Origin of the sequence: Nostoc sp. MS1 (genome assembly GCF_019976755.1) — a bacterium.
Lineage (GTDB): Bacteria > Cyanobacteriota > Cyanobacteriia > Cyanobacteriales > Nostocaceae > Trichormus.
In genome coordinates, this window is record NZ_AP023441.1 from 6,182,861 (window position 1) to 6,298,203 (window position 115,343).

At 39.4% G+C, this 115,343-nt stretch carries 107 protein-coding genes and 1 pseudogene (2 of these 108 running past the window's edge); 60 read left to right on the plus strand and 48 right to left on the minus strand.

Annotated features, from left to right (window positions below; genetic code table 11):
* Positions 1-1,523: the 5' portion of a serine/threonine protein kinase gene (locus tag NSMS1_RS26675; protein ID WP_224087660.1), read on the minus strand. It extends 82 nt beyond the left edge of the window; only the first 1,523 of its 1,605 coding nucleotides appear in the window; it begins with the start codon at positions 1,521-1,523; the stop codon falls past the left edge of the window.
* A 325-nt stretch (positions 1,524-1,848) separates the two neighbouring features.
* Here NSMS1_RS26675 and NSMS1_RS26680 point away from each other — a divergent pair, with 325 nt between their 5' ends.
* Complete coding sequence (locus NSMS1_RS26680; protein ID WP_224087661.1) at positions 1,849-2,589, plus strand: class I SAM-dependent methyltransferase; 741 nt, start codon at positions 1,849-1,851, stop codon at positions 2,587-2,589.
* Between the two features lie 112 nt (positions 2,590-2,701).
* Positions 2,702-3,709: a biotin synthase BioB gene (bioB, locus tag NSMS1_RS26685; protein ID WP_224087662.1), complete on the plus strand. Its 1,008-nt coding sequence runs from the start codon at positions 2,702-2,704 to the stop codon at positions 3,707-3,709.
* A 93-nt stretch (positions 3,710-3,802) separates the two neighbouring features.
* On the opposite strand, the gene petL is transcribed toward bioB, so the two are convergent.
* Entirely contained in the window at positions 3,803-3,898 is a 96-nt protein-coding gene (gene petL / locus NSMS1_RS26690) for a cytochrome b6-f complex subunit PetL (protein WP_010996086.1), read from the minus strand.
* A 162-nt stretch (positions 3,899-4,060) separates the two neighbouring features.
* Between petL and NSMS1_RS26695 the strand changes: the two genes are divergently transcribed.
* The 7 genes from NSMS1_RS26695 to NSMS1_RS26725 all read left to right on the plus strand — a co-directional run bounded on the left by NSMS1_RS26695 (position 4,061) and on the right by NSMS1_RS26725 (position 14,849).
* Complete coding sequence (locus NSMS1_RS26695; RefSeq protein WP_224095362.1) at positions 4,061-4,663, plus strand: Uma2 family endonuclease; 603 nt, start codon at positions 4,061-4,063, stop codon at positions 4,661-4,663.
* Positions 4,664-4,794: 131 nt separating this feature from the next.
* Positions 4,795-5,886 carry a 3-dehydroquinate synthase gene (gene aroB, locus NSMS1_RS26700; RefSeq protein ID WP_224087663.1) on the plus strand — a complete coding sequence of 364 codons (1,092 nt, stop codon included), beginning with the start codon at positions 4,795-4,797 and terminating at the stop codon, positions 5,884-5,886.
* A 782-nt stretch (positions 5,887-6,668) separates the two neighbouring features.
* Positions 6,669-7,427 (plus strand): peptidylprolyl isomerase, encoded by a 759-nt coding sequence (locus NSMS1_RS26705; RefSeq protein ID WP_224087664.1) that lies wholly within the window; start codon positions 6,669-6,671, stop codon positions 7,425-7,427.
* Positions 7,428-8,528: 1,101 nt separating this feature from the next.
* Positions 8,529-9,134 (plus strand): helix-turn-helix domain-containing protein, encoded by a 606-nt coding sequence (locus tag NSMS1_RS26710; protein WP_224087665.1) that lies wholly within the window; start codon positions 8,529-8,531, stop codon positions 9,132-9,134.
* A 105-nt stretch (positions 9,135-9,239) separates the two neighbouring features.
* Positions 9,240-12,260, plus strand: coding sequence for an ABC transporter transmembrane domain-containing protein (locus NSMS1_RS26715; protein WP_224087666.1), 3,021 nt, complete (start codon positions 9,240-9,242; stop codon positions 12,258-12,260).
* Between the two features lie 125 nt (positions 12,261-12,385).
* Positions 12,386-13,933 carry an HlyD family efflux transporter periplasmic adaptor subunit gene (locus NSMS1_RS26720; RefSeq protein WP_224087667.1) on the plus strand — a complete coding sequence of 516 codons (1,548 nt, stop codon included), beginning with the start codon at positions 12,386-12,388 and terminating at the stop codon, positions 13,931-13,933.
* Between the two features lie 175 nt (positions 13,934-14,108).
* Positions 14,109-14,849: a peptidylprolyl isomerase gene (locus tag NSMS1_RS26725; protein WP_224087668.1), complete on the plus strand. Its 741-nt coding sequence runs from the start codon at positions 14,109-14,111 to the stop codon at positions 14,847-14,849.
* A 41-nt stretch (positions 14,850-14,890) separates the two neighbouring features.
* On the opposite strand, the gene NSMS1_RS26730 is transcribed toward NSMS1_RS26725, so the two are convergent.
* The 10 genes from NSMS1_RS26730 to NSMS1_RS26775 all read right to left on the minus strand — a co-directional run bounded on the left by NSMS1_RS26730 (position 14,891) and on the right by NSMS1_RS26775 (position 22,394).
* Positions 14,891-15,175 carry a HetP family heterocyst commitment protein gene (locus NSMS1_RS26730; protein WP_224087669.1) on the minus strand — a complete coding sequence of 95 codons (285 nt, stop codon included), beginning with the start codon at positions 15,173-15,175 and terminating at the stop codon, positions 14,891-14,893.
* A 116-nt stretch (positions 15,176-15,291) separates the two neighbouring features.
* On the minus strand, positions 15,292-16,395 hold the full coding sequence (locus tag NSMS1_RS26735) for a T3SS effector HopA1 family protein (protein ID WP_224087670.1): 1,104 nt from the start codon (positions 16,393-16,395) through the stop codon (positions 15,292-15,294).
* Between the two features lie 161 nt (positions 16,396-16,556).
* Entirely contained in the window at positions 16,557-17,726 is a 1,170-nt protein-coding gene (locus NSMS1_RS26740; RefSeq protein ID WP_224087671.1) for an aminoglycoside phosphotransferase family protein, read from the minus strand.
* Between the two features lie 111 nt (positions 17,727-17,837).
* Positions 17,838-18,080, minus strand: coding sequence for a hypothetical protein (locus NSMS1_RS26745; protein ID WP_224087672.1), 243 nt, complete (start codon positions 18,078-18,080; stop codon positions 17,838-17,840).
* 127 nt (positions 18,081-18,207) lie between these two features.
* Entirely contained in the window at positions 18,208-18,456 is a 249-nt protein-coding gene (locus tag NSMS1_RS26750; RefSeq protein WP_224087673.1) for a hypothetical protein, read from the minus strand.
* 126 nt (positions 18,457-18,582) lie between these two features.
* On the minus strand, positions 18,583-18,831 hold the full coding sequence (locus tag NSMS1_RS26755) for a hypothetical protein (protein ID WP_224087673.1): 249 nt from the start codon (positions 18,829-18,831) through the stop codon (positions 18,583-18,585).
* A 125-nt stretch (positions 18,832-18,956) separates the two neighbouring features.
* Positions 18,957-19,217 (minus strand): hypothetical protein, encoded by a 261-nt coding sequence (locus NSMS1_RS26760; protein WP_224087674.1) that lies wholly within the window; start codon positions 19,215-19,217, stop codon positions 18,957-18,959.
* Positions 19,218-19,342: 125 nt separating this feature from the next.
* Positions 19,343-19,594, minus strand: a complete 252-nt coding sequence (locus tag NSMS1_RS26765; protein WP_224087675.1) for a hypothetical protein — start codon at positions 19,592-19,594, stop codon at positions 19,343-19,345.
* Between the two features lie 532 nt (positions 19,595-20,126).
* Positions 20,127-20,396, minus strand: a complete 270-nt coding sequence (locus tag NSMS1_RS26770) for a hypothetical protein (protein ID WP_224087676.1) — start codon at positions 20,394-20,396, stop codon at positions 20,127-20,129.
* A 303-nt stretch (positions 20,397-20,699) separates the two neighbouring features.
* Positions 20,700-22,394 (minus strand): DUF3352 domain-containing protein, encoded by a 1,695-nt coding sequence (locus NSMS1_RS26775; protein WP_224087677.1) that lies wholly within the window; start codon positions 22,392-22,394, stop codon positions 20,700-20,702.
* A 456-nt stretch (positions 22,395-22,850) separates the two neighbouring features.
* Here NSMS1_RS26775 and NSMS1_RS26780 point away from each other — a divergent pair, with 456 nt between their 5' ends.
* The gene (locus NSMS1_RS26780; RefSeq protein WP_224087678.1) at positions 22,851-23,156 is read left to right on the plus strand and encodes an RNA recognition motif domain-containing protein; all 306 of its coding nucleotides are present in this window, start codon (positions 22,851-22,853) and stop codon (positions 23,154-23,156) included.
* 332 nt (positions 23,157-23,488) lie between these two features.
* Positions 23,489-23,779 (plus strand): hypothetical protein, encoded by a 291-nt coding sequence (locus tag NSMS1_RS26785; RefSeq protein ID WP_224087679.1) that lies wholly within the window; start codon positions 23,489-23,491, stop codon positions 23,777-23,779.
* A 136-nt stretch (positions 23,780-23,915) separates the two neighbouring features.
* On the opposite strand, the gene trxA is transcribed toward NSMS1_RS26785, so the two are convergent.
* Positions 23,916-24,248 (minus strand): thioredoxin, encoded by a 333-nt coding sequence (gene trxA, locus NSMS1_RS26790; RefSeq protein WP_224087680.1) that lies wholly within the window; start codon positions 24,246-24,248, stop codon positions 23,916-23,918.
* A gap of 436 nt (positions 24,249-24,684) precedes the next feature.
* Complete coding sequence (infC, locus tag NSMS1_RS26795) at positions 24,685-25,179, minus strand: translation initiation factor IF-3 (RefSeq protein WP_224095363.1); 495 nt, start codon at positions 25,177-25,179, stop codon at positions 24,685-24,687.
* A gap of 237 nt (positions 25,180-25,416) precedes the next feature.
* On the opposite strand from infC, the gene NSMS1_RS26800 reads away from it, so the two are divergent.
* On the plus strand, positions 25,417-26,310 hold the full coding sequence (locus NSMS1_RS26800; RefSeq protein WP_224087681.1) for a UTP--glucose-1-phosphate uridylyltransferase: 894 nt from the start codon (positions 25,417-25,419) through the stop codon (positions 26,308-26,310).
* A 53-nt stretch (positions 26,311-26,363) separates the two neighbouring features.
* On the opposite strand, the gene NSMS1_RS26805 is transcribed toward NSMS1_RS26800, so the two are convergent.
* Both NSMS1_RS26805 and NSMS1_RS26810 read right to left on the minus strand, forming a co-directional pair.
* Complete coding sequence (locus tag NSMS1_RS26805; protein WP_224087682.1) at positions 26,364-27,380, minus strand: LD-carboxypeptidase; 1,017 nt, start codon at positions 27,378-27,380, stop codon at positions 26,364-26,366.
* Between the two features lie 99 nt (positions 27,381-27,479).
* Entirely contained in the window at positions 27,480-27,776 is a 297-nt protein-coding gene (locus NSMS1_RS26810) for a hypothetical protein (RefSeq protein ID WP_224087683.1), read from the minus strand.
* 102 nt (positions 27,777-27,878) lie between these two features.
* Here NSMS1_RS26810 and NSMS1_RS26815 point away from each other — a divergent pair, with 102 nt between their 5' ends.
* Positions 27,879-28,076 (plus strand): hypothetical protein, encoded by a 198-nt coding sequence (locus tag NSMS1_RS26815; RefSeq protein ID WP_224087684.1) that lies wholly within the window; start codon positions 27,879-27,881, stop codon positions 28,074-28,076.
* An 18-nt stretch (positions 28,077-28,094) separates the two neighbouring features.
* Here NSMS1_RS26815 and NSMS1_RS26820 read toward each other — a convergent pair whose 3' ends face one another.
* A complete protein-coding gene (locus NSMS1_RS26820; protein WP_224087685.1) occupies positions 28,095-28,988 on the minus strand; it encodes a LysR family transcriptional regulator in 894 nt (297 codons plus the stop codon).
* A 121-nt stretch (positions 28,989-29,109) separates the two neighbouring features.
* Here NSMS1_RS26820 and NSMS1_RS26825 point away from each other — a divergent pair, with 121 nt between their 5' ends.
* Both NSMS1_RS26825 and psb35 read left to right on the plus strand, forming a co-directional pair.
* On the plus strand, positions 29,110-29,388 hold the full coding sequence (locus NSMS1_RS26825) for a hypothetical protein (protein ID WP_224087686.1): 279 nt from the start codon (positions 29,110-29,112) through the stop codon (positions 29,386-29,388).
* A gap of 200 nt (positions 29,389-29,588) precedes the next feature.
* Positions 29,589-29,816, plus strand: a complete 228-nt coding sequence (gene psb35 / locus NSMS1_RS26830; protein ID WP_224087687.1) for a photosystem II assembly protein Psb35 — start codon at positions 29,589-29,591, stop codon at positions 29,814-29,816.
* Positions 29,817-29,959: 143 nt separating this feature from the next.
* On the opposite strand, the gene NSMS1_RS26835 is transcribed toward psb35, so the two are convergent.
* Positions 29,960-30,382 carry a TerB family tellurite resistance protein gene (locus tag NSMS1_RS26835; RefSeq protein WP_224087688.1) on the minus strand — a complete coding sequence of 141 codons (423 nt, stop codon included), beginning with the start codon at positions 30,380-30,382 and terminating at the stop codon, positions 29,960-29,962.
* A gap of 57 nt (positions 30,383-30,439) precedes the next feature.
* Positions 30,440-31,789: a 16S rRNA (cytosine(967)-C(5))-methyltransferase gene (locus NSMS1_RS26840; RefSeq protein WP_224087689.1), complete on the minus strand. Its 1,350-nt coding sequence runs from the start codon at positions 31,787-31,789 to the stop codon at positions 30,440-30,442.
* Positions 31,790-32,132: 343 nt separating this feature from the next.
* Between NSMS1_RS26840 and NSMS1_RS26845 the strand changes: the two genes are divergently transcribed.
* The gene (locus NSMS1_RS26845) at positions 32,133-32,927 is read left to right on the plus strand and encodes a class I SAM-dependent methyltransferase (RefSeq protein WP_224087690.1); all 795 of its coding nucleotides are present in this window, start codon (positions 32,133-32,135) and stop codon (positions 32,925-32,927) included.
* A gap of 135 nt (positions 32,928-33,062) precedes the next feature.
* On the opposite strand, the gene NSMS1_RS26850 is transcribed toward NSMS1_RS26845, so the two are convergent.
* The 4 genes from NSMS1_RS26850 to NSMS1_RS26865 form a co-directional block, all read right to left on the minus strand.
* The gene (locus tag NSMS1_RS26850; RefSeq protein ID WP_224095364.1) at positions 33,063-34,514 is read right to left on the minus strand and encodes a glycoside hydrolase 100 family protein; all 1,452 of its coding nucleotides are present in this window, start codon (positions 34,512-34,514) and stop codon (positions 33,063-33,065) included.
* Positions 34,515-35,193: 679 nt separating this feature from the next.
* Positions 35,194-36,248, minus strand: a protein-coding gene (locus NSMS1_RS26855) for an IS630 family transposase (protein ID WP_224085966.1) whose coding sequence is annotated in 2 segments (ribosomal slippage) — positions 35,194-35,853 and positions 35,856-36,248 — 1,053 coding nt in all. Because the reading frame shifts where the segments join, the coding sequence is not laid out codon by codon here.
* A gap of 278 nt (positions 36,249-36,526) precedes the next feature.
* A complete protein-coding gene (locus NSMS1_RS26860) occupies positions 36,527-37,891 on the minus strand; it encodes a DUF3370 domain-containing protein (RefSeq protein WP_224087691.1) in 1,365 nt (454 codons plus the stop codon).
* A 134-nt stretch (positions 37,892-38,025) separates the two neighbouring features.
* Positions 38,026-38,538 carry a peptidase C15 gene (locus tag NSMS1_RS26865; protein WP_224087692.1) on the minus strand — a complete coding sequence of 171 codons (513 nt, stop codon included), beginning with the start codon at positions 38,536-38,538 and terminating at the stop codon, positions 38,026-38,028.
* Positions 38,539-38,596: 58 nt separating this feature from the next.
* Between NSMS1_RS26865 and hisH the strand changes: the two genes are divergently transcribed.
* Together hisH and rsmD are read left to right on the plus strand one after the other, a co-directional pair.
* The gene (hisH, locus tag NSMS1_RS26870) at positions 38,597-39,232 is read left to right on the plus strand and encodes an imidazole glycerol phosphate synthase subunit HisH (protein ID WP_224087693.1); all 636 of its coding nucleotides are present in this window, start codon (positions 38,597-38,599) and stop codon (positions 39,230-39,232) included.
* 70 nt (positions 39,233-39,302) lie between these two features.
* On the plus strand, positions 39,303-39,854 hold the full coding sequence (gene rsmD, locus NSMS1_RS26875; protein ID WP_224087694.1) for a 16S rRNA (guanine(966)-N(2))-methyltransferase RsmD: 552 nt from the start codon (positions 39,303-39,305) through the stop codon (positions 39,852-39,854).
* Between the two features lie 106 nt (positions 39,855-39,960).
* On the opposite strand, the gene petG is transcribed toward rsmD, so the two are convergent.
* Entirely contained in the window at positions 39,961-40,074 is a 114-nt protein-coding gene (petG, locus tag NSMS1_RS26880; protein ID WP_067775600.1) for a cytochrome b6-f complex subunit V, read from the minus strand.
* 205 nt (positions 40,075-40,279) lie between these two features.
* Here petG and NSMS1_RS26885 point away from each other — a divergent pair, with 205 nt between their 5' ends.
* Entirely contained in the window at positions 40,280-40,654 is a 375-nt protein-coding gene (locus NSMS1_RS26885) for a c-type cytochrome (RefSeq protein ID WP_224087695.1), read from the plus strand.
* A 148-nt stretch (positions 40,655-40,802) separates the two neighbouring features.
* On the opposite strand, the gene NSMS1_RS26890 is transcribed toward NSMS1_RS26885, so the two are convergent.
* Positions 40,803-41,804 carry a tetratricopeptide repeat protein gene (locus NSMS1_RS26890; RefSeq protein ID WP_224087696.1) on the minus strand — a complete coding sequence of 334 codons (1,002 nt, stop codon included), beginning with the start codon at positions 41,802-41,804 and terminating at the stop codon, positions 40,803-40,805.
* 300 nt (positions 41,805-42,104) lie between these two features.
* On the opposite strand from NSMS1_RS26890, the gene NSMS1_RS26895 reads away from it, so the two are divergent.
* Both NSMS1_RS26895 and NSMS1_RS26900 read left to right on the plus strand, forming a co-directional pair.
* The gene (locus NSMS1_RS26895) at positions 42,105-42,827 is read left to right on the plus strand and encodes a peptidylprolyl isomerase (RefSeq protein ID WP_224095365.1); all 723 of its coding nucleotides are present in this window, start codon (positions 42,105-42,107) and stop codon (positions 42,825-42,827) included.
* Positions 42,828-42,883: 56 nt separating this feature from the next.
* Positions 42,884-43,504, plus strand: coding sequence for a Uma2 family endonuclease (locus NSMS1_RS26900; RefSeq protein ID WP_224087697.1), 621 nt, complete (start codon positions 42,884-42,886; stop codon positions 43,502-43,504).
* Positions 43,505-43,806: 302 nt separating this feature from the next.
* Here NSMS1_RS26900 and NSMS1_RS26905 read toward each other — a convergent pair whose 3' ends face one another.
* Positions 43,807-44,202 (minus strand): hypothetical protein, encoded by a 396-nt coding sequence (locus NSMS1_RS26905; protein ID WP_224087698.1) that lies wholly within the window; start codon positions 44,200-44,202, stop codon positions 43,807-43,809.
* A gap of 693 nt (positions 44,203-44,895) precedes the next feature.
* Between NSMS1_RS26905 and NSMS1_RS26910 the strand changes: the two genes are divergently transcribed.
* From NSMS1_RS26910 to NSMS1_RS26920, 3 genes and pseudogenes are all read left to right on the plus strand, one after another.
* The gene (locus NSMS1_RS26910) at positions 44,896-46,782 is read left to right on the plus strand and encodes an NACHT domain-containing protein (protein WP_224087699.1); all 1,887 of its coding nucleotides are present in this window, start codon (positions 44,896-44,898) and stop codon (positions 46,780-46,782) included.
* A gap of 109 nt (positions 46,783-46,891) precedes the next feature.
* A complete protein-coding gene (locus tag NSMS1_RS26915) occupies positions 46,892-48,394 on the plus strand; it encodes an IS5 family transposase (RefSeq protein ID WP_224085439.1) in 1,503 nt (500 codons plus the stop codon).
* Positions 48,395-48,455: 61 nt separating this feature from the next.
* Positions 48,456-48,722: pseudogene (locus NSMS1_RS26920) on the plus strand (NACHT C-terminal helical domain 2-containing protein); the annotation flags it as partial.
* 220 nt (positions 48,723-48,942) lie between these two features.
* Here the strand turns inward: NSMS1_RS26920 and NSMS1_RS26925 are convergent.
* A complete protein-coding gene (locus tag NSMS1_RS26925) occupies positions 48,943-50,667 on the minus strand; it encodes an ABC transporter ATP-binding protein (RefSeq protein WP_224087701.1) in 1,725 nt (574 codons plus the stop codon).
* Between the two features lie 124 nt (positions 50,668-50,791).
* Positions 50,792-51,115 (minus strand): YkvA family protein, encoded by a 324-nt coding sequence (locus tag NSMS1_RS26930; protein ID WP_224087702.1) that lies wholly within the window; start codon positions 51,113-51,115, stop codon positions 50,792-50,794.
* A 636-nt stretch (positions 51,116-51,751) separates the two neighbouring features.
* Between NSMS1_RS26930 and NSMS1_RS26935 the strand changes: the two genes are divergently transcribed.
* Positions 51,752-52,045, plus strand: coding sequence for a DUF2288 domain-containing protein (locus NSMS1_RS26935; RefSeq protein ID WP_224087703.1), 294 nt, complete (start codon positions 51,752-51,754; stop codon positions 52,043-52,045).
* A gap of 61 nt (positions 52,046-52,106) precedes the next feature.
* Here the strand turns inward: NSMS1_RS26935 and NSMS1_RS26940 are convergent, their stop codons facing one another.
* Positions 52,107-52,610, minus strand: coding sequence for a YdcF family protein (locus NSMS1_RS26940; protein ID WP_224095366.1), 504 nt, complete (start codon positions 52,608-52,610; stop codon positions 52,107-52,109).
* A gap of 981 nt (positions 52,611-53,591) precedes the next feature.
* On the opposite strand from NSMS1_RS26940, the gene NSMS1_RS26945 reads away from it, so the two are divergent.
* Both NSMS1_RS26945 and NSMS1_RS26950 read left to right on the plus strand, forming a co-directional pair.
* Complete coding sequence (locus NSMS1_RS26945) at positions 53,592-54,779, plus strand: TRC40/GET3/ArsA family transport-energizing ATPase (RefSeq protein WP_224087704.1); 1,188 nt, start codon at positions 53,592-53,594, stop codon at positions 54,777-54,779.
* A gap of 320 nt (positions 54,780-55,099) precedes the next feature.
* Positions 55,100-57,862 (plus strand): GAF domain-containing protein, encoded by a 2,763-nt coding sequence (locus NSMS1_RS26950; RefSeq protein WP_224087705.1) that lies wholly within the window; start codon positions 55,100-55,102, stop codon positions 57,860-57,862.
* 48 nt (positions 57,863-57,910) lie between these two features.
* On the opposite strand, the gene NSMS1_RS26955 is transcribed toward NSMS1_RS26950, so the two are convergent.
* Genes NSMS1_RS26955 through NSMS1_RS26970 form a run of 4 tightly spaced genes read right to left on the minus strand, consistent with a single transcriptional unit; the run spans position 57,911 to position 61,050 of the window.
* Entirely contained in the window at positions 57,911-59,527 is a 1,617-nt protein-coding gene (locus tag NSMS1_RS26955; RefSeq protein WP_224087706.1) for a CocE/NonD family hydrolase, read from the minus strand.
* 33 nt (positions 59,528-59,560) lie between these two features.
* On the minus strand, positions 59,561-60,340 hold the full coding sequence (locus NSMS1_RS26960) for a hypothetical protein (RefSeq protein WP_224087707.1): 780 nt from the start codon (positions 60,338-60,340) through the stop codon (positions 59,561-59,563).
* A 33-nt stretch (positions 60,341-60,373) separates the two neighbouring features.
* Positions 60,374-60,736 carry an aspartyl protease gene (locus tag NSMS1_RS26965; protein WP_224087708.1) on the minus strand — a complete coding sequence of 121 codons (363 nt, stop codon included), beginning with the start codon at positions 60,734-60,736 and terminating at the stop codon, positions 60,374-60,376.
* Positions 60,733-61,050, minus strand: a complete 318-nt coding sequence (locus tag NSMS1_RS26970; RefSeq protein ID WP_224087709.1) for a hypothetical protein — start codon at positions 61,048-61,050, stop codon at positions 60,733-60,735. The genes NSMS1_RS26965 and NSMS1_RS26970 overlap by 4 nt, the downstream gene beginning before the upstream one ends.
* A 237-nt stretch (positions 61,051-61,287) precedes the next feature.
* On the opposite strand from NSMS1_RS26970, the gene NSMS1_RS26975 reads away from it, so the two are divergent.
* From NSMS1_RS26975 to NSMS1_RS27010, 8 genes are all read left to right on the plus strand, one after another.
* On the plus strand, positions 61,288-63,501 hold the full coding sequence (locus tag NSMS1_RS26975; RefSeq protein ID WP_224087710.1) for a phosphoketolase: 2,214 nt from the start codon (positions 61,288-61,290) through the stop codon (positions 63,499-63,501).
* 98 nt (positions 63,502-63,599) lie between these two features.
* The gene (locus tag NSMS1_RS26980; RefSeq protein WP_224087711.1) at positions 63,600-65,942 is read left to right on the plus strand and encodes a dynamin family protein; all 2,343 of its coding nucleotides are present in this window, start codon (positions 63,600-63,602) and stop codon (positions 65,940-65,942) included.
* Positions 65,943-66,224: 282 nt separating this feature from the next.
* On the plus strand, positions 66,225-66,461 hold the full coding sequence (locus NSMS1_RS26985; protein ID WP_224087712.1) for a hypothetical protein: 237 nt from the start codon (positions 66,225-66,227) through the stop codon (positions 66,459-66,461).
* A complete protein-coding gene (locus NSMS1_RS26990; RefSeq protein WP_224087713.1) occupies positions 66,451-66,864 on the plus strand; it encodes a PIN domain-containing protein in 414 nt (137 codons plus the stop codon). The genes NSMS1_RS26985 and NSMS1_RS26990 overlap by 11 nt, the downstream gene beginning before the upstream one ends.
* 287 nt (positions 66,865-67,151) lie before the next feature.
* Positions 67,152-67,376 carry a hypothetical protein gene (locus NSMS1_RS26995; RefSeq protein WP_224087714.1) on the plus strand — a complete coding sequence of 75 codons (225 nt, stop codon included), beginning with the start codon at positions 67,152-67,154 and terminating at the stop codon, positions 67,374-67,376.
* 17 nt (positions 67,377-67,393) lie between these two features.
* Positions 67,394-67,597 carry a hypothetical protein gene (locus tag NSMS1_RS27000; protein WP_224087715.1) on the plus strand — a complete coding sequence of 68 codons (204 nt, stop codon included), beginning with the start codon at positions 67,394-67,396 and terminating at the stop codon, positions 67,595-67,597.
* 12 nt (positions 67,598-67,609) lie between these two features.
* On the plus strand, positions 67,610-68,152 hold the full coding sequence (locus NSMS1_RS27005; protein ID WP_224087716.1) for an HD domain-containing protein: 543 nt from the start codon (positions 67,610-67,612) through the stop codon (positions 68,150-68,152).
* 33 nt (positions 68,153-68,185) lie between these two features.
* On the plus strand, positions 68,186-68,734 hold the full coding sequence (locus NSMS1_RS27010) for a hypothetical protein (protein ID WP_224087717.1): 549 nt from the start codon (positions 68,186-68,188) through the stop codon (positions 68,732-68,734).
* Between the two features lie 23 nt (positions 68,735-68,757).
* Here the strand turns inward: NSMS1_RS27010 and NSMS1_RS27015 are convergent, their stop codons facing one another.
* Together NSMS1_RS27015 and NSMS1_RS27020 are read right to left on the minus strand one after the other, a co-directional pair.
* Positions 68,758-69,213, minus strand: a complete 456-nt coding sequence (locus NSMS1_RS27015; RefSeq protein ID WP_224087718.1) for a hypothetical protein — start codon at positions 69,211-69,213, stop codon at positions 68,758-68,760.
* A 12-nt stretch (positions 69,214-69,225) separates the two neighbouring features.
* Positions 69,226-69,807 (minus strand): Uma2 family endonuclease, encoded by a 582-nt coding sequence (locus tag NSMS1_RS27020; protein WP_224087719.1) that lies wholly within the window; start codon positions 69,805-69,807, stop codon positions 69,226-69,228.
* 68 nt (positions 69,808-69,875) lie between these two features.
* On the opposite strand from NSMS1_RS27020, the gene NSMS1_RS27025 reads away from it, so the two are divergent.
* Complete coding sequence (locus NSMS1_RS27025; RefSeq protein ID WP_224087720.1) at positions 69,876-72,899, plus strand: CHAT domain-containing protein; 3,024 nt, start codon at positions 69,876-69,878, stop codon at positions 72,897-72,899.
* A gap of 112 nt (positions 72,900-73,011) precedes the next feature.
* On the opposite strand, the gene NSMS1_RS27030 is transcribed toward NSMS1_RS27025, so the two are convergent.
* On the minus strand, positions 73,012-74,727 hold the full coding sequence (locus NSMS1_RS27030; RefSeq protein WP_224087721.1) for a fasciclin domain-containing protein: 1,716 nt from the start codon (positions 74,725-74,727) through the stop codon (positions 73,012-73,014).
* 735 nt (positions 74,728-75,462) lie between these two features.
* Here NSMS1_RS27030 and NSMS1_RS27035 point away from each other — a divergent pair.
* The 5 genes from NSMS1_RS27035 to NSMS1_RS27055 all read left to right on the plus strand — a co-directional run bounded on the left by NSMS1_RS27035 (position 75,463) and on the right by NSMS1_RS27055 (position 81,189).
* Positions 75,463-76,059 carry a LemA family protein gene (locus NSMS1_RS27035; protein ID WP_224087722.1) on the plus strand — a complete coding sequence of 199 codons (597 nt, stop codon included), beginning with the start codon at positions 75,463-75,465 and terminating at the stop codon, positions 76,057-76,059.
* Positions 76,060-76,112: 53 nt separating this feature from the next.
* Positions 76,113-78,005, plus strand: coding sequence for a M48 family metallopeptidase (locus NSMS1_RS27040; RefSeq protein WP_224087723.1), 1,893 nt, complete (start codon positions 76,113-76,115; stop codon positions 78,003-78,005).
* Positions 78,006-78,236: 231 nt separating this feature from the next.
* Complete coding sequence (locus tag NSMS1_RS27045) at positions 78,237-78,962, plus strand: hypothetical protein (protein WP_224087724.1); 726 nt, start codon at positions 78,237-78,239, stop codon at positions 78,960-78,962.
* 94 nt (positions 78,963-79,056) lie between these two features.
* The gene (locus NSMS1_RS27050; protein ID WP_224087725.1) at positions 79,057-79,824 is read left to right on the plus strand and encodes a DUF1350 family protein; all 768 of its coding nucleotides are present in this window, start codon (positions 79,057-79,059) and stop codon (positions 79,822-79,824) included.
* Positions 79,825-80,052: 228 nt separating this feature from the next.
* On the plus strand, positions 80,053-81,189 hold the full coding sequence (locus NSMS1_RS27055) for a PP2C family protein-serine/threonine phosphatase (RefSeq protein WP_224087726.1): 1,137 nt from the start codon (positions 80,053-80,055) through the stop codon (positions 81,187-81,189).
* Here NSMS1_RS27055 and NSMS1_RS27060 read toward each other — a convergent pair.
* The 5 genes from NSMS1_RS27060 to tyrS form a co-directional block, all read right to left on the minus strand.
* Positions 81,186-81,512 carry an STAS domain-containing protein gene (locus tag NSMS1_RS27060; protein ID WP_224087727.1) on the minus strand — a complete coding sequence of 109 codons (327 nt, stop codon included), beginning with the start codon at positions 81,510-81,512 and terminating at the stop codon, positions 81,186-81,188. The genes NSMS1_RS27055 and NSMS1_RS27060 overlap by 4 nt on opposite strands.
* A gap of 523 nt (positions 81,513-82,035) precedes the next feature.
* Entirely contained in the window at positions 82,036-82,959 is a 924-nt protein-coding gene (locus NSMS1_RS27065) for a bestrophin family protein (RefSeq protein WP_224087728.1), read from the minus strand.
* A gap of 305 nt (positions 82,960-83,264) precedes the next feature.
* Entirely contained in the window at positions 83,265-83,867 is a 603-nt protein-coding gene (locus NSMS1_RS27070) for a hypothetical protein (protein ID WP_317986551.1), read from the minus strand.
* Positions 83,868-83,941: 74 nt separating this feature from the next.
* Positions 83,942-84,658: an orotidine-5'-phosphate decarboxylase gene (gene pyrF / locus NSMS1_RS27075; RefSeq protein WP_224087730.1), complete on the minus strand. Its 717-nt coding sequence runs from the start codon at positions 84,656-84,658 to the stop codon at positions 83,942-83,944.
* A 98-nt stretch (positions 84,659-84,756) separates the two neighbouring features.
* On the minus strand, positions 84,757-85,971 hold the full coding sequence (gene tyrS / locus NSMS1_RS27080) for a tyrosine--tRNA ligase (protein ID WP_224087731.1): 1,215 nt from the start codon (positions 85,969-85,971) through the stop codon (positions 84,757-84,759).
* A gap of 153 nt (positions 85,972-86,124) precedes the next feature.
* Here tyrS and NSMS1_RS27085 point away from each other — a divergent pair, with 153 nt between their 5' ends.
* A complete protein-coding gene (locus NSMS1_RS27085; protein WP_224087732.1) occupies positions 86,125-88,047 on the plus strand; it encodes a transglycosylase domain-containing protein in 1,923 nt (640 codons plus the stop codon).
* 147 nt (positions 88,048-88,194) lie between these two features.
* Here NSMS1_RS27085 and NSMS1_RS27090 read toward each other — a convergent pair whose 3' ends face one another.
* Positions 88,195-88,518: a DUF1825 family protein gene (locus tag NSMS1_RS27090; protein ID WP_224087733.1), complete on the minus strand. Its 324-nt coding sequence runs from the start codon at positions 88,516-88,518 to the stop codon at positions 88,195-88,197.
* Between the two features lie 112 nt (positions 88,519-88,630).
* A complete protein-coding gene (locus NSMS1_RS27095; protein WP_224087734.1) occupies positions 88,631-89,593 on the minus strand; it encodes a J domain-containing protein in 963 nt (320 codons plus the stop codon).
* A 205-nt stretch (positions 89,594-89,798) separates the two neighbouring features.
* Between NSMS1_RS27095 and NSMS1_RS27100 the strand changes: the two genes are divergently transcribed.
* The 7 genes from NSMS1_RS27100 (at position 89,799) to NSMS1_RS27130 (ending at position 96,109) form a co-directional block, all read left to right on the plus strand.
* Positions 89,799-90,173, plus strand: a complete 375-nt coding sequence (locus NSMS1_RS27100) for an NINE protein (RefSeq protein ID WP_224087735.1) — start codon at positions 89,799-89,801, stop codon at positions 90,171-90,173.
* Between the two features lie 194 nt (positions 90,174-90,367).
* A complete protein-coding gene (locus NSMS1_RS27105; RefSeq protein ID WP_224087736.1) occupies positions 90,368-90,901 on the plus strand; it encodes a helix-hairpin-helix domain-containing protein in 534 nt (177 codons plus the stop codon).
* A gap of 80 nt (positions 90,902-90,981) precedes the next feature.
* Positions 90,982-91,596: a class I SAM-dependent methyltransferase gene (locus NSMS1_RS27110; RefSeq protein ID WP_224087737.1), complete on the plus strand. Its 615-nt coding sequence runs from the start codon at positions 90,982-90,984 to the stop codon at positions 91,594-91,596.
* Positions 91,597-91,713: 117 nt separating this feature from the next.
* Complete coding sequence (locus NSMS1_RS27115) at positions 91,714-91,905, plus strand: hypothetical protein (RefSeq protein ID WP_224087738.1); 192 nt, start codon at positions 91,714-91,716, stop codon at positions 91,903-91,905.
* A 290-nt stretch (positions 91,906-92,195) separates the two neighbouring features.
* Positions 92,196-92,900, plus strand: coding sequence for an SDR family oxidoreductase (locus NSMS1_RS27120; protein WP_224087739.1), 705 nt, complete (start codon positions 92,196-92,198; stop codon positions 92,898-92,900).
* A 115-nt stretch (positions 92,901-93,015) separates the two neighbouring features.
* Positions 93,016-94,047 carry a 4-hydroxyphenylpyruvate dioxygenase gene (hppD, locus tag NSMS1_RS27125; protein WP_224087740.1) on the plus strand — a complete coding sequence of 344 codons (1,032 nt, stop codon included), beginning with the start codon at positions 93,016-93,018 and terminating at the stop codon, positions 94,045-94,047.
* Between the two features lie 790 nt (positions 94,048-94,837).
* On the plus strand, positions 94,838-96,109 hold the full coding sequence (locus NSMS1_RS27130; RefSeq protein WP_224087741.1) for a glycosyltransferase family 4 protein: 1,272 nt from the start codon (positions 94,838-94,840) through the stop codon (positions 96,107-96,109).
* Positions 96,110-96,516: 407 nt separating this feature from the next.
* Here NSMS1_RS27130 and NSMS1_RS27135 read toward each other — a convergent pair whose 3' ends face one another.
* On the minus strand, positions 96,517-97,869 hold the full coding sequence (locus NSMS1_RS27135) for a sensor histidine kinase (RefSeq protein WP_224087742.1): 1,353 nt from the start codon (positions 97,867-97,869) through the stop codon (positions 96,517-96,519).
* 738 nt (positions 97,870-98,607) lie between these two features.
* Between NSMS1_RS27135 and NSMS1_RS27140 the strand changes: the two genes are divergently transcribed.
* The 4 genes from NSMS1_RS27140 (at position 98,608) to NSMS1_RS27155 (ending at position 104,088) form a co-directional block, all read left to right on the plus strand.
* Positions 98,608-99,657: a permease gene (locus tag NSMS1_RS27140; protein ID WP_224087743.1), complete on the plus strand. Its 1,050-nt coding sequence runs from the start codon at positions 98,608-98,610 to the stop codon at positions 99,655-99,657.
* Positions 99,658-99,736: 79 nt separating this feature from the next.
* Entirely contained in the window at positions 99,737-100,495 is a 759-nt protein-coding gene (locus NSMS1_RS27145; protein WP_224087744.1) for a TIGR03943 family putative permease subunit, read from the plus strand.
* A gap of 64 nt (positions 100,496-100,559) precedes the next feature.
* Entirely contained in the window at positions 100,560-102,047 is a 1,488-nt protein-coding gene (locus tag NSMS1_RS27150) for an Ig-like domain-containing protein (protein WP_224095367.1), read from the plus strand.
* Positions 102,048-102,537: 490 nt separating this feature from the next.
* Positions 102,538-104,088 (plus strand): hypothetical protein, encoded by a 1,551-nt coding sequence (locus NSMS1_RS27155; protein ID WP_224095368.1) that lies wholly within the window; start codon positions 102,538-102,540, stop codon positions 104,086-104,088.
* A 16-nt stretch (positions 104,089-104,104) separates the two neighbouring features.
* Here NSMS1_RS27155 and NSMS1_RS27160 read toward each other — a convergent pair whose 3' ends face one another.
* The gene (locus tag NSMS1_RS27160) at positions 104,105-105,055 is read right to left on the minus strand and encodes an ROK family protein (protein WP_224087745.1); all 951 of its coding nucleotides are present in this window, start codon (positions 105,053-105,055) and stop codon (positions 104,105-104,107) included.
* A 1,039-nt stretch (positions 105,056-106,094) separates the two neighbouring features.
* Between NSMS1_RS27160 and NSMS1_RS27165 the strand changes: the two genes are divergently transcribed.
* Both NSMS1_RS27165 and aspS read left to right on the plus strand, forming a co-directional pair.
* Positions 106,095-107,093 carry a sucrase ferredoxin gene (locus NSMS1_RS27165; protein WP_224087746.1) on the plus strand — a complete coding sequence of 333 codons (999 nt, stop codon included), beginning with the start codon at positions 106,095-106,097 and terminating at the stop codon, positions 107,091-107,093.
* A gap of 215 nt (positions 107,094-107,308) precedes the next feature.
* Entirely contained in the window at positions 107,309-109,096 is a 1,788-nt protein-coding gene (gene aspS / locus NSMS1_RS27170; RefSeq protein WP_224087747.1) for an aspartate--tRNA ligase, read from the plus strand.
* A gap of 38 nt (positions 109,097-109,134) precedes the next feature.
* On the opposite strand, the gene NSMS1_RS27175 is transcribed toward aspS, so the two are convergent.
* Entirely contained in the window at positions 109,135-109,329 is a 195-nt protein-coding gene (locus NSMS1_RS27175) for a hypothetical protein (RefSeq protein WP_224087748.1), read from the minus strand.
* A 199-nt stretch (positions 109,330-109,528) separates the two neighbouring features.
* On the opposite strand from NSMS1_RS27175, the gene NSMS1_RS27180 reads away from it, so the two are divergent.
* Complete coding sequence (locus NSMS1_RS27180; RefSeq protein ID WP_224087749.1) at positions 109,529-110,503, plus strand: aldo/keto reductase; 975 nt, start codon at positions 109,529-109,531, stop codon at positions 110,501-110,503.
* Positions 110,504-110,701: 198 nt separating this feature from the next.
* Here NSMS1_RS27180 and NSMS1_RS27185 read toward each other — a convergent pair whose 3' ends face one another.
* Positions 110,702-111,394 carry a DivIVA domain-containing protein gene (locus NSMS1_RS27185; RefSeq protein WP_224087750.1) on the minus strand — a complete coding sequence of 231 codons (693 nt, stop codon included), beginning with the start codon at positions 111,392-111,394 and terminating at the stop codon, positions 110,702-110,704.
* On the minus strand, positions 111,277-111,855 hold the full coding sequence (gene coaD, locus NSMS1_RS27190; RefSeq protein WP_224087751.1) for a pantetheine-phosphate adenylyltransferase: 579 nt from the start codon (positions 111,853-111,855) through the stop codon (positions 111,277-111,279). The genes NSMS1_RS27185 and coaD overlap by 118 nt, the downstream gene beginning before the upstream one ends.
* Positions 111,856-112,012: 157 nt before the next feature.
* Here coaD and lgt point away from each other — a divergent pair, with 157 nt between their 5' ends.
* The 4 genes from lgt to rlmN all read left to right on the plus strand — a co-directional run.
* Positions 112,013-112,879, plus strand: coding sequence for a prolipoprotein diacylglyceryl transferase (gene lgt, locus NSMS1_RS27195; protein WP_224087752.1), 867 nt, complete (start codon positions 112,013-112,015; stop codon positions 112,877-112,879).
* Positions 112,880-113,143: 264 nt separating this feature from the next.
* Complete coding sequence (gene cobM, locus NSMS1_RS27200) at positions 113,144-113,926, plus strand: precorrin-4 C(11)-methyltransferase (protein ID WP_224087753.1); 783 nt, start codon at positions 113,144-113,146, stop codon at positions 113,924-113,926.
* A gap of 43 nt (positions 113,927-113,969) precedes the next feature.
* Positions 113,970-114,323 carry a phenylpyruvate tautomerase MIF-related protein gene (locus NSMS1_RS27205; protein ID WP_224087754.1) on the plus strand — a complete coding sequence of 118 codons (354 nt, stop codon included), beginning with the start codon at positions 113,970-113,972 and terminating at the stop codon, positions 114,321-114,323.
* A 112-nt stretch (positions 114,324-114,435) separates the two neighbouring features.
* A protein-coding gene (gene rlmN / locus NSMS1_RS27210; RefSeq protein WP_224087755.1) for a 23S rRNA (adenine(2503)-C(2))-methyltransferase RlmN crosses the window boundary here: on the plus strand, positions 114,436-115,343 show its 5' portion. Its footprint extends 163 nt past the window's final position; 908 of the gene's 1,071 nt are visible here — the first part of the coding sequence; it begins with the start codon at positions 114,436-114,438; the stop codon falls past the right edge of the window.

A 115,343-nucleotide genomic window follows, 5' to 3' on the forward strand; every position in this document is an offset into this window, starting at 1 on the left:
GGTTTGACTTCCACAGTTGGCACTACTATAGAAGAATCGGAATTTCTTGGTTCTACAGGTTGCGTGGGTACAACTACGGAATTTGGTTGTAGCGGAATTTGAGGAGTAGTCGAATTTTGACTAGCAGTGGGTAGGGTAGTATTTTTGGTATTAGCAGGGTTTGCTTGACGAGATGAACGGTATTCTCGCAGTTTCTCTACTAGAGATGGTGTAGGTGCAATTTCAGGGCGCTGTGATTCTCTTGTATTGGGTTGTGGCGAGGATTCGGGAGAATTATTGTTAGTAGGTGTTTCGGTTTGTTGGTTAGTTAAGCTACGCCTGCGCCGTTTATAGGTGGAAACGGGTATGGTTTCCTCACTGAGAGAATTTTGAGAATTTTGTCCGGCGTTATCTTGCGCTTCATCAGAGTTAACGTTGGGTTTTTTGCCTACAGGAACCATTGGGCGTTGTTCAAACAAGGGTTTTGCTGTTGGTTGCTGCTGAGAGTGAGAAAATAGGCTAGTAAGACGAAATCCGGCTGTGGCTGCTACTAAAGCGATGCTGACACCGAGTAAGGCTTTAGGGATGCCATGCTTAGGTAAGGCAAAATTTTTCAGTGGTGATGGTTTGTTGACACTACTGGGTGTCTTAGCACCAGAAAACTTTTCTTGCAGATGCACAGATAAATCAATGGTTGGCACTGCATGAGTGGGTAATGAATGAATTGGGGTTATGCTGCTACCTGGGAGTAGTTGCAACCATTCGGCAACTGTTTGCGGACGAAAGCGTGATTCTACTGCCATACCGCGCATAACTGCTTGATTGACGGCTGCGCTGAGGTGGGGTTGGAGTTCGCGGGGGGCTGGCATTTGTTCGCGATCGCGCAATAATGCTGGTAAAGGAACTTGCCCTGTTAACAGTGCATATAATGTTGCGGCTAAACCATAGACATCTGTAGCAGGTGTGCGCTGTGCTTGAGTTAAGTATTGTTCTATGGGGGAATAGCCTTCAGAGACTAAACCTGTGTGTGTTTGCCGTACACTGCTATTAAATTCACGGGCAATGCCAAAATCAATTAGCACTACCTCCTGTGTACCTTGGCGAAGGATAATATTATCTGGTTTTATATCTCGATGTAGTAAGCCGTTGTTGTGTACTACCTGCAATGCTGCCCCAATTTGGCGGATGTAATGAATTGCAGTTTCTTCTGGTAAGGGTATGGCTGGTAAAACAAAAGCATCCCCCAAGGTTTCACCGGGGATATACTCCATTACCATGTAAGGTAGTCCATCCTCAACAAAAAAATCACTGACTCTGACAATATTAGGATGGATACAAGTAGCTAATCTTCTGGCTTCATCTTGGAATTGACGCTCAAATTTGGCAAAATCAGGGTGTTGGCGCAGCCGTTCGTTGATGGTTTTCATTACCACCTCATGTCCCAAGTAGTGATGAGTGGCTTTAAACGTAATGCCAAAGCCACCACGTCCTATTTCCTGCATGAGGGTGTATTTTCCACCCTGTAAAGTTTTGCCTGCTAACATAAGAAAGTCTTAATTCCTGACGGTGCAAATCAACAATTCCAAATTCAAAGCTGTTTTTTTATATGAGGGTTTAGTGCTAGCTGTATCATAGGCAGTTATCCCTGGAGTGTAAGTTTAAATTGCTCCCCATATATTGTAGGAAGTAATCAGATTTTTCTCACTTTTACCATTCAAAATGCACTGAGGTTAGCCCAAACAAGGATTGTTTGCAGAAAAATCTTACACCCTTCACATAAACGCTTTGTTGAATAAAACTTACCCTAATTAAAAATCTATCCAATTTTACTTTGTATTCACCTTAAATTTCAGGAGCCATGTAGCCCTAATGTCGCAAAAGCCATCTCCCAGCCATCTTTCTACTTCACAAAATCCTTACAAAAACAACACTAATAGTTCAGATAAATGGCAACAAAGGGTAGCACAGGTAGCATATCGCTTTAATCAACAGTATCAAAATCAATCTTCAGAGCTACCAGCAGAAGTACAGGAAATGCCGATTTATCTAGAGTGGGTTTCTGGCATATTGGCAGGAAAACTAGCTTCTCCTTTCTGGGAAATTGCCCGTCCGCAAAAGAATCAGCACTGTTTAGATATTGGTTGTGGTGTCAGCTTTTTGATTTATCCTTGGCGAGATTGGCAAGCGTTTTTCTATGGGCAAGAGGTGAGTAATTTCGCACGGGATACGCTTAATTCTCGTGGTTCGCAGTTGAACTCCAAGCTGTTCAAGGGGGTGGAGTTAGGCGCAGCGCATCAGCTAAACTACACACCATCTTATTTTGATTTAGCGATCGCTACCGGATTCGGTTGTTATTTTCCCTTAGAATATTGGACATTAGTTTTACAAGAAGTAAAACGGGTGTTAAAACCAGGGGGACATTTTGTCTTTGACATCCTCAACGCCGAACACCCACAAGCCGAAGATTGGGCAGTTTTAGAAACTTACTTGGGTGCAGAAGTGTTCCTAGAACCTATAGCCGAGTGGGAAAAAATAATTAACTCGGCTGGTGCTAAAGTGGTTGGACGACAACCAGGGGAGTTTTTTGATTTGTACAAGGTGCGGTTTTAAGATGGGTTGACAGTTGATAGTTGACAGTTGACAGTTGTTAGGTTGTTTCCACTGTTCATTGTCCACTCCCTACTCCCTACTCCCTAATATTAAAAGAAGGATACTATAACTAATGTCGGTGGGAAGATTACGCTACGATTGGCAAAATGCAGAGATTCGCGCCATATATGATACGCCGTTGCTAGAGTTGATTTATCAAGCTGCTAGTGTACATCGGCAGTTTCATAATCCTAAACAAATCCAAGTATGTAAGCTGATATCGATTAAAACTGGTGGGTGTCCAGAAGATTGTAGTTACTGCGCCCAGTCTTCCCGTTATCAGACTGAGGTGAAACCGCAAGCACTGCTAGATAAACAAACGGTGGTGGAAATTGCCCAAAACGCTAAACAAAAGGGTGTTAGCCGTGTTTGTATGGGTGCAGCTTGGCGGGAAGTGCGGGAAAATTCTCAGTTTGACCGCGTTTTGGAAATGGTCAAGGATGTTACAGACATGGGTTTGGAAGTATGCTGTACTTTGGGGATGCTGACGGCAGACCAAGCCAAGCGCCTAGAGGATGCTGGATTGTATGCTTATAACCATAATTTGGATACGTCATCTGATTATTACAGCACAATTATCACTACAAGAACTTATAGCGATCGCCTAAATACTATCGAAAATGTCCGGCAGACTAATGTTACTGTATGTTCTGGCGGTATTCTCGGTTTAGGTGAAAGCGTTGATGACCGTGTTTCAATGTTGCAAACATTGGCTAGTCTCAATCCTCATCCAGAGTCAGTACCAATTAATATATTGTCTCAGGTGGAAGGTACACCCTTGGAAAATCAGCCTGATGTACCTATCTGGGATGTAGTCAGAATGATTGCAACTGCACGTATAGTTATGCCTACTTCTGATGTGCGCTTAAGTGCAGGTAGAGCGAGGCTTTCTCAGGTGGAACAAGCCTTATGCTTTATGGCGGGGGCAAATTCCATCTTTTCTAGCGACGATAATAAGATGCTGACGGTAACGACTCCCTGTCCAGATTACGATGCTGACCAGGAAATGCTCAACTTGTTGGGTTTAGAAATGCGTCCTCCAGCCCAAAGACCAAACCTTGTGGGAGTTCGTAATTCGTAATTCGTAATTCGTAATTTGTAATAAAACTAGATCCCCGACTTCCTGAAGAAAATCGGGGATCTGGCTTTTTAAGAAGCGTTGAAGGTTACAAGACTACAGAATCTTGGCAGAACGCAGACCAAACAGCAAACCAGCAGCTATTCCGGTAAACAACGCCAAAAAGCCAATATACGCTACTATTGCTAACATTTATTTTTCTCCACAATACTTCACTATATCTATTGAATCATTTATTTTTAGTCATTGGTCATTGGTCATTGGTCATTAGTCCATAGTCAACAGTTAGGGTGAATGTTACTGTGGAACTAATTAAGAGACTAAATATTTTGGTTCTGGTTTCGAGACAGAATGATGAGTGAAGCTAATCTATTCCCTACTTTGGCAGTGAATATCCCGCCTACGCTAACGCTGATGGTATCTCATGAGCAGTTTGTAGAGTTAGCACTGGCTAACCGAGATTTACAATTGGAACGGACTGCTACGGGTGAGTTGATTGTTATGCCGCCAACGGGGAGTGATACAGGCTACAGAAATTCGGATATTAATGGACAATTGTGGTTTTGGAACCGTCAGGCTAAATTAGGCGTAGTTTTCGACTCTTCTAGTGGCTTTCATCTTCCTAACGGGAGCGATCGCTCTCCTGATGCAGCGTGGATAAGTCAAGAAAGATGGGATGCCCTCAGTATAGAACAGCAAGAGACTTTTGCCCCCATCTGTCCTGATTTTGTGCTGGAACTACGGTCTAAAAATGACTCGATAGAAAAGTTACGCGCCAAGATGAGAGAATACATAGAAAATGGCGCTCATTTAGGTTGGTTGATTGACCGTAAAAATCAACAAGTAGAAATTTATCGTACAGGTCAAGATGTGGAAGTATTGAATCGACTGACAACTTTGTCAGGAGAAGATGTTTTTACAGGGTTTGTCCTAGATTTAACTGAAGTCTGGAGTTAACCTCATATTTTCTAGCTGTTGACTAATGACTAATGACTAATGACTAATAACAAAAAAGATATAAAAATATATCCTCGCCTCGCCTTCCCAGAATGAGGTAGAATACAGCCCACGGCGCTGTTAGGGTTTGGGTGATGGCTTCTATTAATGTGAATTTACCAACGCAGTCTTATGAGATTGCGATCGCACCTGCAAGTTTAGATCAGATCGGTCAAAGCTTGGCAGAGTTAAAACTGGGCAAAAAAGTATTAGTTGTTTCTAATCCCACTATTTTTAAGCATTTTGGTAAAAATATTGTAGATTCTCTTGAATCGGCTGGTTTTCAAGTAGCTAGTTACTCCTTACCACCAGGGGAACGCTACAAAACTCTTAATTCCATTCAAAAACTCTACGATATTGCCTTAGAAAATCGTCTAGAACGTTCCTCCACAATGGTAGCTTTGGGGGGTGGGGTAATTGGTGATATGACTGGTTTTGCCGCCGCTACTTGGCTACGGGGAATTAATGTAGTGCAAGTACCCACTACACTCTTAGCGATGGTAGATTCGGCTATTGGTGGTAAAACTGGTGTCAATCATCCCAATGGCAAAAACTTGATTGGTGCGTTTCATCAACCGCGATTTGTGCTGATTGACCCCCAAGTATTAAAAACTCTACCTGTGCGGGAATTTCGGGCGGGAATGGCAGAGGTGATTAAGTACGGGGTAATTTGGGATGCTGAATTATTCAACCAGTTAGAACAAAGTAAACGTCTTGACCAACTCCGCTACATCAAACCGGAATTGGTAGATGCAATTTTAACCCGTTCCTGTCAAGCTAAGGCCGATGTTGTGGGTAAGGATGAGAAGGAAGGCGGACTACGGGCGATTTTGAATTATGGACACACCATTGGTCATGCGGTGGAAAGCTTGACTAACTATCGGCTACTCAAACATGGCGAAGCGGTAGGTATTGGCATGGTAGCAGCCGGGCAGATTGCTGTAAATTTAGGACTGTGGCAACAAGAAGAAGCAGACCGTCAAAATGCGTTAATTGAAAAAGCTGGTTTACCGACAAAGTTACCAGCCGGGTTAGATATTGAAGGGATTATTGAGACTTTGCAATGGGATAAAAAGGTTAAAGATGGGAAAGTGCGGTTTATCTTACCCACTCAAATTGGTGTAGTGACCGTTACAGATGAGGTGACATCAGATAACATTCGGCAAGTTTTACAACAGATGTAAATTAATCACTAAATTCTGCCAAAATGGCAAAATTTCCGTAATGGGATCTTATACATTAAAGATAGCTACTCAAAATTGAGATCATTGATAAATAAAACCATTCTCATGGAAATTATCAATGATAATCTGACTATGAAACCTCTGCTACTGAGTGCTATTGCTGAAGTACTCAGTGTTTGGGGAATTGCTTAAATCCTACAGCAAGACAAACAAGGTAACTATTACTAACGGTGCTTTTTTCGAGAAAGTTGAGCAAAAATTAAGTTTGGTATGCTGGCCCGTCCAAATTTTAACCTTTTATGCTCTATGTCGAGTGTTCATGTGGTGGTGAAATCGACTAGTAACTTTCTGTACTAGGAATGGTGTTGCTTGAACCAAACCAAAGGTAGTAAGAAAAAAGAATCGCTATTGTGGTTTAACTGTTGTTTTAGCTGGTAGAACTTATAGTTCTTACGTTTTTTAAAATTTAGTAATTTTCGTCTTTCCAGATGGGATTACTTCTGCTAGATAAATTTGCAATTTATACAGCAACTCTTAATTACGGCTGGATGCTAAATTAATTAGCATCCAGCTTTTTTATGTGTTAAGAAATTGATAGATCACGCTGGATGTTTGGAGATACAGCAGAAGGCAAGGGAATAGGGGATATGAGGAAGAAACCCACCCCTAACCCCTCCCAAGAGGGGAATAGCAAAGGAGAATAACTAATGACTATGGACTAATGACTAATGACTAATGACCAATGACTAATAACCTTTACTTGAAGCAACCTAATTATATAAATGAATGATTTAACAAAAGTATTTATTGCACCAGAGGAAATTGTCAACTTCCTCAAAAAAGAAATGAATTTAAAGGAAGTATATCAGAAGATTTTATTTCAAAGGGTGATTTGGCAGGTAGCCGAAGCAAGAGGAATCACGGTAACAACGGAAGAAATTGAGGCTGAAGCCAACCGTCAGCGTAGGGAAAAACATTTAGAGAAAGCCGCAGACACTGTGGCGTGGTTAGCAGATCAGTTAGTTTCCCCAGAAGATTGGGAAATGGGTATCCGCGATCGCTTATTATCTCAGAAGTTAGCTAATCTCTTGTTTGCTGAGAAAGTAGAAGCTTTTTTTGCTCAAAATCAACTGGAATTTGAACAAGTTAGTCTATATCAAATTATCGTCGATTCCCAGAAAATAGCCCAAGAAATATATTATCAAATTGAAGATGAAGAAATTAGTTTCTTTGAGGCTGCACACTTATATGACATTGACATTTATCGTAGGCAAAAATGTGGTTATGAAGGTAGACTTTATCGGTTTGACCTGCCTACAAATATAGCGTCAGTGATCTTTAGGTCATCACCAAAACAATTAATTGGGCCTCTTCAAAGTAGTCAAGGTTATCACTTATTTATGGTTGATAATTTCTTTACTGCTGAATTAACATCTGAAAGATATCAGGAAATACTCAATAATATGTTTCAACAATGGTTAGTTATGGAGGTAAATAATATACTTAGCTCATTAGTTCATCATCAGTTCCAAGAATCATGAGTTAAAATGCTGAAAATCTTTGATTATACTGAAGTTTAAAATATATTGTTACGCTTTTATACCTAATATTAAATTACCAGTAAAAGATGACATAACGTAAATATACGAATTAAATCTCATTGTAGAAAAATATTTAACTCAGTAAATATGCTACTATAAAAATATATCTTTACCTTTACTGTATCCAAAATAAAATATTCTTTTCATGCTACAGATAGATGGAAGAAGAGTAAATTTATTTCAAGAAATAAGCCAAATAAATAGAAATCTGAATTAATGTTTTTGATTGTTAACTAACTCAATGGAAGACAAGCTAGTTAATTTTGGTAAAAAAGTAATTTATTTTGAATAAATCATAAAGTTATTGTAAAGATTACGTAAAGTCGAAGATTTTCTTATAAAAACTATTGACTATAAGCTAGAAAATCTTTAAAAGAATAACAGTGGTGTAAAACACTAAATTGAGGAACTGTCTCTTTTCTACTAATTGGCTCCTTTAGTTATCAATACCTACACATCACCTCCGGTTAGTTATAGCAATTTTTGTCTAATTTGATGTAAATTATATGATTTACATCTACACCTAACTATATATTTTTGTATTTCCATGTATAACAGGTTTCAACCTCTTTTTTGTCTCCTAAAGCCTAATTTAAAAAATTAAGAGGTTTACCTCTGAACCTAAGTTGTAGAGTTCAGCAACATCCTAAAAATCAAAGTTAGTATTCAGCTTCAGTACCGACATAACTACCAGCATTACACCAAGCTTCAGCAAAGATATCAAGTTATTTAAGGAAAACTGCTAAATTTTGATGGAACCTACTTATAAAGAAGCATCCTACCTAGCCTTGAAAGGAGTGGTTGGGTAAAGACTGATTATCTGTATATCGACGAAATTGATTTTACAACTAATATCATGTTTATTTTGGCACTACTAATATGTGTGGGGTCTGGTAATAGCTTATAAGTAATAGAAAAACAACTACTTATTAGCCATTACCCATTATTTATCAAACTCACAATTAGTTAGTCGAACTTGATATAAAACACCAGTTGTAAGACAGAACTTGACCACAATTTGACATTAGACAGTAACTGGTAATGATTATGTCACATTCTTTTAACCAAGATACAGTTTCTGCCATTTATGAAAATCAAGAAAGCAAATTTTTAACACCTTTTCAACGCAAGGCTTTACTTAAACATTTACAAAATAATTTACAACCAGAATACCGCCGACGCATTGAGATTATGCTAATGGCAGATATAGGTAAATCTCAAACTCAAATCTGTGATCTATTAGGTTGTTCTCAAGAAATGGCGCGTTATTGGATAGGTATAGCAGAAGCAGGGTTAGCACATAAATGGAATGAACGACCAATAGGTAGACCGAAAATAGTTAATTCTCAATATCTGGAAAGATTGAGGGAATTAGTGAGTAATAGTCCTCGTGATTATGGCTATGCTTTTACTCACTGGACAGCGCAATGGTTAAGCAAGCATTTAGCAAATGAATTAGGAATTACAATTAGCGATCGTCACATCAATCGGTTGCTCAAACAAATGGGACTTTCTACTAAACGCAAAGCATCCCAACCAGAGGAAACTAACCTTATCCAAGATGGTGCAATTACAATCGGTGATTTAAAAACTACCTCTGAACCGAGTATTAACTGGTCATTTAGTTTGGTTGAAAATAGTAATTAATTCGTAATTAGTAATTATGAATGCCTTCATGGTTCAAAATTTCCTAAAAATTTTGAATATTGAATTTTGAATTTTGAATTTCCCAAAAGGGTTGGAGGTAGGGAAATGCCATCAGGGTTTTCCCAGCAATATCTGGCGCAACAACTCACCCAAATCTTGGGTGAGTCTTTATCAGCAAAGGAATTAGAAAAGTGCATCTCAGCTTTAGAAATTATTGAACCACCCATAGCTAAACAATTTTGGCAAGCTACAACAGCATTGGCTGGAATTTATATTGTGCTTGGGGGTAAAGTCAGGCTGCTAGATACCACTCATAACTTAATTACTACTCTCTCGGCTGGTGCATCTTTTGGGGAATTGACGCTGTTTCCTGACGCAGACTTTATTCCTTATGTCGCTAGAGCGTCGGTAAGCTTGAAGTTGGGTTATCTTCCCCAAGCAATTTTGCAAGAGTTAATGGATGAACATCCTAGTATTGGCAATAGCCTAAAAAAACACGCCGAAACTTGGGACTTGTTGGTGTTTTGTTGTCAAAACTCTTTAATACCATCAAATAGCTCTGTAGAAGTGATAATTAAAGCTTTAGCTTTATTTGAACGGCATATTTTAGGTTTTGGTTCACTTCCACCGGAATTACTTCAAAATACTAAGCTTTGGTTATTAGAACGGGGAGAAGTAGCAGATAATCATGGCCGCACATTCTCGGCGGGTCAAATTTCCCAATTCAGCAAGCAAGATTGGCGGGTAACGCAACCAGCAATCCTTTACATTCTCAAAAATGAGAATTGGCAAGTGGCGCAGGAATATTGGCCGGAGTTGGGGAGTGCGGAAGGTGCGTCTCAGTTACCTTTACCTACTCCGCGATCGCCAATTATTCAAGAACCAGAATCTCAGCCGCAACCGAAGCGGCGACGTGCTTATTTTCCTAGTCCTAATGTCACAGTTGGTCATTGGTGGGGACGACTGACTAAGCGTTATCCCATCTTTGAACAACAAAGTGCGGCTGATTGTGGCGCAGCTTGTTTGGTGATGGTTAGTCGCTATTGGGGTAAGCGTTTGAGTGTGAATCGATTGCGGGATTTAACTAATGTCAGTCACAGTGGTGCATCATTGAAGGGTTTGACAGCCGCCGCCGAAACCATTGGTTTTACTACCCGTCCAGTGAGAGCTAGCCTGGATAAATTGGCACAACAACCTTTACCAGCGATCGCCCATTGGGAGGGTAAGCACTACATTGTAGTTTTTGAAATTAACAAAAAACAGGTAATTGTTGGTGATCCGGCGATAGGACAACGGAATCTTAGTATTGCTGAGTTTAAAGCGGGTTGGACTGGTTATGCTTTGCTATTACAACCTACAACTCAACTACAAGAAACCGAGGAAGCTAGTGTCCCATTTTGGCAACTGTTTGATTTAGTTAAACCCCACACGCGCGTATTGTTGGAAGTATTCACAGCTTCGGTTTTGATTCAAGTATTTGGATTAATTACACCCCTATTCACTCAATTATTATTAGACCGGGTGATTGTCCAAGGAAGCACCCTCACATTAAATGCAGTGGGTTTGGGGTTGCTCATATTTGGTTTATTTCGAGTTGTACTCAATGGACTGAGACAATATTTACTAGACCATACAGCCAACCGCATCAGCATATCTTTATTGGTAGGTTTTATTAAACATACCTTCCGTTTACCTTTGTCCTTTTTTGAGTCGCGTTACGTTGGGGATATTGTTTCTCGCGTTCAAGAAAACCAGAAGATTCAACGCTTTTTAACTGGGGAAGCACTGTCAATAATTTTGGATTTGCTGACAGTATTTATTTATGTGGGGTTAATGTTTTGGTATAGTTGGGCGATGGCGTTGATGTGTTTGGCAATCATACCACCTTTTATGTTGTTGGCGCTCTTTGCTACACCATTTTTACGCCGCATTAGTCGAGAGGTTTTTGGTGCTACAGCTAACGAGAATAGTTATTTGATTCAATCTCTCTCTGGTATTCGCTCAATTCGCTCGATGGCAATTGAACAAACAGTACGTTGGCATTGGGAGGAATTGTTAAATAATGTTGTCAGAAAAACCTTTAGTGGGCAAATAATTAGTAACAAATTACAGATTTTCAGTTCTACTTTAGAAACTCTGGTAAACACAAGTTTGCTTTGGTACGGTGCATGGTTGGTAATTCAAAACCAACTAACTATAGGACAACTAGTCGCCTTTAATATGTTGTTGGGTAATATTATTCGCCCATTCCAAAGGCTAGTAGTTTTGTGGAATCAATTACAAGAGGTAGTTATTTCTACAGAACGAATTAACGATGTTTTAGAAGCAGAGCCAGAGGAGGATTTACAACACCAACATCGGCAATTTTTATCTAGATTAAACGGAAAAATTCGCTTTGAAAATGTGACATTCCGCTATCATCCAGAAAGCGATCGCAACATCTTAGAAAATCTCAGCTTTGAAATCAAACCAGAGCAAACAGTCGCCGTTGTTGGGCGCAGTGGTTCTGGCAAAACTACACTATTTAAACTAATTTTAGGTTTATATCCCCCGACAGATGGAAAAGTTTCTATTGATGGTCAAGATGTGACTAATATAGCCCTGCGATCGCTCCGTTCACAAATCGGCGTTGTTGACCAAGATACATTCTTATTTGGCGGCACAATCCGCGAAAATATTAGCATTGCTCATCCAGAAGCAACTTTAGAAGAAATTATCACCGCAGCCCGTTTAGCCGGGGCAGATGACTTTATTAAACAAATACCAATGGGCTACGAAACCCAAATTGGTGAAGGTGGAGGAATGTTATCCGGTGGACAAAGACAGCGTTTAGCGATCGCGCGTGCTTTGTTAGGAAACCCCCGCCTCCTGTTATTAGATGAAGCAACCAGCCACCTGGATGCCGAATCTGAACGCATAATTCAAAATAACCTCAAAACCATCCTCAAAGGACGCACCAGTATCATCATTGCCCACCGCCTGTCCACCGTGCGCCACGCAGACTTAATTCTAGTACTAGATAAAGGCTTATTAGTCGAAAGCGGCACTCACGAAGAATTAATTGCTAGAAGAGGTCATTACTTCTATCTCAATCAGCAGCAGTTGGGAGTGGGGAATAGGGAGTAGTGAGTGCTGAGTGCTGAGTGGGGAGTAGAGACTTCCGAGTTAAAAATTTTCCTCATCTTCCTCATCTCCCACATCTCCCACATCCCACTCCCCCGATATATCCCACACATTCCGTTCAACAATTTATGCCCAACCCATCTCTTAATTCGTCATCCGTACTTGTTCAATCACAGACGGAGCAGTTGGAACGTGGTCAAAATGCTCATGACCTTGTTGATGATCCGACACAGGCAGTAACGGAGATAAATGATTGGTTTTACGGCACAGAAGAGCTACTAGACGCTTTACCAAAGCGTTGGACGCGCTTGATGCTGTATTTACTCATCAGCTTTACAATCATCGTTTTACCTTGGGCGATGTTGAGTAAGGTTGATGAAACGGGAAGTGCAAGAGGGCGTTTGGAACCCCAAGGAGCGACTCAAAAGTTAGGTGTTGCTGTTACGAGTAGCGTCAAAACCGTCAATGTGAAAGAAGGTGCAACGGTAAAAGCTGGACAGGTGTTATTAGAATTAGATACTGATGTGCTGCAAACACAGGTAGAACAGGCACAGACAAGGCTAGAAGAACTAATAAATCGCCAAGGACAACAAGAACTACTGAAAAATCAGTTGATGTTGACGGTTAATATCCAACAGCAACAAAATCAAGCGCAAGAGTTAGAAAAGATGGCGCAAGTTAATCAGGCGCAGCAAAATTTTGATGCTAAACAAAGCACATATAACTTACAGAAGTTAGAACAAATGACTCTAGTTGAGCAGGCGAGACAGAATATCAGCTCCACCCAACTAGCAAAGCAATTAGCAAATAGTAGATTACAAAGAGATATCAAAGAAGTGATACGCTATCGCCGACTTTTACAACAAGGTGCGATCGCGCAAATTAAAGTTGTGGAATTAGAAAAGGTTGCGGAAGAAAGCCAACGCTCTCTATTGCAAGCTCATTCTGAATTTACTCAAGCTCAACTACGTCTACAAGCGCAAATTAGTCGTTATCAAACAACTCTCAATCAAACAGCCTCTGAGATTGAGCAAGCAAAACTCCGTCTCCAAGAGGAGCAGAATAGCTATCAAGCTATAGTACAATCAGGCAAATTAGCCTTGTTAAGAAGTCAAGAACAACTTAAAGACTTACAAAATCAACTCACTACCTTACAATCAGAAATTCTTCAAACTAAGAGCCAGATTAACGCTTTAAATATTCAAATCCAACAAAGAGTAGTGCGATCGCCTGTTGATGGAACTGTTTTTGAGTTACCTATCGACAAACCAGGCCCAGTAGTCGAGGCTGGACAAATAGTTGCTCAAATTGCGCCTAAAGATGCGGCATTAGTCCTTAGAGCCACAATGCCTAGCCAACACAGTGGTTTCTTGAAAGTAGGAATGCCTGTCAAAATTAAATTTGATGCCTATCCTTTCCAAGATTATGGAGTTTTGCAAGGTCGTGTTAGCTGGATTTCGCCTGATTCGAAAGTTCAAACTACAAGCCAAGGCAATCTAGAAACTTATGAAATGGATATTACCCTAGAGCATCCTTATATTCAAAATGGTAATAAACTCATTTCTCTAACTCCTGGTCAAGCAGCAACCGCCGAAGTAATTATCCGTCAACGCCGAGTTATTGACTTTATTCTAGACCCATTCAAGAAGTTACAAAAAGGTGGTTTAGAGCTTTAGATACGGAGTTAATCAAGAATTTTTAGCGTTCTCCTAAAGATATTTGTAGTAAGCATTTAAATGCTTACTACAATCTTACTTTTATTTCTAAAAAAATCTTCATTTGCAGGCATTTTAAATACTTAATTATCTATGAGAGCTTTAATTATAATAGTAAAAAAGGAGAAAAAGTATCATGGAAAAACATTTAAAATTTTCCAATCAAGACATTATTCGCTATCTCAAATTATCTTGCCAAGTGCCTAGTACACTAGAAGCGATAGCCACTCAAAAAATTATCGCTGAAGCAGCCGATCAATTAGGCATTGAACTCAGTGTAGAAGAACTGCAACAAGCAGCAGATAGTATGCGCTTTGCCAACGGCTTACTCAAAGCTGATGATACTTGGAATTGGCTAGATAAGCATTATCTAACGATAGATGATTTTGAGGAAATAGCTAAAATTAATTCGCTATATGTTAAATTAGCCGAGCATTTATTTGCAGACAAAGTAGAACCTTTTTTTTATGCCAACAAAATTGATTACACTGGGGCTGTAACTTATGAGGTGATAATAGATGATGAAGATTTAGCTTTAGAACTATTTTATGCTTTACAAGAAGGGGAAATTAGTTTCCAAGAAATTGCCCGTCAATATGTACAAAATCCAGAAATTCGACGTGCTGGAGGTTATCAAGGCATTCGCTATCGTCAAGATTTTCGCCCAGAAATAGCAGCCGCAGTATTTGCCGCATCACCGCCACAGCTTCTCAAACCAATAATTACTCCTAAAGGTGTACATATAATTAATGTTGAAGAAATCATCGAACCAGAACTAGACGAACAACGACGCATTCAAATTATTAAAATTTTTTTTAGTGGTTGGTTGGAACAAAAAATAGCTGAGATGGAAGTCGTGGCTGAAATTGCTCTGTAACTTTGTGTCTCTGTGGTTAAAAATTTAATCACAGAGATAAATCAATAATCTAAATCTATAAATTTAGTTTTAATAGCAACGAACTTTACACCAGTACTATTATTTTTAGTAGCTCTAATTATATTTGGTATATTATTGGTTTTAACTAAGCGTAAATAAGTACTATATGGTATATATGTTAAAGGGTTATGACCAACAGTATAAAGCATTAATACACAAGCCCAAGAATATTTTCCTGAAGATATAGCTTTTAGAATGACTTCCCATTCTTCAGTGAGTATTAGACAATCGGTAACTTGATTAGTGGGAATATTTTTTTGATTCATAAACGTAAGTTTAATAGTTTTTAATAAAAGCCTTTTTGCCCACCGGAAATAGCTCTCAAAACCTGTTTACCTAGTAATCAACCAGTCAAACCACTATCAATACATCTTCTGGAGTTTTAACAGTACAAAGATGTATAGATATCTTCTGATTCAGCATTGAGGTAGGGACGCTGCAAATCAATCTTGAGTGAAGAGAAATGTTGCAAAATCGCAGTTATTCTACCTGATGGTGTATCATCACCTTGCTGCCAAGCTTCTACTAAACCGTTAGCCACAATTTGGCAACGGTGCGTACCAAAACTTTCCTTTTCGATAAATCTATGGTTTGGTTCTTCAGCGATCGCTAACCCTGGTGCGATAGGCTTAGTAAATAAGGGTACTTGTGTTTGAAAGTGCGATCGATGTTCTGCATATATCATTTCTAAGACAGGATGGACTTTTTCGTAGTCATTTTTGTTAAAATAAAGTACGCCAGCATCATAGCGCCCATAATCAGACGGGTTATATAAAGCTTTAAAGGTAAAGGCGATAGGTATGGTGTTGAGATGGGTAGTCAAACTGTCCATCACTGTAACTGCGCCCTCTGGAGTTACATTAAAGTAGACACGTACCAATGTCTCATCCTGTGTTTGATATTGTTGGGATGCACCTGCATCAGCAACTGCCATATAAAAGCCATTTTGTACAAGGTTTTTAGGCAATTTAATCGGAATTAATTCACCCAACTTGACGGGTGCTTGTAGAGAATCACCTTCAACATACAATATTAATCCGTCTCGATAAACCGCTACAGCACCATCTGTCTCTTCTCTAACTACTTGCCAACCATTACTCCAGTAGCCTTGACCTCTGTTATTTTCGTGTAGGCGATCGTAAAAAGCTAAATCTACGCCCAAAAATGTGTTGTTTTCTAGATTTTGGTTGACCGCTAAAGTAGAGATATCTGCATCAGATGCAAGAGACTTTGTTAAAGAGCCATTGTAGTAAATCCCGTATAGAAAACTTCGTAACTGTTGACTCAAATACTTATTCTGTAAGTCTGAAGGTAATTTTTGAAACCTAGAAATTGAAGATTCAGGCAATTCTAAAGGTTTATATTTTGGATGCTTAATACAATAGTAAGACTGAATTTCAACATTATGAATGATGTCTTGCAAAGATATCTGCAATGACTCTGGAATATTAGACAATTGAACAGATAGCGAATCTATTAGTTGCATAGAGATTTGCCCATAAATGATCTGAACAGATGAGGAGGATGTAGCTTTAGCCTTCAATTCTCATAGAGTGGGTATGAAGAGGATGCAGTTTGCACTTTCCCTAGCTACGCAATACTACCGCACAGCTATCCCCCTTCTTTCTCCACTCCCCACTTTCTAAATTAAGCCAGAGATAAATTTGTAGGTAAGATTTCTGTCGCTGCTACACCAAAAATGCTTTGTATAGATGTTTCTGGACGACATAATAAACTTTTAGCGACTTGCAACATACAAATACCTGCATTCCCAAAAGTTTTTTCGTACTGAAGTTGAGCTTGAATAGCTGTAATGAGTGCCAAACCACAAAATTGCATAACTCGTGGTAAGAAATTGGGATAATGTTCTAGGATTTCCGGGAAATGAGTGAGATATGCAGTTACTAATTCTCTAATTGAAGGTTGGAGAACATATAAAGGGGTAGCTGCTAAACGTAATGACTCTTCAATGGCAATTGATTGACCAGTTACCATGCTGTACAGCCAGATTTGCAAGTAACTGGCGATGAGCGTCCCTAAATCATTCGCCGGATCTCCCCAGTTACCACGTTCCCAGTCGATGAAACGAACAATATTTTGATCGCTTGCTTCTTGCCAATCTAGAGACAGAAGAATATTGTTTAACTTCAGGTCATTGTGAGTGAGGCAACAAGGGTTCAAGCTATTGATTAATTGTGCGATCGCCTGACCTAAACTGTCGTAACGTTGATATAGGGCGAAAAATTTAATCCCATCAGCAGGAATTTTACCAAAAATTTCTGGAGTTAGCCTATCTAATCCACGATTCAAATTAGAAGAACGCTGACTAGATTCATCAGTATTCTGTTGAAAGAACTTTCCATACGCTTCATTGTTCATAGAAGCACGATGAACCAAAGCCAAAGTATTTCCTACAGCATTTGCAATTTTAATAGGAAAAAGGTTCAAGTTTTCTTTAACATAAAAATCCATTAAATCTCGATAATTATCAAGATAGTTGAAAATTATAATTGAGTCATCTGCATTAAAGTGTAAGACTTCTGAAAAATACGGACGAAGATAGCTAAGTTCTGGAAATGTTCTCAGAAAGTCATGAATGCGCCATTCTAGTAAAAATTCACCAGATGTTTTTCCTTGCGGGTTATGACGTTCTTGCTTGACCAGAAATTTTTTGTTCTCAGGTAAAGTGACCAATAAGTTAAAATTTTTAGCTGGTTTTAGCTCAATTTCGCTCAATACTTGCTCTGACTTAGTACACAAGTTTAGTGAAATTAGGTACTCAAACACATTTTGAGAATTTAAAATAAATGGTGGCATATTTTCCCATTAATTACTAAACAAACATTTTTTCTGTGCCAAAAATAATACAGTTTTAGCTAGATTAAGGCGTGAAAAACTTAATCTAGCTAAGTAAGCCATTAAAAATTACTAACCACCATGAGAGCTAAAGGACTTCACTAAGTGTCCAATCGCATCAATACCAAAAGTGATAGCTCCAAACTCAAAGCCTTTGATACCATACGCTAGAACGAAGTTGGTAGCCGAAGAATAACCATCATCACCACCATAAACAGAATTATCTATATTATTAAGTTCATGAAGAAAGCTTTCAGAATCTTGGAATAATTCAGAGCCAGTTGTCTGTAGTTCGGTCAGATTAATAGATGCCATAATTGACTCCTAAACCAATTGTTATTTTCATGAGGAATTGCAAGCGATTAAGCTATCATTTTACTCAATCGCTGATGCAATAATTTCAGTTGAGCTACTTACTTATGTCAGAGTAATTATTTCCAAATTAGCGGTAAGTACCATTGCTGCTAAAAGACTTAACTAGGTGTCCAATAGCATCAACACCAAAGGTGATAGCACCAAACTCAAAACCCTTCAAACCGAAGTCTAAAACTCCATTAGTAGCAGAAGAATAACTACCACCACCATGAACACCAGTAGCGTCTACATTGTTCAATTCATTGAGGAAGCTTTCAGAATCTTGGAATAATTCTGCGCCTGTATTTTGCAGTTCTTTAACAGCAATAAATGCCATGATTGACTCCTAAGTTGATTTTTGTTTTTTGAGAAATTGCAGGCGATTAAGCTATCATTTTGCTTAATCGCTAGTGCAATAATTTTAGTTGAGCTACTTACTTATGTCAGAGTAATTATTTCCAAATTAGCGGTAAGTACCATTGCTGCTAAAAGACTTAACTAGGTGTCCAATAGCATCAACACCAAAGGTGATAGCACCAAACTCAAAACCCTTCAAACCGAAGTCTAAAACTCCATTAGTAGCAGAAGAATAACTACCACCACCATGAACACCAGTAGCATCTACATTGTTCAATTCATTGAGGAAGCTTTCAGAATCTTGGAATAATTCTGCGCCTGTATTTTGCAGTTCTTTAACAGCAATAAATGCCATGATTGACTCCTAAGTTAATTTTTGTTTTTTGAGAAATTGCAGGCGATTAAGCTATCATTTTTCTTAATCGCCGATGCAGTCATTTCAGTTAAGCTACTTACTTATAAGCAACCAGATCGGAATTATTAGAACCGACGACCATAACCACCATTGCTGCTAAAAGACTTAACTAAGTGTCCAATAGCATCAACACCAAAGGTGATAGCACCAAACTCAAAACCCTTCAAACCGAAGTCTAAAACTCCATTGGTAGCGGAAGAATAACCATCGCCACCACCATGAACAGCAGTAGCATCTACATTGTTCAATTCACTGAGGAAGCTTTCAGAATCTTGGAATAATTCTGCGCCTGTATTTTGCAATTCTTTAACAGCAATAAATGCCATGATTGTCTCCTAAGTTAGTTTTTGTTTTTTGAGAAATTGCAGGCGATTAAGCTATCATTTTTCTTAATAGCTAATGCAATAATTTCAGTTAAGCTACTTACTTATAAGTAACCAGTTCGGAATTATTAGTACCAACCACCATTGCTGCTAAAAGACTTAACTAAGTGTCCAATAGCATCAACACCAAAGGTGATAGCACCAAACTCAAAACCCTTCAAACCGAAGTCTAAAACTCCATTGGTAGCGGAAGAATAACCATCGCCACCACCATGAACACCAGTAGTATCTACATTGTTCAATTCACTGAGAAAGCTTTCAGAATCTTGGAATAATTCTGCGCCTGAATTTTGCAGTTCTTTAACAGCAATAAATGCCATGATTGACTCCTAAATCAATTGTTATTTTCAATTGTTGTCTTGAGGCGATTAAGTTATTTATTGCTTAACCGTTGATTCAATTTTTATTTATTCTTTTTAGAAAAATCAAGCTTAAGAACTTGATTTAAAAGACATAAGTAGATAAAAAATGTCTAGATTGTATTTTCATGTTCACTAAATCCAGCCTAGATTTCTAAATATATAAATTGCCTTAGTAATAACAGATATAGCCATTCTTATTGAAATGAGACACACCTACGAGAGAGGTATACAGATGTGCGCTCCTAGAAGAATTAGTATTCATTTGTGGTTATTTTTCTGTACCTTACCTGTGCGGGAAGCTATATATAGCGGAATAAAGCTCAATACGGTAAAAAGGAATAAGTATTAAAGTAATACAAAATGTAATGCTCCTGATGAACATGGATAACTTTAAGTTCCTCATGTTCAAAAAAAACGTGTGCTTAACATCAATTTCAGTTAAGAACACACGAATTAGTGAATATTATGTTATGAGAAATAGAAAAGTAGCTCAAATTCCTAATCTGCTTCGTATATCTCGAAGTTGTACCTCTAGATTATCCATCAAACCACTAATACTTCCACTCATGCCGTTAAGTGAAAATCCTGAGTTTTCTGATGGCTTTTCCGTTGGTGTTTCTTTTGGTGAATCAGATAAATAGTCTGTACCAAACCTTCTTGGCATACCAGCATATACTCTCTTTATTTCCCAAGCAGTCAGTTCACTAATCTGCTTGCCTTCATCATCGGCTGAAAGGTCAGAGATTTTTATTCTTACCATTGGTTTGTCTCCTTAATTAAGCGATTTCAATTAGCAGCATTAATCAGAAAGAGGATTATTTTATAAGGATAAAATCCTCACTTATATTTTGAGACAGAATTTTATAAAATCAAGGTTTTATTCTTAATTTTTAGGACAAAAGTGAAGTATTTTTGTCTATAAAAACAGTAATTTACTGACCTTGTTTTAAGAAACTAACTACCGATTAAGCGGAAGAAGATAACAAATCAATAGGGGCTTACAATCGTAAGCCCCTAAGTGACAAGCAGTGTATTATGGAAATTATTTGATGGAAGATGATTTCTACTTTGCTGTGCTGGGTTTGAGAGCTAACAACATCTCAACTTGGCTTGATGATTTATCAGGGCTATTAGCAGTCATACTCAAACCACGAATGGAACTGAGGATAGCGATAGCTTCTGGGGGTATGGGTTGCTGAGATTGTTGAGCAAAACGATTAACTAAGGTCATGGTTCTATCCATATCGAGATAGAAGTAACCACCATTTGGTTTTTGTAAAGACCCAGCAATAGCTTTGAAGTTATCACTATTGTCTAAAGTTTGAGTTTTAGAGTTTGCCAAGGTTTCCGCAATCGGGCCGCCAACTGCTAAAAATAAAGTGTCGTCATCTAACCAACCGTGAGCTAATAAAGCTCCTTGTTGGGGAATTTGCCATTCAGTAACGTCTTTCCCACCGATTTTTCTGGTAGTGATGCTGATTTGTTGGGCTTTGGCGAGAGTATCTAGTTTAGTTAATGTGGCTTCTGCGGTTTTGCGATCGCTTGTATCAATTACCCAAGCACCACCAAAGCCTACACTAGCTAATATACCTTGGTTAGAGGGAATAGCACCAAAGGCAAATTCTTTATCCATCCACCCAAAAATATCTTTATCCAGGTCAATATTCACTAATTTTGTTTGAGCGCGAGCTTGTTCTAAAGCCTGCTTAAATTCTGGATAATCTTGTGATTGTTCGACAATGGTTGACCAACTACGACTAATCCCTTGTCCACTGATAAGAGCAAAAGTATCAGCCGGGAATTGTCCTAATATTGTTGATGGCGTGCTTTGATATTGAAATTTATTTAGTTGCGGGTCTAAATTAGCAACAGCTTTCAATCGTATCCCCGCATCATCAACACCCACAGCCGCCACCATTGATTTTACCTGTTCGAGTTGTTTCAAAGTCTGTGGATTGATCTGAGTTGCTTGGGGGTTTGCAGCCAGCAGTTGTTTCACCATTCCTGGATAATCAGGAATGTAGATTTGCGCTAGAGAATTTTTGACATCTGTACCCTTGCTGAGAATATTGCTGGCACCTTCTTTAGTTGCAAAAGATGCTTGACCTTTATAAGTATCTATAGCTCTTTCTACTGGTGCTTTTTCAGGAGAGAACACAATATAACTGTTATTTAAAACAGCACTGTATGTTGGCTGTCCAGATGCTGGTTTAGTTTCTGTAATTTTTTCGCCTTTATAGTCACTCTCTTGGGATTTGATCCCCTTTTGTGCTTTTAATTTATTACCAAAATTTAAAGCGCTGATTTTATCTTTAATCCCAACTACCATTAAAATTTGCGGTTCTGGCTGTGATGCGATCGGCGGAATTGTTCCAGGTGTAGTCGTATTAGATTGGGCAGGTTTGGTTGTATTGGGAGGTAACATAGCTACCATCACACCACCTACCCAAGGCTTAATATCTTTTTCATAAGAGATATCGCCCTCTTTCGAGATTTGCTTATTAAAATCTTCTAAATTTTTAGCAATTAACTTTTGAGCTTCAGGTGTACCAAATTGCTTTAACTTGTCCCAAGCTTGCGGGTCAGTGGTAATGTAGGTAGCCATTAATGCTGTGGAAGGCACTAGTTTAGCACTACCTAGAGCACCAGAGCTATCTCCAGCCGGCCCCCTCAAATACATATAGGCGGCTAAACTGCCGGCGACAACCACAGTTGCACCAACAACAGGAATGAGCAGTTTTGACTTAGATTCGGGCATTGTCTGTTCCTCGTTTGCTTAAATTGTCACCAAGAGTAGTAAAAACGTCACTGTAGACTTTTCGGAATTATTTCTAATTTCTACGCATTTTTAAGAGTTTTTATGTAAAAATCAGCAATTTGCTTACCAGTAAATAAAAATTTACTCCAAAAAAATACTTCAAAAGCAGGAAGACAGAATCCGCAAATGATACAAAAAATAGATCAGGGCAATTGTAAGTTATGCTAGTTAAGCAGTGTGCAAAAAAATAATCGCCGCTAACCTCTGCTTTCATAACTTTATGTAACGCTTTTTCTCAATTCCCCCTGATATCTAATTGCTATGCCATACTAGGAGGTGAGAGTTAATTCGGCGACCGCGTTTGTTTTTAGTATTGACGGGCTTTTTCCTTTTGGTATTTACAGACTTTTCTCCGAAACCTAAATCTCCACATACCTATGATTTCGGAGACAATCTATGTCAGTTTATGTAGGCAACCTTTCTTACGACGTTACAGAAGATAGCCTGAATGCTGTTTTTGCAGAATATGGTTCTGTAAAAAGAGTTCAGCTACCTACTGACCGTGAAACAGGACGGATGCGCGGCTTTGCTTTTGTAGAAATGGGTAGTGACGCTGAAGAAACAGCCGCTATTGAAGCACTTGATGGCGCTGAGTGGATGGGACGCGACCTCAAAGTTAATAAAGCTAAACCCAAAGAAGATAGAGGTTCTTTTGGTGGTGGTGGTAATCGAGGAAGCTATGGTGGACGTAACCGCTACTAAGCTTTATTAATTAATGCTTGAAGCTAATCTCTTAATTCAGCACATCTATTGTATTTAGAACTGGCTCAAGCATTTGTGCTTGAGCTTTTTTAATACAAAATTCGGATTAATTAGCGAGAAATTCAGCTTTTTAATCTAAAAGCTGTTTATTGATTAAATTTTTGACCTACGTAGCGCTGACAAATATTTTGCAATAACAAAATTTTATGAGTTGACAAGTACTGAAAAATTGGATATTACTATGTTTAAATTAAGGTAGTTAAAAGTGTAATACCTAGCCTTAACCACAAGATAATCTTTGCTCTCACAGCACGTTTTAACGTGTATAAATTATGGAAACCACTTCAAATACAATTCCAGAATTTGAAAAGTTATTTAGAGAAAAATTACATCTGAATAATTGTAAGCTTAAAAAGAAAAAGCAAGAAAATAATTACGAAATTATTACTCCAGCTAAAGATATCTTTTTAATGTATTGGTGTGAGTTTCCCGAAATCAAGCTGGTATATCAGCCAATAGGTGTTCGTACACAGCAAACTAAGGTCTATGAGCAGGCTATCCGCTCTCATATTAATTTCTGTATCAGTAATATCCAAGGCGACATGAAGCTTAATGTAAACTAGACAGCCTGCCCATAGTACTATTACTTTTCCAGAATAATCTGCAAGTATTTATTTAGCCTTGATCAGCAATACATGAAAACCTTAATCTACCTTGTGTATTGCTGATCAATTGCACTTACTAATTTATACAAACTAACTATAGTTCAACAAGCTTATCAACAGCAGTGCTGAACCGCTCATAAGGAGAAACGCCAACAATTGTTTCTACTAACTCACCATTTTTAAAAATTAATACGGCTGGAATACTACGAAGCCCAAATCTTTTAAATATTGGTTTGTTATTATCTACATCGACCTTAACAACTTTAACGCGGTCTTTATATTCATCAGCAAGCTGATCCATTAACGGACTGACAAGACGGCATGGGCCACACCAAGTAGCAGTAAAATCAACAACAAGAACTTTTTCTACGTCTAGAAGTGAATCAAATTCATTTTCCTGAATATAAGCAACTGTATCAGTAGACATTATCTATTTCCTGTATAAAAGTAAAATTTTAGTAAGTAAGTGGACACAATTATTTATAAGACGCATTTCGACACTTCTCTGCGAGACGCTCCGCGAACGACAAGCTCACTGACCACTACGCTCAATGCTCGTTAACCTTATGAGAAGAGGGTTGAGCGCAGTCGAAACCCGGCGCTATCAAGTTAAGTTTAATCTAGTCCTTCTACTGAACAATATAAATATTAATTTTGTTGAATAAGTTAGCTTTACTGCACAAACACTTTATCAACCGATACTTAAAAATTTTATCTCTACAAAGAGATTCTCATGAAATGAATAGTTATACTGTGTTATTTTCTGACTGATACAATTTAGTAAAGTAGGGATGTGAACTGCATCAATATCCATAAAATGTATTAGCGCTCTATGCTTCACCGCCTAGAGCGCTGAGAATACTTTACGCTGGCATAATTTGAACAATCAGTGAACGTTTATCTAGTGACTGGACTTTACCTACTTCACCTAAATCAGTCACAATCCGTTCTAGCATTTGTCCAGCCTGCTCTCGATATTGATTTTCTCGTCCTCGTAGACGAATAGCAAACTTAACTGAATCGCCTTTACTCAACCATTGAAGTGCTTGAGAAATGCGTAAATCATAATCAGCCGCACCGACGTTAGGACGGAATCGAACTTCTTTTACAGTTGGTCTAGCACTTTGACCTTGACGCTTCTTCTTCTGATACTGAAGCTTGCCATAGTTAACAATCTTCGCTACTGGAGTGTCTTTGCTTTGAGAGACTATAACTAGGTCAAGCTCTACGCTTTGGGCTAATTGTAGGGCTTCATGGGTGTCGATTAGACCACGATTGTTATTTTCATGATCAATCAAGAAGACCTGGGGGGACTTGATTTGTGAATTAATCAGCTGCTTTTGGACTACGATAATTATTTTCTCCTAATTTTCAATACTTGCTAGTGCAAGTATTACTAAGATAACACAGTACTATCTATTTGTTCATTGTAAATTTTTACTTCATTGTTGACATTGGTGAAATCAACTAAAAACAGACATGACGACTGTTTTTAAATCTACTTAGTTAAATCTATTGAAGTAGAAAAATTATCTGCAAGCATAACGGAAGTTTTACAATCGAAATATATTTTTACATAACATTCAAAATACTTTATGCAAATAAAAAAGGTGCGAAAAGCCGTTATTCCGGTTGCTGGGTTTGGTACGAGATTATTTCCAGCCACGAAGGTTGTAAAAAAGGCACTATTCCCCATTGTTGATAGAGATGGTAGAGCCAAACCTGTAATTTTAGCGATCGCAGAAGAAGCAATTAGCGCTGGCATTACAGAAATTGGTATTGTCGTACAGCCAGATGATTTAGCAGTTTTTGCGGAATTATTTAAGAATCCACCTACACCAGAACTTTGGCAAAAACTTTCACCACAGAATCAAGAATATAGCCAATACCTACAAGATTTGGGTAAGAAGGTTGTGTTATTAACTCAACCAGAACAAGAAGGTTATGGTCATGCCGTATATTGTGCTAAAGATTGGGTAGGCGATGAGCCATTTTTATTAATGTTAGGCGATCATGTTTATAAATCTGATATAGATAAATCTTGTGCGCGACAAATGGTAGAAATCTATGAGCAAGTAAATCAAAGTGTGGTTAGTTTAACTACCATGCCAGCCGCAATCATTAACAAAGCTGGATGTGTGGGGGGAATTTGGAAAGAGTTTAATTCTCTACTGAGAGTAACACAACTAGCTGAAAAGCCTAGTGTTGATTATGCACGACAGCATTTGCAGGTAGAAGGAATGTCAGAAGATGAGTTTTTATGTATTTTTGGTTTATATGTAATCACGCCGAAAATATTTGATTTTTTGGAAGAAAGCATAAATAATAATTTACGCTATCGTGGCGAGTTTCAAGTCACAACCTGTTTAGATAAATTATGCCAAGCAGAAGGCATGACTGGATATGTCGTTCAAGGCAAATGTTTTGATACAGGTTTACCAGATACCTATCGTCAAACCATAATTGATTTTATTGGTAATGAATATTAACTGATAATTACGAATTACGTTAGCGGAGCGGGGCGTTAGCCCATTACGAATTCTCAACTAACTACACCATCCAATAAGCGTATTGTCCCCGCCTCAGAGTCAATTTCCACATCTGCACCAATTGGCAAAATAAATTTATCTTGAATATGACCAATCATTGCACCATACCAAGCAGGTATTTTTAAGGGAATGATATGGTCTTGTAATACTTCCATTAAAGTTAGTGAGGAGTCCTCACTGGGTTGACAGTCAGTACATTGACCAAAAATAAAACCTGAAATTCTATTTAATATTCCAGCATTTTTTAACTGAGTCAACATCCTATCCACCCGATAAATATCCTCATTTACATCTTCTAAAAATAAAATCCTATTTTGCCAAACTGGTAGGTATGGCGAACCAAGCATTGCGGTTAAAACAGATAAGTTACCCCCTACTAATTTACCCTTGGCTTTTCCTGTTACTATTGTTTGCACTTTCCCCTCTGGGGAATTAGTATTTTTTAATGTTACAGCTTCTCCATTAAATAAAATGCGTTTGAGATAATCCAGCATAAAAGGTGTCCAGGTGGATGTAGCGACAGGCCCGTGAAAGGTCACAATTCGACTCCGGGCATTAATGGCTAATAGTAAAGAAGTAATATCGCTATAACCCATAAGAATTTTCGCATGGGAGCGAATTAAGGGGTAATTGAGCAAGGGTAAAATACGATTACAACCCCAGCCGCCACGCATAGCTAAAATTGCTTTAACGGAATCATCAGCAAACATATCATTAACATCTTGAGCGCGATCGCCATCTTTACCCGCTAAGTAACCATAACGGTCTAAAATATGTTTACCGAACTTCGCTTTTAACCCCAAGTTAGTCAGATATTGCTGGACTACTTCTATATATCGAGGTTCAAAAATTCCAGCCGGCGCAATTAATCCCACCGTATCCCCTACTTCTAAGCGCGGTGGTTTGATAATCATATTTGGTGACTCACCTTGAGCAGTAAGTAGAGGAATTTGGCTGGCTACAGTAGCTAAACCACAAGTTTTGAGAAATTGGCGACGCTTGAATGTCATTTTGAGAGTAGAGAGATGAGGAAGATGAGGGAGAGAGGGGAGAATAATTTAATTAGTTTTCAGTAATTTTGAATTTTGAATTTTGAATTTTTAATTGAATTATTCCCACGTAGAGACGTTGCGTAACACATCTGGAATTTCTCCTTGGGATAAGGGAAACTCTAATGTGGTTTCTCGATAGCCTAAATATCCCGACTCTGCAAAGGATAACAACATTCGCGTCAGTGCTACCCACACTTCTGGTTCATATTCCCAATCACGATAACGTGAGGCTCTACCAGCAATTGAACGTAGCGCCCAAAAATAAGAGTTTCTCACCACCGAACCACCCTTTTTAAACTCTGGTAAGTCCTCGTGATGCACAAATAGCACTTGGTTTTCAATTTTTGCTCTCATATGAGCAATTTTAAGCGATGGTGTTCCGCCGAGCGTAGCTGATCGCTAAATACAAGAAACCACCGCAGTATAATTTAACAAAAACTCCATCGCTCTTTTACCATGATTATTGAAATCCCCCATTCCCTTTACGAAGCATGGCAATTTGAAGTTAATTTTGATGAAGGTGAAACTGGGATAGATATAGTTGATTGTGGTGTAGCTTGGATTACTAACCACAATCCCGATGTTTTAAATACTCCTGAGCCTGTATATCTTCAAGTTGCCCAAACAGATATTTTGATTCCAGTTAAGGAATAGTATAATTTTCCAACTTAATTAATAACTGTATTTAGCTAATGTGTAAAAATCAAAATCTTTGAGCATTTCTAGAAACTTAAACACAGCCGGAATATGCAGAGATTGAGAAAGCATCGCTACACCCATAACTCTTTCTAATGGATTTGGTAAGCTATAAACTTGCACTCCAGAGGGAATTGGTACAGCCGCTAAACGAGGCAAAATTGCTGCTGTTAATCCTTGATTTACCATACTCACAATCGTAGAGTCTTCTTGAATATTACTGGTAGTGTTCAAAGAAGGCGCTAATTGTTTTAAGTGTTGATGTAGCGCTTTACCACAAGGTAGACAAGACAATATTACAGGTGAATATTTACTAATATTTTCCCATGTAATTTGTGAACTATTAATTTTAGCTTTTGGTGGCAGTAAAACAACATATTCATCACGCACCATTTCCCAAGTTGTAAATTCATCGCTTGAGGGCAAATATGTAATACCTATATCGGCGCGTCCTTCGCGTAAACAATTCTCGACTTCGACATAAGAAAGGCTTTCGATAATTGTGACAGCAACTTCGGGAAATTGGTCATGAAATTGAGCGATCGCTTTTGGTAATAGATGAGTCGCAACACTCCGAAAAGCTGCCACTCGCACATGACCACCATGTAAACCTTTATGCAGGTTAGCTTCTGACTGCATCATTTCTAGATGCTGCATTGCTTGACGAGCGTGCTGTAAAATGCGTTCTCCGGCTGGTGTCAATACCGCACCGTGACGACCTCTGGCAAATAAGGGTACACCTAATTCTTCTTCTAGAGTAGCGATCGCATGACTAATGGCTGGTTGTGTCAGTTGTAAATCTAAAGCTGCTTCACTAAAATTACCACGCTCTGCTACTGCAACTACAGCGCGAAGTTGGGAAATTTTCATAAGCAATTATTTTTCTCTTATCTATAAATCCTATTTATATAAACTATACACGCGATTATTTGATTACTAATTGAGACATTGTTAAAGTTTTATTTGTTAAGCAAATCACACAATTAATTTTATGCAAGATGATATTACTTGTCTAGAATCTCAGGGCAGAGAAACTTTAAATAGCACAAGATTTAGACATAATTACGGCTGGGAAATATTACATAAAATTTGGCAGAAATTAGTAAAAATAATCATATCAAATCCACAAGAAATTCAAGTTAAACAAAAAGTAGACCGTTATGGTAATCAATATTGGTACGCCTATGACCCCATAACAGGTAAATCTTTTGCTTCAGGTTCACAAGCCGATATAGCCATGTGGATAGAACAGGTTTATAGAAGTCATTAGTCATTAGTCCATAGTCCATAGTCCACAGTCAAAAAGCAGAAGAGACTAGGAAGAGGATTTTTCCCCCTGCCCCCCTGCCTCTTTCTCTCCCCCATCTTCCTTATGTAATACCCAATGTTTCAAACTGGGGGGGGATGTCAATGATACACTTGTTTTTATAATCTATTAAGAAGTGTTGCGTACATGAGGAAGGTATACTTATGCGTATATTAATGCAAGCCGCAGATGCAGTAGCTACAGGTGGGTATCAGTTCCCTACAGCTTTTACATTGGTGTATATAGTCGGTTTTATTGCGGCTGTAACAATTGGTTCCATTGCTTGGTATAACTCTAAACGTCCTGTAGGTTGGGAAAGCAAAGACCGTCCTGATTTTGTACCCAAGGTAGAAAAAGAAGAAACTCCGGGTCTGGGCGAACCGAAGTCTTAATTAGTCATTAGTGAGTCCAGTCCTGTAGGCGGGTCTCCCGCCGTAGGGAACTGGTGTTCGCCCTTGGCGTGCCGGAGGCATACCCGGAGGGTCATTAGTCAACAGCTAATTTTGGACTATGGACTATGGACTTTTGACTATAGTTAATTTTGAACTTCTACCCAACGGCGATAAAGCTGTTGGATTTGCTTCAATAGGACAGTATGGGCTGACTGGTTGGATTCATCGGGCTTGGCGATGTCCTGTACTTTAGTCAGGAGGTTGGCTTCGTCGATCGCTACATCCCCATCACTATAAATTAGACCACTAATGGCTTCGATCAGATTTTCGCAGTCTTCGAGACTGGGGCGATCGCCTAAGTATTCTTGGAGCCATGTGTAACATTCGTTAGGTTTGACGGCTACTAACTCATACAACCAAGGCTTAATCTCAGGATCGTTAGCCAAACCTTTTGCTTGAGCTATCTCGCGCAAGCATTGTCTTTCTTCTGGTTGGATTTTGCCATCAATCCAAGCAGCACCAATCAGAATTTTAACTAAATTTTTCACTTTGGAATCGGCTACCATCGCTGCCTCCTCTGGGAGATTCAGGCTTCTATCAAATCGTACTATCCCTGATAGTAATCATTCGGAAACGTTGGTTTTTCTTAAGCGCACCATGAAAAAGCCGTCCATGTCTTGATTGTGGGGCCAAACCTTCAACCAACCTTGGGGTGTAGTGTAGCAAGAATCAGGAGAATTAGGGCTTGGCGGCTCAATTTGCCAGTCAGTATTTTCAGTAAGGAATTGCGTAATTACATCTTCATTTTCTGCCGGGTGCAGTGTACAAGTGGCATAAACCAGCACACCACCTGCTTTGACGAATTTTGACGTATGTGCTAATAGTTCTTGTTGCAGCGTCGAAAGTTCTTGTACTGATTCTGGTGTTTGTCGCCAGCGTGCGTCTGCGTGGCGGTGTAGAGTTCCTAAGCCAGAACATGGAGCATCTAGTAAAACGCGGTCAGCAGCATTGTAAAATTGCTCTAAGTTGCGACTGTCGCCTGTGCAAATTTGAATTGAGTGTAAATTCAGACGTTGGGCATTCTCTTTCAGTTTACGCAAACGCGAAGCAGTGCGATCGCAAGCCCAAACTGTTCCCCTATCCTTAATTAACTCCGCAATGTGAGTCGTCTTCCCCCCTGGTGCAGCACAAGCATCAACTATCACCTCACCCGGTTGGGGGTCAAGCAAATGACCAACTAATTGAGCGCTAGCATCTTGGACAACCCACCAGCCATCCTTAAACCCTGGAAGTTGTTGAATTGAGCCAGTATTCCCTATTAATCGTAAAGCTTGGGGTAAATTAGGGATGGGCCTAGCCAAAATCCCCGCAGACTTTAACGCCGCCTCCACTTCCTCTATAGAAGTACGCAAAGGGTTGATTCTTAAATCAATCGTTGGTGTTTGGTTCATCCATTCACAGAGTTTTTCTGTCTCTACCAAACCCAACTGTTCCAACCAAACTTGTATAATCCAATCAGGGAAACTGTATAAAATTCCCAACCTTTCCACCGGATTTTCTGGTAACTTGAGCCAGTCTGGTGACGCTTCATCAGAACGAATATACTGCCGTAATAAACCATTAACAAAACCCGTCAGTCCAGCAAAACCGTTATCTTTTGCTAATTCCACAGTAGTATTTACAGCCGCCGAAGCAGGGATACGCTCTTGATAACGTAGTTGATATAAACCTAAATGTAGGATAGTGCGGAGTTCTGTTGGTTGCTGGTGAGATTTCTTTTTGGCGAGTTGGTCAATAATAAAATCAAGCGTGCGTTGTCTCCTGACACTACCATAAAGTAAGTCTGTTACTAGACGGCGATCGCTATCTGAGAGATTAGCTTTGTGCAACACTCTATCTAAAGCTACATCTGTATAAGCTCCTTTATGAACATCTCGTAGGGCAATAAAAGCAACTTGGCGGGAGTTTGTCATGATAAAAGGGTTCCGGGCGTAATCATGCTTAGATGTGGCGATAGCTTTGGATAAAATTAACCGCCGATAAACGCAGATAAACGCTGATAAGACAATTTTTGGTTTGGCGATCTACTATTCTAGCTTTGTCGCACCACTAAGCTATCGATTCAGATAACAAACCTGAGATTTATAATACTCTCTCAGACAAAATGCCAGCTTGTTCTCCAAATAAGGTTTGAGTTTAGACCCTATTCCTCAATTTCAGCAATTATTACTATTTTTAATAATTATTTATTGTTTAAAGATACTATTAATTTTATACTCATAATCATAGAAAAAATATTTATAATTCTTGTTATTTATGACATACAAACAGGAAGTCAGCAATTATTACAATGCTAGAACTAATTATGATAATGATGTCACCGTCAACCGCGCGGTCGCACTTTTTGACTATGCAACTCCATCTCCTGGGCAATGGGTTTTAGATGTAGCCACAGGAACAGGAAACGTTGCTATCAAAGCCGCTCAAAAAGTTGGCGCAAGTGGTTATGTGATTGGAATTGATATTGCAACCGAACTACTCAAGCTTGCTCAACAGAAAATTCGAGCCGAAAACTTATCTAATGTTGAGCTAATTGAAATCGATGTCGAAGCATATCAGCCTGAATCAAATAAATTCGACGCGATCTATTGTTCTTATGCAATCGTACTTTTTCCCAACATTCCTAAGATTCTCGAAAATTGGTATCATTTCCTCAAACCCGGTGGATTTATTGCATTTACCTGCTCGTCTGAAAATTCATATTTAGCATTGTCAATTGTAGAAGCCTGTGCAAAACATGGGATTACCCTCCCAAATATACACAAACCATTAGGAACACCAGAGCGGATTCAACATCTATTAACACAAACCAAATTTAGCCAAATTGAAATTCATCCTCGACAGATGGGAAATTATTTGAGCTTAGAAAAAGCTCAAAGCAGATGGAATGGTCAATTCTGGCTCCATATAGATAATCCGTTACGGAAATTAGACCCTCAAATAATTAGTCTGATTAAAGTCAGCTATGATGATGAAATCGCAGCACTCGAAACTGAGCAGGGTGTATGGCATGAAGAATTAATTTACTACGTTGTTGCTCGTAAAAAATAAGCAGCTAAATCGAATTTTCACAGCATTGGGGACTTCCAGAAAATAAATATAAATTCCATTATTTTGAAGCGCAACAAAAACCCCTTACAAGCGCAAGGGGAGAGAAATTAAAAATTAACTAATTTCAGAAAACTCTTACAAAGACACAGAAGCATCTACACTGCTAATTTCAAACTCACAAGCTCTAGAAACTAACTCTGACGGTAGCTTATCAAAAGTAACTAATGATAAATGAGAAGCATCTTTCATTAATTCACTAGCTAATAAGAAACCAGCAATTGTCCAGGTTTGATATTTTCTCGCTTGTTTACCAATTAGTCGCCCTTTCTTACCATCGTAGTATTCTGGCCACTCATCCTCTAAAAGCCTTCCTTGGGCGATTTCCAAGGCTTTACCCGCTAAATATGGTTTACCAGCTTTTACTGATGCTGCGGCTAACATCCACATTAAAACAGGCCAGCTACCCGCATTATGATAAGACCAAGGAATATTTTTAGGGTCACACCCAGTGACAATTCTATATTCTTCATGTTCCAAAGCTGGGTAGCAGATTTTCATGGGCATGTCTCCTACCAAGTCTTCCCATCTATCTTCGATAAGAGTCATAATGGCTTGGGATTGTTCTTCTGTGGCTAAGTCGGAAATAATCGCCATTAAATTACCTAGCGCAAAGAAACGGGTATCTAACTGCGAAGGCCCTACATTCCCCGCCATATAACCGCCTTTTTTCGGCAACCATTTATCTAATTCATAATAGGGAATTGAGTCTACATATATATTAAAAAGATTGACTGCTGTTTTACCGTATTCTTCACTCTTAAAGCGGTAAATTGCATTTAAGCGATTAATATCTATCCAATAATGTTGGCGAATATGAGCGCATAAAAGTGGTAGGCGGTTATCAATTGCTTCCACAACATCTTGATTCCCTTGGCAAATTAACATTTCACGGGCTGCACGTAAAGCCGCATAAAATAAAACTTGTAGTTCCAATGGATGACCATAAATTCCTAAACGGCGGTCAATCATACAAGCGCCATCTGGAACCAATAATGTGGGATACATATCAAAGCGATTTGCCAAACATATTTCCATAATTAGCCGAATACCTTTTTGAAATTCCGGCTGATAGGCTAAGGAAAAATCTTTGGTTGCGACTACATAGGCACGTAATAAAATAATCCACCACAGACAAGAATCAACTGGTGTAACTCGTGCGATCGCATGTTCGCCAAAATCCGCTTCTAAATATTCTTCACCATTATCTGTTACTACTTTAAAACTAGCGGGAATTAATCCCCGTCCAGGTTTATAAGCATCTAATTGCCTATCTTTCGGTTGTAATTTTAAAGTTTCTTCTAAAAAGTTCCGAACAATATCTGTTCTACCTTTAATTAAGAAAATAAGGGCTGATGAGACGAAATCTCTAACAAAACACTGGTCATAATTCAACGCTTCTACAGAAACATCAAAAGCTGCAACTGTCCCAACCGGACGACCCTTATAATATAAGATTGATTTTTCTAGCGCTTTCCATGCGGCTTCTTCTATAGTTTCATTTGCTAGTAATTCGTTTAGCTTCTGCATCGCCAGATTAACTCCAATGGGTTGTAAATTTTTGGTAGATGCGCTTGGTTGCATTATCTTTGCAAGTTAGCAAAAATAATGTTCTAAACAGCCTACATCAATTGAGATAACAGCCTACTAGAAAATTTTTAAGCTGTTGTTTCTTATAATGCTGAATGCACAATTAATTTGTTGGTAATCACTTATTACTTTGATAAGTTACAGCTATAACTGTAATTAATTACCCCAAGTTAACAAATGATTACTAGAAACAGTAGTTGAAAGATATATTTTTAACTTATCCGTTGTTCCGGTTTGATTTCTGGAACTCAGCTTTACCAAATAAAAATATATCCATGTGTCTATTTAAGGGTTATATGAAGTCTCGGCAACTCCTAAGTATCCTTAATTAGGATTTAGATTGAAAGAATAATTTTCCCCTTCAAATTAATAATTTATAACTTTTTGTGAAAATATGCAATATGAATATTTACAATTCACTAAAAGTCAATACTTCTGAAGGATTATATATTGTACACTAGCCAAAGATTAAATGCTGTTATTTAAAAGCCCAATCATCCGTAACCTAAGCACAGTAACATATTCAGCCGTAAATTAATCCAAAATAAAATTATATTAACTAGTAATATTTAAAACCTAAGTAAGTCGTGGAGAAAATTTATAAGTATGTAACAAAGAATTAAGCAGAAGAATAAGAGTTAAATTTTACACGTTGCGTACTGTAGTTTCCCTTTTCTCCTCTATTTTGAACTCCATCAATGACAGCATAGGCAAGGTCTAATTCATCCTCAAAACTTTGAGAAGCTAGTTCATTTTTTTTCAGGTGTTGCCACTCCAATTCAATTGGATTCATCTCTGAGCAATATTTAGGTAAAAAGAAGATGTACAAACCCATCTCTTCCCACTTTGTCCATAATTGCTGAACTTCTTTGCACCGATGTATCGGGCCGTTGTCCTGAACGATGACTCTGATACGACCTGCTTTTTGGGCTTCAAGTGCTTCAAGCTCCATCATTTGAATATAGGATTTGCGTGAAACGCCACCAATCACTAGACCGTACACAAAACTAATTAGGGGTTGAAGAAACCCAATAATACTTAACCTTCGACCCCGACGCTTACTCTGCTCCAGGCGTTTTTGCTGACCTCGGAAGTAGTAACTGTAACTGGGTTCACTCCAGGCACAAAACCCTGATTCATCCATATACTTTAAATCGATTTCTCCAGCAGCAGCAGATAATTCCAACATCTCTAAGTCTGCCTGTTTGATTTGCTGCAATACTTTGTCTTGCTTTCCTTTGTGGCTTTTTCTAGTTCGCTTCCAAATGACCCCCTTTTTTTGAGTACCTGCCTTAACCAGTCAGGACTCAATTTCACGGAGCGTTCTTGCTCTAATTTTTGGGCTAATTGAACACTATTATATGTACGTGGTTCTTGCTCCAAGCATTTTTCTAAGAACGCCATGTCAGCTTCTGCCCACCTTGATTTTCCTCCCCGCCCTGCTTTCTCCCACAGTCCTTCTAGACCTTGTTTTTCCCATCTATGCAAAACTTCTCTTACTGTTTGGGCAGTCCAGTCAAAGTGATCTGCTATCTTCTCTACGTACCAACCATGTGCGCTTAATCTGATCACTTCGGCTCGGTCTTTCACTTTCTGGGGTACATCTGCCGTTCTCAGGTTGAACAAAATTTTATCTTGCTTAGGAGTCAGAAATACCCTTAAACGGCTGCCCATATCCCTGTTACCTTGGTAGACACATTTATGTATTTACTTATCTTTACACACTTTGGTTTTTTCACCTTGTTCTACTTAGCATAAACTCAATAAGTAAATTCAAATAAGGGTGATACTACGTAAAATAGGGCAATAATTTGAGGTATATTTGCCAATATCTGCTAATTCATAGTGTTTGTTACAGATACTTGGCAATTAAATAGATATACTATTGTGCTTGTTCTAATGTTGAGGTTGACAGTTAACTGTTAACTGTCAACAGTCTACTGATGATTAAGTTAGGATTGACCCTTAGTTGCTATCGTTAATACTTGTGGTGGTGAAGCATCGGGTGGATAAAGAAAGTCTACCTCAACCAAACGGCGATCGCCTGTTTTCATATTTAATGTTGCTAATGCTTCCCCTGGTTGACCCCGCCTTTGGACTAAATGCACAAAGCGAGTTTGTTGCTGTCCTTGGTCATCCCTGTAACGAATGCGTACAGTTCCTCGGAAGAAGACTTGACGCGCTGGTGTAGTGAAAAAGCGCAGTCCTTGTTGTGTTAACCCGTTTTCCTTAATAGGAGTCTGCACAGATACACTCACAGTTTGGGGGTTGGGTGTATTGTTGTACAAAGGCAACTTTAAACTATATTGAATCGCGTAATTACCATGAGCGCGATAAGCCGTATCAGGATAACGCACCAACATAGGCGCACTCTGAATTTGACCAGTTCCTAAAGTACCACCATGTAAGGTGCTGAGAGCATAAGAATAAGCTTGTCCCGGCTGGGGAATAGTTAAATTCCTGGCTTTGGGGCTATCTACAACAAATGAGCGCCAATAGGAACCACGCGCCACCCCAGCCACACGACCATATATTCTCGGTTTACCAGTTTCTTCCAGAGGCGTAGGTGTTTTATCCCTTGGCCCAGACACATCACTATTATCTAGTAAATTTTCCCACTCCTCCAAAGTCGGCGCACGTTCGCTACCATCAGGGTTGGTACGGGCAAACATAGCTAAACTAGCTGCATAGACTGTACCATCACTCCGCAGCCGCGCCAAAGTTGAACGCCCATTTAAAGGAGGTGTCAATCCACGTACTGGTATAGGTTGATTCAACAGCATCCGACTTTCGCCGGGGGGAATGACAATTTGCGCCGGGAAAATATTTTGTCGTTGTCCTCTTAAGATATCAGACATAACGCGATCGCCAGGCCCAGAGAACACGTTGCCTAAATTATTCTCTACAAAAGATGGCAACTCAATAAACGGTGCATCCGGTTGACTTAAATAACTAGCCCCTTGCAAAACATTTACCGTTACTGGTCGGGATGTAGGGTTATTTAAAAGTATACCTATATATAGTGAGCGTAAATTATCTGTTGGTTCCGCCCTAGCAATGTGGTGAGCAAACACATCAAATCTCCCCTTAAAAGGGTAATTCAAATGTGCTGAGGGAACTTTTTTACCTGTTGGGGGAAAAGTAGAAAGTAAAATTCCTTCTTTTAAAACTAATTCTGGACTATTGCTATTAAATGTGGGTATTGAATCTAACTGTCCCGGTAAAGCCCGGACTTCTTGCGGTTGTACTACTTCTTCGGGTGGTGGTGCAGTAGGAGTTGATTGAGCAACTAGGAAGCTTAGTAACAATGGAAGCATATATGAAATAGGGAGTGGGGAGTGGGGAGTAGGGAGTAGGGGGAGATGAGGAAGCAGGGGAGAAAAAACTGTCAATTGTCAATTGTCAACTGTCAACTCCTCCACCCCTTCGCCTCGTTTCGACGCAAAATATTTTACAAAAGTGCCAAATTGTTAATAATTAATACGAAATCAGTGAGGATTTCCATCAAGTTATCTTGATTCAGCATGGGGACATGAACAAAAACACATTGACTTGATAGTTGCTTTTGTCCTAAGTAGTCGAGTACGGAATAATATAAACCTTCACAGACAAATTTACCGCAGTCGTCACTAATATCAGTTGCTCTTGCTCCTGTTAGTAATTTTTTTAAATCAATAGAGGTCTGTAAAAAAGTTTCTCCACAGCTTGCACCTATTTCTACACTCAATTTTTTACGGCTAGCTGCCATGCCACAACAAACAATGTAATCTGCTTGGTATTCCTCTATTTTTGCCATTACTTTTGTACTGGCAAGCCCGATATCAACGGGTAATAAGCGCAAGAATTGTAAATTATCAGGGAGTGATTCAAGTTTGCTGACTTCAAATAATAAATCATCAGAGGAATTTGACTTTTGATCTTCGAGCCAAGTTGCAAAAGAAGTTAATAGTATTCTTTTCTTCATGGAAAATATTATTTAGAATAGAAAAACCCTCCATAAATAATTTACAAGGAGAAGGTCAATGCCAGTTATTGCGGTAATCGATTACGAGATGGGAAATTTGCATTCGGTTTGCAAGGGATTAGAAAATGCAGGGGCGACTCCTATAATTACTCATTCTCATAAGGAATTAATTAAGGCCGATGCAGTGATATTGCCAGGAGTGGGAGCCTTTGACCCGGCAGTGCAGAGTTTGCGATCGCGTGATTTAGAACAACCAATTAAGGATACAATCGCATCTGGCAAACCCTTCTTAGGCATCTGTTTAGGGCTGCAAATTCTTTTTGAATCGAGTGCGGAAGGTAGTCAACCAGGACTAGGAATTATCAAAGGAAAAGTGAAGCGGTTTGTCTCTGAACCAGGAATTACAATTCCTCACATGGGATGGAATCAACTCGAATTAACCCAACCAAAAAGTATTTTATGGGAGCATTTGCCGCCCCAACCTTGGGTATATTTTGTCCATTCCTACTATGTTGACCCTAGTGAGCCTCAAGTCCGTGCTGCAACTGTTACCCACGGTACGCAAACGGTTACAGCCGCCATTGCGCAAGAAAACCTGATGGCAGTACAATTTCACCCAGAAAAATCTTCAAATATTGGGCTGCAAATTCTGTCTAATTTTGTCTCTCAAGTACGGGAAAAAATTGCTGCGTAATTATTAGTTGTCAATTGTCAGTTGTCACTTGTCAGTAGACTAATAACTAATGACCAATGACCAATGACTAATGACTCTTAGAATTTACGGGAATCGCCAAATTAAAACTTTACCAGGGCAAGAAACCCGACCCACAACTTCGCGGGTTAGGGAAGCTGTGTTTAATATTTGGCAAGGAGAAATAGAAGGCTGTCGCTGGCTAGATTTGTGTGCCGGTAATGGTTCAATGGGTGCAGAAGCATTGAGTCGGGGCGCTAGCTTGGTGGTAGGAATTGAGAAATCAAGCCGAGCCTGTGCAGTAATTCAAGAAAATTGGCAGCGCATCGCCCACAACGAACAAAAATGGCGAGTATTGCGTGGTGATGTTGTTGTGCAGTTAAAAAATTTATCAGGGCAGCAATTTGACAAGATATATTTTGACCCGCCCTATGCTAGTGGATTATATCAGCCAGTATTAGAAGCGATCGCTGATTATCAATTATTAGAGCCAAACGGGGAAATTGCGATCGAACACAACCCCCAAGGCTGGGTAGATATAGTAATTCCTACCTGGGAAATTTGCCGTCAAAAAGTCTACGGTAACACGGCGCTGACTTTTTATAGAACCGAGAAAACGGAGTAGGGGGAGTGGGGGGAGATAGGGAAGTAGGGGAAGTAGGGGAAGAATTTCTATCTACCTTGTCTCCCTCATCTCCCTCATCTCCCTCATCCCCCCCATCCCTCACTCATCAACCACCCAACTCATTGGGGCGCTTGTATTGCTTATAAGCGGCGTAAAATAGTCCAGCCAGGGTGACAGGTATTAGACCAAGAACAATGCCTGAAAGTAGTGGTTCAATCACTGGAAATCTCCTGTTACGATTATTCATTAATTATTTCCCGCCTTCAATTTTACCAAATTGCGGATGAATGCCGCTTCCCACAGGATTTTTAAGCAAAGTTTCCAGATAAAAAACTGTAGTTTATGCTTGCAGACATCATCAAGAACTTTTAAGCTATGTGTAGTAAATTAAAATTTAAGTAAACCTAGACTTTACAGCACACCTTTTGGATAACCAGATTACTAAACCTGAAATTCCGATTCAGCGTATCGCTTTAGTGGCGCTAGTGATACTGCTAGCAGTCCCTTTGGGCTTTTTTGGTGTTCAGTTGGTGAAAGCCTCTGACCCTTATGTTAAGAGTGTTCTTGCCATGAAAGGAGATCCAATTCAGGGACACGCTATCTTTCAAATCAATTGTGCTGGCTGTCACGGTTTAGAAGCAGATGGTCGAGTAGGCCCCAGCTTGCAAGCTGTGTCTAAGCGTAAGTCCAGGTATGGACTCATTCATCAAGTCATTAGTGGGGAAACCCCCCCAATGCCCAAATTTCAACCCAACACCAAGGAAATGGCAGACCTTTTAAGCTTTTTAGAGACTTTATAAGCCAGTAGAGTTGAGATACGCACAAACCTAGAACCCTGGTTTCTTGAAAAAACCAGGGTTCTTTACGTTTGGCTACAGCTATATATGCTGATGTTGTGGGATGAGTATCTTGTTCGCCCTTTTGGGCAGAATGCCTAGCCCACAAAGATTAAAATTTATTACGACGAATTAATGATTCTAATTCAGTTGTTTGAATGTCAATAAGTTTTATGTTCGGATGGTAAGGAGTATATTTTGCTAAAAGCTGAGATCGCTCTGTTTTTAAACTATCCATTTTTTCATACGCTGCATTTGATATTAAATTTTTTACTACACTTTTATCTACTTGCGGTTGTGTGGTTGCAAGTTGCTGATATAAATCCTCCAGTTGAGTATCAAAATATTGAATGTTTGGAGATGAAGGTATAAACCTAGCTAAATTTAATGCCCGTTCAACTTCTGTAGTCGCTATTGTACGTAAAATACTACCTGTTGTAACTTTAGGTATGGTAACGGCTACGCCCATACTTGATAGCTCTTTTCTAGTCTTGTCTAACATCTGCTGGTATCTGTCATCCATGTAACCAGTATCGAAAACTCCATCTACGTATTGCTGCAAGAGTTTTTCGGCTACTTTATAATCAGCGATCGCACTTTGTTTATTTCCCACATCCTTGTAAAGATTTGCTCTAAAAACGTATTCATCAGCATTAGGTCCACGATTATTGCCAATTAATTGAGTTAAATCAGAAATTGCTTTGGTTTTTTCACCCAACTTTTCATAAGCCCTAGCCCTGTTCCAATATGCAGCACTAGTAAGACCCAATCTACCTGTATTTTTCTGAATTACTTTGCTATAGTCTGCCACTGCTGCTTGATAATTTTCCATTGCAGCATAAGCATTTGCACGATGATAGTATGGTTCTTCAGCGTAGGGGTTGAGTTTAATTGCCTGGGTAAAAGTAGACACAGCAGCCGATACATCCTTTAGACAATCTTGTTGAAAGTGTCCCATAGCCAAGAAGTCGTTTACGGAATTAAGAGTTGCTGGCCTGGGCATTTGGCAATCAGGAGAAAGCTGGGAATCTGGTATTTGTGCGACTACTAGCGGTATTGAGTAACCTAGCAATAACAAAGCAGGCAATGTATAAAAAAACGAGGTGAATTTCATACTGTCAAAGTGTAGAAGATTGTTCTTAAGGTAGTCCAGTTCTGGATTTACATCTGTTATTTAGCCTTGATTAAACTAATTTAACTTGGACAGCATTTGATTTGCCACAACAGTAGACTGGCTATGTATTCTAGCTAGATACAAATGTATTAGTGCCAAATAAATACGTATAATTTTAGAGAAAACTTTACATAAATTGCGTATTCTTGCTATTAAAATTTTAAAGCTATAAAGAATGTTACTGCTATGCAGGATACTAACTCAGCATCTATCACTCCAGAGCGCCAAACTAAACAGGTAATGACTGACGTGCTGCAAATCGGCGATCGCACTATTCAAGCCAGTGAATTGATTCCCTTGCTGGCTAATTATCAACTACTGCCACAATTATTACGGGAATTAATTATTGATGAGGCGATCGCATTAGTTGAATGTCAATCTGAGGAATTAGCTCAAGCTAAACAGAGGTTTTACGCTGAAAAACAGCTAAACCAAGTAACCGACATTCAAGCATGGTTAGCGCAACAAGGTTTGACCATCGAACAATTAGACAACATTATTGCTCGGAGGATCAAGCTAGAAAAATACAAGCAAGCTACTTGGGGGCCGAAACTGGATTCTTATTTTTTTCAGTTGAAAGCAAAACTAGATAGAGTAATTTATTCCCTACTGCGGACTCAAGACCCAGGTTTAGCGCAAGAATTGTACTTCCGCCTGCAAGCAAAGGAACAGTCTTTTGCAGAGGTAGCGCAAAAATACTCCCAAGGCCCAGAAGCCCAAACTGGTGGTTTAGTCGGCCCTGTTGAACAGAGTTCACTACATCCGGCGATGGTACAGTTACTATCTAGCTGTCAACCAGGGCAAATTTCCCCACCTACTCGTATTGCTGAGTGGTTTGTGATTGTGCGTGTGGAGAAATTTATTCCCGCCCAGTTAGATGAACCAATGAAAGCAAGGCTGTTAAATGAGATGTTTGAAGGTTGGATGCAGGAACAGCAAAAGCAGGTTGTTATTAGTCAATAGTCATAGTCATTGGTTTAAAGTGGAGGAAATGAACCTTGCTCCAGTTGGTATGATTCATGAATACTGTAATTACACTTGAAAGAATCGAACTGCCTGCGGGTACTATTGTCAAGCTTTTGGGGAACTGGGAAGACTATCAGAGGATGGTTTTGCTGTTGGGCGATCGCACTATTCCCCGCATTAAATACCGACCTGGAGAAATTTGGTTGATGTCCCCACTACCAGAACATGGAAGGGATGCAAGCTTACTGGCGGACATCGCTAAGGTCTTACTGGACAGTTTAGGTCAGAAATACGACTCTTTTACCCCTATTACAATGAGCTTACCGGAGTATAGCGGCATTGAACCAGACTATTGCTTTTATATTGAAGATTGGCAGCAAGTCAAAGGTAAAAGTCGTATCGATTGGGTAAATGACCCTCCTCCCGATTTAGCAATTGAAATAGATATTACTAGCTATACCGATATTAATGATTATCTTCCGTATAAAGTGCCAGAGGTTTGGCTACTAAGAAATAAACAATTGTTGATTTATCGGTTACAGTCCGAAACTTATGTGCTGGGAGAAAGTAAATATTTTTCTAATATTGCAGGAATTGTACAGCAATGTTTTCAAATCGCCAGTGAACAAACCACAAGTGAAGCAATTAGATGGTTAAGGAATTTTTTGATGTAAAAATAAAATTAAGGTAGTGGTGTGTCAAAACTAAAATGTGCCAATAAATTTGAATAAAATTAACTACGGATAACCGGGATGGGATGTTGTTTGATTTGGAAATTCTTTAATCGGCGTTGCTAAATCAAAGATGATTTTACAAAATCATCAAAGTCATATTGCATTTATAGCAATTCCCAAGCAAATGAAATACACCCCACCCCAACCCTCCCCTTGCCAAGGGGAGGGTGCGCGACAGCGCGGGTGGGGTGATTTTGTATCTCACCAGAATGGGAAACGCCATATACAACGCCGTATCTTATTTATCTAGTCTGCAAATTTTTGTTAGGGGTTGCTTCTGCAAAAGATTTTAAGCGAGTAACGCTGCTTTTGCGAATGCGATCGCTCTTACGAACACCACCCGCCATTTCATACTCGCTGCTATCTTTGCCATATTTTACTGCTACTCCCAGCAGCATTGTTTCACATAAAGCACTCAAGCTTCTTTCTAGTTGTTCAATATCAGTCTTGGAAGCATCAATTACAGATATAGCAGTGTTATAATCATTTATTTTAATACGTAACTGTTCAATTTGTTGTGTAAAATTTTTTAAGTTGTTAGCATTGCCAAAATCTATATTTGGATCAATAGCTTTAAGTCCAGACAATCTTAACTGAGCTTTTTCTAAAATGCGAGATGAGCGCTTTTGACGAGGCATAACTTTAACCCTGTAGATTGTTACACTGTTAGCTTGTCTTAAAAAAGCTTAATTTTGGTTCAGAAATATTCGCAGTTAATTATGTTTTTTCTAATAAGATTTCTCCGAAAATCCAGTAATTATGCTGAATTTGGGCTTAACAGATAGTTGTCTTTATAATTGCTTTAATGTGGCAGGAAACAAGAGGCAGTAAAAATAAAATTACTGTAGGGTGTGTTAGGCGCTGGGTTGAATATGATGTTTCACGAAAATAATAACTTAAGCGCCTAACGCACCGTATTATTTAGTGGTGCGTTAGGCTAATACCTTAACAAGGATAGTAACTAATATCGTGATATTAATAAGTAACCTCAAGACGTTTTTTACAAATGTCGTGATTTTCTCTATAAAAAGCGCAATATTAATAAGTAACGTCAAGGCATTTTTTATAAATGTTATGAGTTTCTCTATGAATAACGTACTATTAATAAGTAAAATTAAGGCATTGGTCAAAAATATTTTGAATTGCTCTATAGATAATGTAGTTGTGCTAATGTCAGGTAATTCTACTCAGGCGATCGCTTAAAGCTACACCCTTATACTATCTATAGAGTTTGCGATCGCGTAGAGTAACACACCAATAAATTTATACGTTGGTAGAAAATATAAAATCAAATTTAAAGCTCAACTATACATAGTTTTATTTTAATTCCCATGACCGGACTAGAACCTTGGGCAATTTCTGTTGTTAGTGGTGTAGCTGCTCCTTTGATTCAGTCGCTTTTGACAGGTGGTAGTCAAATTATCAGCAAGGCTGGAAAAAGCCTCCAAGAAAGAGAAATTAAGAGTGAAGTTGATGCTGCTGCTAGAAGATATGAGGAGAAATATCAAGAACGACATGGGATTCTTAAAGTATTGGGAATGCGTCAACCTGTAACTTTGGAATCTGTCTATACAGCAGTGCAGTTTTTAAATGATGATGCAATTCAAAGTTTTGAATCTATCGAGAACTTAGAAAAGTTTTATCGAGAAGCTAAAAACCGTAGGTTTACATCTAAGGATGCGCCTAAGCAAGTAGGTATTAAAGTCGCTAACGAAAAGCAATATTTAATGGTACTTGGTGGCCCCGGTGCTGGCAAGTCTACATTTTTGCGAAAGATGGGGTTGGAAGCACTAAAAGGAAAAAGAGGAAGATTTGAACACAACTGTATTCCTGTATTTATTGAGTTAAAAAGATTTACATCTAGTGATATTGATATTGAAAAACTTGTTACAGATGAATTTAAAATCTGTGGATTTCCATCACCTGATGATTTTACAGCTAAAGCTTTAGAATCAGGTAAATTACTAATTTTATTAGATGGGTTGGATGAAGTACCAAGTAAAAATTTAATTGAAGCGATTGACAGAATAAAAGACTTTGTAGATAAGTACGATCGCAATCGCTTTATTGCTTCCTGCCGTACTGCTGCTCATCGTAGTGGCTTTCCTCGTTTTAGCGATGTGATTATGGCAGATTTTGATGATGATCAGATCCAGCAATTTATTTTAAACTGGTTTCAATCAGAAGCAGATAAGCAAGCCAAGACAGGCGATAAATGCTGGGAATTACTACAAAAATCAGAAAACTCTGCTGCTAAAGAGTTAGCACACACACCTTTATTGCTAACATTTTTGTGTTTAGTATACGACCGTTCCCAAAATTTTCCAGCTAATCGCAGTGTGCTTTATAAAAATGCCTTGCGGATATTGCTACAAGAATGGGCATCAGAGAAGCGAATTTTACAAGATGAAATATATCAAGGGCTGCACACAGAATTAGAAGAAATATTATTAGCAGAGATTGCTTATACAGGTTTTGAGTCTGACAAGCTGTTCTTTCCCCAGCGTGATATTGTTCAGCAAATCAAAACTTTTCTGGCAAGTAATTTGAATGCACCGCAACATTTAGATGGTGAAAAAGTGCTGAATACTATTGCTGTGCAGCAGGGAATTTTAGTAGAACGGGCAGAAGATATCTTTTCTTTTTCTCACCTAACACTACAAGAATATTTAACAGCACAATATATTGATGACCATCGCCTAGTTGAAAAATTAGTAACTCAACACCTAACAGACAAACGCTGGTCAGAAGTGTTTTTACTCGTCGCTGGTTTAATGCGTGGTGGTGCAGATGATTTGCTGTTGTTGATGGAAAAGGAAGCGCAGAAATATATTAACTCAGTCAAATTACGAGATTTATTAAACTGGGCAGAACAAATGACGGCTGGTTCACCAGGAGATTATAAGCCAGTTGGTAAACGTGCAGTAGCAATTGCGATCGCCCTCGCTAACGCCATCGCCCTCGCTAACGCCATCGCCATTGTTATCGCCAACGCCATCGTCAACACCAACGTTATCGCCAAAGTCATCGCCAACGCCATCGTCAACGCCTATACCATCGCCAACACCATTGCCATCGTCTACACCAACGCCAACGCCAACGCTAACGCTAACGCCATCGCCAACGCAATTAGCAATGCTATTAATTACACTGATGAAATTGAACAACTAAAAATTTTTAATAACATTAATCTTACGTTACTAAGTAGGGCTGGCTGAATAAGGGCGAAAGATAGCAGAATGAAGAGTTTCAGGGTCAGGAAAGAAAAATAAGGTGAAAAGAAAAAGGGTAAGATAAGTAAAAATCCTTGTAGCAAGTTGCGTTAAAATGTATCGAAGAGCGCAAAAGCAAGAAAAAGCAGCAGAAAACTTTGAACTACCCTTTGGGGGAAAACTAGCGTCAGATAACCGATGGGTAATCATGGCGAACATGATACCTTGGTCAAAATTTGAAGCAGAGTACGCAGAAATATTTTCAGCAAGAATGGGAGCGCCAGCCAAAACATTTAGAATGGCGTTGGGAGCATTAATAATTAAAGAAAAATTAGGAATAAGTGACAGAGAGACAGTAGAACAAATTCGGGAGAACCCGTATCTGCAATACTTTATAGGAATGTCAGCATATAGTAATGAATCTGCATTTGACCCGTCAATGCTAGTTCATTTTAGAGAAAGGATAGATATAGAATTAGTCAATAAAATCAATCAAGAAATAGTCAGGAAGATGTTAGAAAATAAACAGGAGGTAGAAGTAAGAGCAAAAAAGCCAGAGGTCGAGGATTCAAAAAGTAAGCCAGCCAATAGAGGAAAATTAATATTAGATGCTAGTTGTGCGCCAGCAGACATAAGTTATCCGACAGATTTAGGATTATTAAATCAAGCCAGAAAGCAAACAGAAACAATCATAGATACATTATATAAGTCCTTATTAGTAAGAAATATCAACAAACCAAGAACCTACAGAAACAAAGCAAGAAAGGATTATTTAGCAGTAGCCAAGAAAAGAAAACCAACAGTTAAAGAAAGAAGGAAAGCTATCAGAAAGCAACTGCAATATATCAACAGAAATTTAACTCATATTCAGCAGCTAATAAATTTAGGTGCGTCACTATTAAAACTGAGCAACAGTCAATATAAGATGTTGCTAGTAGTAGCAGAAGTTTATCGTCAACAGTTATGGTTATATGAAAATCAAAAAATTAGTATACAAGACCGCATTGTCAGTTTAAACCAACCACACATTCGTCCGATTATCCGAGGTAAAGCCGGGAGAACAGTAGAGTTTGGGGCTAAGTTTTCAGCTAGTTACTATGATGGCTATGTATTTTTAGACCATATTAGTTGGGACAACTTTAACGAATCAGGAGACTTAAAATCACAAGTAGAAGCATACAAAAACTACACCGGATATTATCCTGAATCAGTTCATGTTGATAAGATTTATCGGACGAGGGAGAATCGAGCTTGGTGTCAAGAAAGGGGAATTAGAATTAGTGGCCCACCACTAGGTAGACCCCCCCAAAATGTCAGCCCTGAAAAGAAGAAACAAGCCGCTTATGACGAAAGGATTCGTAATTGTATTGAGGGCAAGTTTGGACAAGGTAAACGAAGATTTAGCCTTGGTAGAGTTATGGCTAAACTTCCTCATACTTCTTTCACCGCTATTGCCATAACTTTTTTAGTTATGAATCTTTCTACTCTGCTATTACGGCTTTTTTGTGTATTTTTTTGCCTATTTTTCAAAACTGAGTCTTTTTTTACTTCTTCTATTATCGAAACTGATATTTCATTAAACCTTAAACAACAAAAACTTATCTTTTTTCTGGACTGACTACTTAATCAATTTTTCTCTTCCTTTGAAATGACTTTTTCAGCAAGCCCTAAGTACACAACTTAAAGCACTAACAACTCAAATTCCTGATGAACAACAGCCAAAGCAAGTAAAAGTTGTGTTTGCTCAACACCTGCAACAAACTTTACTTGATGCGTTTAACCTTACTCCAGACATAATCAACTTATCTTCTGAAGAACAACAGGCATTAGCAAATTATCTTTACGCAAATAATCTCATCATCAAATGCAAAGAAGCAGCCGTGCGGGTGTCTCCCCAAACCTGGGAAACAATTGAAGCGCGGATGTTGTTAGTTCAGGATATTTAAACGTTGTTTGAAAAGTATTATTGCTGACATCAAAATCTTAATGACCTAAGAGGTTGTTTGAAAAGGGATTAGCTGTGATTTTAACTACATTTTCACCCCCCTTAATCCCCCCTTGGCAAGGGGAGAAACTAGAAATTCAGTTCCCTCCCCTTTGCAAGGGGAGGGTTAGGGTGGGGTAAAAAAATCTTTGATACATCAATCATGACTTTCCAAACATCCTCTAAGAAAACTGTTGGGCATAAAACCTAGCATAACGATTCTCTAAGGCTAACAGTTCCTCATGAGTACCTGATTCAACTATTTGCCCTCGTTCTAAAACTAGAATCCGATCGCACCTCCTCACGGTACTTAAACGGTGAGCAATAATAAATACTGTGCGATTCACCATCAATCTTTCTAAAGCTTCCTGTACCAACGCCTCAGACTCAGAATCTAAGGCTGATGTCGCCTCATCTAGTATCAAAATTTGCGGGTTCAGCAACACCGCACGGGCGATCGCAATTCTTTGGCGTTGTCCACCAGATAAATTTACACCCCGTTCACCTACCCAAGTATCGTAACCCTCTGGCAGTTGGGTAATAAATTGATGGGCGTTAGCAATTTTCGCCGCCGCCACGACTGCTTCTAAATCAAATACTTCCTTCCCAAAGGCGATATTTTGAGCAACTGTACCGGAAAACATCACTGTTTCTTGGGGAACAATGCCAATTTGTTGTCGCAGACTTTCTAGCCTGACATCGCGGATATCCATGTCGTCAATCAAGATTTCTCCGGTTGAGGGGTCATAAAAACGGGGGAGGAGATTGACAAAGGTGGTTTTACCCGCACCTGAAGCACCAACAAGGGCGATCGCTTCCCCTGGAAATGCTAATAAACTAATATCTTTTAAGACGGCTTCCCCTGCTTTATAAGCAAATGTCACGCCCCGATATTCAACTTTTCCCTTAACCGCAGGTAAGCTAACTGCATTCGGTTTTTCCACAACCGTAGGCTGCATCACCATTAACTCAAAAATTCGGTCAACAGAAGCTTCCCCTTGCTTAAATTCATTGTAATTGTTCGTTACATGACCGATGGGATCAATTAATAACCCGGCTGCGGCTAAATAACTAAAAAATTCACCTACAGTTAAATTGTTTTGCTGAATTTGCCACGCTCCCACCATCAGCAAAGATAATGCACTCAACGCTTCCAAAAATCCCACAATCGGGATTTGTATTGCCTTGAGACGTTCGGTTGAGTATTTGGCTTGAAAACTCCGTTCTGCTTCCCGGCTAAATCTGGTAACTTCGTACTTTTCTGCCGCAAATGCCCGAATTAAACGAATCCCACTGAAAACTTCTGTGAGAATTGCCGATAAATCAGAAACACGATTTTGGCTTCTCAGGGAATATTTACGTAACCTTTCCCCAAACCAACCAATTAAAATCCCCATCAATGGGGCAACAACCACCGTTGCTAATGTGAGTTGCCAGTTGAGGTAAATCATGTAAATTGGGATGGCTACCAACTGCAACACACAGGGAATAAAATCATGAAATAACTTATTAACTACTTCGCCAATGCGGTCAATATCTTCTGTGAGGCGGTATGATAAATCACCTGCTTTGGCTGTTTCAAAGTAGCTTAAGTCTAACTTTTGCAGATGGGTATAAACTTGCTTGCGGAGATGAAAAGCCACCCGTAAAGCTGCTTTAGACATAAAAATATCTTGCACAGATTGAAAAACGCCCCGCACAAGAAACACTAAACCTAAGATTGCAGCTAACTGAGCGATCGCAACTACATTACCTTGTCCAAAAGGATTTGCTAACTTACCCGCAAAGTTAATTAAGGTTAATGTCGCCAGTACATATCCCAAAATGCCGACAAGTCCCTTAGTGATATTCTGCCACTGGGGTCTAATATAGGGCAGCAGTTGCCAGTAATTAGAACGAGTTTTCAAGCTGTCACATCCACAAAAATATATTCCTTTGTTAGACGCTACCAGCTTTTGTGTAGTTTCAGTCCATTAACAATACCCATTTTCTAGGACTACTGACTACTGACAACTGACTCCTAACAAAAAACTACTTGACAGACACAGCATCAACATCAACTGTTTTTTCACTCGCAGTAGTAGACTCTGCTGTGGTATTTGTAGTTGCGGTATCGGTATTAGATTCGCCCTTGCGTGCTTTCCAACCTTCAAGTACCAGCCCAGATACTTCAGTCACTAAAATTGACAACACTAAAAAGTCATCAATCTCACCCACAAAAGGAATAAAATCTGGAGCAATATCAATTGGGCTGACAACATAAAGTAACGTTGCCAAAATTACCCATATCCGATATTTGGGATTACGCAACAAGTTACGATACCAGTTATACAGTGATTGAATGGAAAAATTCATATTCTAACCCTCTATTTACCTATGATTCTGGCAAATTACCTTAGAAAATTCCGGTAGAAATAACCGTCCGAGTAAGTCTGGTAGACACCACTGAGACTTAGGACGAAATTAACCCTAATCACACTTCAATATATATTGAATTTAATATAATTCTGTCAGTCTATTGATATATTCAATTTTTTTACTTTTAACCAATAGATATATTTATTATGGGTGTATAAAGATTTGAAGTTTATTTATAAATACATATAACTTATGTTTGAGCAAATATCGTAAATAGTTTTATTATTAAATATAGATTTGTCAATATTCAGAATTATTCGCATAAAAATTGAAGCTATACTTAATGTTATAATATTGATTAAAATAAATCTTGTTTATAATATTCTGCGGTTGAAAAACAATAGAGATACTTGCTCAGTAAGCCACACAACCTCAATATAAGCTTAAATTATTAGCCAACTACAGAAGGTAAATATCTCAGACTTTTACTCATAATCAACCCATATGATATTAAATTACTTTAAAGGCACTGCCCGATGAGAAGATAAAATGTCAAGATAATATTCTATTTTTTGTTAGTTCTCTTATTCCACTTCATGTAGAATTAAAGGATAAGGTTAACATTAGAGAATCATGTCAGATTTAAGAGCAGAGTTATCAGAAACCATCGATGAGTCAGAGTGGGAATGGTTGATTCCTCATGTGAAAAGAGATGCTGTGATCGTGGTTTCTTTAGATTTAGATTTGCTAGATGTCGGAGAAGCGATCGCCAATGATAATATTCCCTCAGTCCAACGGTGGATTGATGAGCAATTGATTAGTAAACCTTCCGACCAGCAACTAGGACAATGGAACAATAATCAGCAAAAGAGATTTAACACGCTAATAATACAGCCCTATGTCCTAGTTCAAGAAATAGCAGCTTAATATAACCAAGAGCAGAGGAGCAGAGGAAAATAACTGTGGACTATGGACTATGGACTATGGACTAACGCCTGTACTTTTCATCCGCGCCTGTATAACCAGTAGCCACCCACAGCAAAGCCCTCACTCCATCACGAAAAGATTTTTCCATCGGTTCGGACGACTGCTGTGAAGGTACTGATATGGGTTTAAAGGTAATTCCTCGACTCCCTAAAACTATCTCGCCAATTACACAGGCGCGGCGCATATGGAAATCTGAGGTAATTAAATAAACACTTTTAATCCCACGAGATTGTAACTCATCTACCAATGTAGTAAAATTAGTTACAGTATCTACCGCTTCGTAGTCTAAATGTAAGCGCTTAGAATCAATGCCAGCTTTGGCAAACACCAGTCTAGTATATTTAGGTGGACTACCTCCAGAAATCCAAATCGGTAAATTTGGATGCCTACGGGCAAAGCTAGCAGTAAATTTTTCTCTTTCTAAATTTTTAGTGGAGCCACCTAAAACTATAACTGCTTGGGGTGAGGTGTCGTTATCTTTCGCTTCTTTGTATCCAAACCACATGAGTAGCGGTAAAACTAGCACCGCAAATGGAAATGATTTACCTCTAAACAATAAATTATTCTTCAAGGCTCTATAAGTTGAACTATAAGGACTAAATTTTCTCGGATATAAGCAAAATATCTATGTAGGTTAGCAGATTTTGGCAGAATCTACCCTAGCAGGAATACCTGATACTGATTGACATAATTTTTCTACACATGTAGCTATGATGATATGAAAATAATTACTGACTATTTGTCTAATCTAACTATCTTTTGGTGATGGAACTGGTGTGGTTTAAGTGGAAATTGGCATGTAGCAAATGCAAAATGTTATTGCTGTCATGCTTGGTAATAAAGAAGTAGAATAATTTATAATATATACTTATGGATAAACTTCTAAATACTTTTAATGCTTATATTTAATTAAGACTCCTATTTGAGAATTGCTTGTAATAAAGATAGTTAATTATATGTACCTTTAGCGTATGCTAGTCGGCCGATTAATCATAAGTTACTCCAGTCTAGTAGTCCTAAACTATTTAATAACTTATTCAATGAATTAAAACACTATCAGATAGTACAAATTTACTGATTGCTGTTCTACCACCCTTAGAAGTTATTTATAAAGTAAAAATAAAATTCTTGTAGGGTGTGTTAGGCGCAGACTTTGACTATAGGTTCTCATGAAAAATCTGATAAAAGCGCCTAACGCACCATCTGATCTAACGGTGCGTTAGGCTGAAGTCATAACGCATCCTACCGGCTACTGGCTAATCATTGTTTTACTACCTTTATATTCCTACACTCCAAAACTAACGTTTTTGGTACACAACGCCAAAAATTGACCAATTATAGAGATTTCCCTTTTGCCTGTTGCCCGTTTCCTGTTCCCTTTTAATTTCGTCAGTCCTGCTTTAGAAGCACTTATTCCTGGGAAACCGTCGATAATAGAAATAGCGTAAATAAATGTAAACAATTCTCAGGCAGGGCAGAATCATTCATGCGAGTAATTTTGATGACAGGGAAAGGCGGCGTAGGTAAAACCTCCGTGGCGGCTGCAACTGGACTTCGTTGTGCAGAGTTGGGCTATCGTACACTCGTCTTGAGTACAGACCCCGCACACTCATTAGCGGATAGTTTTGACATGGAACTAGGCCATGCACCTAAACAAATTCGTCCCAACCTGTGGGGTGCAGAACTAGATGCGCTGCAAGAACTAGAAGGAAACTGGGGTGCGGTGAAGCGCTACATTACCCAAGTTTTACAAGCTAGAGGTTTGGATGGAGTACAAGCAGAAGAATTAGCTATTCTCCCAGGAATGGATGAGATTTTTGGCTTGGTGAGAATGAAGCGCCACTATGATGAAGGCGAGTTTGATGTCTTAATTATCGATTCTGCTCCCACTGGTACTGCGTTGCGGCTGTTGAGTTTACCAGAAGTCGGCGGTTGGTATATGCGCCGTTTCTACAAGCCATTTCAAAACATCTCTGTCGCCTTGCGTCCATTAGTTGAACCTATCTTTAAACCAATTGCTGGTTTTTCCTTACCAGATAAAGAGGTGATGGATGCACCTTATGAGTTTTACGAACAAATTGAAGCTTTGGAGAAAGTATTAACTGATAATACACAAACTTCAGTGCGTTTGGTTACTAACCCTGAGAAGATGGTTATTAAAGAATCACTACGCGCCCACGCTTATTTAAGCTTATACAATGTAGCTACAGATTTAGTTGTGGCTAATCGTATTATTCCTCCTCAAGTGGAAGATCCATTTTTCCAACGTTGGAAACAAAATCAGGAAGAATACCGTCAAGAAATTCATGAGAATTTTCATCCATTACCTGTGAAAGAAGTACCACTATTTTCAGAAGAAATGTGTGGACTAGCAGCGCTAGAGCGTTTAAAAGACACTCTTTATAAAGATGAAGACCCAACTCAGGTATATTATAAAGAAACAACTGTAAGAGTTGTTCAGGAGCAGAATCAATACAGTTTGGAATTGTATTTACCTGGGATTCCTAAAAATCAAGTTCAACTGAATAAATCTGGAGATGAGTTAAACATTACTATTGGCAATCATCGCCGGAATCTTGTACTACCACAGGCTTTAGCAGCTTTAAAACCCACAGGCGCAAAGATGGAAGACGATTATTTAAAAATCCGCTTTTCTGATGGGGCGAAAGTTTAATGTTGTTGATTTATCAGCACCATTAAGAATTTATTTTTTGGTTATCTTCTTGATAAAGATGCGAGTAATATCGTGTCTTTTTTATTTTTTGTAATTAATTTTGATATAGTTACTCAATTCCAACTCAATTTTTACTTTACCTATATCTCGATAAATTGTAGTCAATTTTAAGTATAAAGATTTATAAAAAACCAGATATGTTTCTTCATGAGAATTTGACCGTAATTATACGGTAGACAATGTATTTCTTTAAAATTAAAAATATTTTTATATTTATTACAAAAACCATAATTATCCTCAATTTAATTTAAAGAAAAGCAATGTTATCTACCGCAAATGGAAATTCTCTAGTCAGCCTGAATCAAGAAAGCGTATTGCGTCGTATTACAAATCGCATTCGTCAATCTTTAGAGTTGGAGGATATCATCACAGCAACAACGGCTGAAGTACGCGCTTTATTGGGTACTGATAGAGTGATGATTTATAAATTTCATGCTGATGGAAGCGGTCAGGTAATTGCTGAATCAATTTATGAAAATCGTCTACCTTCACTACTGGGGTTGAATTTCCCGGCTGATGATATTCCCCCCCAGGCGCGGGAACTTTTTACTAAGTCCAAGGTACGTTCTGTAGTCAATGTAGATACACAACAGATTGGTCAAAGCCCTGTACGTGACTTAGAAACGGGAGAATTAATTACGGAAGAAATTCGTTACCGTCCTGTAGACCCTTGCCATGTGGAATACTTAACGGCGATGGGAGTGAAATCTTCTGTAGTTGCGCCTATTTTCCATGAAGATGCTCTTTGGGGGTTATTGGTATCCCATCACTCCCACAGCCGGACGGTTTCTGAAGATGAGTTGGAAGCTATGCAGATGATTGTAGACCAACTTGCGGTAGCGATCGCGCAAAGTCATCTCCTCACCCAAGCCCGTGCTAAAGCCCAACGAGAAGCCGTCATTAATCGTATTGCAACTTTACTCCACTCATTGCCAACGATAGTCTTACAACCAGCTTTAGAAGCAGCTGTTGCTGCTTTGGGTGGTGTTGGCGGTAGGCTTTGTTTAAAAAATCAAACTATTGACTTACAAAATGGTGATTATCACAGTTTAGGAGAATGCTTAATCCCAGGCAGTAAATGTATCCAGCTTTATGCCTGCGGACAACAACCTGTAATTTCCGAACCAACTATTTATCCACTGATTGAGCAGTATAGTGTCTGGCAAGAACACTACAAATCTCATCCTCATGAGGTGTGGGCAATTAATGATATTTATCAAACTCCCGCTTTACGAAGTCTGCAACCACTGTTTCAGCCGACAAAAATTCGTAGTCTTTTATTCATCCCTCTAGAATACCGTCAAAAGTTATTAGGCTACTTAACTATTTTTCGCAATGAGATAGATACAGAAACCCTTTGGGCGGGTCAATTTGACCCTGACAACAGGCAAGCTTTCCCACGTATATCATTTAATTTATGGCGTGATACTAAAAAGTCACAAGCTCAACAATGGACAGGCGAAGATATTGAACTAGCTAAAGAAATTGGTAAACACTTTGCCTCAGCTATTCAGCAGTATGAACTGTACCACCAAGTACAAGCTTTTAACGAAAATTTAGAAAAACAAGTTAAAAAACGCACCTTAGAATTACAAAATTCAACTGAACAACAACAAGCTGTATTTGGTGTTATTTCTAAAATTCGTGAATTGTTAGATACTAATAGTATTTTCCAAACAACTACCAAAGAAGTTTGCCAATTAATCAAAGCTGATAGAGTTTCTGTATATCGCTTTGATGCTGACTGGGGTGGCTCATTTGTTGGTGATTTTGAAGCTACCAGCCCTCACTGGTCAAATGAATCCAAAATAGGTATTAATTTAGTTTGGAATGATACTTACTTACAAGACACAGAGGGAGGACGTTATCGTTACAATGAAACATTTGCCGTAGATGACATTTATAAAATGGGGTTTACTCAGTGTCATCTAGATAATTTAGAACAGTATCAAATAACTGCTTTTGTCCTGGCTCCTATCTTTTTTGGGCAAAGACTTTGGGGTTTACTAACAACTTATCAACATACTGGCCCCCGTCAATGGAAAACTTCAGAAGTTAATTTCCTTACACAAATTGCTGCCCAATTAGGAGTAGCATTACAACAGGCTGAACTACTTAACCAAACACAGCAACAGGCCCAAAAGTTAACTCAAGCACTGCATAATTTACAACAAACCCAAACCCAACTCATTCAAACAGAAAAAATGTCTTCATTGGGTCAATTAGTTGCAGGTGTGGCTCACGAAATTAATAACCCTGTTAACTTTATTTATGGCAACCTCAGTCATGTGAGCGAATATGCTCAAGATTTACTCAAGATATTGGAAATGTATCAGCAAGAATTGCCTCATCCTAGTGTGGAAATTTTGGAGGAAATAGACACAATAGATTTAGAGTTTTTATCTGAAGATTTGCCGAAAACTCTGGCTTCTATGCAGGTAGGCGTGGAACGTATCCGCCAAATTGTCATGTCTTTACGGACTTTTTCTCGCCTTGATGAAGCAGAAATGAAAGCTGTAAATATTCATGAGGGTATTGATAGCACCTTGATGATTTTACAACATCGTTTGAAAGCTAAACCGGAAATGGCTGGGATTAAGCTAATTAAGGAATATGGTGATCTGCCTTTGGTGGAATGCTACGCTGGACAGATGAATCAGGTATTCATGAATGTTTTGAGTAACGCTCTTGATGCTTTAGAAGATTATCGTGAGTCAGAATTAAATAATCATCCTGGTCAAATCGTTATATCTACTACTCTTGGGCAAATCGAAGATAGGGTTAAAAGTGTAGTAATTCGGATTGCAGATAATGGGCCGGGTATACCAGAAGATGTGAGAGTGAGAATATGTGATCCATTTTTTACAACCAAGCCAGTTGGTAAAGGTACTGGTTTAGGCTTGTCTATTAGTTACAAAATTGTAGTAGATAAGCATGGTGGTGTTTTTAAATGCAGTTCTCAATTAGGCTCAGGTACAGAGTTTTGGATTGAAATTCCTATTCAGCAAGCGTTATTCAGTTGACAGTTGACAGTTGACAGTTGTTATTCTCCCACATCTCCCCCCACTTCCTCATCTCACTGGTAACAGAATACGGGAACCCTCGCCGCCACAGGTTACGGTGAGTGTGATTATCTGGGCGTTTAATAAATTATCACTGTGCAGAACTGGGCCATTGCCAGAGTTCATGGCGTAGGCTGGGTAACACGCTGCACTTAAACTTAGGCGTAAGGCGTTACCTTGAGGAATGCAGACACAAGTTGTTTGTAGTTGAATCTTTTTGGTGATGTTATTGGTTCCGTCTGGACAATGTAAGTAACCTTGCGTCACGTTAAGGACTCTGCCGTCTGGATGGACTTGTGAGAGGACTGCACACAAATCATAACTGGGTTGATCAGCAGTGCAGGAAATTTCTACTATCACATCACCTAGTAAATGTAAGTCTGCGGTTAGGGGTTCGCTTGTGTATGTGAGGACATCTGCACGGGCATCGATATGCGATCGCTCAAATACACCAGATGCGATCGCTGCATGACCGCCTACCGATGGCACTGGTCGCCAAGGGTCATGTACTAGAACGTCTTTGTGTTCTGTGGGCTGAGGATTTTGTGTCAGAGTTCCAGCATCTTCTCTAATACTGGCTAGTCCGGTGGTTGACAAGTAGTAAATTTTCTGGTTTGATATATTTATAATGGAAATATATTGCCACATATTACTTCCCATCTCAAATAAGTATAAAGGGTAATTATCAAACAAGCCTGTATCTATACCCTTGAGAAAGTAATCAAACCATCTGATTTGTATTTCATCTATAGGACTGGCGGCTTGATTGCCAAAGTCCACTTCACCGACTTTGCGACCCCAAGGTAAATGCGCCCAAGGCCCGACTATTAAATGTTGGGGTGTGGTGGCACGGGCTGCCATATCCTTATATAAATGCAGCGTACCGCTTAGGTAAGTATCGAACCAGCCGCCGATATGCAGCATGGGCAAGTCAACATTTTGGAAGTGGGTTTTGGGTGAGAGTTCTTGCCAGTATGCGTCCGGTTGGGGATGGGCTACCCAGTCGTGATAGAAAGATTCGGGGGCGAGTTGTTGGAGAATTTCGGGGTTATTTAGGGGAAGGTTACGGGATGCGGCGAATAATGCTTGATAGGTTTGTTTGTCTCCTCGTAATCTTGCGGTTTCTGTGGCTAGTTGAATTGCCCAAGCGAGGTTAGTTTGTAAACAAAATGCACCACCTTCATAAGCCCAGTCTGTATATAAATCATAACCAATCATCGCTGGGCATATGGTTTTGAGGGCTGGTGGTTTGGCAATAGCTGCATATAACTGAGTCATCCCTTGATAGGAAAATCCATACATTCCCAGCAGTCCATTGCTACCTGGAAGACTTGCAGCCCAGTTGACTGTATCTTCGCCATCGGCAATTTCATTGGTAAATAACTGAAATTCCCCGCCTGAAGTACCGCGTCCGCGTACATCTTGAATCACCACTATGTAACCGTGGGCAGCATACCAAGTAGGATGAGCATAGACAACAGTGGATGCGATCGCACGACCATAGGGTTGTCGCATCAATAATACTGGAAACTCCCCGGCTGCATCTGGGCGATAGATATCTGCATCCAACCGCACACCATCACGAGTGTACATTGATGCAATTTCCTTACCAAGAACTTGAAACATACCTCAACCGCATCACCAATTACCAATTACCAATTACTTCTTTTTCTTTTTCTTCTTCTTATCACTCACAGGTGGCGCAAAACCACGGGGTGGCGGTGGTGGGAGTTCTTGCGTGTAGTAACTTATGATGTCTTCTAACCGAAACTTTGTTTCAGGAACTTCTCCGGGCGCTTTCAATCCTAACTCTACCTGTGCCGTATTCCAATCACCGACAATGTAGGTGGGTACTCGATTAGCCGCAAATGCACTTTCTATAACTTGTGCAGACTCAACAGCTTTTAAATCAAGTAGTTCGCCAATTAAAAAAGCGTTAAGTTCCGGGTCATTATTGGCAAATTCTTCTAATCTTTTGGTCAAGACTGCCACACATTTATCACGTAAATCAGGATGTTTCTCAGCAATTTTCGTTAACGATGTAGCCGCATCAGCAAGTTGATAAGCATCATGAGACGTATCCTGAAGATATGCTTCTAGTGTAGGAATTGCTGCCGCCCCGATGGTACTATAGAACGCAAATAATTCACTAGGCATCCAATCATCATCAAGTTCATGAAATAGATTTACCAGAGGTTGAATTGCTGCTTCTGCACCCAGTTGATTCAACACCCGCACTGCATGAACTGGCCCCCAAGCTTCTACAGTATCGATATCACCGCTATTTAACTCTTTATCCGTCGCCAAGCGAATTAAGTCAGGAATATGGTCTGCACTGAAACCCAGTTCTTCTATATAATTGGGGATTGCTTTCATCTCGCTACAATCACCGTAGGTTAATAGCTTATCCACAGGAGATGGATATATAGACCCTGACATATTAATTATCTCCACCTTGTTTGGTTGTAACCATTATCCCAGCGTTAACAACTTAGAGGGCATATCTACTAATAATTTTTGATTCTTTAACCACTGACGACCGAGTAAAATTTCAGATAGTCCTTGTCCTACATGAACCGGAATATCAAAATCCTCTCCACCAATTCGCATCTCTCCCAAATAAATATCAAATTCTGCTTCACCTTGGGCTGTCAGCATTGTTTGCTGTTCTAGATAAGTCCAACCAAGTGCTGCTAAATCTTGATTATCAATAGCCAACCACCAAGAAAAACCTGTATCAAACACTGCATCAATCGGTATTTCTAATCCATCCGCAGTTATTAACTCTATCTCAAAAAGTAATTCATCCTCATCACCAAACTTTCCTAAAATCATATCCTACCGCAAGCCCCAGTTTCATTAATGCGGAAAACGTGCAGCTTGGCATTTGGGTATTTTTCCTGGGCTTGTTTTGCCACTGATAATACATCCTCATGCAGAAAATATTCTCCGCTTTCTGGCTCAACAGCAATAAACCAGTTGTAATGAGTTTTGATTAATTGTGGTTGTACTTGAGCAAATATTAGTTCGCACTGTTCTTTAAATGCTTCACGTCCAGCTTTCCATTGAGATTGTTGTGCTTGTGTCCACTGAATTTGTGGGAATATTCTCCCCCGACGTGCTTGATGAGTTGATTTAGTGTCAGTCATAGTTGCAGGTGCGGCTCTACATGATATTTTCTACTACTTCTCTTAATATACAAGGGTGCGTTAAAGCAGCACGTAACGCAGAGAATAATTATGGACTATGGACTAATTACTAATGACTATTTGAACTACTTATAACTTGCCTGTCCAAACCCTTATAAACTGATACAACGCTAAAGATGTAAAATTTTTGTTAAATTCAACGAGCATCAATAGTTTCCCCTTATCAGGTACTTCAGCATGACTGCAATCACACCCAAAGCTTCTTCTGCGCTTCCCGAATTTGCGGAAGGTATTCAATATTTTGGTGAGGCGCTGCCAGACTTTGAAACTTATGGTGCTACACCTGCGATAGAATCGGGCAAAGTAGCGATCGCATCTCCTACAGACCCAAAAGCAGTATATCAAACTCTACTCGCTGCCGATGCCTTGCGCTATTTAACATTACAAATCACTGGAAGTAAGGCTTCTGGACATCCAGGCGGGTTTGCCAGCCAAGCAGAAGCTTATGCGGCGTTGGTCATGCTGGGGTATAAGAATATTATTACCGAAGTCGGACACCACGCCCCTGGATTTTATAGTGCCATGTTCCTGGATCGATCGCTAGAGGATATGGGCATTTTAACTGTACAACAATTGCGCGATCGCTTCCGCGAAAAGCACGGGTTATTAGGACACCTTTCCGGTTACATCCCCGGTATTCTCGCCCCGGCTGGCCCCTTGGGACAAGGACAACACTTTGCAATGGCGGCGGCAAAGTTACATCCAGATAAATTATTCCCCTTCACCTTGGGCGACGGTGGACTCGGTGAACCCTACATCATCAGTGCAATGGCACATTTCCACACCGCATATCCCCAAGCCACCAACTTCCTACCCGTCCTCGTTTGGAATGGTTACAGCCAAGAACATCACAGTATGGTTTCCCTAAAAACCAACGAACAGATGACCGCATTTTGGCAAGGTAACGGTTTTGATGAGGTTGTATTAATCGATGCCAAGGAGTTTGATGACCAAAACCAACCAGGGGATTATGTAGATAGTACCGCCTTCTCCTTCCAAAAACGCCTGGAATTTACCCAAGCCGTCCTCGTCGCTGCCGATAAAGCCGCCCGTTCTGCTTTGGGTGGTAAACTGACAGTATTTATTATCAAACAACTCAAAGGCGCAGGCGTTCACGCCAAAGGTGCAAAATCTCACAACCTCTATGCCAAAGACACCTTAGACGCACCCCACATTGTCACCGCCTTACAAAGCCGTGCGTTATACCCGAAAGCTTGGCAAACTGTGAGAACCAACGCTGAACGCGCAGGCGGCGGCCCCGCAGCCAAAACAGTGGTGACAGAATTTGAATTACCATTACCAGAATTAGGTACATTACCCTTAGAAGAATATGCAGTCGGTGGGGAAGCCAAAGTTTCCACCACCGCAATGGGACGACTGGTGGGTGTAGTCGGACAAAAAGATCCAAACTTCCTCGTCACCAACGCCGACGGTAACGAAGCTTCCGGTATTGGGAACATCAACCAAGCCTTAAAAATCATCCACCCCACCACCGACGACTTATATAACCAAGCACCAAACGGACAAGTTTACGAACCCTTGAGTGAAGATGCTTGTGCAGGTTTAGCGGCTGGCTTATCCTTGATGGGTGCAAGAACCCTGTGGTGTTCCTATGAGTCCTTTGCTATCAACGGCTTACCAATATGGCAAACCGTCACCCAAGCAATGGCAGAATTACGCCGCCAGACACCCTCAACAATTACCCTCTTCACCGCCGGTGCATTAGAACAAGGGCGCAACGGTTGGACACACCAACGTCCAGAAATTGAAGCCTACTTTGCATCGATGATGCGGAACGGCAATGTATTTCCTGTATTCCCCCCCGATGCTAACAGTATTCAAGTCTGTTATGACTGGGCGTTAACTACAAAAAATAAGGGAATTGTCATCACTGCAAGTAAATCACCTTTACCAATTCGTACCACCTTTGAACAAACCCGCCAAGGTTTAGAAGAGGGTGCAATAGTATTACATGAAACTGCGGGTGAGAAGAAAGTTGTGTTTGCCGTAATTGGCGATATGACATTAATTCCTGTGTTTGAAGCAGCGAAATCTTTAGAAAGTCAAGTTGTAGGAGTGAAGATAGTTTCTATCATCAACCCCCGCCGTTTATATCGTCCCGGTGATGTGGCTTGGGATACTTGTTCACAACCCGATGGCGGTTTCATTGATGATGCTAAATTCGCCCAATTATTTGGCGGTGATGCGTTAATTGGTGTGACTGGTGGTGCTGCATCGATGTTAGAACCCATCATGTTGCGGAGTAACAGCCAGCGCGACACCTTCGCCTGGAAGCGTGGGGAAACTACAGCCAGTGCTGGCGAGTTGATGGCTTTCAATGGTTTGACTGCTGAGGCTTTGGCGAAGCGGGCTATTGAGTTAGTGGGTTAAAAAATTATCATACCCCATCTAGTTTTTTACTTAGGTGGGGTTATAACTGAGTGGTGAATATTCCAACTAGCAATTTTTACTACCAGTATTAAACCACCATGTCATCACAACAATTCCAATCCGCACACAGCAGTATTTATAATCTAGGTACACAACTTTTAAAGTACCTTCAGGAAATTCGCCAAGATCGACTTAGTGAAGGTGACGACACCAAAGGTTTGGAAGCTGTTGAGGCTGACATCAACACAGCATTAACCGCATTGAAAAAACAAAAATATCAGGTTGCAGTTATTGCAGCCATGAAAGCGGGAAAGAGTACCTTTCTTAATTCGATCATTGGTGTAGATGTTTTAGCTAGTGAAACCGCAGCTTGTACCATCTGCCGTACAGATGTACTTCATATTCCGGCTGATCAAGTTCCCAGATTGTTAGAATATCGAGCAGGAGAAAGAAAACCTGTTGTTATTGCCGAAGGGAATGAAGGAGAAATTCAGCAGAAATTTTTAGTTAGGACTCGTAAAATTAGAGAAACAGGCAACCCTGATAATACTATACGGTTTGAAATAGAACATCCAATTGAAGCAATTAGTGGACTGTCTTCGCTTGCGGGTTTTACCCTTGTTGACACACCTGGGCCAAATGAATGGGAATCAGCACAATTTAACACAGTAGCATTGAAGCAAACTGCCTTAGAAGCATTAAGAAATTGCAATGCAATTTTGTTTATTTTAAATTACGCTTCTTACAAAGATAATGCTGTTTCTGATTTATTTAAGGATGTAATTGAGAATCGGAAGGAGATTTTAGAATCTGAAAAAGGCAAGATTTACTTTATTCTCAACAAAGTTGATCAAAAAACTGAAAAAGATAGGGAAATTCAAGAGGTAATTCAAGACTTAAAACGTGAACTGTCTAATTTTGGTTTTCCTAATCCCATTATTTATCCTGCTAGTTCTAGACAAGGACTACTAGCTAAGTTAATTCAACAAGGTAAAGCAACTGAAAGTCAAATCAAAGATTTCAAAAAATTCTTTAGTGCTAGATATGCAACTGAAGATGAAGAAGGAAATCAAATTATACCAGCACCTCGTAAAATAGCCCCACAAGCTTTAATAGATAGTGGCATTCCTACTATTCAAGAAACAGTAATTGAAACCATTACTAAGAATGCAGGTTGGAATCTTTTGAGTGATTCCTTAGCAAAAATAGATAAAGCCGCTAAATCAATTGAAGATACTCTCAACACAAAAATTAGTGGCTGGGAAATGGATATTTTATCTTTAAAGCAAAAAATACAAGAATATAGAAAACGGTCTGATAATGCCAAAAAAAAAGTAAAAGACGTAAAAAATTCCGTAGATGAACAAAAACAAATACTTGTAAATGGTTTTAGCCAAGGAATTGATTTGTTTGCTTCAGGTACTAAAAAACAAATTCAATATCAGATTGACCTTATAGCGGAATCTCAGTCAGTAAAGTTTTCTACTATAAAAAAAGTAAAAGCTAATCCTTCACTATTAGCAACATCAGATAAAAATATTGATTGGGGAGATGCCATAGCTGATTTTGGTGGTAGTATTTTAGGCTTGTTTAGCAAAAGCTTAGAAAATATATTTAGGGTAGGTGTTAAAGGAGGCGCATCTTTAATTAAATCTCTTACAGAATCTGCACCTGAAGTATTTAATCCTTCTAATTCTTCTTATGTGGAAACTCTAAAACTTTCTGATCCGTATGTGATAAAAGCTAAGAATAAAAAAGATGCTCAGAATATTAACAAAACAATTAATGAATTTTGTAGTCCTCTAATTCAAAGTTTTTGGTTAGATACCCAAGACAGATTAGTTAGAGATGGTACTAATATTCGGAAACAATTAGCTTTGAAAATTCAAAACGATGTTCAAGAAATATCCAATGAGCTATCTGATTATTTGGATGAAGCATTACAAGTTGAATTAAATGTTAATCCAATTCAGTTTCCTAGTTTTGAATTTAAAGGCATTGATGCCAATATTAGAAAACAGCAAGAAATTTTTAAAAGGACAGAGCAGAAATTAGTAACAGAAAAGAATTGTTGCTCTAGTAAATCCTATTATGTCCCTCATGAATATGAAGATAAGCAAGATTTTTATGAAATAAATTTATACCAAACTGCACAGGTAATTAACTCAAAAATAGATGAACAGGTTGCTAGAAATAAAGAGTTGCTCCAAAGAGTTATCGAAAAACAAATTGCAGAAGACTTTAGAAGCGCAGAGAAACAGATCAGTGATTATATCAACAAATTTCAAGAAGATTTTGATAGTCTACTAAAAGAACGGGAAACGAAAGAAGCAGAATCAGAAACAATAATTAGTACCTTGAATTTACAAAAAAAGAAATTGAATGAATATTTACAGGAATTAAGATCAATTCGTCAATCTCTCAACACTTGGAAACCATAGTCACGAATCTGAGGTAGGTAGTTAAGTAGGGTGCGTTATGCTTAAACCTTAACGCACCTTTTTATATATCTATACACTTATTCTGATAAGTCTTTTAGGGTGGGTTAGTGAAAGTTTAACCCACCAAAGCCATAACCCTCGTGCAAATGGTGGGTTAGGCACAAAATCGGAAATCCTCATTTTGAGGATATAATCCTGTGCGCCTAACTCACCCTACTAGGTCTTGCATAATTTATAATAAAATAGCTATTCTCCTGAATTTAGAATTTAAAGTTATTCATAATGCTGCAAATCATCAAAGCAACCTGTACCAATGGTGAACTTGTTTTAAGTGAAAAACTCAGTTCCGAATTAGAAGGTAAAACACTACAAATTATGATTATTGAACCCAGCGAACCTAATCAAGCAATAGATTCTCAAGCATCAAAAATAGAACAGTTTTTAGAGCGAGTTAATAACTACTCATTCTCACTACCGGCAGATTACAAGTTTAATCGAGATGAAATTTATGACAGGTAAGATTTTTCTCGATAGTAATCTCTGGATTTATCTCTATGCTAAAAATGCGCCTGAAAAATCCCAAAAAGTTGCAGAAATAATCAAAAATAATCATTCACTACTGCTAGTTAGTACCCAGGTGTTAGGTGAGTTATTTCATGTTTTGACCAGGAAAAAATTTACATCTACAACAGAGACGATCGCAATTATATCAGATATAGTTAATACCTTTCCGATTCAGGCAATTAACACAACAGAAGTTATACAAGCATTAGAGATTCATGCTAGATATAACTACTCTTATTGGGATAGTTTAATTATAGCTACAGCGTTATTAAGTGAATGTTCCATCATTTACTCAGAAGATATGCAGCATAATCAGCTAATAGAGAATAAGGTAAGAATCATAAATCCATTTGTTTGATTTTATATTTCATAATCTCTCCCAAGCATCACCAGCATGAATATTAGAAATTAAGACTAAAAATATATCAAACTTTTGGGTTGAAGGTAAAGCTTTAGAATATTTAATATTACGCGCATTCCAACTTGAATGCGCAGAGGTAGCTTGGCCTTATACGGTAAAAGTTCAAGATAGAATAGTAGAACAAATTGACGGGGTGGTATATATAGACAGCCTAGCCTGCTTGATAGAATGCAAGGATACTTCTAAAGAGGTTAACATAGAAGCGATCGCCATTAATATAAATTATGGAAATAGATAACGAAGAACCTCAAAACTTAGATAATTCTGAAGTAGAAGAACAATTGATAGTTAGCGAAATCATAACACCATTTAAAGCACCACCCGCCACTCACCCACTAGACAATTTTATGGAAACCTATGGTGCTTGGGATGATGAACGTACAACAGACGAGATTATTAAAGATATTTATGATAACCGTACTAGCTCTAACTCTGAATATAGTTTATAACTTCTACTGTTGAAGATATGTCTGATAATTCTCCTTTTCAAAATCCTGAACAACTACAACAATGGCATCAGGGAATAAAAGATGCAAACCGCAATAATATATTCTGTCACTGTTGCACCTGCGGTTATGAGTGGATGGACTCAAAATTTGATGTTAGTTGTATTAAATGCAGTAGCGAAAATGTAGAGAGTATTTCATCTTGGCAGTTTCCTGATGATTAAGGATTTATATATATGCAGCAATGGTCGCAAGAAAATTACATCAAAGCTTATAAATTCGCTGCACAAGCACACCAAGGTCAAAAAATACCAGGGTCAGAAATACCTTATATTATGCACTTGAGTTTTGTCAGCATGGAAGTAATAGCAGCACTTAGCGCTGAACAAGTACAAGATGGAGATTTAGCAATTCAATGTGCAATTTTACATGACACTATTGAAGATACTGATACAAGTTTTGAAAATATAAAAACTGAGTTTGGTGAATTGGTTGCTAATGGTGTACTAGCTTTGACGAAAAATAGTTCTTTAGAGAAACATCTGCAAATGGCTGATAGCTTGCGTAGGATAAAGGAACAACCGAGAGAAATATGGATGGTAAAGTTAGCGGATAGAATTAGCAATTTACAAGCACCTCCACATTACTGGACTCAGGAAAAAATTATCCGCTATCGAGAGGAAGGTAGGGAAATTTATCAAGCTTTGCAGGATGCAAGTTCTTATTTAGGATCACGCTTGGCTAGTAAAATAGAAGATTACAAGGTGTTTGTTAAATAGTTGCGATCGCCTAAAATCCCCATTATCTTAAATATGAATGATCAAGCCGCCACACTAGGAGAACTACAAGCTCAAATTTATTGGTTACATGATGCTGAAAAGTTCACAGAATTAGCCTCAGCAGCAGCTACTATATATCTGCAACTTGGTTACACACAACAGCAGGCTGAAACAGCAGGAAATTTAATTAGTGAAGCTTATAAATTATCCGATGAAGCAGTTGTTTCTCAGAAATTAGGTGATTTTGATAAAGAATTGCAGTTTTACTATGAAGTTAAAGATAAATTGACCAAAGTAGAAATTGTACTTGGTTATCAAACGAGTATTGCCATATATCAAATGAAATGGTGGTTATATTTTCGTCACAAGAAGAAACTACAAATTATTATAAATTTATTTTTACAAAATTTTCAAGCGTTAGGGTTATTTCACTTATTCACTGCAATTAAATTAACCTACTTTATAATTGAAATAGTCAGAGTTCATAAATCGCGTGATTTAGAAACAACTAAACATAATGCTATAAAATACTGGACTGAATTATTGAGAATCAACCCTTCACAATACCCTTATCTTGGTTAACTTGTCTATTTTAATACTTTAGACTATCTTCCTGATCTCCAAGACTTGATTTTAGCCGTAATTGGTCTTTCAGGCGTGGACAAATTAACTCTGTATTGAGTTACTGGCACATAAGAACCATTACCATCACGTACGATGATGAAATAAGCTGTTTGATTCCGTGAGTCTTTGGTGATTTTCTCAATATAACCTGATTGTATTTGTTTTATATTTAATGGTTTTGGTTGCTTAAATCCTGGTCGAGAAATACAAACAATTGCAGAACCATCTATATACTGACCTGAATATAACCAGTAAGTTTGTCCTTTGGTTTGAAATTCTGATTTGTATGTAACTGTGAATCTATCAGATTCATTTAATTGCTGATTTTGCTTACATTTATCATCAATATATGTTTCTTGAGCTTGGCTGGAAGTGGCGGAAATAAAACCTAACATGAGGCTAATAATTAATCCAGTTACTATTGTAATTTTAGACATAATTATGATATTTTATGGGAGAGATTGTTCAAAAACGACATCTTCGTAAAGTTCTGCGATCGCACCTTCAAAATCGATACTATTTAGCCGAAATACTTTATCTTGTGCGGTGTAACTTTGTAAAATCCATAACCCGTTATCACCACGTTTAAAACATTCAACTCGCTGGCGTTTTGTATTGATTAGAACGTATTCTTCTAAGGTATCAATTGCCTGATAATCTGCAAATTTATCTCCTCTATCAAATGCTTCTGTAGAACTAGATAATACTTCCACAATCAAACGCGGAAATCTTTTATAAGTAGAAGTTTCCTGATCGCGTTGATCGCAAGTAACCATCACATCAGGATAGTAATATCGATTGAGTTCCTCAATCCTGGCTTTCATATCAGCAATGTAAACACGACAACCAGAACCGCGTACATGATTACGGAGAAGCGCAAACAGGTTTCCTGCAATAGTGACATGAGGATCACTAGCACCAGCCATTGCATAAATGTAGCCGTCGATGTACTCGTGTTTGACGGGACTGCTTTCTTCTAATTGGAGATATTCTTCAGGGGTGAGGTATGTTGGTTCTGGTGAGGCAATCATAGGCAATTTCAAACATTTTTAGTAACTACGATTATTATAGGAAGCGTCTTGTCACTATTAATACATATATGAGGCTTCCTATTATTCCTTTAACTCTAATTTTAACTTTAGCTTCTCCATCTCTAGCACAAGCACCAACGCCAACTGCTGAAGAACAGATAACTCAAGGTGTCATATTAAATAGTAATGGTGCATCGTTGATTTACAAGGATTTAGTTGGTGTAGGAGAACTACAAGCAGCGTTAGAACAATTCCAACAAGCATTAACAATATTTAAAAAATACGGTGCGAAAGCTGGAGAAGCTAACAGCCTTGTAAATATTGGCTATGTGTATTTTCGTAAAGGTGAGTATGGGAAAGCACTGGAATTTTTTCAATCTTCTTTAGATATTCGGAGGAATATAAAAGACCGTCAAAATGAATGGATACCCCTTTCCTATATTGGCGAAGTATATGTCAATTTGGGGCAATATCCCAAGGCACTGGAATATTATCAACCAGCTTTAGCTATTATCAAAGAGTTGAAAGCTGCTAACCCGAAAGATTCCAGTTATGCTACTAGCGAAGAAATTATGCTGGCTGATATTGGCGCAGTTTATTTTCGCATGGGACAGTATACGAAAGCCTTAGATTTTTATCAGCAAACTTTGGCGATGCAGAAAGTAAGTGATGATAAAATTGGTGTTATTCAAACTCTAAATAATATTGGCGTAGTTTACGTTAATTTAGGTAACTACACTCAAGCTTTAGATTCCTATCAACAAGCTTTAACTACTCTGCAAGAATGCTGCTCTAATTACACTGGTACTAAAGCGGCAATTCTCAATAATCTTGCCAGCACTAATTTTAGCTTGGGTCAATATAAAAAGTCCCTGGAGTTAGCGGAAGAATCAGCAAATATTTATAGCAAAATTAATAATGATGCCGAAAAAGCTACGAAACAGGAAATAAAACTGCTTTACGATTACCTTGGTCAAAACTCCCAAGCCTTACAACAAGTTGCTAGTCGTGCTAATGTGGGTGATGCTTTTGGTAAGGACTCGTTTCAGTTTCAAGGTAGAGCGTTGAATCTCAATAATATTGGTCAGATTTACTTGAGTCTGGGGAAATATGACCAAGCATTAAAACTATATCAACAAGCTCTCAATATATATAAAGAGAATAACTATAAACCAGGAATTGCTGTCACCTTAAATAATATTGCCCGTGTTAACGCTAATTTAGGTAAATATCCACAAGCCATTGAGTTAAATCAGCAAGCTTTAACTATTTATAAAGAAGTAGGCGATCGCACCGGGGAAGGTGTGACAATTAGTAATCTGGGACAAATCTACCAAAAGCAAAATCAGTATGACAAAGCCGGGGAATTATATCAGCAAGCTTTAGCTATGCACCGGGAGGTTAACGATAAAGTCAGTGAAGCCGCCACACTTAAACTTTTAGGCGATACCCTATCTGCACAAAATCAACCACAACTAGCAATTAATTTTTACAAGCAGTCAGTCAACTTAACCGAATCCATCCGCCAAAACTTACGCGCCATTCCCACAGATATACAACAATCCTACACTCAAACCGTAGCCGAAAGATACCGCCGCCTTGCAGACTTATTACTTAAACAAAATCGTCCAGCCGAAGCACAACAAGTTTTAGATTTACTCAAAATTCAAGAAGTTAATGACTTTATTGGCAAGCGTCGTAGTCAACCCCATACAGCCGTTGTTAATAGTGGACAAAGGGGAACTAATACAGAACCACAGCCTACCCAAACATTACCACTGCAACCCCAAGAACAGGAGATTTCCCAAAAGTATAGCGCCATTCAAGATAAAGCGATCGCCCTTGGGCAAGAACTCACCAAACTCCGCCAAATTACCCCAAGCACACGTACAGCTACCCAAGAAAAACGCATCGCTGAACTGGTGAAACTTGAACAAACAATTACGGCTGAGTTTAATAAATTCACCAAAACACCTGCTGTAGTCGCCTTAGTACAGCAGTTATCAGCAAATTCTGGACAAGAAAATCTCAGTTTACGACAACTCAATTCTATTCGAGATAACTTACGACAGTTAAATAAAAAAGCCGTTTTGTTATATCCCTTAGTTTTAGAAGACAGATTAGAGTTAGTTGTAGTGACTGCGGATGCACCACCAATTCATCGTTCAGTTCCAGTTAAACAAACAGAGTTATATCAAGTAATTAATGATTTTCGTCAAGCAATAGTCGTTCCTTATAAAGATAGTAAAGCGCCAGCGAATAAATTATATAACTGGTTGATTAAACCCATCGAAAATGACCTGAAACAAGCTAATGCTCAAGCAATTATTTACGCACCAGACAGCAAACTCAGATATTTACCACTAGCTGCATTATACGATGGTAAAAATTGGCTAGTGGAGCGTTATATTATCAATAATATTACTGCCGCCAGTTTAACGAAATTAAACAACAAACCTCTAACTTCGCTACCGACTTTAGCCGCAGCATTTACTAAAGGTGACTATAAAGTTGCAGTAGGTGAACGTCAAGAAATATTTAGTGGTTTGCCATTTGCCAAAACCGAAGTAGATAATTTAGCTAAGACAATCAAAGGCACAAAAATAGTCTTAGATAAAGATTTTAGCCCCCAAGTCACAGTACCGCAAATGAACGATTATAAAATCGTCCATCTGGCAACTCATGGAATGCTGGTAAGCGGTGATCCAGAAAATTCCTTTATACTATTTGGTAATGGCGATCGCGTCACCCTCAAAGATATAGAAAACTGGTCTTTACCCAATGTAGACCTAGTAGTGTTGAGTGCTTGCCAAACAGGTTTAGGTAATCAGTTAGGTAACGGTCAAGAAATCCTTGGTCTAGGATACCAGATACAATTGACCGGAGCAAAAGCTGCGATCGCCTCCTTATGGGCTGTATCTGATGGTGGCACACAAGCTTTAATGGATGAATTTTATAAAGAATTAAAAACTGGCAAATTAACCAAAGCTGAAGCATTACATACAGCACAACTCTCTTTGTTGAAAAATAATGGTCAATTTGCTCATCCCTATTATTGGGCATCGTTTATCTTAATTGGCAATGGTTTGTAATCATAATAAAATTCTTCCTACCACAAATAATGGTAGGAAGAATTAACAGAGTTGAGATAAGAAATGATGAGGAAATTTAGCCTTGGCAAGATGTGATGAAATCAGCCGTTATCTAAAAGTTGTAACCAATACCTAATAATAAGCCGACATCAGTGTCATTGAGGAAAGCTGCATTCACAGTACCATTGATGGTGAATCTATTGGCTAGAGGAATATCAACACCACCAGTTAACAATAATCCCACATCAGAGTTGTTACCAGTGTCAATCGCCACACCAGCACCAACGAACGGCGCTACAGGGAATCTTGTTTCACCAGTAGGTTCTACTGCCCGTGGAACAAAATCTAAAGTTAAGGGAACTAAGATTGTTGTATTATCGCCAAACACTGCTGATGGACGTACAGATAAAATCCGTGTCAGACCGATTTTACTGATGACCGCAATATTACCTTCACTTAGGGAAGAATCACCAGTCAAACCGATGTTTCCAGCTACCCCAATGTAACTAGAACCGCCACGAGTAGCTCTACCTGGTGTAACAGTTGTATCACTGGGAGGAGTGGGGGTTTGTCCTTGATTGTTATCACCTGGCTGCTGGCTGGTGAGGTTTGGTGGAATCAAGACTTGGTTAATTGCATGGATAACACCATTGCTAGCTTGAATATTTGGCTGAACAACTCTAGCCTCGTTGATAGCAATTTGGTTGTTAGCACTGTCAACTTTCACATTCACTGGCACATTGTCAGCAGTTGTCAATTGTCCAGAGGTAAGTTGACTAGCAGTTAATTGACCAGGAACTACGTGGTATTGCAGAATCCTTCTTAATAGTTCTCTATTTTGAGGTTGCTGCAATTGTTCCAAAGTACCCGCAGGTAAAGCCGCAAATGCTTCATTTGTAGGAGCAAATACGGTGTAAGGCCCTGCTTGTTGCAAGGTATCTGCCAAACCAGCCGTTCTAATTAAGGAAGCTAAGGTACTAAAAGAACTATTTGACGCTGCCAAAGCAACAATAGTACCGCCTTGTACACCACCTGTAGCAGTACCAGTACCACCTACTATATAATTAGCAGCCGCCACATTAGTACCTAAAGGTTGTACTTGTCCTTGTTTTACTAAAGCTTGGTACAAAAATGCTGCTGCTTCTGCACGGGTAAGGGGGGTTTCTGGATTAAGTTGTCTAATATTGGGATAGTTAACAACTATATTGTTTTGTGTAGCAGCCGCAACAGCATTAGTAGCATAGCTAGGAACTGCTGAAGCATCTGCATAGTAATTGCTGAGAACACCAGATGCAGTATCAGTAGTTGACAAGTTTAAACCACTGCTTAAAGATACGAGCGCCTGTACTCTAGGAATTTGTTGATTAGGACGAAATACATTACCAGGATAGCCGGACAAAAATCCAGCTTCGTAAGCTGTCCGAATGGCTCCAGATGCCCAATAATTAGAGGGAACATCACTAAATCCACTGCTGCTCAGTTGTCGAACTGGCTGTTGGTTAAAAGCTTTTTGAATTAATGCAGCAAATTCAGCACGAGTTACGGCTTGGTTTGGTCTAAAACTACCATCGGGAAAACCAGCAATAATATTTCTTTGTGCAAGCGCTTGGATAAATGGTTGCGCCCAGTAGTCTGAACTTACATCAGAAAAGCTAGAAGTGGTATTTGCAGGAGCTTCAGTTGGGGTATTAGTACCTGGAGTTTCAGTTGGAACCGGTGTTTGTGCTGAAGCTGGCTTCAAAACTATGAAGGGATTTATTGTCATAGCTGTCATCCCCAAAGCCAGCAAAGTTGCGTGTACTAATGACTTACGAACCGAACTAATCATAAAAACTTCCTCCAAAGTTAAATAAAGAGATTGCACAAAATTACGGGTTGACTATGGGAAACAACTACTTTTAGGGTTGATTCAATAAACGCCTAAACAAAATTTTGGTGAAGTAAATTACCAAATTCATCAAGGCTATTTTAGTATTTAAGCGGAAATTTTACTAATAACTTAACTATTAATTCCTCAGCTAAAACTCACAAACTTATGAGTACAATATTGAGTTATTAGATAGAATGATGTGTATCCAGATAATCCTCCGCTCATTACTTGGTAAGGGTTTGAAGTTAAAAGTAGCCGTTCATTATTACAATCTAGTAATATTAGAACTACGAACTTTATTAGTCTTATAAGAGAATTGTTACAGATATTAACCCATTTCAATAACTAGCTAAAGGTTAGCTTTTCAATATATTTTTTCATACTTTAGATAGTTGAAACCCTCAAAATAATCGAGTTTTTCAAAGTCAATACATCTAAATAAGTATATTTATTGGTAGAAAAATAACCTAAGACTGCAAAACTAACAATACAACATCAAAAATGAGGAGAAATCAAGCAAGTACTGTACTCAAGTTTTCCTCCGCAGATTTTCGTAATTGAATTTACAGAAGACGGAACTCGGTTGCTCCCAGTAGACTCGTGTTTGTATGCCAACAAACACGAGTCTATATCTGAAGATTTGCACCGTAAATTTCTTTCAAGAAAGATAATTTGATATTTGGATGTAAATATATGAGTCTGATAGGGTTGTTTATCTTTGCCGTCACTATAGTTGCGATTATTGCCGTCGTCATCATTGGTAGCTACAACGATTTAGTTAAGTTTCGCAACCGCTACAAAAATGCTTACTCCCAGATAGATGTGCAACTACAGCGCCGTTACGACCTAATTCCCAATTTGGTGGAAACTGCCAAAGGGTATATGAAACATGAGCGCGAAACTTTAGAAGCTGTAATTGCTGCGCGGAACTCCGCAATCAATGCTAGTAGTCGCGCCTCGCAAAATCCAGGCGACCCCCAGGCGATGCAGCAATTAGGCAATGCTGAAGCCGCGTTAACAGGTGCATTAAGCCACCTGATGGTACTTTCAGAAGCATACCCAGAGTTGAAAGCCGATCGCACCATGAGCCAAGTCATGGAAGAACTATCTTCCACAGAAAACCGCATAGCCTTTGCGCGTCAGGCTTTTAACGATGCAGTCACCCTATACAACACCAAAAGCGAGTCTTTTCCTAGTAACTTAATCGCCAACACGTTTAACTTCACTCTGGCAGAACTATTACCAGAATCCGCTCCTGAAGTCAAAAACGCTCCCCGCGTGTCTTTTTAGGGGTTTAGGTTTTCAAAACTCTCACATCCCTACACTCCTTCTTTTATGAATTTATGAATTTCTTTGAACATCAAGACAAGGCACGCCAAAACACACAGCAACTACTAGGGTTATTTGCCTTGTCCATCGTGGTGATGATTTTAGCAATTTATATTGCGGCATTATTTCTGTTACGTTTGGCTCCGCGTATTTGGTGGGAACCGCAAATATTTTTGTGTATTGCTAGTGGGACAATTATTGCGATCGCTATTGGTAGTCTATATAAAATATTCTGTCTGCGTGAAGGTGGGCGAGTTATTGCCCAAGAGTTGGGGGGACGCTATCTTGTAGCTGACATGGCTAACCCTCAAGAAAAACAGCTATTAAATATTGTCGAAGAAATGGCGATCGCTTCTGGTATTCCTGTGCCAGAAGTTTATATTCTTGATGCCGAAATGGGCATCAATGCCTTCGCTGCCGGGTTTACACTTAACGACGCTGTAATTGGTGTTACCCGTGGCACATTACTATCCCTGAACCGAGATGAGCTACAAGGAGTCATCGGTCACGAATTTAGCCACATTCTTAACGGCGATATGCGGTTAAATTTGCGTTTGGTGGGGCTATTACACGGCATTTTATTTATCTACCTAACTGGGGAATTGTTATGGCGTTTACGTGGTACTGAGTCCCGCGAAGAAAAGGGGCCTCCTCTGTGGGCTTTTGGTGTAGCACTAATGTTAATCGGTTGGATCGGCTTAATCTGCGGTCGCATCATTAAAGCTGCCGTTTCCCGTCAACGGGAGTTTTTAGCCGATGCTTCCGCCGTACAATTCACTCGTAACCCTGATGGCATTGCTAGCGTCTTTGAAAAACTCCAACGTTCGGACTCACGCCTGATTTCCCCCCGTGCGGAAGCCTCCAGCCACATGTTTTTCGGCAATCCCCTCAACCCTTCCTTCTGGGAAGCTATGCTTTCTACCCACCCACCCCTGAGCGAACGCATCCGCCGCGTCCGGGGTTTGAACACCCGCAATTTAGCCGCATCCCCATCTGTCCGCCGTTCCTCCACTCCAGATTCCCTCGCAATGGGTTTCGCTGGTGGTAGTCCTACAATCACCCCAGAACAGGTAGTCAATCAAGTCGGGAGCGTTGCACCAGAGCATTTTGCCCATGCTCAAGCCTTGTTATCAAAGTTACCAGAAGCCTTGCGTTTGGGTGTAAGGGAACAACAGAGTGCAATGGCGATCGCTTTTGCCTTAGCTTTAGAGGTAGAAAATACCCCAGTACAAGAACGCCAGCTTGCTTGGTTGCGTGAAGTCCAACCAAGCGAGATTGTAGAACAAACCCTGACATTTAAAGACGAAATCAGTCAAATAGATCCAGGCTTGCGCCTACCACTAATAGATTTAGTAGTACCAGCACTACGCAAGTCTTCTGCTAAAGAGTGCCATAGACTTTGCAAATGTATTCAAGGTTTAATCGTCGCCACTGGCAGCTTTTCTCTGTGGCACTTTATCTTGCAACTAGTCCTATGGCATCGTCTGCAACCTCTTATAGATCCCACAGCAACAATCAAAGTAGAATTTACGTCTATAGAAGATATTTGGTCAGATAGCATCACCGTACTATCGGCAATTGCCCGTGTAGGACAATCCAAACCTGATGACATTGCTTATGCCTTTCGTTCTGGAGTATTTCGCCTACCCGGAGCCGGAAAGCAAGAAAAAGCAGATACACCAGTAACTTGTAATTTCTCACAAGTGAAGAAGAGTATCGAACGCCTCCGCCTCGCCTCTCCTAAACTTAAGCAAGCGATTGTTGATGCCTGCGCTCACACTGTTCTATTAGACAATCAAGTTACTAATTCGGAAGCAGATTTATTAAGAGCGATCGCCATGACCTTAGACTGTCCCATCCCACCCTTTTTAGATTCTCAACGTCGCGCTATCAAAGCAAAATCCTAATTTTTCTCATTAAATTCTTATTTAGCCTGATTCACAGATAGAATTGATGTTTATTAAAGATAGCCTCTTTTTGCTATCTCTCATCCTTGGAAGCATATCGAACCTGTATTTAAGCTTGCCATTTTTAGTCAAAATGTAAAATTTTTAGATAAAATACCATCATCTCAACTATCCTGAAAATAGATTGTTATATTGTACTAATTACTTATTTAGTACAACTTGGGGTAAGCTGTGCGTAATGATTTACAAAATTTGGAGATTAGCTCGAAAGAATTAGAAAATTTAACTAATCTACCTGTAAATTCTCAATTAATTATTATTAGAAATTTCTTAATAAAGTTTTGTAAAAAAATCCTAGCTCAAATTAAAGGCTCAGAAGGTGCAACAGTAATCTTTCTTGGCTTTTCTGTAACTATTTTTGCCTATTTAATAGTTGATGTTTTTATTAAAATATTTGCAGGTTGGATAAATATACCATCCTGGCTATTGTTGATAGTTCTTACTTTTTTAGGATACGCAAGTACACAGTCTTTTTTATACTATTGGTGGCGTAATCAGCAAAAAATTCTGAAAAAAAATATGACAACTTCTTTAGAAATTCTTTTAAAGGATGTAGAGAGATATAATTCTGTTATCAAAGCAATAGATATTAATGACCAGATAGAAGATGCTGGCAATGCAGGTGTAAGTATTAAAGAAAGAGACAAAGTTATCGCTGCACTCAAGCTAACTAAAGCAGATTTAATTAGAGCTTTGAGAACAGAAAGAATATTGAGAGAAAATAAGAATTTTATCCTCAGTAATACAGAATTATTTACTAATAATTTAGCAACTTTAACCGCGATGCAGGTGACAGAACAAGCTACTGAACACGGCAGGTTACTCAATGAAGCATTACAAATTGCCCTAGATGTGCAGTATGAAATGAAAACTCTGCAAAGCCAATCTAATATGTAACAATTGTGCGAGGAAATAATCAGCGCCCTCAACACCTAATGACTAATCCAAGGTCTAATATAAAGAAGTGTAAAATAAGCGATCGCCTACAGGCATGGATTGGAAAGAAATTAGAGGTAACTGGGCGTTGATTCCCCGAAATCCGGTGGGGATCATCCATTTTCTCGGTGGTGCATTTGTCGCCACTGCACCCCATCTAACTTACCGTTGGTTACTAGAACAGTTAGGCAATAAGGGATATGTGGTTATTGCCACGCCCTTTGTGAATACATTGGATCATATTGCGATCGCCAAATCTGTACTCTTAAACTTTGACCGGACACTAGAACGATTGTACGATTCTGGCGCATTACGCAAGCTGTACTTACCAACTTACGGCATTGGGCATAGTATGGGCTGTAAGCTGCATTTACTCATTGGTAGCCTTTTCCCTGTAGAACGGGCAGGTAATATCTTAATTTCTTTTAATAACTACGCCGCTAAAGATGCCATACCCTTAGTGGAACAGTTAAACAATTCTTTAGCGATCGAATTTACTCCCTCACCCCAAGAAACAAACAAGCTGGTACAGGAAGGCTACAACGTCCGCCGCAACTTATTAATTAAATTTAATAATGATAATCTTGACCAATCAGCAGCCTTAACCAAAATCTTACAAGGACGCTTTCCCGAAATGGTCACAGCCCAGACCTTACCAGGAACCCACACTACACCTTTAGGTCAGGATGTCAAATGGCAAACGGGGTCATCATTCACCCCCCTTGATGCTTTGGGGCAGTGGTTCAAGCAAGAAGTATATCGTGATCTAAATCAGCTGAATCGTGCCATACTTTTGTGGTTAAATCCCCTTTCACCACCGTAAAGTAGGAGGTAGTGGTTCTCTGTGAGACGCTACGCCTAGCTTGCTTTGCTACGCAACGCTACCGCGAACCACGGAGTGGTACGACTACGCGGAAATCGAGTTTCGACTTCTCTACGAGACGCTACGCGAACGCTCAACTCCCTCGGAGTCGAGATTCACCAACCAGCTAGAAAGTAGAGGAAAATAACTTTTGACTATGGACTAATGACTATGGACTAATGACTAAATATGTTTCAAATCCTTATTATTGATGATGATTTATCAATTCAAATATTACTAAAGAGAATTTTACAAAAACAGGGTTATGAAATATTCACAGCTAGTAATGGTGAAGAAGGAATTACTCAAGCAATAGCTTGTCGTCCAGCACTAATTATTTGTGATTGGATCATGCCGGGGTTAAATGGTCTGGAGGTCTGTCATCGGATTAAAACAGACCCAGATTTATCCACTACATTTTTTATTTTATTAACCTCTTTGGATTCTGTAGCCGATCGCGTCCAAGGACTAGATGCTGGTGCTGATGATTTTATCACCAAACCGATTGAGCAAAATGAATTGAAAGCAAGGGTGAGAGCCGGGTTAAGACTACATCAATTAAGTCAGGATCTGCGGACTCAAAAGCTGCGCCTAGAAGAAGAACTAGCCGAAGCGGCAGAATATATGCGATCGCTTCTACCAGAACCAATAGATCAACCCATCAACATCACCTCACGGTTTCTTCCCTCAAGCCAACTCGGCGGCGATTGTTTTGATTATTATTGGCTTGATGAAGATAGCTTGGTTATGTATCTTCTAGATACAGCCGGACATGGATTAAAAGCTGCCCTTCCTTCAATTTCTGTTTTAAATTTGTTACGTTCCCGCGCCCTCAAAAATCTTAATTATTACCAACCTAGTGAGGTTCTCAAAAGTTTAAATGAAACCTTTCAAATGAATTATCAAAATGATAAATACTTTACTATCTGGTATGGAGTTTATGACCGCATTCAGCGACAAATCACCTATGCTAGTGCAGGACATCCCCCAGCAATCTTGATATCTGGTAAAACACCAACTAATACAGAAATACAAATTTTAAGAACTCCCGGAATGCCAGTAGGCATGTTTCCAGAAGCCCAATATATTGATGCTTGTTGTTATGTAGAACAATTGAGTAGTCTGTATATCTTTAGTGATGGTGCTTATGAAATTACTAAAGCAGATGGCAAACTTTGGAGTTTAGATGCTTTTATTCAGATACTTGCTAGTGTACATCATCATAAAGATTCTCAGTTAGAGCGAGTATTGAATTGCATTATTGCCTTAAACTCCAAAGATACCTTTGAAGATGATTTATCTATCTTACAAGTTAAATTTGATTAACTTTTAGCAAAAATTACTTGATTAAACTCATCTTGACTATTAAAAATTTCAAATACTTTATCCATTCCAGTTAGTTCAAATAAGATTCTTACTTGCTCATTAATTGAACATAAGACTAGTTTTGTACCTGCTGCCCTCAAAGTTTTAAAAGCTAATACTAAAGCACCTAAAGCAGAGCTATCCATAAAAGTTACATCTTGACAATCAACCAAAACAATTTTTGTATCACTATTAAGAATATGAGTAATATTTTCTCGTAGTTCTTGTGAATTTTCAGTATTGATAATGCCACTGAGTTTAATAACTTGTACTTGCTGATTCATAGTGTTGTTAACCATTTTCCTGTAAAAGTACTAACTAAATTTGCCAATATTATATAGCGTTGACTGTGGTACTAAATTACATTTTATTGTTTTTGTCAACTCCTCATGTGATTAGAGATTTAATTTGGCAACAAGCTGTAGTAAGATAAATGAACATAACCTAATAACTCAATAATATTTTGTATATCTTGTAGCCAAAAGGTTAATTTTAAAAAAATTGGAAAAATTAATTACTGTAAGTTCATAAATAATTTATATTCATAAAATCTCCTAAACATAGTATTGCAAATTACAATTCTATTTATGTTGTAAATTAAGATTTACTTGATAAATTCTCTGTTAACAACAGAGTTACAAGACCTTACTAATTTATACATAATAGATTTGTTGCTAAAATTTTCTGAATCGGTAGTATTTTTGAGAATAACATAATTGCCTGAGATGATGAGTGCGATGGCGCAAGCGCCCAGCGTAGCTGATCGCCTATTTTTTAGTGCTTCGTACTTGGTTTTCTATTTCCTCCCTATACACTAACATTTGACGTTTCATCCAACTCTTGAGAGCGCACACTAGGAGATAAACTAGTCAAATCATCAATATTGCGCTTCATTGTTTGACAGATAACATCTAATGGTAAATCATTGGCATCGTATCCAAAAGGATTTTCTATCTCTAAACCAATAGCTTCGATTCCAAATAAAGTGAAACTCACTAATGCTACAATTACACCTGTCCACCATTCTAAACTCTGTACCATTTGAAAAGGGAGCAGGAAACAATACAATAATAATAACTGCTTGAGATGAATGGCATAAGCTAAAGGCATCGGCGTTCTCAGAATCCGTTCACAACTCCCTAAATTATCTACCAAATTGTTTAACAATTCTTGAATAGATGTTAACTGATAACTGTTTAAGCAATTGCGATTATATTGCTGTTGCAAATAATCTCCAATCCAGAAGGCAACTTCTAGAGGAGGATTATTCATACTTTTGAGTTGGAAATATCGAGAAGTTGATATTAAATCCTCTAATTCACTATTTATAGGTTCTCCTCGCAAATGTAACTTGGTAGCTACAGCAAATGCTACTAATAAATTTAAAGCTGCTATTTTAGCTTCTCTATCCTTTGGTGAAACTTCTTCTACCGATACCCAAATTTGCCGAGCTAGATTACGTGTATTATTAACTATAGAACCCCAACATTTTCTTCCTTCCCAGAAACGTTCATAAGCTGTATTCGTCCGAAAAACTAGCAATAAACCTAAAACTATACTAGGAATAACACTCCCCAAAATAGGTTGAGATACAGGAACTTTTAGTTGATAAAGTAAAGTTACAAACACACCAAATAAGCCGCAGCCAAGAACGCGCGTGTAGATTGCACCAATAACTGAACCTCTAAATTGTAAAGCTATTTGAAACCAGCGCTTTTTTTCAAAAGTCATGCTCTTAACCTAAAGGTGTCAAGTGAACTCATCCATTACAGCGTCTTTGATAGAGATACAGCGATGAGGGTACAGTTTCCTCATCCAGATAAAAGGTACTGTAAATTATTGATATAACTTAAAAATCATAACTCTATACATAGGCTAATGAGATTGAGGAATTTACTATGATCCCAGCTTTAGGGGGATATAGGACTCATGTTTGATTTCTGTTCGCGTAGCGTGGCATAGCCATAAAAACTCAGTAAATGCCTAAATCCTTTATTCACTTTTCCCTGGCTACGCAAATATGTTCATTACGACTGTTACCTTACCCGCACGCTTCCCGCCTGACAGTCGCGTAACCAAGCTTTAATACCTTGAGCAACACTACCAGTGCTACTATCCCTTGGCGGCGATGGTGGCTGTTGTAGGGGGTAAGAACCAATTTGACTAAACATCATGACAAAACGCCAACTGTTGGCAGTTTTTGTCAAAAATAACCAATGAAATTCCTCTAACTCTACTATTTTCTTACCTACATACTGTCTTTCCAAAGTAGTAAAGAAAACTTGTTCTACATCTGATGCTGTACTTTTCTGTCCATCAGTATAAGAACTATTAATTTTTAGGGACAATGGCTGAAATTCAGGTCTACCAGCAACTAACATATAGCTATAAATATCACTACTTCGGCGGAGACGGCGACCGCGTTGACTGGCACGATTAGCATAGCTCGGTAAATCACGCAATAAATGAGTAATTAATGTTTCTAAAGTTTGTTCCTGACAAACAAACTTGTTCTCAGTATGTAAAGAGGGTTGAGGAGAGGAATTTTGTGAGAATGCTATTGTCTCAAAGCTATTGATGAAGGTCAGCGAAAATCCCAAAGCCATCAGCCAACGGCCATAACTTACTTTTTTAAGCAAACTCAATGCAGAGTAAACATTTACTCTTCTGTGTCCTATCTCCTGCCTTATTTTTTTCCCTCTTATATCTATTTTCATGTCGCCGTTGTTAACTCTTGAGAAATTCGTTTCCAGGCTAACTCAGGTTCATCTGCCGCCGTAATGGGACGACCAATTACCAAATAATCTGCCCCAGCTTGGAGAGCTTCGGCTGGAGTAAGCGATCGCTTTTGATCTCCCATTGCAGCCCAAGTAGGACGTACTCCCGGACAAACCAGTACAAAATCACCGCCGCAAACTTGCCGTAACTGCGTCACTTCCTGGGGGGAACATACAGCCCCATCCAACCCCGCCTCTTGCGCCATCAATGCCATATCTAAGGCGTATTCTGGCAACTCTACAGGCACTTTTAAATCCAAAGCCAACTGCCTAGAAGAAATACTCGTTAACACTGTTATCGCAATTAACTTGGATGGTTTAACACCAGCCTGTATTGCCCCTTCCTCTACCGCCTCCTTCGCCGCCTTGAGGGCATCTTTACCAGAGGTAGCATGAATAGTCATCAAATCCACCCCATAACGTGCTGCACTGCGACAAGCCCCAGCCACAGTATTGGGGATATCATGAAACTTTAAATCAAGAAAAATCCTCTTTTGCCGAGATTTCAGCACCTCCAAAATTCTTGGCCCAGCACTAGTAAACAATTCCAGCCCAACCTTCCAGAAAGTCACCGACTCTAACCTATCAATTAGAGCGATCGCACTTTCCTCATCCCCCACATCCAAAGCCACAATTATTTTGTCATTAGTCATTAGTCATTAGTCCATAGTCATTAGTAATGAGTGCTGAGTAATTCTTAATTTTGAATTTTGAATTTTGAATTTTGAATTGATTACTCCCCACTCCCATCTCAGGGAACTAGACGCACAAACTTATTCTTCCCCACTTGCAAAACTCGCCCTTGGAGTTCGTCTGGCTGTTGGTAGGTGGTATCAGCGTCAGAAATTTTCTCGCCATCTAGGCGGACTCCGCCTTCTTGGATTTTGCGCTTACCTTCTCCCGTACTTTTACACAAACCTGTGGCGTTGAGTAAATACGCTAATTTGACGGGGAATTGGGAGACAGTAGCCAGGGAAAACTCTGGGACTGCGCCTTCTTTACCGCCACTCTTAGCAGCTTCCTTGGCTTCATTGGCTGCTTGTTCGCCGTGGTATTGCTTGACGATTTCCCAAGCGAGTAAAAGTTGGCGATCGCGGGGATTGTTTGGTAACTTGTCTATGGGTAAATCTGTCAAGAGTTCAAAATACTGTGGGAGCATTGTATCTGGCACACCTTGTAACTTTTGATATTTTTGTCCTGGGTGTTCAGATAAACTCACGTAATTACCTAAAGACTTGGACATTTTCTGCACGCCGTCAGTGCCAATCAAGATTGGTAACAGCACGCCGAATTGGGGCTTTTGACCAAAGTGACGCTGTAAATCACGACCGACAGCAATGTTAAACTTTTGGTCTGTGCCGCCTAACTCCACATCTGCCTCAATAGCCACAGAATCATACCCCTGCATCAAAGGATAAAGGAACTCATGCAGGAAAATCGGATTCTCCTTCTTATAGCGATCGGCAAAGCCTTCTTTGGCTAACATTTGACTCACAGTCATCGTCGCCAATAACTCAGTAATTTTTCCCAAATCAAGCCGGGAAAGCCACTCCGAGTTAAAACGCACCTCTAATCTCCCAGGTGTGTCAAAATCCAAAATAGGGCGCAATTGATCGAGGTAGGTTTGAGCATTTTGTTTGACATCTGCCTCTGTTAATTGGCGACGTACCTCAGACTTACCTGTAGGATCGCCGATGCGTGCCGTAAAATCACCAATAATCAGCACTGCCGTATGACCAGCATCTTGAAACGCTCGCAGTTTACGCATTGGTATGCTATGACCAAGATGAATATCGGCTCCAGTTGGGTCTATACCATATTTGACCCGTAGAGGTCGATCCGTAGTTGCTAGGCGTTTCTCTAGACTCTCAGTGTCGCTTTCAGCATCAGTAGGTTGTGGGAAAACTTCCGCTATTCCACGATGCAGCCAAGAAAAATTATCCGCCATACTAGAAGATTCGCGCATTACTACGTTTTTACTAGAGAATTTAGGTTGATGATGTTTAAGACAAATTGTCCGCTATTTCATCCGCCAAACTAATATAATTGCAAAAAATTAACCGCCCTGTTTCAAAGAATGAATTACAGTAATATTTACAAGTGAGGAAGTGAAATCACCGTGTCGTCTAGGACTTTTGACCAAAAGCAACAGCAACGTCGTACTTCACCTGGATTTGAGTTCTTTAAAGGAGTAGGCCAGGTAGCTGGCGGAACTCTTTTATCACTGACGATGTTGACAAGTTCCATTGTAGCCGGAGGGCTGGTTGGTTTAGCAATCAGTTTTCGCAATTTACCAGATGTCAGACAGTTACGCAATTTCTTTCCGTCAGAAACAACTTACATTTACGACATTAAGGGCAAACTACTAGCTGGTGTCCACGGGGAAGCCAACCGCGAAGTTGTACCTCTAGATAAAATTTCTCCCAATCTGAAACGGGCTGTACTAGCCAGTGAAGATAGTCATTTTTACTATCATCACGGTATCAACCCCACTGGTGTAGGTCGTGCTGTCGTCACTAACTTAGTGGCTGGTGGCGTGAAAGAAGGTGGTTCTACCGTCACTATGCAGTTGGTGAAAAACCTATTCTTGACCCGTAAGCGTGCCTTTACTCGTAAGTTAGCCGAAGCGGTTTTAGCCATTCGCTTAGAACAGATTCTTACTAAAGACCAAATTTTTGAAATGTACCTCAATCAAGTGTATTGGGGACATAATAATTATGGTGTGCAAACCGCAGCCCGTACTTACTTTAATAAATCAGCCGAGAATTTAACTATAGCCGAATCAGCAATGATGGCAGGGTTAATTCAAGCGCCAGAGGAATTTAGCCCATTTGCCAGTATGAAGATGGCAAAACAGAAACAAAAAGAAGTTTTGGGGCGGATGCTGGAACTGAACTGGATCACCCAGCAAGAATATGATGATGCGCTTAAAGAAGAAATTAAACTAGGGAGAATCAGATCATTCCAAGGAAGTGCGTTGCCCTATGTAACAAATACTGTGGCGCAGGAATTAGCCAAGAAGTTTGGCCGTGACACTCTACTTAAAGGTGGGATGCGGGTACAAACTACAATTGATGCTGATTTCCAAATCATGGCAGAAGAGACTGTGAAAAAGTGGCATGAATCACTACTCAGCCAGGGATTAAACAAGAATCAGCTCGCCTTGGTGTCTATTGATCCGCGCACACATTTTGTCAAAGCACTCGTAGGTGGTGTAGACTCAAAAGCTAGTGAGTTTAATCGGGCAACGCAAGCACAACGCCAGCCTGGTTCTTCTTTTAAACCTTTTGTCTACTACACTGCCTTTGCTAGTGGCAGATTTACCCCAGATTCTATAATAGATGACTCTCCAGTCAGTTACAGAGATGGTAATGGCTGGTACTATCCTAGAAACTACGATGGTTCCTTTAAAGGTTCAATGCCCATTCGCATGGCTTTAGCCCAATCTCGGAATATTCCCGTAATTAAGATTGGTAAAGCTGTCGGCATGAATAAGGTTATCGAAACTTGCCGTACTTTGGGAATTATGAGTCCGATGGAACCTGTGACATCATTGCCTTTGGGTGCAATTGGTGTTACACCGTTAGAAATGGCTAGTGCTTATGCTACCTTTGCTAATTATGGTTGGCAATCTCCACCAACAGTTATTGCTCGGATCACCGATAGTAGTGGGAACGTCCTTTTAGATAACACACCCAAGCCTCAGTTAGTTCTCGATCCTTGGGCGGCGGCGGCAATTATTGATACTATGCGTTCAGTAATTACTGAGGGTACTGGTAAAGGTGCGGCTATTGACCGTCCAGCAGCCGGAAAAACGGGAACGACTTCCTCAGAAAAAGATATCTGGTTTGTCGGTACTGTCCCTCAATTAACAACCGCTATCTGGGTTGGTCGGGATGATAATAGACAACTAGCCAGTGGTGCAACTGGTGGTGGTATGGTGACTCCCATCTGGCGTGATTTTATGACTAAAGCACTCAAAGGTGTACCTGTGGAAAACTTCAAGTCACCTTCTCAATTTACTCGTCCTAAAGCAAATTAGGGGAGTGGGGAGTGGGGAGTAGGGAGTAGGAAGACAAGGGAGACAAGGGAGAATATTATTTTTTTATGTCTACCTTCCTTGTCTTATACCCTTTTAGGAAGTTAGCATGACATCTTACCTAACTCTAGTCTCTAATTCCCAGCCCTGTTAAGACTGTTTCTCTAACTCAGCTTTCATGCGCTGGAGAGTAAAATTCATCTGATCGAACATCTGCTGGGGAGTGATGCCAAACTGGTTTAATTGGGTTTTAAGTTGCTCTACGGTCATTTGTGCCATAAAGTCTTCTGAAAGCTCGAATCGCTTCATAAAAATATGATAGCGATCCATCATCGCTTCCATTTGCTCAATAAATAACTTTTTCCCCTCACGGTCAAATTTGCCGTAGTTATTGCCTAGTTTAATCAGTGCTTGATAATCTTCAAACAACTGCTTTGCTTCTTGCTGAACTATCTCAGAGTCAAAGAATCCCATGTGCCTCTATTGAGCTGAGTGATATTACTCAGCAGCTTATAGTTTTGCCTCTATTTTCATTCTAGTCTAGGGGATTAATCTTATAAATAAAACTTCGTATTAGTACGGTTTCTTACCGAAATTTCAACACTTGACTAATATTAGTTTCAACTTTGGTAACAAATTTACCTAATAAAGCGGCAATTCCTAAAGCTTTGGCCATTGATGGCGGGTCAATGTTATCTATACTACTAATTTTTAGGTAATCGGCGTATTTTAATGCTAGTTGCTGCTGGGGATTGAGTTTCAATGCTTGCCTCATATAAACTTTTGCCATGCCTGGAAGTTGCTGATGCAGATGCACGAATCCCAATAAGGCATAATAATCTCCGTTATTCGGCTCTATTCTAATTGCATCCCGTAGTTCTTGCACTGCTAAATTCCACTGACTTTGTTTAGCATACTGAATAGCTCTTTGATAGTGCTTTTGAGCATAGTTTATGACTGCGGGTTTGACATTAGTTGTTTCAGTGAAGGTAATTTCTTGTACCTGCACCTCCACAGGTTGAGGTTTTTCCTTAGTTTTTATAGGTGGATTGACTTGCAGAATCATGGGTTCAGTTTTCTGCAAAGATAAATAAACTACATTTAATAAAATTATTTGTCTTGTGATTTGATGTGATTTTTGCAGAGATTGATATTGGGCTTGTGCATAGGAGGCGATCGCATCTTGGTAGAATAAGTCAGCTTCTCTTGCTGACATGGTGAGGAGTTGCGCTGCTACGGGATTTCGTACAGAATTGGCTTGTTTTTTCCAAGCGATCGCCTCTGACCGCAATGACTCTAAAATACTATGACGCTGCTTTTTATGCTTCAATTGCTCGTAAGCAGGGTTAATTAAACAAGTAAAAATGGCTGTTGCTAATTTTTTCTGAAAATAATTACTGTTATTGTAGCGATCAGGATGTAGCTGTTTTGCTAGAAAGTGATAACGGTTGAGAATTTGGCGTTCATCAGCAGTCACAGCCACCCCTAACACAGCGTAGGGATCAACAAGTTGTCTTAGTGCTTCTGCGGGGAGGGAAGTCTGTGACATTTTACTAGCGGTTGCACATGAAAACTTTAAGATAGCATCGGAGGGTAGAAAGTGGGGAGTAGGAAATAGGGGAGGATCAGGAATCTTTAGCTGGAATTTAAATTAATAGAATATATTTGTCCATATGATTTACTGATTGACACTCAAGCGTTATTTCTAACCCGATTTTCGATAAAACTGTGGTAATTGTAGATTAATAGGGAATATGTTAACTAAGCGTAAAAGTCGCACTATTGCTGCTATTTTAGCTTTGGCTGGAACATCACCCATCTCTGGATGGCATAAATTTTATTTAGGACAGCCGATTTGGGGCTTATTATATGTTTTACTGTCTTGGACTCCTATTCCCAAAGTAGCCAGTGTAATTGAGGCTGTTTGGTATTTAGCCCAAGATGAAGAAACTTTTGACCGAAATTTTAATATGGGTCAGCCTGCCGTCAAACAATCCCAGTATGCTGTTAATCAAGTAGGAGCGATCGCTAATGCTTTACGCGAATTAGACAACCTACGTCAAGATGGCTTAATTTCTGAGTACGAGTTTGAACAAAAGCGTCGTCAGCTGCTTGATCAGATTTCTTAATGGGGAAGGGGAGTGGGGAGTTGGGAGTTGGGAGTTGGGGAAGATGTGGTGTGGCTAAACGCCACGCTCCGCGAACGACTACGCTCACCAACCGGGAGATGAGGAAGCAGGGGAGAAAAAACTAATGACTGTTGACTATGGACTATGGACTGTTGACTAATGACCAATGACCAATGACCAATGACCAATGACCAATGACTAACTGGCTTCCTTGGAACTCTAAATTACAACGACTACGCGCCAAGTTGTTGAATGACCCCTACTATCGGTTACAGTCTGGGGAGGAGATTCAAATTGCAGCACAATTGGGAATTTGTATTGATGCTAACCAAGCTACTGTGGATGATTGGTTGCGCTTACCGGGTTTGTCTATTCACCAAGCGCGATCGCTAGTAGAACTTTCGCGTTCTGGTGTTACATTTTATTGTATTGAAGATGTGGCTGCGGCTTTGGGACTACCACCATTACGTCTAGAACCATTAAAGCCTATATTGAGTTTTAGTTATTATGACCACGAATCTTTAGTTAGTTCTACAAATTTAATTAATCCCAACACCGCTTCAGTAGAACAGTTAGTACAAATACCATATATTGATGTGTCTCTAGCCCAAGCTGTGGTAGAAAATCGTGTATCGTTTGGGGCTTACCGTAGTTTAGTTGATTTCCAGCAAAGATTGCAGCTTCCTGGGGAAGCGATCGCTCAATTAATGTATTTTCTTAGATTTTGATTGCTGAAACATTATAGCCAAAGAAACAAGTTACTCTCAACGCTTTTACAGTATGTATTAACTACGAATTACGAATTATTATGATTAATAATTTCTTAAGCAACAAAAAGCTAATTTTTGACAGTTGGGCCTCTAGTTATGACTGGTTGTTCCCATCGGTTTTTTACCAAGCTATTCACAAACGGTTGCTAGAATATGTCGATTTAACCAACCCCGCCAACATACTTGATTTAGGTTGTGGAACTGGACGCTTACTACAACGCCTTGCTACTGAGTTTCCTCAATTACGGGGTACAGGCTTAGATTTATCTTCTAATATGGTACGCCAAGCCAGACTTAGCAATTGCCATCATCCACGTTTAATTTTTCTAGAAGGCAAAGCCGAGTCTTTACCCTTTAGTAATGGTCAGTTTGACGCAGTTTTTAATACCATTAGTTTCTTACATTATCGTGAACCGGAACAAGTATTAAATGAAGTATCACGAGTACTTTTTCCTGGTGGAAACTTCTATTTAGTTGATTTTACATTTACCAATAATCAAGAATCACCAATCTTGTCAATTGCTTCTGGTTCAGTCAAATTCTATAGCCCCCATCAACGTGAAATTATGGGTACATCTGCGGGACTATCATGTGTGAATCATTATTATTTATTAGGACCTGTTTTACTAACTATTTTTAGTAAACCAATCTAAAATTCTGTATTAACGCAACAACACCCAAACATCTACTAGTTGTTTTGATTTCCTCTCTTGTTTAATACTACTTGGGGATATAATCATCATTTACTATCACAATTCAGCAATAGAAATATGTTAAAGCGCCCCCTAATTAAGATATTTGAGGAAATATCAACTTTCGCGTTGGGTGTTGTCGGTTGTAAACGAGACAGACCTGAAATTAAACAGCGTTTTTACCTCTTTCTCTTGTTTGACACACTAGCTGTTACATCTGCCAGGGAAGCCTTTTCTTTAGCTTCAATTATTAAATTAACACCTAATTAATTAGTTGGAAATTACTTGCAAATAAACTTTACTTTTTAAAGTCATATTTTTTGCTTTAACGCGCTATCTATCTAGATAAATTGAAGGTGAATATACAGTAATACATCTATATTTTTTGGAGTAATAACTCTAGTAATCTTTAAGTTTTGCAAAGGTAAAGAGACTACAAGACTTACTTAACAAGATTTTCTGTAGAGAGTGTAAGGATATTGAACACTTCAACCCGCATCTACTATTTCGCCCAGAATTGAGTATTATCTTAGAGGGTATGAAGAAATGTAAAGTAGAAAATGCAAAACAAAGTTGTCGTTATTGTTGGTGCGAGTGGTGGTATTGGTTCTGCCTTGGCTCACAAATTAGCTGCTGTTGGGGCAAAATTAGTGCTAGCGGCGAGAGATAGCAGCCGTTTAGAGGCGTTGGCAAATGATTTACCAGGGGAAGTTTTAACGATACCTACAGATATTACTGACGCGCAGCAGGTGAAAACTTTAATCCAGAAGACTGTGGCGGAGTTTGGTCACATTGATGTGTTGGTCAATGCTGCTGGTGTCGGTGTGCTTAAGCCTTACAACAGCGTAGAACCAGCCGATTTAGACAAGATGTTGGATGTCAACTTAAAAGGCTGTTTCTACACTACTCAAGCAGCAGCAGAGGAAATGCAGAAACGCAAATCTGGACATATTTGTAATGTAATTGGCATTTTAGGCAAGCATTCAATGCCTATGGCTTCTGCTTATTCTGCGTCTAAGTTTGGTGTTGTGGGTTTTAGTAAGTGCTTGGCTGAAGAACTTAAGCGTTTTGGTATTAAATTTACTTTATTTTATTTTGGTGGAGTAGATTCTCCATTTTGGGATAATGTCAGTTTGAAGGTAGACCGCAAAAAAATGCTGAGTACAGAAACTGCGGCTAATGCAATTTTCTTTGCCCTGTCTGCCGAACCGCAAGCTGTGCCACTAGAAATTAACATCCAGCCAGATACTCATTTATTTTTCTAACATTAAGGTAGCTGTTATGTGTTTAGATAATTCTTGCTTAGGCAGGAAGCGGAAATCTAGCTAAAAAGACAAAATTTACAGTTAGATAAGCTGTGGTGCTGGATTTTCAAGATTTATGAAAATTGATCACGTTCATTTTTATGTCGAAGATGCTAAGGTGTGGCGGAACTGGTTCCTCAACTATCTTGGCTTTACAGCAGTAAGTAGTAATGTCAGTTCTTTACACACCTGTACAGAGGTAGTGAAAAGTGGTGATGTCTGTTTTTTGCTGTCTTCACCATTATTACCCACTAGCCCCGTAGCTGAATTTCTGCGTCAACATCCCCCTGGTGTGGCAGATGTGGCATTTGCGGTTGATGATGTAGAAGATGCGATCGCTCATGCCCAAGCCCAAGGTGCGACAATATTACAATCTATCAAAGAACGCCAAATTGGTAATATCACCCGTAAGTGTGGCAAAATCGCTGCTTGGGGTGGATTAACTCATACATTAATTGAAAAATTAAGTACAGATAGCCAGATCAATTCGTCACCTAATTATATTACCGCCATAGACCACATCGTATTAAATGTAGCAGTAGGTGAGTTAAAACGTGCCGTGGCTTGGTATGAAAATATTCTCGACTTACAACCCCGACAGTCATTTAAAATTCAAACTGATCGCTCGGCGCTGTACAGTCAAGTCATGGTTTCCCGCGACGGCAGTGTACAATTACCAATTAATGAGCCAGCATCAAATAATTCCCAAATTCAAGAGTTTCTAGACTTTAATAAGGGGCCTGGTATCCAACATATTGCGCTGCAAACACAAAATATTGTGAGTGCGATCGCTCAATTCCGCCACCGTGGTTTACCATTGCTTTCAGTCCCACCAACATATTACTCACAACTCAAACAGCGTCTAACCCTTCCGCTATCATCTACAGAAATAGATGCGATCGCTCAACAAGAAATTCTAGTAGACTGGCAAAAAGATCATCAAAAAGCTGTATTACTACAAATCTTCACCCAGCCCATCTTTGCGCAACCAACCTTTTTCCTAGAATTTATCGAACGTCGTTCTCAAGCCCAAGGTTTTGGCGAAGGCAATTTTCGCGCCCTATTTGAAGCCATCGAAAGCGAACAAATGAAGCGGGGAACTATTTAGTAGTCATTAGTCATTAGTCATTAGTCATTAGTCATTAGTTTTTTCTCCCCTGCTCCCCTGCTTCCTCATCTCCTTCATCCCCCTCATCCCTCATTAACTGTTGTGGGTACTAGATGATGCGCCCATTGGTAAACGTATCCTCTACTTGTTGATAAATTTGATATTACTGGCAGAAACTTGATTAACTATTGGTTAACAGTTAACAGTTACCTCTGTTTATCTAAGCTTTTCACAAAAAACTGTATTATAAGTTACAAAAAAGTTTTTTAGTTATTAGTAATATTGGTCACTCTACTCTTAATTACTAATAGTGATTTAGTTTTATGAGAAAAATTAAGTAATAATTATTGAACCTCAGAAAAAGCATTCTAACATCAAATCGAAACATTTAGCGCATAGAAAAATATTTAAGTAAAAATACGGTCAGTTACTAATTAAATAATAGAAAAATAACGTATATTTGCTGAACCAATATCCCTAGATATTGGTGTAATTAACTTATTAATTTGTAGCTATCAAAAAAGTATATCTGCATATTCACCATTAACCCAATAGAAGTTCATCTATCACAAGCATTAAATATATGTATGAACACTTACATATAAAGAGATTAAATGTAGAAAATGAACAAAAATATATAATTTCCGCAGTAAATATATATAAAATTTTGACATAGTTAAATTAAAATAAAGATTACTCAATGATCCTACATAATTAGCGCAATAGTGGTGTCAACACACCTTTAACAGACCGCGATTTTACATACATCAGCAATACACACAAACAAACTATGAACTCTCACACTGAAAAACGCATAGCTTTAATTTCAGTTCACGGAGACCCAGCAATTGAAATTGGTAAGGAGGAAGCTGGAGGACAAAATGTTTACGTGCGTGAAGTAGGCAAAGCATTAGCTCAATTGGGATGGCAAGTGGATATGTTTAGCCGCAGAGTGAGTCCTGAACAAGAGTTAATTGTTCACCACAGCCCGCTTTGTCGCACAATTAGGTTAACAGCTGGGCCAGAGGAGTTTATCCCCAGAGATAACGGCTTTAAATATTTACCGGAATTTGTCAAACAATTACTACGTTTCCAAAAGGAAAACAACTTCACCTACCCAATAGTGCATACAAACTACTGGCTTTCTAGCTGGGTGGGAATGCAATTAAAAGAAATCCAAGGAAGTAAGCAAGTTCATACATACCACTCATTAGGAGCAGTTAAGTACAAGGCTATAGATACCATTCCGCTAGTTGCAACTAAGCGTTTAGCTGTAGAAAAACAAGTACTAGAAACAGCAGAGAGAATTGTTGCTACCAGTCCGCAAGAACAGCAACATATGCGATCGCTGGTTTCCACTAAAGGTTACATTGATATAGTTCCTTGTGGTACTGATATTCAACGCTTCGGTTCCATAGCCAGACAAGCAGCTAGAGCCGAATTAGGCATTGACCAAAATGCCAAAGTTGTTTTATATGTAGGACGTTTCGACCCCCGCAAAGGTATAGAAACTATAGTCCGTGCAGTCAATGAGTCCCAATTACGTAACTCTGGCAAACTCAAGCTTATTATTGGTGGTGGTAGTACCCCTGGTAATAGCGATGGTAGAGAGCGCGATCGCATTGAAGGCATTGTGCAAGAATTAGGCATGACTGATATCGTTAGTTTCCCTGGTCAGCTGAATCAAGATATCCTCCCTTCCTACTATGCTGCGGCTGATGTTTGCGTTGTTCCTAGTCATTATGAACCATTTGGACTTGTGGCGATAGAATCGATGTCCAGTGGTACACCTGTAGTCGCCAGTGATGTTGGTGGACTTCAATATACAGTCATCTCTGAAAAAACAGGTTTATTAGTACCACCAAAAGATGTGGCTGCTTTCAAAACAGCAATTGATCGAATTTTGCTCAATCCCGCATGGCGAGATGAACTAGGTGTAGCTGCAAGGAGACACACTACCGATAAATTTAGCTGGGATGGAGTAGCAGTACAACTCGATGAAATATACACTCAATTGTTGATCCAGGAAGAAGTTAAGGAACCAGCATTGAGCAGTAAATAAAAGTTTGGGCTGCCAATTTATCACTGAAATTGATAGGGAATGGGTAGTATTTCAACCTACGTAATTAACCTGAGTTCGGGATAAGAAAAGGGACAGGTAGTAAGCCCAAAAGTAACGAAAAATCTAGTAACCTGTCCTATGTATATTTTAAAAGTTTTGTTCTGGCATGTAGATGATTTTTGTCAAATATTTGAAGAGCAATGGCACAGAAAGCTATTGAATCATGAAGCAACCAAACGCAAGAGGAACAAAAGCCTATGTTTAAGTGAAATTATGACAATCTTCAGCACTTTTCATGAAAATCACTACCAGGATTCAATTATTTCTATTTAAACCAAGTCAAACAATTTGTAGCATTTCCACAAGTGGGTGGCGCTGCACTGCCCACCCTACTTTTCAAACATTCTTTAAAGCAAAGGTAATAGGATTTCAAATTTTGTGCCAACGCCTAGTTGAGATGAAAAATTTAACTTACCACCGTGTCTTGCAGTGATAATACGATAACTAACTGCTAGACTTGTTTCTGTTTCTGTTCTTTTTTCTATCGAAAAGTTTTCTAGTATTTGTTTTTGTAATTCATCAGGCATACCTGGGCCATTATCTGCCACACAAATAGAAACCCAGCGCGAATCCTGGTTAGGTTGAGTTGCGCTTTGAGAGATAACTGCTGTGGTAATTTCTATTGTTGGATGTTTAGGATTTTTATGAAAATCTGGTTGCAATTGACGCACAGATTCATCTAATAAACTATCTACAGCTTGGCTTAAGAGGTTCATCAATACTTGATTCAATTGACCAATAAAGCAAGAAACTGGAGGGATTTTACCATAGTTTTTAATAATAGTGATTTCTCCTTTTAAACGGCTTTTAATTAAAATAACAATACTATCTATTGCAGCATGTAAATCCATTGGTTTAGGATAAACTGCATCAATATGACAGAAGTTTTGCAAGCTAGTAACAAGCTTTTTGAGTCTTTCTGCTCCCGAACGGGCGCTAGTTATTGCTTTAGATAAATCTTCTTGTAAATAATCAAATTCAATCTCATCTTTAATATCTTTAATTTCTGTACAGCCTTGGGGTAAACAATCATCATAAGCAGCTATTAACTTAAGTAAATCTTGGCTATAGTTAGCAATATGAGATAAGTTACCCCAAATAAAACCTACGGGGTCTAAAATTTCGTGTGCTACTCCATCTACTAATCTTCCTAGTCTCGCCATCTTATCGTTTTGAATCATTTGGGCTTGGCTGCGTTCGTAGCGTACTTGAGTTTCTACACCGCGAATTTGCCAAGCTGCAACATTTAATTCATGGGGATCTAATAATTTGTAGGAATTATCTGCTGTATGGACAACTATGGGTTCTGCTAAAAATTCTGGCGATCGCCTCAGTGTATGTTGCATGGCTGCTAAGATGGGCGTAGTATCTGCCAGCACTAGAATAGCCAAACGAGCATAACTGTAGAGAACATCTAATGGTTCCTTAAAAAACAACTCTTGTCCGTAGGGACGCATCAAAAATTCTACTAGTCGTCGCCGTGAAATCATCCCGATAAATTGTCCCTGTTCTAACAAGATTACTCCCGGTAACAAGGGGTACTTATCAAAATATTTCCCTACTTCTGCCCCAGTAACGCTAACTTCCACCCCAAAGGTGTACATTGGTAGTTCTTGGATAGTGGAATCTAAGCGTAAATCGCGATCGCTACCAGCAGATAAAACAGGTGGTGAGATCAGAGAACAAAATTCTTGTGACACTGGCTACCCTGATATATACAAGGAACGTTTATTAAATAACCTAATATTTTATCCTTTGAGTTTCTTACTGACACTGGATTTAGTAAAGTTAACACAATTTTTTTCTCAGAGATAATACTGAGCTTACTTTGAGGCGGCTGTGATAGTACTGAAGATTTAGAAGTAAAATATGGCGAATTGGACTTGCAAGTTAAAGGCTTTTATAGTAAAAATTCAACCTAAAGTAAAAATACAATTATACGGGAGAACAAAAATTCGGCTGTAGGTTAACAACGAGGAAAATTAGCCTGAATATTAATATTCAGCGAAAGCTTCAAGGCTTTACTGGCTCAAGAATGTAGCTCTTACTAAACAGAATGATGGTGATCCCCAATTATTTAAAAAGTATGAATACTTAATAAAATGCCCGGAAGTTATTACTGTCAAGAGCTAATTGACAGTAGGTATAAATTTTATTTAATGAAAAGTTAGGTAACTTTATCCTCAGTCTGCTAATATCGGAACTATTTCTACAATAAAACAATGTTCAAAATGCTTATTACTATTAAAAGCCCCTACCCACAAGGAGATGGAGATTTTATCAATTGTCAGTAGTTAGCCGTCAATTACAAAATTATGTTTGTAAATCAAGCCAACAAGGACTTGAGACATTCTAAAACTGACAACTAATACTATTCACTTCGATAGAATGACTAGGCATAACCTAAAAAATCCACAGCGCTTTTGACTAAGAGGCCCATGAATCAACTGAACAATGGTTTCACAATATTTCTGAGTCTGCTAGTCGAGGCGATGCCCTTTTTGCTGTTAGGGGTTCTATTCTCTAGTACGCTGCTATTTTTTGTGGATGAGCGCAATTTAGTAGAAAGAATGCCCAAAAACCCTGTCTTAGGTGCTTTAGTTGGCAGTATGGTCGGGTTTTTGTTGCCTGTGTGTGAATGCGGTAATGTACCAGTAGCGCGGCGTTTACTGATGCAAGGAGTACCGACACCTGTAGCAATTGGTTTTTTACTAGCAGCACCAACAATTAACCCTATTGTAATTTGGGCAACATGGACAGCATTTAGGGAGCAACCAGAAATAGTTGTTTTACGTGTAGTATTTTCGCTGTTAATTGCCACAATTATTGGTTGTGTTTTCAGCGTGCAAACAGACTTGCAACCAATAGTCCAACCTGCGATCGCTCGCTACTTGAAGTTTAATCCCCCAGCCGCGCCCGATGCAAAACGCCGGGGTAAACCGTCAGCAAAAGATAAAGGTTCATCCAGTATGTTACGTTCGGGAACATACATTTTAGGCGGTCGCGCAGGTGGTATGCCTACCCGGCTAGATACGAACCTCACCCCAGCGAGTGATACTAGCAGCAACAGCAAACCTTTTAGAGATAAAATGCGCCTCCTGCTAGATAACAGCATTCAAGAATTGCGGGAGTTAGGCGCAGTCATGATTATTGGGAGTGCGATCGCCGCAGCAATTCAAGTCCTAGCACCCCGTGAACTTATTCTCAGTCTAGGATCAGGGCCAATTACCTCAATTCTCGTCATGCTAGTGTTAGCCGTAGTAGTATCAATTTGCTCTACTGTCGATTCATTTTTCGCCCTGTCATTTGCAGCCACGTTTAACAGTGGTTCACTGTTAGCCTTTCTCGTCTTTGGACCGATGATTGACATCAAAAGTGTCGGTTTGATGTTATCCGTATTCAAACCTAAAACCATCTTCTACTTATTTTCCCTAGCTGGGCTATTAACATTCTTGTTCACCCTTTTCCTCAACTTACATGTTCTCTAATTAGTCCACAGTCCACAGTCAATAGTCCACAGATATTTGGACTATTGACTAATGACCAATAACTAATGACTAATAACAAATGACTAAATCTCAAACTCCTAGTAAACTTCTCTCTTGGCTTGATGTCCTGGCAATTACAGCTTGGGGAGTATTATTGCTGAGGTATTGGCTGACTAACAAACTTAATTTGTTGATTCACCCTAATTATTTTTGGTTAGTGATAGTCACGGGTATCGTGCTGCTGATTATTAGTTTTGCCAAGGCTCAAGAACTGTGGCGCTTACGTCCTCAAGCAATTAGCTCAAACTCTCAGCACATAACTTTATTTGCCCCTGGTTGGGGTAGCAGTTTGCTATTAACCACAGCGATTGTAGGTTTTATTATTACACCCCAAGTCTTCGCTAGTGATAAAGCCCTCCAAAGAGGTGTGACCGATTTATTAACCACCTCTCGCCTACAACCCCAATCCTTCCGCGCCTCAGTTCGTCCAGAGGAGCGATCGCTGGTAGATTGGGTACGTACCATTAATGTTTATCCCGAACCTGACACATATACAGGTCAAAAAGTCAAGGTGCAAGGGTTTGTCATCCATCCCCCAGAACTAACCAAAGAATATATCTTTCTGGCCAAATTCGTCCTCACCTGCTGTGCGGCTGATGCTTACCCTGTAGGTTTACCAATCAAATTAGGTGCTAATCAAGAACGCTATACACCCGATACTTGGTTAGAAGTGGAAGGACAAATGACCACAGAAACCTTAAGCGGTAAACGTCAAGTGACTATCGCCGCCACCTCATTAAAAAAGATTCCTCAACCAGAAAATCCATATAGTTACTAGTCATTAGTCATTAGTCCATAGTCCAAAGCAATGACCAATGACCAATGACCAATGACCAATGAAAATGACTACTAAACCTTTTCTCCAACCCCTAGATCGTACAGCGATCGCGCTGATGTTAATTTTGAGTTTGTTGATTGGCTTGCTCATATTACAGGGTGATGTTGTAGCCTCTCGCGTGCGTGATTTTTCTTGGCAAAATCAACAAATTGGCGCAGATGATATTTCTTTTTCCGTCACTTTTAGCCGTCCAATGGACATTAAAAGCGTAGAGGATAACTTAAAAATTGACCCACCGTTAGCTGGAAAATTCAGTTGGGCGGGGCGCAGGATGGTTTATACTTTGCTGACACCAGCCCCTTACGGCACAAATTACAAAGTACAGTTGCAGGGGGCTAAAGATAGGTTTGCCGAACAAGAAAAAACAAAAAGGCTAATTCAGCCCTTCACTAGTCAATTCCGTACACGCGATCGCGTTATTCTCTACATTGGAGCCGACCAACAAGAACAAGGGCAGTTAGTACTTTACAACTTGTCTTCCGAACAGAAAAAGGTACTTACGCCCAAAGACCTAGTAGTCATGGATTTTGAACCATTCCCTAATGGAGAAAAAATCCTATTCTCAGCTCGTGCGGCTAATAATCAAGACTTACTTTCCGCCCAATTATATACAGTCACCACAGGTATTCCGCTCAAAGCTGATACACCTACCGAACCAGCCGGGAAAATCGACCTAATTTTAGATAACAAAGATTATCAAAACCTGAAATTTGACTTATCACCCGATGGACAAACTATCGTCATTCAAAGGGGAAATAAAAATAACCCTGGTGACTTTGGGTTGTGGTTTATGCCAACCAACAACTCAGGAGAGAGACCCACTCCACAACGTCTAAAAAGCCAGCCAGGGGGTGATTTTATGATTACGCCTGATAGTAAAGCTGTAGCTGTAGCCCAAGGTCAAGGAGCAGCTATCCTACCCCTACAAAACGATGCCACCAAACCCCTAGATTTTCTCCCTCAGTTTGGGCTAGTGCAGGCATTCTCTAAAGATGGCTCTAAAGCAGCAATGGTAAGATTTAATACAGATTTTACAAAAGAGTTGTTTTTAGTAACAAACCAAGGTACTCAACAATCCTTGTCAAAAACAACAGGTTCAATTCTTAGCTGCCAATTTGATCCAGCTTTACCCGTCCTATATTGTTTGCTGACACAAGTTGTATCAAAAGAACAATATATAGAGCAGCCTTACTTAGTAGCAATTGACCTAAAAACTGGTCAGCAGAAACCCTTACTGGTGTTACCCATAGAACAGAGAAACGTACAGATGAGCTTGTCACCCGATGGCTTAGGCTTATTATTCGACCAAGTAGTTCCCCAAACCGATCCTAATCCATCTGCAACTAAAACATTAAAAACCGATGATGGAGAAGCGATCGCCACAAGTAATTTGTGGTTAATGCCCCTACTACCAATCTCCGACACCGCCATCAGTACCATCAGACCAGACAAGCTGCCATTTATTGGGTTTCATCCCCGTTGGCTACCTTAAACGAGTCGGGAGTCGGGAGTCGGGAAGGGGAAAAAGCCTCCAGCCTTTTGACTAATGACTATGGACTAATGACTAATGACTAATAACCAACGACCTTTTCAATTTTTAACTTTTCTGAGCTAGGCATTTGATAAATTATATACAGAGACAGTATTTCTCCAATATGTGACTTCCTATCAGTGAGCTACTACCGTATAACTGTTTATCATAGGTGAGCCTGCAGATACCTTGATTAGGTATCTGTAGTTTGGCTTACGTATTTGTAGCATTTGAACTCGAAACCCTCGTCAGGACTAAGGTTGACGGGGGGGAAGCTCATAATGTTATAACGACAATCAGTTATATATGCAAAATGGGGAACACTGCATCAATGACTAACTACCCATGCTGCGGGAAAATCTAACTTGGCTGATAGATGAATCCCTAAGCAGTTATGAAGCAACGCTATTTATAGCGTCGCTGAAATTTTTAAGTGGGTGGTTCAAGAGTGATGAATGAAGCTGACACCTCAATTAATAGGGCTGTGATGGAATCTCCTAATTCTTCTGCTAATTCACTACAACCAGAACAGACAAACTGTCCTTTTTATACAGTTGTGCCTTCTGACAACACAACCACTGGCACGCCACTCCTCAACCCAGCAGAAGATGAACAGGACAGTACCCGTGCCGATTCTGCCGAAGAAGTACAACAGCAAGATTGGGTAGTAGAGCCTGATGGTGAGAAGCAAGCACTAGTGGAGGCGGAATTTCAGAAGTTATTGGCACTTAACGAGGAATTGCGGGCTGCCAATAATGAACTATACCAGCAAGTGGAACATTTGCGGGATGATTTATCTGAGGCAGAAAAAGCATTGCAATGGCAAAAGAGACGCTCTAGTGTCACTGAGTCGATGCTAAATCAACAAGCTCAGGAATTAGCCGCAGCCCAAGAACAAATCCAATCTTTGTTTCAACAGTTAGAAACTGCTGTCCAAACTACTCAACGTCAAGAAATACTGATTGATAGTTATAAAGCCCAATTGCAAATTAGTCAACAGCGCATTGCCCAATTAGAACGGGAATGTTCTTTATTGCAAACCAACTACAGCGAACAATCTCAACAAGTCATCCAATCAGAAAACGCTTGCCGAGAACTGCGTACTCGCTTGATGCGACAACAGCGCCAAACTTTGCAATTTAAAGCGGCTCTAGAAAAATGCCTAGACACATCAATTCCCAATTATGAGTCTACAGAAGGGAGTGGTAACAACGCACAAAACCCAGTCCCTCACAAAACAAGATTTGCCAGAAAAGCCCGGTCTTTATTTCCCAACGCCGAGCCGATTAAGCCTTGGTCAGCAGAACCGGAGTCTCCCCAGCAAGAGGAGGAAAAAGCTTGGGATGAACCCTCTCCACCGCGTCCCTTTACTAGCGATTATTCAATGCCTAATCCCCCTTCTTTGTGGAACTGGCCAGCTAAGGATAAAGAGAAGGAAGATATACGCATAATTTCTCAGCCACCGGAACCGGAACCGGAACCAGAACCAGAAGTAGATGATACTCCCCCCACACCAGAAGAAATTTCATCAATGGGTTCCGCAGAATTAGACCAGCAAATAGACAGTCTTATTCAAATGTTTTTCGCCTCCCAACAGGGAACCTCATCACCTGCACCAGCAACCCCAGAGACAACTGTAGTAGAAACTCAACAACCTGAAGTGACTGTCTGGGAAACTGTGGCTGAAAGTGTAGACGAACAGACACCAGAAAAGATAATAGAGGTAATAGTAGAAGTAAGTCCTGCGCCAACGAACTCTACATTGTCCTTTACTGTATCCCCAACTGAAAAAACTGCCCCAACACAAGAGCCGCAGCAATTGCCAGCCTTACCACTCGATGAGATAGAGTTACCATTAACTAACTTCAGCCCAGATTCATTTGATGACTCTACCAACGATTCTCAATCACCTTCACCAGTAGTTTATCCCCAAAGACAAGCGAAGAAGCGTAAGTCTTTAGCATCAGTAGAACTACCTAACTTTAAACCTAATAGTCAGTAAATATTCACTCTCTGAATTAGTTTGATTGCATTTCGGCTAAGGCTACTGCACCCCATAATGGTGCATCATCACCTAATGCGGCGGGAATGATTTCCAATGATACTTCTGGTAATGCTGTTTCCCTCGCTGTTTTTTGTAATATATTCCACCAAGTGTCGCCAGCCTTGGTGACGCTACCACCTAAAATGAAACGCTGCGGGTTGATGAGGTTGGCAGCGTTACCGATACCTACACCCAAAGCCCAAGCGGATTTTTGTAATACGGCTTGAGCTATACTATCTCCTTGTGATGCTGCTTGGCTGATTATTTGACCTGTGAGCAAATTGAGGTCATTTTCTACTAATCTTCTCAGTATATTTCCGCTTTCTTGTTGACTTTGTAATATATTCTTGGCATTTTGTGCCATGTACGGGCCTGATGCCAAACGTTCTACACATCCACGCTTACCACACAAACATACAGGCCCAGCAGGATCTACAACCATATGTCCGATTTCACCAGCCATCCCACCTGCACCTTGCCAAGGTTTACCGTTGAGTATCCAACCACCGCCTACACCTGTGCTGATGGTAATGTAAAACAGGCTATCGTATCCTTGCCCTGCCCCAAACCGATATTCGCCCAAAGCAGCAATGTTGGCATCATTATCTACACTGGTATGTACACCAAACTCTCGTTCTAGTAAGTTTTTTAAAGGAAGATTTTCCCATCCAGAAACGTGATGAGATAGTCTGACTGTCCCTGTGGTTGCGTCTACAGGGCCACCAAAGCTGACACCGATGGCTGTGGGTGTTGTACCTTGGAGTAGGGAAGCAATGAGCGATCGCATTATTTCTAAGTCTGTATTAGCATCTGCATTGCTTGGGGAAAGTCGGCTTTCATAACGTAGCCATTCTCTACAACCAGACTTTACTAATGCTGCGGCTAACTTCGTTCCCCCAAAATCCAGTGCCAAGATTAATGCCATAGTTGTCTACTCACAAAGAAATACCAGGTCAAGTCTAAAATATAACTATCCACATTTTGTCTATGATTAAAATTAGCGCGAGTATTTTTATGATTACATATTGAGAATATTTATTATTTGGATTGATGTCTTCTATGGGAGAAACATCTGTTAATGAAAAATTATATAGCTATGAAAGCTTACCCTGAAATGGTTTTGGCATTTTGTAAATTTATGCAGCCTCATGAATAATAATAAAAACTTGCATTTGTACTTACTTTCAGTTAGATTGGTAATAAACGTTCAAAAACGCTTTTGACTGTTGAAAGCTGAGAAAAACAACCATAACATCATTTGTCCAAGCTGTATAAAAATTCCAATTTGAAATAGACCAGCTCAAAGACAAAATTTGTTCAGTAATCTGTTAATGACATTTTACTTTTAGGCATATAGTAAAGACTGTTGATATAAGCTCTCGTAAATATAGTATATTTCTTCATAATTTATTGAGAATATTTCTCATTAGGTATTTTGGGCTTTTAATTGAGCTTGTTTAAAGCACAGTGGAAGAATAATTATGTTTTATATTCATATGGTAAAAATGAAAATTTATAATTCCTCTAAATATTAAGTTACGTCAACTATCTTAAGAATTATTGAATAACAAAAGTCTAACTATTTATTAAGTAATTTTCCCTAAAAAATTTACCTCTCAAGGTTTATAACATCATATCTCTAGTAATAAATACTGTAATTGCCATTGCCATATCTGTTAATTTAATTAAATATTTAACTTTCTACTGCTACTTTTACACCTATGACAAGTTTGACATTCAAAATTATTAGCCGGATACGAGCAAAAAATTATTGATATCTTAAATAGAATTATTCTTAATAGGGAGGACGCTGATAAAAAATAATGTTATAAAGTTGCTACTTGGGCTGATCCAGGCACATTAAATAATTGTTTTTAACTTTGTCCACTGGGAAATTTGTTTTCCAGAACACAATTGTGTTTTGTATCACTTCGTTGATAAAAAAACTTAATTAATATAAATCAATGAGTAATTTCTTTTGTTCAGACAATACACGACAAATAGGAGAAGATATTATTGGTAGTGCAACAGATTACCAAACGTATGTTCTTATTGAATGTCCCCAACCTTGGTTAGCAAATGCTTTTAGTTCTCGATGGGTTCCTAGTAATTTACAGGTTTTGGTAGAAGAAGTATCTAAAGCAAAATTACCAGTAAGATTTCTTTTAATCGCTAATGACTTTACCCATAAAGCAGACTACACAACTCTTTTGATTTATCAAAAACAAGAGGGTTTAAGTCATGGGTATATTAAGCATGAATTTAAACTATCTCAGATTGAACAAGTAGCTGATGTTGCTAAAAAATGGTTACAAGGCGAAAGACCAAATTCTGAGATAGATACAAATATAACTAGAGATATATTAGTTTGTACTCATGGCAGCTATGATAAATGCTGTGCTAGATACGGTAATTCTTTTTATTTCCATGCTAATGCTAATACTTCTCAGTTAGGTTTGGAAAACGTCAGAATTTGGCAATCGACTCACATTGGAGGACATCGGTTTGCACCGACAGCTATAGATTTACCAGAGGGTAGATACTATGGGCTTTTGGATCAAGATGTTTTCCAGTCTATTTTGACACGTACTGGAGATATCCAAAACTTGAAAAAAGTTTACAGAGGTTGGGGAATTTTGCCTCCGACTATACAGGTTTTGGAAAGAGATTTAATGTTAAGCCACGGCTGGAACTGGTTTAATTATAAAGTTGCAGGCAAAATTATAGAGCAAAGCTTAGACAACAATACTATCTTGGGTCAACTCACTTTTGAACAAGGTTCTAGTCAGTATACCTATCAAGCAGAGTTGATTAAAGACCATACCAGAAGTATTGAAGTAAAGAGTTCTTGCAATGCTAATCAAACTTCTAAAGTTGTCAAATATTCTGTTGCTAACCTTTGGTTGCTGACTGATAATTTATTGAATTTTAACCTACATTCGGCAAGTGTATCAGGGAAGTGAATAAAAATAAGAGTAGTAGTGCTGAGTTATGAGTAGGAATTTCTCTCTCATCTTCCTCATCTTCCTCATCTCCCTCATCTCCCCCACCTGCTACCTCCTGCCTTCTGCTAAGATATTATGCCAACTGTCCTTCAATTAGATACGATTGATGCTAGATAATGGGAAAGCTTTGACATAAACTAGCCAATCTAGCCCGGAAGAACAGATAAATAACTATGCGAACTCACTATTGCGGCGAACTCCGACAAGAGAATATTGGAGAAACTGTTACCTTATATGGCTGGGTAGACCGTCGCCGCGATCATGGGGGCGTGATATTCTTGGATTTACGCGATCGCTCTGGAATTGTCCAAATTGTCAGCGATCCGCAACGCACCCCAGATTCCTACGAACTGGCAAACTCTCTGCGTAATGAATACGTTGTGGAGATTACAGGTAGGGTAACACAACGTCCTGATGAATCACTCAATACCCGCATCCCTACAGGCGAGGTGGAAATCTACGCTGATCAAATCGTGCTGCTAAATGGCGTGCGGAAACAGTTACCTTTCCAAGTTTCCACCGCCGATAGCGAGTCAGTGCGCGAAGATTTGCGGCTGAAGTATCGTTACTTGGACTTGCGGCGCGATCGCATGGCACGTAACATACAACTACGTCATCAAGTTGTGAAAGCGATGCGGCGCTATCTAGAAGACGTAGAAGGTTTTATCGAAATTGAAACCCCAGTCCTCACCCGTTCCACCCCAGAAGGCGCACGGGATTATGTTCTTCCCAGCCGTGTTAACCCAGGTGAATGGTTTGCTTTACCTCAATCACCACAGCTATTTAAGCAGATTCTCATGGTAGCTGGGATGGATAGATATTATCAAATCGCCCGATGCTTCCGCGATGAGGACTTACGCGCCGACAGACAGCCAGAATTTACGCAATTGGACATGGAAATGAGTTTCATGTCCCAGGAAGAAATTATCCAACTCAATGAAAAGTTAGTTAGTTATATCTTCAAAACTGTCAAAGGTGTTGAGTTACCCCTTCCCTTTCCCCGGCTTACCTACGCCGAAGCAATGGAACGCTACGGTAGCGATAAACCCGATACCCGCTATGATTTACAACTAGTTGACATTTCTGATGTGCTGAAGGATTCTGGTTTTAAGGTATTCCGGGATGCTGTTGCCAATGGTGGTATTGTCAAAATTCTCCCCATTCCTAACGGTAACGAGCAAATTTCTAATGTGCGTATTAAGCCGGGTGGAGATTTATTTAAGGAAGCCTCTGAAGCTGGTGCAAAAGGTTTAGCTTATATCCGTGTACGTGAAGATGGGGAAATTGACACCATCGGCGCAATTAAAGATAACCTCAGCGAAGAACAGAAACAGGAAATCTTACGGCGCACAGGTGCAAAAGCTGGACATTTGCTGTTGTTTGGTGCTGGTGATGCGGCGACAGTAAATAAAACTTTGGATAGATTGCGACAGGCGATCGCCAAAGAATTTGGTTTAATTGATCCAGAGAAAATTAACTTACTGTGGGTTGTAGATTTCCCCATGTTTGAGTGGAATGCAGACGAAAAGCGTCTAGAAGCACTCCATCACCCATTCACCGCACCCCACCCCGATGATTTACACGACTTAAAAACAGCTCGCGCTCAAGCTTATGATTTAGTATTTAATGGCTTTGAAGTCGGTGGCGGTAGTCGGCGGATATATCAACGCGATGTTCAAGAACAAGTGTTTGAAAACATCGGTTTGTCTCCAGAAGAAGCACAAAATAAATTTGGTTTCCTCCTAGAAGCTTTTGAGTATGGTACACCGCCTCATGGTGGTATTGCATACGGTTTAGATCGGTTGGTGATGCTACTAGCTGGCGAAGAATCAATTCGTGATGTCATCGCTTTTCCGAAGACACAACAAGCACGCTGTTTGTTGACAGATGCACCTTCTAGTGTAGATGTCAAGCAAATGAAGGAATTACACGTTGCATCGACTTACAAACCAAAGTCTTAGGATTTCCCATAATTCTCGTTACCACTACTTTACAGGAGTTACGCTATATTAGTACATAAGTACTGATAAATTAGCGATCGCCTATAGTAAGTTGAGCTTATTGCTTGACCAACACTATAGGCAAGTGTAATCACATCATTACCAGCGTGTACTCCTCCATACTGATAAAATGCTTCTGCTGCGAAACTATCAACGTCAAACAGCAGAAATTTTTTATTTATGGGTATTTTCACGCACCAAATTTCTACAGATAGGTAGAATAGGTCTAATTAAATCTGCGGATATCCTTAACAGCAGACCATAAGTCTTGATTTTCAACAATTTTATCTAATAGCCTGTGCTTGTTTATAAAAACCGATTTGTCGATAAACTTATCGTAGTTTACAAACCCTATTAAATTTTCTGTTCAGCACGACCAGAGTTAGGAGAATTATGGTAATTAAACAAAGACGTAAACTTGGACATTCAGGACTAGAAGTATCACCAATATGTTTTGGTGGTAACGTGTTTGGTTGGACAATTGATGAAAAGACTTCATTTGAAATTTTGGATCACTTTGTAGAAGCTGGCGGTAATTTCATTGACACAGCCGATGTCTATTCTAAGTGGGTTCCCGGAAATCAAGGTGGAGAATCTGAGATAATTTTAGGAAAATGGCTCAAACTACGCCAAAATCGTCACCAAGTAGTCATTGCAACTAAGGTTGGTAGCGATATGGGGGTTAAAGGCAAAGGACTTTCTCGCCAGCACATTTTCCAAGCTGTTGAAGACTCTTTGCAACGGTTACAGACAGATTATATCGACCTATATCAATCCCACATCGACGATGAAACTACCCCATTAGAAGAAACTCTAGAAACTTATAGCGAATTGATTCGCCAAGGAAAAGTACGTGCTATTGGTGCTTCCAACTACAACGGATCTCGTTTGCTACAGGCGTTAGAAATCAGCCGCCAATATGGTTATCCTCGTTATGAAAGCCTCCAACCCCGTTATAATTTGTACGACAGAGATGATTATGAGCAGAACTTACAACAAATCTGCCAAGAACAAGGAATAGGCGTAATTAATTATTCTGCTCTGGCGAGTGGCTTTCTCTCTGGTAAATATCGCTCTGAAAAAGATTTATCTATTAGTCTGCGTGGTAATTCCGTCAAAAGATATTTAGAGCCTCGTGGTTTGCGGATTCTTGAAGCACTTGATCAAGTTGCCAAGACTTATAATTCTACACCGACGCAAATTTCTCTCGCGTGGCTCATCGCTAATCCCACTATTACTGCTCCTATCGTTAGTGCAACTACCATTGAGCAACTCAACGATGTCATCAAAGCTGTCAATCTTCAGCTAGATCAAGATGCTATTAACATTCTCAATCAAGCAAGTTCCGCCAACGCTTTAGTTTCATAAACACATAATAAGAGCCGAAGCAGCAAAAAATCGGCTCTTGTTAAACCTGTACTAATCATTGATGCTAGAGTTGTTAGTCTTGGCGCTACCTGAGTAACTGAAATATAACCATAGCCCCTAGATTCATCTATGGAGTTAATCTAAAATCCAAAATCTAAAATTCAAAATTGTCTGACTCTTAAAAGAAGGATAGAGCGTTTATTTCTTTTTAGAGTGAGAATTACGTTGTGCTTGGCTATCGCTTTTCAATTGTTGCCGTCCATTTGTAATAATTCTTAACATATCTTTGAGGTCTTGTTCAATTCCCTCCAGAACATGATCAGCGTATTGATCAGCACCACCTTCAATTTCTTGAGCTTGGGCGATCGCAGTTTGGCGCATTTCTTCTAACTCTTGCTGACAAGCACGGCGTTTGCGGTCAATTTCCGTGAGGGTTTCCTGCATCATTTCCTCACACTCTTGCTGTACCTGTCGGCGTAATTGGTCAGCCTCTTGCTTTGCCTGTCTGACAATATCACTTTCTGCGAGAATTTGCGCTCTTTTAGCTTGCGCCGCATCAACTAGCTGCTGACCATATTCTTCAGCTTCCAGCAAAATTTCCTGCTTCTGTTGTAAGACAACAGCTGCTTCCTGAAAAACATTTGGTAAAGCAACTCTAATAAAATCTAGCTGTTCTAATAACTTTTCTTCATCTACAAGAGTCCGTCCCGTTAAAGGCACACGGAAGCTCGATAAAATGATTTCTTCTAAGCGGTCAAGTTCCTGCTGAATATCTACACTTCCTGGTCTTGGAGGCTCTCCTGGGGGGCCTCCGTTATCATACTCTGGAGAGGGAGCGTAGCCGTTTCCATTGTAATTAGATTCGTTGTTTGATAGTGGTGACTGTAACATTTGTGTATATCTAAAGCTACGTGTGGAGGGACAAGATGATCGACTGAACCACCAAATCTTGCGATCTCTTTTACCACACTACTACTTAAAAAACTATACTCATTTGATGTTGCTAAAAAAACTGTCTCAATTTGAGTAGAAAGTGTTTTATTGGTATGAGCCATTTGTAACTCAACCTCAAAATCAGAAATCGCCCGTAAACCCCGTAATAAGACCTGTGCTTGTCGCTGTTGAGCATAATTGACAGTTAGCCCATCAAAACCATCTGCTTCCACATTAGGTAAATGCTGAGTCGCAATGCGGATCTGTTCTAAGCGTTCCTGTACGCTAAATAATGGTACTTTATTAGGATTTCGTAATACAGCAACAATCACTTTTTCAAACAAACGACTACCACGCTGAATAATATCGAGGTGTCCTAGTGTTATTGGGTCAAAGCTACCAGGATAAATGGCAATCACAATTTTAATGTATCAAAGTTATTGAGGTGATTATATCTGGGAATGGGGAGTAGGGGGAGATGAGGGAGACAAGGAAGCAGGGGAGAATTACTTTTGACTATGGACTGTAGACCAATGACTAATGACTAATGACCACTAACAATTTAGGTAATTTTATATGACACTGGATATTTTTAGTTTACCTATGGCATTTTTGTTTACTTCTCCAGGCCCAGTTGTGGTGGAAATAGGCCCTATTACTATTCGTTGGTATGGCTTATTGATTGCTTCGGCTGTGCTAATGGGTGTTAGCCTTTCCCAATACTTAGCAAAGCGCCGCAACGTTAATCCAGATTTACTTAGTGATTTGTCGATTTGGCTGGTAATTGGGGCGATACCAGCAGCACGAATTTATTATGTCTTGTTTCAGTGGTCAGAGTATGCCCAGCATCCAGACAGGATTATTGCCATTTGGCAAGGGGGAATTGCGATTCACGGCGCTATTATTGGCGGAACTTTAGCAGCATTAATTTTTGCAAAACTCAAGCGAGTCTCTTTTTGGCAATTAGCGGATTTAGTAGCTCCTTCACTGATTTTAGGGCAAGCGATCGGGCGTTGGGGCAATTTCTTTAACTCAGAAGCTTTTGGTCGTCCTACAAATTTACCTTGGAAGCTATACATTCCCATAGAACGCCGTCCGCCAGACTTTGCAAATTTTGAATACTTTCATCCCACATTCCTTTATGAATCTATCTGGGATTTAATGGTATTCGCTTTATTAATAACTTTATTTTTTCGTAGTTTAGCCGGGAAACCACGCCTGCGAGTAGGTACGTTAATTATGGTTTACCTAGCCAGCTACAGTTTAGGACGTTTATGGATTGAAGGTCTTCGCACCGATAGCTTAATGCTAGGCCCATTGCGAATAGCACAAATTGTCAGCCTCACAGGCATTACTTTAGGACTAACCGGATTAGCTTGGCTTTACATTCGCAAACGCTCTTTACCTGATGTTGTTTCTCCCGCAAAGGATAGCGGGGAGTAGGGAGTAGGGAGTAGGGGGAGATGAGGGAGAGGGGGATGAGGAAAAGAACCTTTGACTATGGACTATGGACTATGGACTATGGACTAATGACCAAAAATAAAAAATGCCCCAGAGTAATCTCTAGGGCTTAACCAGGGTGCATCTACCATTACTCTCTACTATGGCTGGGGGGTGAATCCGGAAAGATACGGAAGAAAATCTCAAAAAATTTTTTGAGCTTTGTATATTTACGGGTAATTACTGAAATAATATATAAGTTTTTGTATGCAAAATTCTCTAAATTCTTTACAATCGGCAGTGTATATCGTGGGAGCGGGGCCTGGCGACCCCGATTTACTCACGGTTAAAGCCCAAAAACTCCTATCATCGGCAGATGTGATTTTATTCGCAGATTCGCTAATACCGGAACAACTTTTGCAGTTTTGTCGAAAAGATGCGGAAATTGTTCAGACTGCGAACAAAACTCTAGAGGAAATTATGCCTTTGATGATTGCAAGGGTGCGATCGCAAAAATCTGTAGTCCGCCTCCATTCTGGTGATCCCAGTCTCTACAGCGCCATTCATGAGCAAATGCAACGTTTGGCAGAAGCCAATATTCCTTTTGAAATCATCCCAGGTATTAGCGCTTTCCAAGCCGCAGCCGCTAAACTTAAAGTCGAATTGACTGTCCCTGGTTTAGTACAAACTATCATCCTGACACGCATTAGCGGACGAACAGAAGTACCAGCAAACGAAGAATTATCCTCTCTTGCAGCACATCAGGCTAGTTTATGCCTATATCTAAGTGCGCGTCATGTGGAAAATGCTCAAGCAAAATTACTAGAACACTATCCCGCAGATACACCAGTCGCTATTTGCTTTCGCATAGGCTGGCCTGATGAAAAAATTCGTGTGGTTCCTCTGCAAGAGATGGCAGACTGTACTCAACAAGAAAACCTGATACGCACTACATTATACGTGATTAGCCCGGCATTATCGTCAACCACTGGGCGATCGCGCTTATATCATCCTGAACATAATCATTTATTTCGCGGTGCTAGGAATTAGATAATATTAACAGGGTGACAATTGTAAATTTTGAATTGATACTATGCCTTTAATTAAAGTACAAACTTCTGTCTCTGCACCAGAAAAAACTCAAGTTGAGTCAATGTTAAAAAGTCTATCAGCTAAGTTAGCCAAACATCTAGGAAAACCAGAATCTTATGTAATGACGGCTTTAGAAGCAGAAGTTCCTATGACATTTGCTGGCAGTACAGAACCCGTTTGCTATATCGAAATTAAAAGCATTGGGACGATGAAACCAGACCAAACTGAAGCAATGAGTCAAGATTTTTGTCAACAAATTAATCAAACTCTAGGTGTACCAGAAAATAGAATTTACATAGAGTTTGCTGATGCTAAAGGTGCAATGTGGGGTTGGAATGGAACAACGTTTGGGTAATAGTCAGTTGACAGTTGTTATTCTCCTCTATCTCCCTTGTCTCCCCAATTCTGAATTACGAATTACGAATTACGAATTACCATAGAGATCCAGCACCAATTTGTGATTTTTTATGTCTGCTACACCTCTTGCGTCTCCTGTTAACTTACCTATCTCCGAAAAAACAACGCTACCTCCCTTACTAGGTGCTTCAGTGGCGGAGTTAACCGCATGGGTGCAGCAGCAAGGACAACCTGCTTATCGGGGTAAGCAGCTGCATGATTGGATTTATCAAAAGGGAGTGCGATCGCTCTCTGATATTTCTGTATTCTCTAAACAATGGCGGGCGACTGTCGCAGATGTACCTATCGGTCGTTCAACAATTCATTACCGGTCTGTTGCACCAGATGGCACTGTAAAATATCTCCTGCAACTTAGTGATGGTCAAATTGTGGAAACCGTCGGTATTCCCACAGATAAACGCTTGACTGTCTGCGTTTCTACCCAGGTGGGTTGTCCTATGGCTTGCGATTTCTGCGCTACAGGTAAGGGTGACTACAAACGCAACCTAGAAAGACATGAAATTGTTGATCAGGTGTTAACGGTTCAAGAAGATTTTCAACAACGGGTGAGTCATGTCGTGTTTATGGGCATGGGTGAACCGTTGTTAAATACTGATAATGTCTTAGCTGCGGTTAAATGCTTGAATCAAGATGTGGGTATCGGACAGCGATCGCTTACCATATCCACTGTAGGGATACGCGATCGCATTCGTCAATTAGCCGAACACCATCTACAAGTTACCTTGGCTGTCAGTATCCACGCCCCCAACCAAGCGCTACGCGAAAAAATTATACCTAGCGCTCGTCCCTATCCCATCGAAGATTTACTAGCCGAATGTCGAGAATATGTAGCCATCACTGGGCGGCGAATTTCTTTTGAATACATTTTGCTGGCTGGTGTCAATGATTTGCCAGAACACGCCCTAGAACTGTCGAAGCGTCTGCGGGGCTTTCAATGTCACGTTAATTTGATTCCTTA

Coding starts and splice junctions, on each gene's coding strand:
- NSMS1_RS26895 (WP_224095365.1), top strand. CDS start 42,105: ATGACTGACGTGCTGCAAATCGGCGATCGCACTATTCAAGCCAGTGAA.
- trxA (WP_224087680.1), bottom strand. CDS start 24,248: ATGTCTACTGATACAGTTGCTTATATTCAGGAAAATGAATTTGATTCA.
- pyrF (WP_224087730.1), bottom strand. CDS start 84,658: ATGACTAATGACAAAATAATTGTGGCTTTGGATGTGGGGGATGAGGAA.
- NSMS1_RS26735 (WP_224087670.1), bottom strand. CDS start 16,395: ATGCAACTAATAGATTCGCTATCTGTTCAATTGTCTAATATTCCAGAG.
- NSMS1_RS26965 (WP_224087708.1), bottom strand. CDS start 60,736: ATGATTTTAGGAAAGTTTGGTGATGAGGATGAATTACTTTTTGAGATA.
- NSMS1_RS27160 (WP_224087745.1), bottom strand. CDS start 105,055: ATGGCATTAATCTTGGCACTGGATTTTGGGGGAACGAAGTTAGCCGCA.
- NSMS1_RS26750 (WP_224087673.1), bottom strand. CDS start 18,456: ATGGCATTTATTGCTGTTAAAGAACTGCAAAATACAGGCGCAGAATTA.
- NSMS1_RS26815 (WP_224087684.1), top strand. CDS start 27,879: ATGATTATTGAAATCCCCCATTCCCTTTACGAAGCATGGCAATTTGAA.
- NSMS1_RS27155 (WP_224095368.1), top strand. CDS start 102,538: ATGAATGAAGCTGACACCTCAATTAATAGGGCTGTGATGGAATCTCCT.
- tyrS (WP_224087731.1), bottom strand. CDS start 85,971: ATGCGCGAATCTTCTAGTATGGCGGATAATTTTTCTTGGCTGCATCGT.
- NSMS1_RS26980 (WP_224087711.1), top strand. CDS start 63,600: ATGTCATCACAACAATTCCAATCCGCACACAGCAGTATTTATAATCTA.
- NSMS1_RS27090 (WP_224087733.1), bottom strand. CDS start 88,518: ATGGGATTCTTTGACTCTGAGATAGTTCAGCAAGAAGCAAAGCAGTTG.
- NSMS1_RS27095 (WP_224087734.1), bottom strand. CDS start 89,593: ATGTCACAGACTTCCCTCCCCGCAGAAGCACTAAGACAACTTGTTGAT.
- NSMS1_RS26910 (WP_224087699.1), top strand. CDS start 44,896: ATGACCGGACTAGAACCTTGGGCAATTTCTGTTGTTAGTGGTGTAGCT.
- NSMS1_RS27030 (WP_224087721.1), bottom strand. CDS start 74,727: ATGATTAGTTCGGTTCGTAAGTCATTAGTACACGCAACTTTGCTGGCT.
- NSMS1_RS26900 (WP_224087697.1), top strand. CDS start 42,884: ATGAATACTGTAATTACACTTGAAAGAATCGAACTGCCTGCGGGTACT.
- NSMS1_RS26960 (WP_224087707.1), bottom strand. CDS start 60,340: ATGTCAGGGTCTATATATCCATCTCCTGTGGATAAGCTATTAACCTAC.
- NSMS1_RS26770 (WP_224087676.1), bottom strand. CDS start 20,396: ATGGTAAGAATAAAAATCTCTGACCTTTCAGCCGATGATGAAGGCAAG.
- NSMS1_RS27025 (WP_224087720.1), top strand. CDS start 69,876: ATGAGGCTTCCTATTATTCCTTTAACTCTAATTTTAACTTTAGCTTCT.
- NSMS1_RS26975 (WP_224087710.1), top strand. CDS start 61,288: ATGACTGCAATCACACCCAAAGCTTCTTCTGCGCTTCCCGAATTTGCG.
- NSMS1_RS26780 (WP_224087678.1), top strand. CDS start 22,851: ATGTCAGTTTATGTAGGCAACCTTTCTTACGACGTTACAGAAGATAGC.
- petL (WP_010996086.1), bottom strand. CDS start 3,898: ATGTTAGCAATAGTAGCGTATATTGGCTTTTTGGCGTTGTTTACCGGA.
- NSMS1_RS26840 (WP_224087689.1), bottom strand. CDS start 31,789: ATGACAAACTCCCGCCAAGTTGCTTTTATTGCCCTACGAGATGTTCAT.
- NSMS1_RS26990 (WP_224087713.1), top strand. CDS start 66,451: ATGACAGGTAAGATTTTTCTCGATAGTAATCTCTGGATTTATCTCTAT.
- NSMS1_RS26890 (WP_224087696.1), bottom strand. CDS start 41,804: ATGAAATTCACCTCGTTTTTTTATACATTGCCTGCTTTGTTATTGCTA.
- NSMS1_RS26720 (WP_224087667.1), top strand. CDS start 12,386: ATGCCCAACCCATCTCTTAATTCGTCATCCGTACTTGTTCAATCACAG.
- NSMS1_RS26935 (WP_224087703.1), top strand. CDS start 51,752: ATGTCAGATTTAAGAGCAGAGTTATCAGAAACCATCGATGAGTCAGAG.
- NSMS1_RS27115 (WP_224087738.1), top strand. CDS start 91,714: ATGTTAAAGCGCCCCCTAATTAAGATATTTGAGGAAATATCAACTTTC.
- NSMS1_RS27145 (WP_224087744.1), top strand. CDS start 99,737: ATGACTAAATCTCAAACTCCTAGTAAACTTCTCTCTTGGCTTGATGTC.
- NSMS1_RS26810 (WP_224087683.1), bottom strand. CDS start 27,776: ATGAGAGCAAAAATTGAAAACCAAGTGCTATTTGTGCATCACGAGGAC.
- cobM (WP_224087753.1), top strand. CDS start 113,144: ATGCAAAATTCTCTAAATTCTTTACAATCGGCAGTGTATATCGTGGGA.
- NSMS1_RS26730 (WP_224087669.1), bottom strand. CDS start 15,175: ATGAATCAAAAAAATATTCCCACTAATCAAGTTACCGATTGTCTAATA.
- NSMS1_RS26915 (WP_224085439.1), top strand. CDS start 46,892: ATGTATCGAAGAGCGCAAAAGCAAGAAAAAGCAGCAGAAAACTTTGAA.
- psb35 (WP_224087687.1), top strand. CDS start 29,589: ATGCGTATATTAATGCAAGCCGCAGATGCAGTAGCTACAGGTGGGTAT.
- NSMS1_RS26970 (WP_224087709.1), bottom strand. CDS start 61,050: ATGACTGACACTAAATCAACTCATCAAGCACGTCGGGGGAGAATATTC.
- NSMS1_RS27060 (WP_224087727.1), bottom strand. CDS start 81,512: ATGAATCAGCAAGTACAAGTTATTAAACTCAGTGGCATTATCAATACT.
- NSMS1_RS27185 (WP_224087750.1), bottom strand. CDS start 111,394: ATGTTACAGTCACCACTATCAAACAACGAATCTAATTACAATGGAAAC.
- NSMS1_RS26775 (WP_224087677.1), bottom strand. CDS start 22,394: ATGCCCGAATCTAAGTCAAAACTGCTCATTCCTGTTGTTGGTGCAACT.
- NSMS1_RS26705 (WP_224087664.1), top strand. CDS start 6,669: ATGAATGATTTAACAAAAGTATTTATTGCACCAGAGGAAATTGTCAAC.
- NSMS1_RS27150 (WP_224095367.1), top strand. CDS start 100,560: ATGACTACTAAACCTTTTCTCCAACCCCTAGATCGTACAGCGATCGCG.
- NSMS1_RS26740 (WP_224087671.1), bottom strand. CDS start 17,726: ATGCCACCATTTATTTTAAATTCTCAAAATGTGTTTGAGTACCTAATT.
- NSMS1_RS26865 (WP_224087692.1), bottom strand. CDS start 38,538: ATGAAGAAAAGAATACTATTAACTTCTTTTGCAACTTGGCTCGAAGAT.
- NSMS1_RS26725 (WP_224087668.1), top strand. CDS start 14,109: ATGGAAAAACATTTAAAATTTTCCAATCAAGACATTATTCGCTATCTC.
- NSMS1_RS26695 (WP_224095362.1), top strand. CDS start 4,061: ATGAGTGAAGCTAATCTATTCCCTACTTTGGCAGTGAATATCCCGCCT.
- NSMS1_RS27140 (WP_224087743.1), top strand. CDS start 98,608: ATGAATCAACTGAACAATGGTTTCACAATATTTCTGAGTCTGCTAGTC.
- NSMS1_RS27020 (WP_224087719.1), bottom strand. CDS start 69,807: ATGATTGCCTCACCAGAACCAACATACCTCACCCCTGAAGAATATCTC.
- NSMS1_RS26805 (WP_224087682.1), bottom strand. CDS start 27,380: ATGACATTCAAGCGTCGCCAATTTCTCAAAACTTGTGGTTTAGCTACT.
- NSMS1_RS26945 (WP_224087704.1), top strand. CDS start 53,592: ATGCGAGTAATTTTGATGACAGGGAAAGGCGGCGTAGGTAAAACCTCC.
- NSMS1_RS27180 (WP_224087749.1), top strand. CDS start 109,529: ATGGTAATTAAACAAAGACGTAAACTTGGACATTCAGGACTAGAAGTA.
- NSMS1_RS26785 (WP_224087679.1), top strand. CDS start 23,489: ATGGAAACCACTTCAAATACAATTCCAGAATTTGAAAAGTTATTTAGA.
- NSMS1_RS27105 (WP_224087736.1), top strand. CDS start 90,368: ATGACTAACTGGCTTCCTTGGAACTCTAAATTACAACGACTACGCGCC.
- NSMS1_RS27165 (WP_224087746.1), top strand. CDS start 106,095: ATGAGTAATTTCTTTTGTTCAGACAATACACGACAAATAGGAGAAGAT.
- NSMS1_RS26835 (WP_224087688.1), bottom strand. CDS start 30,382: ATGGTAGCCGATTCCAAAGTGAAAAATTTAGTTAAAATTCTGATTGGT.
- NSMS1_RS26755 (WP_224087673.1), bottom strand. CDS start 18,831: ATGGCATTTATTGCTGTTAAAGAACTGCAAAATACAGGCGCAGAATTA.
- NSMS1_RS27050 (WP_224087725.1), top strand. CDS start 79,057: ATGGATTGGAAAGAAATTAGAGGTAACTGGGCGTTGATTCCCCGAAAT.
- NSMS1_RS26745 (WP_224087672.1), bottom strand. CDS start 18,080: ATGGCATCTATTAATCTGACCGAACTACAGACAACTGGCTCTGAATTA.
- NSMS1_RS27110 (WP_224087737.1), top strand. CDS start 90,982: ATGATTAATAATTTCTTAAGCAACAAAAAGCTAATTTTTGACAGTTGG.
- NSMS1_RS26940 (WP_224095366.1), bottom strand. CDS start 52,610: ATGTGGTTTGGATACAAAGAAGCGAAAGATAACGACACCTCACCCCAA.
- NSMS1_RS27000 (WP_224087715.1), top strand. CDS start 67,394: ATGTCTGATAATTCTCCTTTTCAAAATCCTGAACAACTACAACAATGG.
- NSMS1_RS26715 (WP_224087666.1), top strand. CDS start 9,240: ATGCCATCAGGGTTTTCCCAGCAATATCTGGCGCAACAACTCACCCAA.
- NSMS1_RS26955 (WP_224087706.1), bottom strand. CDS start 59,527: ATGTTTCAAGTTCTTGGTAAGGAAATTGCATCAATGTACACTCGTGAT.
- NSMS1_RS26985 (WP_224087712.1), top strand. CDS start 66,225: ATGCTGCAAATCATCAAAGCAACCTGTACCAATGGTGAACTTGTTTTA.
- NSMS1_RS26800 (WP_224087681.1), top strand. CDS start 25,417: ATGCAAATAAAAAAGGTGCGAAAAGCCGTTATTCCGGTTGCTGGGTTT.
- bioB (WP_224087662.1), top strand. CDS start 2,702: ATGTCGGTGGGAAGATTACGCTACGATTGGCAAAATGCAGAGATTCGC.
- NSMS1_RS26930 (WP_224087702.1), bottom strand. CDS start 51,115: ATGAATTTTTCCATTCAATCACTGTATAACTGGTATCGTAACTTGTTG.
- NSMS1_RS27005 (WP_224087716.1), top strand. CDS start 67,610: ATGCAGCAATGGTCGCAAGAAAATTACATCAAAGCTTATAAATTCGCT.
- lgt (WP_224087752.1), top strand. CDS start 112,013: ATGACACTGGATATTTTTAGTTTACCTATGGCATTTTTGTTTACTTCT.
- NSMS1_RS26950 (WP_224087705.1), top strand. CDS start 55,100: ATGTTATCTACCGCAAATGGAAATTCTCTAGTCAGCCTGAATCAAGAA.
- rsmD (WP_224087694.1), top strand. CDS start 39,303: ATGACTCTTAGAATTTACGGGAATCGCCAAATTAAAACTTTACCAGGG.
- NSMS1_RS26765 (WP_224087675.1), bottom strand. CDS start 19,594: ATGGCATTTATTGCTGTTAAAGAACTGCAAAATTCAGGCGCAGAATTA.
- NSMS1_RS27035 (WP_224087722.1), top strand. CDS start 75,463: ATGAGTCTGATAGGGTTGTTTATCTTTGCCGTCACTATAGTTGCGATT.
- NSMS1_RS26680 (WP_224087661.1), top strand. CDS start 1,849: ATGTCGCAAAAGCCATCTCCCAGCCATCTTTCTACTTCACAAAATCCT.
- NSMS1_RS27205 (WP_224087754.1), top strand. CDS start 113,970: ATGCCTTTAATTAAAGTACAAACTTCTGTCTCTGCACCAGAAAAAACT.
- NSMS1_RS26820 (WP_224087685.1), bottom strand. CDS start 28,988: ATGAAAATTTCCCAACTTCGCGCTGTAGTTGCAGTAGCAGAGCGTGGT.
- NSMS1_RS26845 (WP_224087690.1), top strand. CDS start 32,133: ATGACATACAAACAGGAAGTCAGCAATTATTACAATGCTAGAACTAAT.
- NSMS1_RS27015 (WP_224087718.1), bottom strand. CDS start 69,213: ATGTCTAAAATTACAATAGTAACTGGATTAATTATTAGCCTCATGTTA.
- NSMS1_RS27055 (WP_224087726.1), top strand. CDS start 80,053: ATGTTTCAAATCCTTATTATTGATGATGATTTATCAATTCAAATATTA.
- NSMS1_RS27010 (WP_224087717.1), top strand. CDS start 68,186: ATGAATGATCAAGCCGCCACACTAGGAGAACTACAAGCTCAAATTTAT.
- NSMS1_RS26995 (WP_224087714.1), top strand. CDS start 67,152: ATGGAAATAGATAACGAAGAACCTCAAAACTTAGATAATTCTGAAGTA.
- NSMS1_RS26710 (WP_224087665.1), top strand. CDS start 8,529: ATGATTATGTCACATTCTTTTAACCAAGATACAGTTTCTGCCATTTAT.
- hppD (WP_224087740.1), top strand. CDS start 93,016: ATGAAAATTGATCACGTTCATTTTTATGTCGAAGATGCTAAGGTGTGG.
- NSMS1_RS26760 (WP_224087674.1), bottom strand. CDS start 19,217: ATGGCATTTATTGCTGTTAAAGAATTGCAAAATACAGGCGCAGAATTA.
- aspS (WP_224087747.1), top strand. CDS start 107,309: ATGCGAACTCACTATTGCGGCGAACTCCGACAAGAGAATATTGGAGAA.
- hisH (WP_224087693.1), top strand. CDS start 38,597: ATGCCAGTTATTGCGGTAATCGATTACGAGATGGGAAATTTGCATTCG.
- NSMS1_RS27065 (WP_224087728.1), bottom strand. CDS start 82,959: ATGACTTTTGAAAAAAAGCGCTGGTTTCAAATAGCTTTACAATTTAGA.
- NSMS1_RS26850 (WP_224095364.1), bottom strand. CDS start 34,514: ATGCAGAAGCTAAACGAATTACTAGCAAATGAAACTATAGAAGAAGCC.
- NSMS1_RS27100 (WP_224087735.1), top strand. CDS start 89,799: ATGTTAACTAAGCGTAAAAGTCGCACTATTGCTGCTATTTTAGCTTTG.
- NSMS1_RS27040 (WP_224087723.1), top strand. CDS start 76,113: ATGAATTTCTTTGAACATCAAGACAAGGCACGCCAAAACACACAGCAA.
- NSMS1_RS27120 (WP_224087739.1), top strand. CDS start 92,196: ATGCAAAACAAAGTTGTCGTTATTGTTGGTGCGAGTGGTGGTATTGGT.
- NSMS1_RS27130 (WP_224087741.1), top strand. CDS start 94,838: ATGAACTCTCACACTGAAAAACGCATAGCTTTAATTTCAGTTCACGGA.
- NSMS1_RS26905 (WP_224087698.1), bottom strand. CDS start 44,202: ATGCCTCGTCAAAAGCGCTCATCTCGCATTTTAGAAAAAGCTCAGTTA.
- NSMS1_RS26825 (WP_224087686.1), top strand. CDS start 29,110: ATGCAAGATGATATTACTTGTCTAGAATCTCAGGGCAGAGAAACTTTA.
- NSMS1_RS26860 (WP_224087691.1), bottom strand. CDS start 37,891: ATGCTTCCATTGTTACTAAGCTTCCTAGTTGCTCAATCAACTCCTACT.